This window comes from uncultured Paraglaciecola sp. (assembly GCF_937123705.1).
GTDB lineage: Bacteria > Pseudomonadota > Gammaproteobacteria > Enterobacterales > Alteromonadaceae > Paraglaciecola.
The window spans coordinates 57,672-173,014 of the sequence record NZ_CAKZKO010000004.1 but is presented as its reverse complement, the minus strand read 5'-3'; the positions used below and the strand labels follow the sequence as shown (position 1 = coordinate 173,014).

Annotated in this window: 86 protein-coding genes (2 of these 86 cut by a window edge); 51 read left to right on the top strand and 35 right to left on the bottom strand. The window is 41.6% G+C overall.

Features of this window, described 5'->3' with window-relative positions:
* Positions 1-2,980, bottom strand: the 5' portion of a protein-coding gene (gene putA / locus Q0688_RS00910; protein WP_299071845.1) for a bifunctional proline dehydrogenase/L-glutamate gamma-semialdehyde dehydrogenase PutA. It extends 806 nt beyond the left edge of the window; the window shows 2,980 of its 3,786 coding nt (coding positions 1-2,980); the start codon lies at positions 2,978-2,980; its stop codon lies off the left edge, out of view.
* A gap of 320 nt (positions 2,981-3,300) precedes the next feature.
* Here putA and grpE point away from each other — a divergent pair, with 320 nt between their 5' ends.
* From grpE to dnaJ, 3 genes are all read left to right on the top strand, one after another.
* Positions 3,301-3,918, top strand: coding sequence for a nucleotide exchange factor GrpE (gene grpE, locus Q0688_RS00905; RefSeq protein WP_299071841.1), 618 nt, complete (start codon positions 3,301-3,303; stop codon positions 3,916-3,918).
* Positions 3,919-4,040: 122 nt separating this feature from the next.
* Positions 4,041-5,975 (top strand): molecular chaperone DnaK, encoded by a 1,935-nt coding sequence (dnaK, locus tag Q0688_RS00900; protein ID WP_299071838.1) that lies wholly within the window; start codon positions 4,041-4,043, stop codon positions 5,973-5,975.
* 147 nt (positions 5,976-6,122) lie between these two features.
* Positions 6,123-7,259: a molecular chaperone DnaJ gene (gene dnaJ, locus Q0688_RS00895; protein WP_299071835.1), complete on the top strand. Its 1,137-nt coding sequence runs from the start codon at positions 6,123-6,125 to the stop codon at positions 7,257-7,259.
* Positions 7,260-7,313: 54 nt separating this feature from the next.
* Here the strand turns inward: dnaJ and Q0688_RS00890 are convergent, their stop codons facing one another.
* Both Q0688_RS00890 and Q0688_RS00885 read right to left on the bottom strand, forming a co-directional pair.
* Positions 7,314-8,930 (bottom strand): PH domain-containing protein, encoded by a 1,617-nt coding sequence (locus Q0688_RS00890; protein WP_299071833.1) that lies wholly within the window; start codon positions 8,928-8,930, stop codon positions 7,314-7,316.
* On the bottom strand, positions 8,923-9,465 hold the full coding sequence (locus Q0688_RS00885; RefSeq protein WP_299071829.1) for a PH domain-containing protein: 543 nt from the start codon (positions 9,463-9,465) through the stop codon (positions 8,923-8,925). Before Q0688_RS00885 ends, Q0688_RS00890 begins: the two co-directional genes overlap by 8 nt.
* Before the next feature lie 177 nt (positions 9,466-9,642).
* Between Q0688_RS00885 and dapB the strand changes: the two genes are divergently transcribed.
* The 9 genes from dapB to Q0688_RS00840 all read left to right on the top strand — a co-directional run bounded on the left by dapB (position 9,643) and on the right by Q0688_RS00840 (position 28,446).
* On the top strand, positions 9,643-10,455 hold the full coding sequence (gene dapB, locus Q0688_RS00880; RefSeq protein WP_299071826.1) for a 4-hydroxy-tetrahydrodipicolinate reductase: 813 nt from the start codon (positions 9,643-9,645) through the stop codon (positions 10,453-10,455).
* A 282-nt stretch (positions 10,456-10,737) separates the two neighbouring features.
* Positions 10,738-11,883, top strand: coding sequence for a glutamine-hydrolyzing carbamoyl-phosphate synthase small subunit (carA, locus tag Q0688_RS00875; RefSeq protein WP_299071824.1), 1,146 nt, complete (start codon positions 10,738-10,740; stop codon positions 11,881-11,883).
* A gap of 62 nt (positions 11,884-11,945) precedes the next feature.
* Entirely contained in the window at positions 11,946-15,164 is a 3,219-nt protein-coding gene (gene carB, locus Q0688_RS00870; protein WP_299071822.1) for a carbamoyl-phosphate synthase large subunit, read from the top strand.
* Positions 15,165-15,269: 105 nt separating this feature from the next.
* Positions 15,270-15,746, top strand: coding sequence for a transcription elongation factor GreA (gene greA, locus Q0688_RS00865; RefSeq protein WP_299071820.1), 477 nt, complete (start codon positions 15,270-15,272; stop codon positions 15,744-15,746).
* Between the two features lie 289 nt (positions 15,747-16,035).
* Positions 16,036-17,595 (top strand): AMP-binding protein, encoded by a 1,560-nt coding sequence (locus Q0688_RS00860; protein WP_299071818.1) that lies wholly within the window; start codon positions 16,036-16,038, stop codon positions 17,593-17,595.
* A gap of 413 nt (positions 17,596-18,008) precedes the next feature.
* Positions 18,009-20,969 (top strand): TonB-dependent receptor, encoded by a 2,961-nt coding sequence (locus Q0688_RS00855; RefSeq protein ID WP_299071816.1) that lies wholly within the window; start codon positions 18,009-18,011, stop codon positions 20,967-20,969.
* Between the two features lie 787 nt (positions 20,970-21,756).
* Positions 21,757-24,726: a carboxypeptidase regulatory-like domain-containing protein gene (locus Q0688_RS00850; protein ID WP_299071813.1), complete on the top strand. Its 2,970-nt coding sequence runs from the start codon at positions 21,757-21,759 to the stop codon at positions 24,724-24,726.
* A gap of 265 nt (positions 24,727-24,991) precedes the next feature.
* Positions 24,992-26,104 (top strand): YCF48-related protein, encoded by a 1,113-nt coding sequence (locus Q0688_RS00845; RefSeq protein WP_299071810.1) that lies wholly within the window; start codon positions 24,992-24,994, stop codon positions 26,102-26,104.
* 8 nt (positions 26,105-26,112) lie between these two features.
* Positions 26,113-28,446: an MMPL family transporter gene (locus Q0688_RS00840; RefSeq protein ID WP_299071807.1), complete on the top strand. Its 2,334-nt coding sequence runs from the start codon at positions 26,113-26,115 to the stop codon at positions 28,444-28,446.
* A 287-nt stretch (positions 28,447-28,733) separates the two neighbouring features.
* Here Q0688_RS00840 and Q0688_RS00835 read toward each other — a convergent pair whose 3' ends face one another.
* The 7 genes from Q0688_RS00835 to miaB all read right to left on the bottom strand — a co-directional run bounded on the left by Q0688_RS00835 (position 28,734) and on the right by miaB (position 37,849).
* Positions 28,734-30,095 (bottom strand): DUF1329 domain-containing protein, encoded by a 1,362-nt coding sequence (locus Q0688_RS00835; protein ID WP_299071804.1) that lies wholly within the window; start codon positions 30,093-30,095, stop codon positions 28,734-28,736.
* 12 nt (positions 30,096-30,107) lie between these two features.
* Positions 30,108-32,057, bottom strand: coding sequence for a DUF1302 domain-containing protein (locus Q0688_RS00830; protein ID WP_299071801.1), 1,950 nt, complete (start codon positions 32,055-32,057; stop codon positions 30,108-30,110).
* Positions 32,058-32,336: 279 nt separating this feature from the next.
* Positions 32,337-33,893 (bottom strand): apolipoprotein N-acyltransferase, encoded by a 1,557-nt coding sequence (gene lnt / locus Q0688_RS00825; protein ID WP_299071868.1) that lies wholly within the window; start codon positions 33,891-33,893, stop codon positions 32,337-32,339.
* Between the two features lie 20 nt (positions 33,894-33,913).
* On the bottom strand, positions 33,914-34,774 hold the full coding sequence (locus tag Q0688_RS00820) for an HlyC/CorC family transporter (protein WP_299071798.1): 861 nt from the start codon (positions 34,772-34,774) through the stop codon (positions 33,914-33,916).
* A 63-nt stretch (positions 34,775-34,837) separates the two neighbouring features.
* The gene (ybeY, locus tag Q0688_RS00815) at positions 34,838-35,326 is read right to left on the bottom strand and encodes an rRNA maturation RNase YbeY (protein WP_299071795.1); all 489 of its coding nucleotides are present in this window, start codon (positions 35,324-35,326) and stop codon (positions 34,838-34,840) included.
* Positions 35,327-35,333: 7 nt separating this feature from the next.
* Positions 35,334-36,380, bottom strand: coding sequence for a PhoH family protein (locus Q0688_RS00810; protein WP_299071792.1), 1,047 nt, complete (start codon positions 36,378-36,380; stop codon positions 35,334-35,336).
* 35 nt (positions 36,381-36,415) lie between these two features.
* Positions 36,416-37,849, bottom strand: coding sequence for a tRNA (N6-isopentenyl adenosine(37)-C2)-methylthiotransferase MiaB (miaB, locus tag Q0688_RS00805; protein WP_299071789.1), 1,434 nt, complete (start codon positions 37,847-37,849; stop codon positions 36,416-36,418).
* A 272-nt stretch (positions 37,850-38,121) separates the two neighbouring features.
* On the opposite strand from miaB, the gene kdsA reads away from it, so the two are divergent.
* The gene (gene kdsA, locus Q0688_RS00800; RefSeq protein ID WP_299071786.1) at positions 38,122-38,973 is read left to right on the top strand and encodes a 3-deoxy-8-phosphooctulonate synthase; all 852 of its coding nucleotides are present in this window, start codon (positions 38,122-38,124) and stop codon (positions 38,971-38,973) included.
* Positions 38,974-39,094: 121 nt separating this feature from the next.
* Here the strand turns inward: kdsA and Q0688_RS00795 are convergent, their stop codons facing one another.
* Positions 39,095-39,397, bottom strand: coding sequence for a hypothetical protein (locus tag Q0688_RS00795; protein WP_299071783.1), 303 nt, complete (start codon positions 39,395-39,397; stop codon positions 39,095-39,097).
* Positions 39,398-39,616: 219 nt separating this feature from the next.
* Between Q0688_RS00795 and Q0688_RS00790 the strand changes: the two genes are divergently transcribed.
* From Q0688_RS00790 to Q0688_RS00770, 5 genes are all read left to right on the top strand, one after another.
* Positions 39,617-40,525 (top strand): transcriptional regulator GcvA, encoded by a 909-nt coding sequence (locus Q0688_RS00790; protein ID WP_299071781.1) that lies wholly within the window; start codon positions 39,617-39,619, stop codon positions 40,523-40,525.
* The gene (locus tag Q0688_RS00785) at positions 40,506-41,153 is read left to right on the top strand and encodes an alpha/beta family hydrolase (RefSeq protein ID WP_299071778.1); all 648 of its coding nucleotides are present in this window, start codon (positions 40,506-40,508) and stop codon (positions 41,151-41,153) included. The genes Q0688_RS00790 and Q0688_RS00785 overlap by 20 nt, the downstream gene beginning before the upstream one ends.
* Positions 41,154-41,265: 112 nt before the next feature.
* Positions 41,266-41,601, top strand: coding sequence for a DUF423 domain-containing protein (locus Q0688_RS00780; RefSeq protein WP_299071865.1), 336 nt, complete (start codon positions 41,266-41,268; stop codon positions 41,599-41,601).
* Positions 41,602-41,604: 3 nt separating this feature from the next.
* Entirely contained in the window at positions 41,605-42,675 is a 1,071-nt protein-coding gene (gene rlmM / locus Q0688_RS00775) for a 23S rRNA (cytidine(2498)-2'-O)-methyltransferase RlmM (protein ID WP_299071775.1), read from the top strand.
* A 157-nt stretch (positions 42,676-42,832) separates the two neighbouring features.
* Positions 42,833-42,979: a hypothetical protein gene (locus Q0688_RS00770; protein WP_299071772.1), complete on the top strand. Its 147-nt coding sequence runs from the start codon at positions 42,833-42,835 to the stop codon at positions 42,977-42,979.
* A gap of 92 nt (positions 42,980-43,071) precedes the next feature.
* Here the strand turns inward: Q0688_RS00770 and Q0688_RS00765 are convergent, their stop codons facing one another.
* The 3 genes from Q0688_RS00765 to nadK all read right to left on the bottom strand — a co-directional run bounded on the left by Q0688_RS00765 (position 43,072) and on the right by nadK (position 46,202).
* Entirely contained in the window at positions 43,072-43,428 is a 357-nt protein-coding gene (locus Q0688_RS00765; protein ID WP_299071769.1) for an outer membrane protein assembly factor BamE, read from the bottom strand.
* A 113-nt stretch (positions 43,429-43,541) separates the two neighbouring features.
* Positions 43,542-45,215 (bottom strand): DNA repair protein RecN, encoded by a 1,674-nt coding sequence (recN, locus tag Q0688_RS00760; protein ID WP_299071766.1) that lies wholly within the window; start codon positions 45,213-45,215, stop codon positions 43,542-43,544.
* 111 nt (positions 45,216-45,326) lie between these two features.
* Positions 45,327-46,202 carry an NAD(+) kinase gene (nadK, locus tag Q0688_RS00755; protein WP_299071763.1) on the bottom strand — a complete coding sequence of 292 codons (876 nt, stop codon included), beginning with the start codon at positions 46,200-46,202 and terminating at the stop codon, positions 45,327-45,329.
* Between the two features lie 151 nt (positions 46,203-46,353).
* On the opposite strand from nadK, the gene nagZ reads away from it, so the two are divergent.
* Positions 46,354-47,373, top strand: a complete 1,020-nt coding sequence (gene nagZ, locus Q0688_RS00750) for a beta-N-acetylhexosaminidase (RefSeq protein ID WP_299071762.1) — start codon at positions 46,354-46,356, stop codon at positions 47,371-47,373.
* 291 nt (positions 47,374-47,664) lie between these two features.
* Positions 47,665-48,513 (top strand): choice-of-anchor L domain-containing protein, encoded by an 849-nt coding sequence (locus Q0688_RS00745; RefSeq protein ID WP_299071760.1) that lies wholly within the window; start codon positions 47,665-47,667, stop codon positions 48,511-48,513.
* A gap of 132 nt (positions 48,514-48,645) precedes the next feature.
* Here Q0688_RS00745 and Q0688_RS00740 read toward each other — a convergent pair whose 3' ends face one another.
* The 4 genes from Q0688_RS00740 to Q0688_RS00725 are packed head-to-tail and all read right to left on the bottom strand — an operon-like array spanning position 48,646 to position 55,795.
* Entirely contained in the window at positions 48,646-50,022 is a 1,377-nt protein-coding gene (locus Q0688_RS00740; protein ID WP_299071757.1) for an SLC13 family permease, read from the bottom strand.
* Positions 50,023-50,070: 48 nt separating this feature from the next.
* The gene (locus Q0688_RS00735; protein ID WP_299071755.1) at positions 50,071-51,684 is read right to left on the bottom strand and encodes a CsiV family protein; all 1,614 of its coding nucleotides are present in this window, start codon (positions 51,682-51,684) and stop codon (positions 50,071-50,073) included.
* Positions 51,684-55,178, bottom strand: a complete 3,495-nt coding sequence (gene mfd, locus Q0688_RS00730; RefSeq protein WP_299071752.1) for a transcription-repair coupling factor — start codon at positions 55,176-55,178, stop codon at positions 51,684-51,686. The genes Q0688_RS00735 and mfd overlap by 1 nt, the downstream gene beginning before the upstream one ends.
* Positions 55,179-55,201: 23 nt before the next feature.
* Positions 55,202-55,795: a PilZ domain-containing protein gene (locus Q0688_RS00725; RefSeq protein WP_299071749.1), complete on the bottom strand. Its 594-nt coding sequence runs from the start codon at positions 55,793-55,795 to the stop codon at positions 55,202-55,204.
* A gap of 132 nt (positions 55,796-55,927) precedes the next feature.
* On the opposite strand from Q0688_RS00725, the gene Q0688_RS00720 reads away from it, so the two are divergent.
* The 5 genes from Q0688_RS00720 to Q0688_RS00700 all read left to right on the top strand — a co-directional run bounded on the left by Q0688_RS00720 (position 55,928) and on the right by Q0688_RS00700 (position 60,974).
* Positions 55,928-57,139 (top strand): lipoprotein-releasing ABC transporter permease subunit, encoded by a 1,212-nt coding sequence (locus tag Q0688_RS00720; protein WP_299071746.1) that lies wholly within the window; start codon positions 55,928-55,930, stop codon positions 57,137-57,139.
* A gap of 84 nt (positions 57,140-57,223) precedes the next feature.
* Complete coding sequence (locus tag Q0688_RS00715; RefSeq protein ID WP_299071743.1) at positions 57,224-57,787, top strand: phosphoribosyltransferase; 564 nt, start codon at positions 57,224-57,226, stop codon at positions 57,785-57,787.
* Between the two features lie 69 nt (positions 57,788-57,856).
* Positions 57,857-58,243 carry an MmcQ/YjbR family DNA-binding protein gene (locus tag Q0688_RS00710; protein ID WP_299071740.1) on the top strand — a complete coding sequence of 129 codons (387 nt, stop codon included), beginning with the start codon at positions 57,857-57,859 and terminating at the stop codon, positions 58,241-58,243.
* A gap of 536 nt (positions 58,244-58,779) precedes the next feature.
* Complete coding sequence (gene hppD / locus Q0688_RS00705; protein WP_299071737.1) at positions 58,780-59,880, top strand: 4-hydroxyphenylpyruvate dioxygenase; 1,101 nt, start codon at positions 58,780-58,782, stop codon at positions 59,878-59,880.
* A 314-nt stretch (positions 59,881-60,194) separates the two neighbouring features.
* Complete coding sequence (locus Q0688_RS00700) at positions 60,195-60,974, top strand: ABC transporter substrate-binding protein (RefSeq protein ID WP_299071734.1); 780 nt, start codon at positions 60,195-60,197, stop codon at positions 60,972-60,974.
* Positions 60,975-61,066: 92 nt separating this feature from the next.
* Here the strand turns inward: Q0688_RS00700 and Q0688_RS00695 are convergent, their stop codons facing one another.
* Positions 61,067-61,837, bottom strand: coding sequence for an SDR family NAD(P)-dependent oxidoreductase (locus tag Q0688_RS00695; protein WP_299071731.1), 771 nt, complete (start codon positions 61,835-61,837; stop codon positions 61,067-61,069).
* Between the two features lie 100 nt (positions 61,838-61,937).
* On the opposite strand from Q0688_RS00695, the gene Q0688_RS00690 reads away from it, so the two are divergent.
* Positions 61,938-63,599 carry a SufS family cysteine desulfurase gene (locus Q0688_RS00690; protein WP_299071728.1) on the top strand — a complete coding sequence of 554 codons (1,662 nt, stop codon included), beginning with the start codon at positions 61,938-61,940 and terminating at the stop codon, positions 63,597-63,599.
* Here the strand turns inward: Q0688_RS00690 and Q0688_RS00685 are convergent.
* The 3 genes from Q0688_RS00685 to Q0688_RS00675 all read right to left on the bottom strand — a co-directional run bounded on the left by Q0688_RS00685 (position 63,594) and on the right by Q0688_RS00675 (position 66,649).
* On the bottom strand, positions 63,594-64,085 hold the full coding sequence (locus tag Q0688_RS00685; protein ID WP_299071725.1) for a hypothetical protein: 492 nt from the start codon (positions 64,083-64,085) through the stop codon (positions 63,594-63,596). The genes Q0688_RS00690 and Q0688_RS00685 overlap by 6 nt on opposite strands.
* Before the next feature lie 25 nt (positions 64,086-64,110).
* Positions 64,111-65,298, bottom strand: a complete 1,188-nt coding sequence (locus Q0688_RS00680; RefSeq protein ID WP_299071862.1) for a glycosyltransferase family 4 protein — start codon at positions 65,296-65,298, stop codon at positions 64,111-64,113.
* Positions 65,299-65,389: 91 nt separating this feature from the next.
* Positions 65,390-66,649, bottom strand: coding sequence for a GGDEF domain-containing protein (locus Q0688_RS00675; RefSeq protein ID WP_299071723.1), 1,260 nt, complete (start codon positions 66,647-66,649; stop codon positions 65,390-65,392).
* A 130-nt stretch (positions 66,650-66,779) separates the two neighbouring features.
* Here Q0688_RS00675 and Q0688_RS00670 point away from each other — a divergent pair, with 130 nt between their 5' ends.
* A complete protein-coding gene (locus Q0688_RS00670) occupies positions 66,780-67,844 on the top strand; it encodes a 2-dehydropantoate 2-reductase (RefSeq protein WP_299071721.1) in 1,065 nt (354 codons plus the stop codon).
* Positions 67,845-67,852: 8 nt separating this feature from the next.
* Here the strand turns inward: Q0688_RS00670 and cysZ are convergent, their stop codons facing one another.
* Entirely contained in the window at positions 67,853-68,575 is a 723-nt protein-coding gene (gene cysZ, locus Q0688_RS00665; RefSeq protein ID WP_299071718.1) for a sulfate transporter CysZ, read from the bottom strand.
* A 197-nt stretch (positions 68,576-68,772) separates the two neighbouring features.
* Here cysZ and smc point away from each other — a divergent pair, with 197 nt between their 5' ends.
* The 3 genes from smc to ligA all read left to right on the top strand — a co-directional run bounded on the left by smc (position 68,773) and on the right by ligA (position 75,800).
* Positions 68,773-72,261, top strand: a complete 3,489-nt coding sequence (gene smc, locus Q0688_RS00660) for a chromosome segregation protein SMC (RefSeq protein WP_299071714.1) — start codon at positions 68,773-68,775, stop codon at positions 72,259-72,261.
* Between the two features lie 56 nt (positions 72,262-72,317).
* Complete coding sequence (gene zipA / locus Q0688_RS00655) at positions 72,318-73,691, top strand: cell division protein ZipA (RefSeq protein WP_299071710.1); 1,374 nt, start codon at positions 72,318-72,320, stop codon at positions 73,689-73,691.
* 75 nt (positions 73,692-73,766) lie between these two features.
* The gene (gene ligA / locus Q0688_RS00650) at positions 73,767-75,800 is read left to right on the top strand and encodes an NAD-dependent DNA ligase LigA (protein WP_299071708.1); all 2,034 of its coding nucleotides are present in this window, start codon (positions 73,767-73,769) and stop codon (positions 75,798-75,800) included.
* Positions 75,801-75,903: 103 nt separating this feature from the next.
* Here ligA and yeiP read toward each other — a convergent pair whose 3' ends face one another.
* Positions 75,904-76,476, bottom strand: a complete 573-nt coding sequence (yeiP, locus tag Q0688_RS00645; RefSeq protein ID WP_299071706.1) for an elongation factor P-like protein YeiP — start codon at positions 76,474-76,476, stop codon at positions 75,904-75,906.
* A 136-nt stretch (positions 76,477-76,612) separates the two neighbouring features.
* Here yeiP and Q0688_RS00640 point away from each other — a divergent pair, with 136 nt between their 5' ends.
* The 11 genes from Q0688_RS00640 to Q0688_RS00590 all read left to right on the top strand — a co-directional run bounded on the left by Q0688_RS00640 (position 76,613) and on the right by Q0688_RS00590 (position 86,826).
* Positions 76,613-78,556, top strand: coding sequence for an ATP-dependent DNA helicase (locus Q0688_RS00640; RefSeq protein ID WP_299071703.1), 1,944 nt, complete (start codon positions 76,613-76,615; stop codon positions 78,554-78,556).
* Positions 78,553-79,239: a tRNA (adenosine(37)-N6)-threonylcarbamoyltransferase complex dimerization subunit type 1 TsaB gene (gene tsaB, locus Q0688_RS00635; RefSeq protein WP_299071698.1), complete on the top strand. Its 687-nt coding sequence runs from the start codon at positions 78,553-78,555 to the stop codon at positions 79,237-79,239. The genes Q0688_RS00640 and tsaB overlap by 4 nt, the downstream gene beginning before the upstream one ends.
* A 125-nt stretch (positions 79,240-79,364) precedes the next feature.
* Positions 79,365-79,667, top strand: a complete 303-nt coding sequence (locus Q0688_RS00630) for a hypothetical protein (RefSeq protein ID WP_299071695.1) — start codon at positions 79,365-79,367, stop codon at positions 79,665-79,667.
* Between the two features lie 113 nt (positions 79,668-79,780).
* The gene (locus Q0688_RS00625) at positions 79,781-80,401 is read left to right on the top strand and encodes a Slp family lipoprotein (RefSeq protein WP_299071692.1); all 621 of its coding nucleotides are present in this window, start codon (positions 79,781-79,783) and stop codon (positions 80,399-80,401) included.
* 84 nt (positions 80,402-80,485) lie between these two features.
* Complete coding sequence (locus Q0688_RS00620; RefSeq protein ID WP_299071683.1) at positions 80,486-81,349, top strand: alpha/beta hydrolase; 864 nt, start codon at positions 80,486-80,488, stop codon at positions 81,347-81,349.
* A 133-nt stretch (positions 81,350-81,482) separates the two neighbouring features.
* Entirely contained in the window at positions 81,483-83,138 is a 1,656-nt protein-coding gene (gene fadD / locus Q0688_RS00615; protein WP_299071680.1) for a long-chain-fatty-acid--CoA ligase FadD, read from the top strand.
* An 87-nt stretch (positions 83,139-83,225) separates the two neighbouring features.
* Entirely contained in the window at positions 83,226-84,392 is a 1,167-nt protein-coding gene (rnd, locus tag Q0688_RS00610; RefSeq protein WP_299071675.1) for a ribonuclease D, read from the top strand.
* On the top strand, positions 84,392-84,670 hold the full coding sequence (locus Q0688_RS00605) for a YcgL domain-containing protein (RefSeq protein WP_299071674.1): 279 nt from the start codon (positions 84,392-84,394) through the stop codon (positions 84,668-84,670). Before rnd ends, Q0688_RS00605 begins: the two co-directional genes overlap by 1 nt.
* 2 nt (positions 84,671-84,672) lie before the next feature.
* A complete protein-coding gene (locus Q0688_RS00600; protein WP_299071673.1) occupies positions 84,673-85,638 on the top strand; it encodes a lytic transglycosylase domain-containing protein in 966 nt (321 codons plus the stop codon).
* 4 nt (positions 85,639-85,642) lie between these two features.
* The gene (locus Q0688_RS00595; RefSeq protein ID WP_299071672.1) at positions 85,643-86,308 is read left to right on the top strand and encodes a fumarylacetoacetate hydrolase family protein; all 666 of its coding nucleotides are present in this window, start codon (positions 85,643-85,645) and stop codon (positions 86,306-86,308) included.
* Between the two features lie 26 nt (positions 86,309-86,334).
* Positions 86,335-86,826: a YcgN family cysteine cluster protein gene (locus Q0688_RS00590; protein ID WP_299071670.1), complete on the top strand. Its 492-nt coding sequence runs from the start codon at positions 86,335-86,337 to the stop codon at positions 86,824-86,826.
* Positions 86,827-86,832: 6 nt separating this feature from the next.
* On the opposite strand, the gene Q0688_RS00585 is transcribed toward Q0688_RS00590, so the two are convergent.
* Complete coding sequence (locus tag Q0688_RS00585; protein ID WP_299071668.1) at positions 86,833-88,212, bottom strand: dicarboxylate/amino acid:cation symporter; 1,380 nt, start codon at positions 88,210-88,212, stop codon at positions 86,833-86,835.
* Between the two features lie 162 nt (positions 88,213-88,374).
* On the opposite strand from Q0688_RS00585, the gene Q0688_RS00580 reads away from it, so the two are divergent.
* Entirely contained in the window at positions 88,375-90,723 is a 2,349-nt protein-coding gene (locus Q0688_RS00580) for an Ig-like domain-containing protein (protein WP_299071666.1), read from the top strand.
* A gap of 57 nt (positions 90,724-90,780) precedes the next feature.
* Here Q0688_RS00580 and astB read toward each other — a convergent pair whose 3' ends face one another.
* On the bottom strand, positions 90,781-92,121 hold the full coding sequence (gene astB / locus Q0688_RS00575; RefSeq protein ID WP_299071663.1) for an N-succinylarginine dihydrolase: 1,341 nt from the start codon (positions 92,119-92,121) through the stop codon (positions 90,781-90,783).
* 298 nt (positions 92,122-92,419) lie between these two features.
* On the opposite strand from astB, the gene topA reads away from it, so the two are divergent.
* The 5 genes from topA to Q0688_RS00550 all read left to right on the top strand — a co-directional run bounded on the left by topA (position 92,420) and on the right by Q0688_RS00550 (position 97,968).
* Complete coding sequence (topA, locus tag Q0688_RS00570) at positions 92,420-95,062, top strand: type I DNA topoisomerase (protein ID WP_299071661.1); 2,643 nt, start codon at positions 92,420-92,422, stop codon at positions 95,060-95,062.
* Between the two features lie 76 nt (positions 95,063-95,138).
* On the top strand, positions 95,139-95,708 hold the full coding sequence (locus tag Q0688_RS00565) for a DUF2058 domain-containing protein (RefSeq protein ID WP_299071659.1): 570 nt from the start codon (positions 95,139-95,141) through the stop codon (positions 95,706-95,708).
* Between the two features lie 154 nt (positions 95,709-95,862).
* Positions 95,863-96,309: a hypothetical protein gene (locus tag Q0688_RS00560; RefSeq protein ID WP_299071658.1), complete on the top strand. Its 447-nt coding sequence runs from the start codon at positions 95,863-95,865 to the stop codon at positions 96,307-96,309.
* A gap of 155 nt (positions 96,310-96,464) precedes the next feature.
* On the top strand, positions 96,465-97,526 hold the full coding sequence (locus tag Q0688_RS00555; protein ID WP_299071656.1) for a helix-turn-helix domain-containing protein: 1,062 nt from the start codon (positions 96,465-96,467) through the stop codon (positions 97,524-97,526).
* Between the two features lie 142 nt (positions 97,527-97,668).
* On the top strand, positions 97,669-97,968 hold the full coding sequence (locus Q0688_RS00550) for a hypothetical protein (protein ID WP_299071654.1): 300 nt from the start codon (positions 97,669-97,671) through the stop codon (positions 97,966-97,968).
* Between the two features lie 65 nt (positions 97,969-98,033).
* On the opposite strand, the gene Q0688_RS00545 is transcribed toward Q0688_RS00550, so the two are convergent.
* Genes Q0688_RS00545 through Q0688_RS00530 form a run of 4 tightly spaced genes read right to left on the bottom strand, consistent with a single transcriptional unit; the run spans position 98,034 to position 102,664 of the window.
* Positions 98,034-99,281, bottom strand: a complete 1,248-nt coding sequence (locus Q0688_RS00545) for an FtsX-like permease family protein (RefSeq protein ID WP_299071652.1) — start codon at positions 99,279-99,281, stop codon at positions 98,034-98,036.
* Positions 99,282-99,292: 11 nt separating this feature from the next.
* Positions 99,293-100,609 (bottom strand): ABC transporter permease, encoded by a 1,317-nt coding sequence (locus Q0688_RS00540; protein ID WP_299071650.1) that lies wholly within the window; start codon positions 100,607-100,609, stop codon positions 99,293-99,295.
* Between the two features lie 11 nt (positions 100,610-100,620).
* The gene (locus Q0688_RS00535) at positions 100,621-101,331 is read right to left on the bottom strand and encodes an ABC transporter ATP-binding protein (RefSeq protein ID WP_299071647.1); all 711 of its coding nucleotides are present in this window, start codon (positions 101,329-101,331) and stop codon (positions 100,621-100,623) included.
* Between the two features lie 40 nt (positions 101,332-101,371).
* On the bottom strand, positions 101,372-102,664 hold the full coding sequence (locus Q0688_RS00530) for an HlyD family efflux transporter periplasmic adaptor subunit (RefSeq protein ID WP_299071639.1): 1,293 nt from the start codon (positions 102,662-102,664) through the stop codon (positions 101,372-101,374).
* Positions 102,665-102,903: 239 nt separating this feature from the next.
* On the opposite strand from Q0688_RS00530, the gene Q0688_RS00525 reads away from it, so the two are divergent.
* The 3 genes from Q0688_RS00525 (at position 102,904) to Q0688_RS00515 (ending at position 107,105) form a co-directional block, all read left to right on the top strand.
* Positions 102,904-105,057 (top strand): molybdopterin oxidoreductase family protein, encoded by a 2,154-nt coding sequence (locus Q0688_RS00525; RefSeq protein WP_299071630.1) that lies wholly within the window; start codon positions 102,904-102,906, stop codon positions 105,055-105,057.
* Between the two features lie 291 nt (positions 105,058-105,348).
* Entirely contained in the window at positions 105,349-105,663 is a 315-nt protein-coding gene (locus Q0688_RS00520; RefSeq protein ID WP_299071627.1) for a hypothetical protein, read from the top strand.
* A gap of 5 nt (positions 105,664-105,668) precedes the next feature.
* Complete coding sequence (locus tag Q0688_RS00515; RefSeq protein WP_299071624.1) at positions 105,669-107,105, top strand: peptidoglycan-binding domain-containing protein; 1,437 nt, start codon at positions 105,669-105,671, stop codon at positions 107,103-107,105.
* A gap of 150 nt (positions 107,106-107,255) precedes the next feature.
* Here the strand turns inward: Q0688_RS00515 and Q0688_RS00510 are convergent, their stop codons facing one another.
* The 3 genes from Q0688_RS00510 to Q0688_RS00500 form a co-directional block, all read right to left on the bottom strand.
* Positions 107,256-108,428, bottom strand: coding sequence for a hydroxymethylglutaryl-CoA reductase (locus Q0688_RS00510; RefSeq protein ID WP_299071621.1), 1,173 nt, complete (start codon positions 108,426-108,428; stop codon positions 107,256-107,258).
* A 146-nt stretch (positions 108,429-108,574) separates the two neighbouring features.
* Entirely contained in the window at positions 108,575-109,084 is a 510-nt protein-coding gene (locus tag Q0688_RS00505; RefSeq protein WP_299071618.1) for an RNA methyltransferase, read from the bottom strand.
* Position 109,085: 1 nt separating this feature from the next.
* Positions 109,086-110,102, bottom strand: coding sequence for an aldo/keto reductase (locus Q0688_RS00500; RefSeq protein ID WP_299071615.1), 1,017 nt, complete (start codon positions 110,100-110,102; stop codon positions 109,086-109,088).
* 141 nt (positions 110,103-110,243) lie between these two features.
* Between Q0688_RS00500 and Q0688_RS00495 the strand changes: the two genes are divergently transcribed.
* Positions 110,244-110,642 (top strand): TerB family tellurite resistance protein, encoded by a 399-nt coding sequence (locus tag Q0688_RS00495; RefSeq protein WP_299071612.1) that lies wholly within the window; start codon positions 110,244-110,246, stop codon positions 110,640-110,642.
* On the opposite strand, the gene Q0688_RS00490 is transcribed toward Q0688_RS00495, so the two are convergent.
* A complete protein-coding gene (locus Q0688_RS00490) occupies positions 110,639-113,722 on the bottom strand; it encodes an efflux RND transporter permease subunit (RefSeq protein WP_299071609.1) in 3,084 nt (1,027 codons plus the stop codon). The genes Q0688_RS00495 and Q0688_RS00490 overlap by 4 nt on opposite strands.
* Positions 113,715-115,343, bottom strand: partial view of an efflux RND transporter permease subunit gene (locus Q0688_RS00485; RefSeq protein WP_299071606.1) — the end only. Its footprint extends 1,719 nt past the window's final position; the window shows 1,629 of its 3,348 coding nt (coding positions 1,720-3,348); the start codon falls outside the window, past its right edge — the gene reads right to left on this strand; the stop codon is at positions 113,715-113,717. Before Q0688_RS00485 ends, Q0688_RS00490 begins: the two co-directional genes overlap by 8 nt.

Below are 115,343 nucleotides of genomic sequence, written 5' to 3'. Positions count from 1 at the left end.
GACCACCTGCTTTTGGACCTGTTCCAGACAGTCCTCGTCCACCAAAAGGCTGCACCCCAACGACTGCTCCAATCATATTTCGATTGACGTAAACGTTTCCAGCATTTGAAAGTTTAACTAGTTCCATCGCTCGGGTATCTATCCGAGAATGAATACCCATAGTTAACCCAAAACCAGTAGCATTAATTTGTTTTACTGTATTTTCTAATTCATCTGCTTTAAATCGTACAATGTGCACACATGGGCCAAATACTTCTCGCTTTAAAACCGAAATATCTTTAATTTCATACAGCTTGGGAGCGAAGAACGTACCATTGTTATCGGCCACCTTGCTTTCAAATAATAGAGTGGCCTGCTGTTGCATATCTTTAGAATGAGCAATTAAATTGTCTAAGGCCTTCTGGTCGATAACGGGGCCAATATCTGTTGCTAAATAGGCCGGATCACCCACTGTTAATTCTTGTAACGCGCCAATTAACATCTCACTGACTGTATCGGCTATTTCTTCTTGTAAAAATAATACCCTAAGGGCCGAACAGCGTTGTCCAGCGCTCTGAAAACCTGATGCAATTACGTCATCCACTACTTGTTCGGGTAGGGCGGTTGAGTCGACTATCATGCAGTTTTGGCCACCGGTTTCGGCAATTAAAGGCACTTGTTCACCGCCTCTTTCGGCTAGGGCTTGGGCAATGATATTAGCGGTTACTGTCGAGCCTGTGAACATCACGGCTTTGATGCGTTCATCTGGCAACAATACTTTACCCACATCTGGTCCAAATGCGACAACCGCTTGTATTACCCCTGTGGGCAAACCCACGTACTCCATTAATTGTAAGGCGCGTTTGGCAATTAAACTGGTTTGTTCAGCGGATTTGGCGATGACAGTATTGCCCGTGACAATGGCGGCCGCAACTTGGCCTAAAAAGATAGCGAGGGGAAAATTCCATGGGCTAATACACAGCACCACGCCTCGTGGTGAGAGTCGCGGGTCTTCTGCCAGTGTTTCAGCTTGAACGGCATAATAACGACAAAAATCTACCGCTTCGCGAATTTCATCCACGGCATCCTGTGTGACTTTGCCTGCTTCTTTAATGCACAGGGCAATCAGCTCGTCAGTGTGGCGCTCTAGTATGTCAGCGGTGCGACGTAATAGGTCGGCCCGTTCGGTCGTGGGTGTTTGTGACCAAGTAGCAAAAGTGTTGTGGGCCAGCTGTAACTTATGGAGCATATCTTGTTGGGTATCGAACTGATGATAGCCAATTATTTCGTCATTGTTGGCAGGATTACGCACCCCATGGCAACCGTCAGGCAATTGCTTATCGTTTATTTGGTTTTCCTCAAACCAACGATCTACGGCTGCTTTTAGCGGGGTGATTTGATTGATATCGGTAATATCCAGACCTTTGGAGTTGTTTCTTTCACTGCCAAATAAAGCGATGGGTTTTTGGATCTGCTCGTTGTATTTATGTTTAAGGCGCTGGGTTTTCTCAACGGGATCTTCGAGTAAAGATTCTACTGGTTTAGATTCATCAACTATGGCATTCACAAAAGAGGAATTGGCACCGTTCTCAAGTAGGCGGCGCACTAAGTAGGCCAGTAAATCTTCATGTTCACCCACAGGAGCGTAAATACGACATTGAATGTTTTCGATGGTGACAATTTGATCATATAAACTGTCGCCCATACCGTGTAAGCACTGAAACTCAAAACCTTCTTTATCGTCACTGGCCAGTTCAATAATAACCGCAGCAGTGTAGGCGTTATGGGTCGCAAATTGCGGGTAAATAGTGTCACGATAATCCAGTAAACGATTGGCGCAGGCATGATAAGACACATCGGTGGAAGACTTGCGGGTAAATACCGGAAAATGCTCGAGGCCGTCTTTTTGGGCATTTTTTATTTCAGTATCCCAATAGGCGCCTTTTACCAGTCGCACCATCATTTTGCGGCCGACTTTTTCGGTGAGCTCACGTAACCAGTCAATCACAAATAGGGCTCGTTTTTGGTAAGACTGCACCGCCAAACCAAAACCATTCCATCCGGCAAAATCTGGGTCGCTGAAAACTTGTTCGATGATATCTAAGGAAATATCAAGACGCTCAGACTCTTCGGCATCAACGGTTAAGCCAATATCGTACTGCTTGGCCAATAAACATAATTGTTTGAGTTTGGGCGGGATTTCGGCCATGACTCTGTCGCGATGAGTAAATTCATAACGAGGATGGATAGCAGATAATTTAACGGAAATACCTGGGCTTTTTCGCGGACCTTTGCCTTTTGCCGCCACACCAATAACCTTTATGGCTTGGGCGTAGGCATCGAAATAGGTGTCGGCATCTTTTTGGGTTCTGGCGCCTTCACCTAACATATCGTAAGAATACACATATCCTTTGCGTTCTTTGTCTTCGGCGCGCTGTACTGCAGCTTCGATGGTTTCACCCATCACAAATTGTTGACCCATTACCTTCATGGCAATGTTCATAGCTTTACGAATAACAGGTTCGCCCACTTTACCTAGGGTTTTTTTCAATAAACCAAAGGTATTTTGTTGGTTGGCGTAATTGACCAAGCCGCCTGTCATTAATAAGCCCCAAGAAGAAGCATTAACAAAGAGTGAGTCGCTGTTACCTAAGTGGGCGCTCCATTGACCTTTGGATAACTTGTCGCTGATCAATTTATCTTGGGTGCGCTTGTCTGGTACTCGCAGTAATGCCTCTGCTAAACACATTAATACCACGCCTTCCTCGGAAGAAAGGGAGTATTCATTGAGTAGTGCTTCAACGACGCCTGAACCTTGTTGATCGTTACGAATTTGCAACACCATTTTTCGAGCGCGATCCCAAGCGCGACTACGAGCGCGCATATTGACCTCTGCATCGGGCAAGATATGTTCAACAGCAAGATCTTCGTCGATACGATAAAAATCGCGAATTTTCTGACGTGTGGCTGATTCAGTGATTAGGCTACCGTTGAACAACATATGCAACTCCGCATTGGCTGGATAAAGAATGTGAGAAGTGTGCTTAATTAACCTGAACTGTCAGATAATTACGCTCACCTAGATTTTCAGCGGAGTATATAGACAGCGAATAGTGGCGACAATATGCCTGAAGGAATATTCCTAATTCTTGCCCATAAACTCTCAGCTATTTTGTATTGATTTGTGCACATCACAGGTCAGTTCTTTATACAAAATGGTGTAAATCAAAAAAACATCAATTAATTGCCCTTGAAGCTTATCAATCTAACCCCATTAACAGTGCAGTTGAAAATTTGCTTAAAGAGTATACGGAGCTAAGCATGTCAAATGAACAAACACCACCACAGGGTGAAGAAGTACCAACTGATCTTGAAAATGCACAACAATCACCTGAAACGGCGGCTGAACAGGAGGTTGTTGAACTGTCTGAAGATCAACAGCGCATTGTTGAATTAGAAGCCGCTGTGATTGCAGCAGAGACAAAATTCACCGATCAAAAAGATTCAGTGATGCGCGCTATTGCCGATGCCGATAACGCCCGCAAACGTGCTCAAGGTGAAATTGATAAAGCCCGTAAATTTGCCTTGGAAAAATTTGCAGGTGAATTATTGCCTGTAGCAGATAATTTAGAGCGTGCTTTACAAGTAGCAAACCCTGAAGACGAAGCCATTAAACCTATTTTTGATGGTGTAGAGCTCACACTTAAGTCTTTTGTTAGCACCATTGAAAAGTTCGGCATGACAGTGATTGATCCCCAAGGTCAACCTTTCAATCCAGAACAACATCAAGCGATGTCGATGCAAGAAAATGCAGACTTGCCACCTAATACCGTCATGGCTGTAATGCAAAAAGGTTATGAGTTAAATGGCCGTTTATTACGTCCTGCCATGGTCATGGTGACACGCGCGCCAGAAGGTGGAGTAGATGTAGAGGCATAACTGTCTTTGCACAAAATTAATTTTCATTTTGTAAAGGTTTTTTCAAACAAAATGTTGAAAAACAGAAGAATAACCCCACAAAGTGTACAAGCTTTTAAGAATAAATTTTTGGAGAAAAACTAATGGGTAGAATCATTGGAATCGATTTAGGTACTACTAACTCTTGTGTAGCAGTATTAGATGGCGACAAAGCCAAAGTAATTGAAAATGCAGAAGGGGATCGTACTACTCCTTCTATCATCGCTTACAGCCAAGACGGCGAAACTTTAGTGGGTCAGCCTGCTAAACGTCAAGCGGTAACCAATCCACAAAACACCTTATTCGCCATTAAGCGTTTAATTGGTCGTCGCTGGGAAGATAAAGAAGTACAGCGTGATATCGACATTATGCCTTTCAAAATTGTTAAAGCGGACAATGGCGATGCTTGGGTTGAAGCAAAAGGTGAGAAAATGGCACCGCCGCAGATTTCTGCTGAAGTGTTGAAGAAAATGAAAAAAACTGCCGAAGATTACTTAGGCGAAGAAGTGACAGCGGCCGTTATTACAGTACCTGCTTACTTTAATGATTCTCAACGTCAAGCCACTAAAGACGCAGGGCGTATTGCGGGTCTTGAAGTAAAACGTATTATCAACGAACCAACAGCCGCTGCCCTTGCTTACGGCATGGACAAGAAAAAAGGCGACAGTGTTGTTGCAGTATACGATTTAGGTGGTGGTACTTTTGATATCTCTATCATCGAAATCGACGAAGCCGATGGCGAACATACTTTTGAGGTATTGGCTACAAACGGTGATACACACTTAGGTGGTGAAGACTTCGATAACCAAGTGATTAACTACTTAGTAGAAGAGTTTAAGAAAGACTCAGGTATGGACCTTCGTAAAGATCCGCTTGCTATGCAACGTTTAAAAGAAGCGGGCGAAAAAGCTAAGATTGAATTGTCTTCTGCTCAGCAAACTGAAGTGAACTTGCCATACATTACTGCTGATGCTTCGGGTCCTAAGCACCTTACTATCAAGCTAACTCGTGCAAAATTAGAATCACTAGTAGAAGCTATGGTTAAGGCTACTCTTGAACCACTTAAACAAGCGTTATCTGATGCAGACTTATCTGTAGGTGATATCAACGATATCATCTTAGTAGGTGGTCAAACACGTATGCCTATGGTTCAGAAATACGTGACTGAATTCTTCGGGAAAGAGCCACGTAAAGACGTGAATCCTGATGAAGCAGTGGCAGTAGGTGCGGCAATTCAAGGCGGCGTATTATCCGGTGATGTGAAAGATGTATTGTTACTTGATGTGACACCACTTTCATTAGGTATCGAAACTATGGGTGGTGTTATGACTACTCTTATCGAGAAAAATACGACTGTACCCACTAAAAAGTCACAGACGTTCTCGACAGCTGAAGATAACCAATCTGCGGTAACTATTCACTGTCTACAAGGTGAGCGTAAGCAAGCCTCTGGCAACAAATCTCTTGGTCAGTTTAACCTTGAAGGTATTCGCCCAGCACAACGTGGCGCACCACAAATAGAAGTGACTTTCGATATTGATGCTGACGGTATTTTGCATGTATCTGCTAAAGATAAAGATACAGGTAAAGAGCAAAAAATCACTATCCAAGCTTCATCTGGTTTGAGTGACGACGAAGTTGAACAAATGGTGCAAGATGCAGAAGCCAATAAAGATGCTGATGCAAAGTTTGAAGAATTAGTTCAAGCACGTAACCAAGCAGATGGCATGATCCACGGTACTCGTAAGCAGGTTGAAGAAGCCGGTGATGACTTAAGTGAAGAAGACAAAACGGCTATCGAAGCCGCAGTAGTTGCCCTTGAAGAAGCAGTAAAAGAAGGTGACAAAGAAGCTATCGATGCGAAAACGCAAGAGCTAATCCAAGCTTCAGCTAAGTTGATGGAAGTGGCGCAAGCGAAAGCGGCGGCTGAAGGCGCTGCTCAAGGTGGCCCAGAAGCAACAGATGCTGGCGCACAACCACAAGACGAAGACGTAGTTGACGCTGAGTTTGAAGAAGTAAAAGAAGACGATAAAAAGTAAATTTATCGACTTAAATGGTTGAGTCCTTTTGGAGTTAACCTGACTTGGCGCAACAGTTTATGCTGATTGCGCCTTGTTTGTATTAAAAGCAAGTCAATTACGGGCTTAAGCAGAATAAAATAAGTAACCGCAGGATACCGAATCGAGATGTCGAAGCGAGATTATTATGAAGTGTTGGGTGTGGACAAAAGTGCTACCGAACGCGAGATAAAAAAGGCCTATAAACGCCTAGCCATGAAATACCACCCTGATAGAACCCAGGGCGATAAAGCCATGGAAGAAAAATTCAAAGAAGTGCAAGAAGCACATGAAATGCTTACCGACTCGCAAAAGCGTGCGGCCTATGATCAATACGGTCATGCTGGTGTTGATCCAAATCGTGGCGGCGGTGGTCAAGGTGGCGACTTTGGTGATATTTTTGGTGATGTGTTTGGCGATATCTTTGGTGGTGGTCGTGGTGGCGGTGGTCGTCAATCTCGTGCCCGTCAAGGTTCAGACTTGCGTTACAACCTAGAATTGTCTCTGGAAGAAGCCGTTAAAGGTAAAAGTGTTGAAATTCGTGTGCCTACGCTAGTGGGCTGCGAAAAGTGTGATGGCTCAGGAGCCAAAAAAGGCTCAAGCCCTACTACTTGTCCTACTTGTCATGGTCAAGGCCAAGTGCAGATGCGTCAAGGTTTCTTTGCTGTGCAGCAAACTTGTCCTACTTGTTCAGGCAGAGGCAAAATTATATCTGATCCATGTAACCCCTGTCATGGACAAGGCCGTGTAGAAAAAACCAAGACCTTATCGGTCAAAGTACCTGCTGGTGTGGATACCGGTGACCGAATTCGTTTGTCGGGTGAAGGTGAAGCCGGTGAAATGGGCGGTCCTACGGGCGATTTGTATGTTCAAGTACACGTTCGTGACCACAAGATATTCACCCGCGAAGGTAACAATCTGTACTGCGAAGTCCCCTTAAGTTTCACTCGTGCCGCCTTAGGCGGCGAAATTGAAGTCCCTACCTTAGAAGGTAAGGTAAAGCTTAAAGTGACCGCTGAAACCCAAACCGGAAAAATGTTCCGCTTACGTAATAAAGGGGTTAAATCGGTACGCAGTGGTAGTATAGGCGACCTTATTTGTAAAGTGGTTATCGAAACCCCGGTTAATCTAAGCACGCGTCAAAAAGAGCTGCTAGATGAATTAGAAACTTCAATGGGAACCGGTAAAGACGTTGCCAAAAATCGTCCAAAAGAAAGTGGTTTCTTTGATGGCGTGAAAAAATTCTTTGATGATTTAACTAATTAACCAAAGTAAAGAAAAACAGAAAACCTCAAAAGCCGCTTTTATTTAGCGGCTTTTTTACATCCAAGACTTTTGGCTAGACTCTACTTGATATAATCCGTGATCAACTAATTTATAGGCTAGTTTTTCATTGAGCATTGGGACTTGTAGTGAGCCAGAAGCGAGTACAAATTTTACTGTGGCTAAATGGTGTCTTTGCATCAATAAACTCTGTTTAAATTGAGTTTGTTGCAACTTATAACTGGGAAAACAATAGTAATCTACGCCTATTAAGCCTTTTCTTAGGTACACAAAATCCTCATCTGTGGCAATTCCCCAACGCTTCCAACGTAACACTACTAATCCACATAAAGCTAGAAACACTAAGCTTGCCAGCGCTGCTATGGCGAATTCTCCATGTAGTAAAGTCGTGCCGAATATTGCTAACCAAGGTGGCATCAAGAAAATTACCACATTGCGAAATATAAAACGCTGGCTAATGGATTCAAATGCGTTGTTTATGACAAAATCACTCAAGCTATTGTTGGGATAAGCATCATTGATCAATGCTTGGGATTCATCAGGCCTGATGGAGGGCACAATTATTTTGCTGTTGGCTGCGGATGCGCTTAGGTCTTGGCTAAAAGCTCCCGTTTGTTCAAAGCACAAATTTATGCGGTTAAGCACCACATCTAACCAGTCTTGTTTTTGTATTATCATCTGTAGGCGGCTCAATGCCATGCTGACTTCGTGTTTAGTCAATAACCCGCTGCGCCTAATGTACTTATCATGCTGTTTACTCGATGAATAACCGTAAAAGCTAATAATTGCTCCTAGCACTGAAAAACTGACCAGCACTAGCATGACTATGATAGTGAATGATAAGGCATACAATGTCACTTCGATAAGTGAGTGGTTTGTTAAGCTAAATAGAGAGTCTAGATCGATGCCTAAGGAAGCAAACCATTCACTTATCGAATCGAAAATACTGTTGTAAAAAGGGGCTAAACCCCCTAGTAAAATCCAAATTCTATTGCTGGTAATGCCGTGGATCACCAAATCAGATAACTGACGTTGATTAAGCATTATTTCTTGCTGAGATTGGCTTGAGCTCGCTCCCGGCAATATATCAGATAAACCTGTAGCTAGATTATCTTGGCAGGTATCTAAAGTATTATCTTTTACATATCGTTGAATGCGGGTTTTTAACTGATGGGCAAAATCGAGTTTAATTGCCACTAACTTTGCTTCGTTTTTAGCAGAGCCTGCAGTATCCAGATGTAAACAAGCATGGCCGCTAATTCGATAATAAATCGGTTGTTCTATTTTGACATTTTGCACCCGAGAAAACGGCAAATTTAAATGCTTTTTGCTGAAGATACCCGAGCGTATCTCAATGTTGTCGTCGGTTAAACGGTAGCGATACACCTTAAAGCTGGCAAAAGCAAAGAGTGATAGCAGCGCGAAAGCCATCAAAATGGCAGGTAGCCAGATAAAAGGGTGTGCGATTATGTTTTTATAACTCAATGCAAAAACAGGCAGTAGATAGATAAAATTACCAAGCAGGTGTTTAACTAGGCTGACTGCAAAATACAAAATAGCTATAGGCGATAGGGTTTGCCAATCATTTAGGGGGGGTGATGATTCGCCAAAGTCAGTATTTTTGCTGCTTGCAATAATGCTCTGATTATCCATGCTTGAGCACATCTTTATGTTGCAAAATAAATTGCCTAATTTGCTGGGCTGTCTCTATAGGTAAACCAGGAATTTCGAAGGTATGCATCGCTCCTCCTGCGCTAAATACTTGTAATCGGGCTAAACCGACTTTCCGCTCAATAGGACCACGTTTGAGTTCCATATGCTGAATACGGGTAATGGGTTGACTGACTATTTTTCGAAAAAACAAACCACTGGCATAATGTAAGTCTAGCTCTCTAAGTGTGTAAAATTTGCATTGATCGCTTGCATAAATAATCCAAGTTAATAGCAAGCCGACTAGTGCGACAACCCATATGATCAAGGGTAGAGAGTCGCGCAGAGTATGGGGTAACTGGACTAAAGGTTGCCAATATAACAGCAATCCCATCACGCATAAAAACAAGGTAAAACTTAAGTTAATTAGTCGGTTTAATGATGCATATTTCTCAGATAAACGTTGTTTATCTAAGGTCACTATTGTGGGCAATTGATGTAAATGTACCCTTGGATTATCAAAGTGAGTTTCTAACATAGCACTCCAAAATTGCAAGGTTAGCTGTATAAAATGGCCATATTATCAAAAGTGCTGGCACTTGGCTTTCCAATACAAAACCAATAGTATAAAAATAAAGGTTTTCGTTACTGCATAACACAGATATTTCAGGCACAATTTACAGTTATATTGAGTATACAAAATGAATTATCTGCTATGAGTAATATTGCAATTTTGGGCGCCAATGGCCGCATGGGTAGAGTGTTGGTGGACGCAGTGGCACAGAGTTCTGACGTCAAATTAAGTGCTGCTGGTGTTAAAGCAACTTCATCTTTTATAGGTGCCGACTCAGGCGAGTTGGCTGGAATAGGTAAAAATGGTGTATTACTTTGCGCTGATATATCTACCTATATGGAGCAAACCGAGGTTCTAATTGATTTTACTTTACCCGCTGCATTAACTGAAAATTTGGCGTTTTGTGTTGCCCACAACAAGCCGGTTGTCGTTGGCACAACGGGAATAAATGCCAAGCAAAGGCTTGCGCTAAAATCGGCATCTGAACATATTCCTATAGTGTTTGCGGCCAATTACAGTGTAGGAGTGAATCTTATGCTGAATTTGGTCAAACAAGCAGCCAAGGCCATGGCTGATACCGCAGATATCGAAATATTAGAGACCCATCATAGATTTAAAAAGGATGCGCCATCCGGTACAGCCATTGCAATAGGTGAAGCTATTGCCGATGAAATTGGTCGAGATTTATCTGAGTGTGCAGTTTATGGCCGCGAGGGTGATACCGGTGAACGTGACCACAATACTATTGGGTTTGCCACAGTAAGGGCAGGGGATGTAGTAGGTGAACATACCGCGCTATTCGCCGATATAGGTGAACAATTAGAAATAACCCATAAAGCGTCAAGCCGTTTAACCTTTGCAAAAGGCGCAGTTAAAGCTGCGCTTTGGGTTAAGGATAAACCTTGTGGCTTGTATGATATGCAAGACGTTTTAGGGTTTAGACCTAATAATTAACCGATGAAAGTTAAACTTTTACGGCGTTTATATGAAAATTTCACTTAAACTGCTATTTATGCATTTTATTAAATTGGGAATAGATCTCAATTGCTCTGTTATGTATAATATTGCGAATTTGCCAAAATTTAGCGCAACCTTTGTTGTTTCGCTCTTTTATCACTAGCAAATTAACTTAATACTCATGTAAATCAATGGTTTGCGTGATTTTGTTCGGGACTGGTGAAAATCATTTAAGCCAGTTCTGAGGGTTAAAATTTTTTTAATATCCTGGAGGTTGATTTGGCTAATTCTGCCCTTTTAGTACTTGAAGATGGCTCTGTCTTTAAAGGTACTGCTATTGGAGCTTCTGGTGTGTCGGTAGGTGAGGTGGTGTTTAATACCTCTATGACGGGTTATCAAGAAATCTTAACTGACCCGTCTTATGCAGAACAAATTGTGACCCTCACTTATCCTCATATCGGTAATACGGGCATAAACACAGAAGATTGTGAATCCCATAAAATTTGGGCCAAAGGCCTAATTATTCGTGACCTGCCACTCTTAGCCAGTAACTTTCGAAGTGAACAAAGTTTGTCTGAATATTTAGAAGAAAATAACATTCTAGGTATAGCAGACATCGATACCCGCAGATTGACACGTATCCTACGTGACAAAGGGGCACAAAATGGCTGCATCATTGCTAGTAATACGTTAGATGATATTGTGTTGGATGAATCAGATGCATTAGCGAAAGCGCAAGCCTTTTCTGGGCTTAAAGGTATGGATTTAGCTAAAGAAGTCACTTGTGAGCAAGCTTATCATTGGCAAAATGGCAGTTGGACTTTAGGTGAAGGTTTTCAAACCGAATTAGATAACCCCGAGTTTCATGTGGTTGCCTATGATTTTGGGGTCAAGCGCAATATTTTGCGTATGTTAGCCGATCGTGGCTGTCGATTAACTGTGGTGCCGGCGAAAACTACTGCAGATGAAGTCTTAGCTTTAAATCCAGATGGGGTGTTTTTGTCAAATGGTCCTGGGGATCCTGAACCTTGCGATTATGCCATACGAGCAATTCAGCAGTTATTAGACACCAATATTCCTATTTTTGGGATTTGCCTAGGGCATCAACTTCTAGCTTTGGCCAGCGGTGCAAAGACAACTAAAATGAAGTTTGGCCATCATGGCGCAAATCACCCTGTAAAAGACATTAAGGGAGAGCGAGTGATGATAACCAGTCAAAACCATGGTTTTGCCGTAGATGAAAATCACTTGTCAGATAATTTAGAGGTGACTCATGTGTCGTTATTCGATCAATCTCTGCAAGGCATTCATCGTACCGACAAGCCGGCATTTAGTTTTCAAGGGCATCCAGAAGCAAGCCCTGGCCCACATGATGCCGCGCCTTTGTTTGACCATTTTATCGAGTTAATGCGCCAGAGTAGGTAATGCAAATAGCACCTAAAGTACGCACCTTTTAAAGTACCAGTATTAGTAGAGTAATTAGTGACATGCCAAAACGTAGCGACATAAAAAGCATCTTGATTTTAGGCGCCGGCCCTATTGTAATAGGCCAAGCGTGCGAATTTGACTATTCAGGCGCACAAGCTTGTAAAGCGCTGCGCGAAGAAGGTTATCGGGTGATCTTGGTTAACTCAAACCCCGCCACTATCATGACAGATCCTGAAATGGCCGATGCCACCTATATCGAGCCTATCCATTGGGAAGTAGTGAGAAAAATCATTGAAAAAGAACGTCCTGATGCGGTACTGCCTACTATGGGTGGACAAACGGCCTTAAACTGCGCCCTTGATTTAAATAAACACGGGGTGTTAGCTGAGTTTGGTGTGGAAATGATCGGTGCCACCGCCGATGCTATCGATAAAGCCGAAGACAGAGAGCGTTTTGATAAAGCCATGAAGTCTATTGGTTTGGCTTGTCCTCGTGCTGAGATTGCGCACACTATAGAACAAGCCTTTGATGTCAGTACGCGCATTGGGTTCCCTTGTATTATTCGCCCGTCTTTTACTATGGGTGGTTCAGGTGGTGGTATTGCTTATAACAAGCAAGAATTTGAAGAAATATGCCGTCGCGGTCTCGATTTATCACCTACTAGTGAATTGTTGATTGACGAGTCACTTATTGGCTGGAAAGAATATGAAATGGAAGTGGTTAGAGACAAAGCTGATAACGTCATCATTGTCTGTACCATAGAAAATATTGACCCTATGGGCGTCCATACTGGTGACTCTATTACCGTTGCGCCAGCACAAACCCTAACCGACAAAGAATTTCAAATTATGCGTAATGCGGCTATTGCTGTGCTACGTGAAATTGGCGTTGAAACTGGCGGTTCTAACGTGCAGTTTGGTGTGGATCCAAAGACCGGACGCCTAGTGATTATTGAGATGAACCCAAGGGTCTCGCGCTCTTCTGCTTTGGCTTCCAAAGCCACGGGTTTTCCTATCGCTAAAGTGGCGGCTAAATTGGCTATAGGTTACACCCTTGATGAATTAGCTAACGATATTACCGGTGGACTTACACCAGCTTCGTTCGAGCCGACTATTGATTATGTCGTGACTAAAATTCCCCGTTTTAACTTTGAAAAATTTGCCGGTGCTAACGACCGTTTAACCACGCAAATGAAATCTGTGGGTGAGGTGATGGCAATTGGTCGTAATCAACAAGAATCATTGCAAAAAGCCTTGAGAGGCTTAGAAGTGGGTGTAAATGGCTTTGATTCTATTATTGATATCGCAGCGCCAGAGGCCAAGAGTAAAATTATCCGAGAATTGCGCGAGCCAGGGGCAGAGCGTATTTGGTATATTGCCGATGCCATGCGTATGGGCATGTCGGTAGATGAAATATTCGAACTTACTAATATCGACAGATGGTATTTAGTGCAGATTGAAGAGTTGATTATTTTAGAGCAACAAATACAACAATCTGGTTTATCTGTCATTGATGCAGAATTGATGACTATTCTTAAGCGTAAAGGGTTTGCCGACTCGAGAATTGCCCAGTTAACAGGTGTTGATGAAGCCGATGTGCGAGAAGTGCGTCGTGGCTTTGATATTCATCCGGTTTACAAACGTGTGGATACTTGCGCCGCTGAATTCTCATCTGATACCGCTTATATGTATTCCACATACGATGAAGAGTGTGAAGCTAATCCTACGAGTCAAGATAAAATCATGGTGCTAGGCGGCGGGCCAAATCGTATAGGTCAGGGTATTGAGTTTGATTATTGCTGCGTACATGCAGCCCTTGCGCTGCGTGAAGATGGATACGAGACCATTATGGTGAATTGTAATCCAGAAACCGTGTCTACCGATTACGATACCTCTGACCGATTATATTTTGAGTCTGTTACTTTAGAAGACGTGTTAGAGATTGTACGCATCGAGCAGCCAAAAGGTGTGATAGTGCAATATGGTGGTCAAACCCCATTAAAACTAGCGCGAGCCTTAGAAGCTGCAGGAGTCCCTATTATTGGCACATCACCCGATGCCATTGATAAAGCAGAAGACCGGGAACGTTTCCAAAAAATGGTGAACAAACTCGATCTGAAACAACCAGCCAATGCCACAGTTAGAAATTTAGAACAAGCTCTGGTTGCTGCAGATAAAATCGGTTTTCCATTGGTGGTGCGACCCTCTTATGTTCTAGGTGGCCGCGCCATGGAAATCGTATACGACAAAAACGATCTTAAACGTTACCTAAAAAATGCGGTTGAAGTTTCTAACGACTCTCCAGTGTTGTTAGACAGGTTTTTAGATGATGCAATAGAAGTCGATGTTGATGCTATCTGTGACGGCACTGAAGTGGTCATTGGCGGCATTATGGAACACATTGAACAAGCAGGGGTGCACTCGGGTGATTCAGCCTGTTCAATACCTCCTTATTCACTCAGCCCTGAAGTACAAGATGTGATGCGCCAACAAGTTAAAGCAATGGCACTAGAACTCGGGGTGATAGGGCTAATGAATACTCAGTTTGCGGTAAAAGACGGCCAAGTGTATTTGATTGAGGTAAACCCTCGTGCTGCCCGCACTGTGCCTTTTGTTTCTAAAGCCACTGGCATGGCCATAGCAAAAATTGGTGCCAGAGCCATGGCGGGGCAATCTCTTGCTTCGCAAGGCGTCACTAAAGAAATTATTCCGCCTTTTTATTCGGTTAAAGAAGTGGTGTTGCCTTTTGCTAAGTTTCAAGGCGTGGATCCCTTGCTTGGGCCTGAAATGCGTTCAACAGGCGAAGTCATGGGGGTTGGCGATAGCTTTGAAGAAGCCTATGCAAAAGCTAATTTAGGGGCCAGTCAGCCTATTCCTGTGGGTGGCAAAGCTTTGTTGTCGGTTAGGTTAAACGATAAAAATCGTGTGATTGAACTTGGTCAAACTATGATATCTAAGGGATTTTCCTTAGAAGCTACTAAAGGTACCGCGACAGTATTAAATAATGCAGGCGTGGCCTGTAGTGTCGTAAATAAACTTAGCGAAGGACGACCAAACATAGTCGATGCGATAAAAAATAACGAATATTGCTACATTGTGAATACCACTGAAGGACGCCAAGCCATTGATGACTCGGTGTATATTCGCAAAGAAGCATTATTGAACAAGGTCGTATATACCACCACTATGAACGCGGCTTTTGCTACAGTTAATGCGAATAAAGCTGACGATAGAGCACGAGCTACATCGGTACAAGCACTGCATACACGTATTCACTAAGATTGACAATGATGGGATAGGCTAGCCTTAGTTTGTCTCGTTATTGAAAAGTTGTATTTGATACCCATTACTTTGAATTAGATAACAAAAAAGAGAGTTGTTGATATGACCCAATATCCAATGACAGCTAAAGGAGCAGATATGCTCCGTGCAGAGTTGAAGGATTTAAAATCAGTTAAAAGACCACAAATTGTAAAGTCTATTGCTGAAGCAAGAGAACATGGCGATTTAAAAGAAAACGCCGAATACCATGCCGCACGGGAGCAACAAAGCTTCTGTGAAGGCCGTATTCAAGATATTGAAGGTAAATTGTCTAATATTCAAATTATTGATGTCACCAAAATGCCTAATACCGGCAAGGTGATATTTGGTACTACAGTAACCATTATCAACTTAGAAACCGACGAGGAAACCACCTATCGCATAGTGGGTCAGGATGAAGCGGATATTAAGAACAATTTAATTTCTGTTGGCTCTCCTATCGCCCGCGGTTTAGTAGGTAAGTCACTGGATGATGTTGTGAATATTCAAACCCCTAAAGGCAAGATTGAATTTGAAATTAGCGCGGTAGAGTATATTTAGACCCATAAGCTGATTGACATTGTTGAGAAATAGCGAAAAGCAGGAGTGATGATAATCTTTCCTGCTTTTTTTATGTGCATCTATCCAAAAACATCATGGCATCCCACACACCATTCTTTAATTGATTTTGCTAAAGTTTTTTATTTAATCCTGCTACAGTAAGTTTTCAACTGATTCTCAACATGCCACTTTTAAACTGAGCATAGCTATATTGCTGAACCCCTAGCGGTTTTGGGGAAAGTTTTTCCGTTGGCAATGTTATTGGCTTGACTAAATAAGAAGAAAAACTATGACCAACACCATGATTAAATTAGAGTTTGATAATATTGCCGATCTTATCGAGCATAGTTTACAAAAGTACGCAGATAACCCCGCATTTTCCTGTTTAGGACAAACCCTTAGTTTCGCACAGATTGATGCTAAGTCTAAGGCACTCGCTTGTTGGTTGCAGCAGCAACCAAACCTGTCTGTGGGGGATCGTATAGTCATCCAACTGCCTAACTTAAACCAATATCCTATTGCCGCCTATGCCGCGTTTCGAGCAGGCTTGGTTATAGTCAATACCAATCCTCTATATACCCCCAGAGAAATGCAGCATCAATTTAAAGACTCTGGGGCCAAAGCCATTATTTTGTTGAGCGATTTATTACCAAAACTAAACGAGATCAAAGCGCAAACCGACATAGAGCTGGTGGTGACAACCGCTGCAGCTGATTTGTTAACCGGTGATATGAATGCACCTAATGGCTGCATTGCCTTGAATCAAATATTATCAGACTACTGTGATGCCACGTTGGCACCTAGGCCGCCAAACAATATTCATGACAATGCCGTGCTGCAATACACTGGCGGTACTACTGGTGTGTCAAAAGGGGCTTGCTTAACCCATAGCAACCTAATGGCAAATGCCGAGCAAACCCGACTACGCCTTGCAGATGGTTGTAACGAAGGTGAGGAAATTTTTGTGTGTCCTTTGCCGTTATATCATATCTATGCTTTTAGCGTGAATATGTTGGTGTTTACCACTAATGGCAACCTAAACATACTTATTCCTAATCCGCGGGATATGGATGCCTTTGTACAGGCGATTCAACCTTTTAATTTTACAGGTTTAGCCGGCATTAACACGCTATTTGTGGGATTGTGTATGCATCCTGGATTCAAGGTGCTGGACTTTTCGAAGCTAAAAATTACTATTTCGGGCGGTACAGCGTTAACCACTAATGCAGTTGAAATGTGGAAAAATACTACTGGTTGTTCAATCTCGGAAGGTTATGGCCTGTCTGAAACCTCGCCAGTGGTTTGTTTTAACCAACCAGGAAAAGAACGACTGGGGACTGTGGGCACACCTGTAGCAGGCACCGAAATTCAACTATGGGATGATAACGACAAAATAGTAGAAGAAGGCCAAATAGTGGTGAAAGGGCCTCAAGTGATGGCAGGGTATTGGAATATGCCTGACGAAACAGCCAAAGTGATAAGCAAAAACGGATTTTTAAAAACAGGCGATGTAGGCGTTCGTTTGGACGATGGCTCAATTAAAATTGTTGACCGATTAAAAGACATGATAATTGTCTCGGGCTTTAATGTGTACCCAAATGAAATTGAAGATGCACTCTGTCAACATGAAGCTATATTAGAAGCAGCGGTTATTGGTGAGCCAGACGACAAAACTGGCGAAAAAGTCTGTGCCTATATAACGGTTAAATCCGAGGTGTCAGAAACCGATATTATTATGCACTGCAAAAAATTATTAACGGCCTACAAAGTACCCAAGCAAGTGGTGTTTATGGAAGAGCTTCCTAAGTCAACTGTGGGTAAATTATTACGCCGAGAGCTACGTAAATAGGCGGTGTTGAGAATTTTATATCTCTTTAAAAGAGCGAAAAATAGGCTGTTCTTTCGCTCTTTTAAAGCCGTTCTTTCCATAAAAAGTAAAAAAATATAGATTTTTTTACTGCCAAAACAGCTTCTTTAAAAACATGCTTAATACCCTTGTGAAAAGCTTAACGGTTTAGTTTTTTACATAGTAAACAAATAATTAGCGGAATTATTTGTAAATAAAATGTTACTTATGAATGATTTGTTTACATAAATAGACTTGATTTTCCCCCAAACTCTACTAACCGCTTTGTTGACCCTTCTTTTTATTACTGTATATTACGCGGCCACGAGTCTCACTAACTCGTTAATATAAAGTCGTATAAGCGACAAAAACTAATCATTGGTTATTTCAAAATTAATGATCCAGGGAGAATATACATGTACACATTTAAGAAAAGCGTTGCAGCTTTAGCTGTAGCTGCTGCAGTCGGATTGTCTTCACCAGTATTTGCAGACAATTCATCAGGTTCAATTTATGGTCACGCTGTTGAAGGCCAAACTGTTACTATCAAAAGTATTGCAACAGGCATGAAACGTTCTGTAACTGTTTCTGACTCACGTCGTTTTAACTTTTCACAATTACCAGTAGGTAAGTATAAAGTTACGAATGGCGCAGAAAGTTATGAAATTACTGTTTCTATCGGAACCGGCTCTGCTGTCGAATTCGGAGACGGCTCAGAACGTATTGAAGTACGTGGTTCGCGTATATCGGCAATCGATACCTCTTCAGTTGAATCGACTACCGTATTTACCCAAGAGCAACTTCAAATGTTGCCAGTAGATCGAAATATTTCTGAGGTAGCTTTATTAGCGCCGGGAACAACTCGAGGTGATGATGGCTTCGGTGACGGTAAATTAGCTTCATTCGGTGGTTCATCAGTTGCAGAAAACGGATACTACATTAACGGTTTTGATGTAACTAATATTCGTACCTTCTTGTCATTCGCTGATTTACCTTTTGATGCTATTGCTCAGCAACAAGTTAAAACTGGCGGTTACGGTGCAGAGTATGGCCGCGCACTAGGTGGAGTTATCAACTTAGTAACAAAATCTGGTTCTAACGAGTGGAAGGCAGGCGGTGCACTTTACTCTACTCCTGAAATGCTTGCTGAACCTAGAAGTAACTCCGTAACTCGTGATGAAACTCAAGATGCGGCACATGCTTATCACGTTTATAACAGTGACAATACTTTTAGTAACCTTTCTTACAATGCTTGGGTAAGCGGACCTATCATCGAAGATAAACTATTCTTCTATGCTATGGTTGAAGGCCGAGATGATAAGATTGATGATTATGATCGAGTAGACAGTACTTCTGTAAGTGAGTCTTCTCCACAGTTCTTAGTTAAATTAGATTGGAACATCTCTGATAACCACAGCTTAGAATTTACGGGTATCTCTAATGAACTAGATACTGATTACGTCACTTATCGTAATGAAGAAGGTGCTTATACTGGTACTCACGGTATTACCGATGCAGAATATACTGAAACTAACGGCGGCAAAGTATTAATTGCTAAATACACTGGTCATATTACAGATAACCTTTCTATTTCCGCTTTATACGGCCACTCTACTAACTTAATAAATGCCCGTACTCCAGGTATACTACCTGGCGCCGAATGTCCACGTGTATTTGATTCACGTACCGGCGGCGTAGATTACATGGGTTGCTGGAGCGAAGCTCAAACCACTATTCCTGACCAAAGTTTTGGTCCAGATGAAGATACTCGTGATGCATTCCGTTTTGATGCAGAATATGCTATAGGTGACCACACTTTCCGTGTAGGTTATGACCATGAGACATATGAGTCTGCTTCTCAAGGCTATGATTATACAGGTGGTATCTACTACCGTTACTTCACTGTTGGCGATAGCGGTGTAGTTAATAGTGGGATGGACCATACGTTAAGTCCAGGTGATACTTACGTTCGTACTTGGAATCGTGGTGCCGCTTCTTCATCATTTGAAGTAGAAAATACTGCGTTTTATATTGAAGATAACTGGCAAGTGACTGACAACGTGATGTTGTACTTAGGTCTACGTAATGAAACTTTCTCTAATTATAATGGTGAAGGTGAAGTGTTTATCGAAGCTGATAGCCTAGTTGCCCCGCGCTTAGGTTTCTCTTGGGATGTCGACGGTGATTCAACTAAGAAAGTATTTGCTAACTTAGGTCGTTATTATATTCCAGTAGCATCTAACTCCAATATTCGTGCTTCAGGCATTGAGTATTTTGATGTTAAATACTTCGAATATACTGGCATCGATGCAGTTACTGCAGCACCTGTAACTCTTGGCGCTCAAATTGGTCCGACTCGTGTAAATGGTGCGTCTACGTCGCCAAATTCTGCGACTATTGCCGATCAAAACTTGAATCCTATGCACCAAGATGAGTTGATTGTCGGTTATCAGGCTGAATTGTCTGAAGATTGGTCTGCTGGTGTTCGTGGTATCTTCCGTAAGGTTCAAGACGGTATGGACGATTACTGTTCTTATCAGGGCTTTATCGATTGGGCTGCAGATAATGGTTATGAGAACTTCGACTATCATTCATTAGCGGGTTGTATGTTTGTTAACCCAGGCAAAGACTTTACTTTCGCTCTTGATTTAGAAAATGACGGTAACTATGTCACTACTACCATTCCAAATTCATACTTTGAATTGCCGCAGTACAGCCGTGATTATAAAGCAGTTGAATTGTTCTGGGAAAAGGCTGCTTCTGACGGTTTATACATTCAAGGTTCGTATACTTTAGCTAAAACTGAAGGTAATGCTGAAGGTTATGTAAACTCTTCATTAGAGCAAGCGGATCCTGGTTTAACGCAAGACTTTGACCACGCTCGCTTTATGGAAGGTGCCGATGGCCCTAGTCCGAATGACCGTCGTCATACTTTCAAGTTATTTGGTAACTACCAATTGACTGAAGAGTTCAGCATGTCGGCTAGCTTGTTAATTCAATCTGGTCGTCCAATTAACTGTAACGGTTTTATCAGTCTTGACGGTTTAAGTGAAGTTGATGCCGGTAACCTAGAAGGTTATGGTGCTTCTGCATTTAATTGTTTGGATGAGAATGGAACACCTCAACTTGCTCCTAAAGGTTCATTTGGTCGCACGCCATGGTTGTATAATATGGATCTTGGTTTCGGCTATCAGCCAAACTGGGCAGAAGGTTTGACTATGCGCATGGATATCAGCAACGTATTCAACCTAAATAAAGTGACTCAGTATGACGAAACAGGTGACTTCACTCGTACCGAGCGTAACCCTGACTTCGGTGTGCCAGTTGCATGGCAAACACCACGTCAAGTTCGTTTGACTGCACGTTATAGTTTCTAATTCAGTTCTATTTGAGTTAGTTCTATTTTAACTTAATGCCGTTCATCAAAGATGAGCGGCATTTTCATAAGTAAGAGATGTGAACACCGTCCTTTTTTGTTACTTAAATTCAACTAATAATAGCAATTGGCATAAAATCACTAGTATTTCTAATTGCTCTGTCAATAAACATAATGTTAACTCCGGTTCTTCCTTGAACTTTTGTAAAAGTTCTCCATTTCTGCTGATAGACCTTTTTCTAGAATATTGTAATCTTTATCTCTTCGTTTAATACCATTTCATTTAAGTGTCAATACGCCTATAAACGTTGATTTAAAAATACAATGAGAGGTCACTTCTTTATACTGATTGAAGCAATTGGAATGGAAAAATAACAGGTTCTAATTCTTGTATAACTATCATTTTGCGAATAATTAAAGAAACGCACTGAAATATGAAAAATAACTAAGTTCTGAAATGTGTGAATAAAGTTAAAGAAATGTTTCCTTATGACGTAAAAATTTCCCTAATCATTATATTCTGAAGAGTCCTATTTTCATGGTTTACAGCAATCGAAAAACAGTTAACGAAACTAGTAATGTTAATGACGTAAAGAAATTGTTACTACTCGCATCTTTTTTTTACCGGATTTTCGACTTTTAATGTGTCTCAGCTTCTGAGACTTGCTTGACCTTAAGCATTATTTCTGTTATCATCTTCGGTGCGAGTTTCACTAGCTCGCTAACAAAAAGTTGCAAAAGCAACACAAACGAAATCACTAATAATTAGTGACCCAGGGAGAATACACATGTCTTTATTAAGAAAAAGTGTAACAGCTTTGGCTGTTGCTGCGTCTTTAGGCTTGTCCGCATCGGCATATGCTGCCGATAGCGGTGGTCTAAAAATTAGAGTAACCGATGCTAATGGTAATGCCGTAGCTGGTGCCGTTGTTAAAGTACAATCACCAGAGAGTTTGATCACTAAAGAAGGTGTTTCGGATAGTGAAGGTAATGTTCGTTTAATCGGTTTAGACCCATCAAATAAGTATGAAGTTTCGATTGGTGGTGAAGGTTATCAACCTTTTAGTGCGAATAATGTTCGAGTAGTAACAGGCAAAAGCTTAAACTTAAGTTATGCAATGACTAGCAGTGATATGGAAACTATTGTGGTTTCTGGGCGTCAATTTGCTGCTATAGATACCAGTTCTACTAGTGCTGGTATTGATCTCACCTTGGATATGATTGAGTCGTTACCAACGGCTCGTAATTATCAAGCATACTTGCAGTTAGCTCCGGGAACTAAACCGTCAACAGGTGGTAACCCGTCTTCTAAATCAGGGGTTAACTACTCAGACACTGGCGGTACCGTAGGTTCATCTTCAGACAATATTTATTACATTGATAATATTAATGTTACTGATAATAACACCGGTACATTTGGGGCCAATTTTAACTCAGAAATTATTCAGGAACAAAGAATACTGACTGGTGGTATAGCGGCTGAATATGCTGGTGGGGCGGGTTTAGTCTCTCGCGTGATAACGAAGTCAGGTAGTAATGAGTTTCATGGTTCAATTAACTATTACACACAGAATGATGGGTTAGTGTCAGATAATGAACATGAAGAGTCTAATAGTTTTTCTACCTATGATACTGCTTTTACATTGGGCGGCCCAATTATCAAAGATAAATTGTGGTTTTTTTCGTCTTTTCAAATTAAAAATCGAGAAGAAGACGTTGCTGATCCTGAAACGGGTGAATTACAAAGAACTATCAAGGATGAGTCAGACTTAGGTTTTGCTAAAATAACCTGGCAAGCTACGGATAATGATCGTTTTGTTGTTTCTTATTTTAATGATCCAACTGATATAAGCGGTTCATCCTCAGCTTCGACTTTTAACAACCGTGATAGAGCAAGAAAACAAGGGGGAGATAATATACATTTAGAGTACTCTCACTCTTGGGATGATTTAATTGTTACAGCTGAATATGCTTCTCATGAAGGCGAGCTATCTGACTTGGCAGCGGATCAAAGTACAAGAAATGATGTTGCTTATCTAGGCGGAAACCCCACTGGTCGTGATTTATCGTTAGGGGGCAGAGGTTCTAATTCACTTTCTAATCGTGATAGCACCGAGATAAAAGTTTCTGCGGAATACTATCTAGATACTGATTTTGGCTCTCATGTTATTAAAACAGGTTATTCGAAAACTGAAAGCGTCTATAAAACAAGTTTAGAATATACTGGTGATGGTGCACAATACACTTCTATACCTGCGCAAAATGCAGGGACTACATTTGGTAGTTATACTACCGATGAGTGGACTGGTACAACGGATATTTCCGATTCTGATAGCGATGTTAACGGTATTTTAGATGAAATGATGACATCCGATAGTGCATACTATTTAGGTTTGTTAGATTCAGATAATGATGGTGAGATTAGTCGTACAGAGTTAGATGCGATGACATTTGATAGTACAGAGGGAAATCCCGATGGTTTATATAATGTATTTCGTATTGATATGACTCAAACTTCACCGGTTCAAATGTCTGTTGACGGTCAAGTGTTCTTTGTTCAAGATCAATGGAGCAATGATAACGGTGTGTCTGTAAATCTTGGTTTACGTGCTGAAAAATATGAACATATTTCTTCTGCCGGTGACAATATCCATACTTTCGATTGGGAAATTGCACCTCGATTGAGCGCCGCATGGGATATAAATAATGATGGTGCAAGTAAGGTATTTGCATTCTTTGGTCGTTATTATGATCCTATTCGCACTGACATGACCAACTTTGCAGGTAACTTGACTGGGCCGGTACGTGAAGAGCAAGTTTATGCTGGTGATCGTTGGTTAACATTTAGAACTCGAGGTGGTTCAAAAGGTGGACAAGATGCTTATTTTGTACCAAATATCAAAACACCTTATACAGACGAAATCTTGTTAGGTTATTCACAAGCCTTATTTGACGATATGAGCCTTGAGATTACTTATACTAATCGTGTGACTAAAGACATTATGGAAGATTATGATCTTGGTACCTTCTCAGATCCAGACAATGCTGCTTTAGTCGCTTCACCATTTTATTTACCTTATTCATATTTTGGTTATGATTCTGCACCAAACTCAAACTTTGTTATTGGTACGTTAGCCGGAGCGAAACGTGAGTATCAAGGTGTTGAATTGGCTTTTCGTAAGCGCCGTACTGATAATTGGTCAATGTTAGCCTCATTTACTTATAATGATGCGCAAGGTAACTCTAACTCTGATGGCAACGCAGATTATCAAGGTGATGTACTTGAGCTTGATCCTGCCGCACCTAATATGTGGGGTGATCAACCGGGTAATATCAAAAAGCTAGCAAAAGTGGCTGGTACATATTACTTTGATAATGGTATTGAAGTAGGGGCTGTATACAACTGGAACTCTGGTACGCTTTACAGCACTAACTATGTTCGTGGTAGCCGTCATTTCCCACTACGTGAAGACGAAGCCTATGATTTTGGGGGAATTAATTATAGATGGGTGCAAGAAGGTGTTGTAGCAGCTAATACGAGTCCTTCATATGGAACCTTAGATGTTAGGGTTAAATATGTGCATGATTTTGAGCAATTCAAAGCAGAATTTTTCTTAGATATGTTCAACGTTTTGGATGATCAAGCTGTAGTTCGTGAACAAGATATTCAAGCAGGCGATGGTATATATGCGTTTGGTGAAGGTATTGAGTGGGTTCAGCCTAGAAGACTTTATCTAGGTGCTCGTTTATCATTCTAAGATAGGCAACGCGCAAGCTAATTGGAATTTTATTCCAAAATAGTCATTGTAAAACCCGGCCCTAGTAGCCGGGTTTTTTATTGCCTTTTTAGTGGTCAATCGCAATTAATTAAACCATTGAATGAAATAGTGATTTTTTACATGCTTGAAATCCAATAATTAATGAACAATTCCAGAAAACCCCTTCTTTTAAGCTATTACCTCTACCAGTTTGCCTTGGAATATTCGATACTTAGCATGTGATTCACAGGATAAGAATAAGAGTATGAGAAACAGCAGTATATTATTGACGTTTTTGCTTTGTGGCATGGTCGCAAGCGTAAACGCCCAAGGACAATTTGATTTATTACAGATCCCGTCGCTGCAAAGTGATCTAGCCGACAAGAGTATTGTTACCAGTATTCACAGATCTCAAGATAAGATTATGGCGGTGGGAGAACGCGGGCATATTTTAGCATGGACCGATAGAAATAATTGGCAACAGCAAAGTGTGCCGGTTAGCTTAATGTTAACCGATGTGACCAGTTTAGAAGATGGCACTAGGTTTGCGGTAGGACACGATTCGGTTATTTTGAAAAGTGCGCCTCACAGTGATACATGGCAAAAGATTTTTGATGGCAATCAATTAACTCAGCTAAAGATAGCTTTTATTCAGCAAAAAATTGCCACCCTCCAAGAGCAGGTCGATGTATTGACCGATGAAGACGAAATTGAAGAGCTTGAGTATACCATTGAAGATCTTGAGTTTAACCTAGAGGACGCCAAGTTAGAGTTAGAAGATGGCCCTAACAAACCTTTGTTATCTATCGCTGTTAGTAACAATAAGCAACTTTTTGCAGTGGGTGCCTACGGAACACTACTTACCAGCACTGATTTAGGCAGTACTTGGCAGCTTATTGATGATCAAGTTGATAACCCCGAACAATTTCATTTAAATGCTATCGTCACCGGCGACAATGGTTTTATGTACATAGTAGGGGAGAGTGGTTTGGGATTTTCTTCCCAAGATAACGGGCAATCTTGGGACGCCATGGAGTTGCCTTATGATGGTAGTTTATTTGGTATTGCCACTAAACAAAACACCTTAGTCGCCTATGGTTTACAAGGCAACTTTATGCTTTCAAGGGATAATGGCTTGTCTTGGGAGGCTGCCAATATAGGCAGTAGTGCTAGCTTGCTGGGAGGCGTGATTGCCGATGATATGACAGTTAGTTTAGTTGGTCATGGGGGGATGATTGTTAGGTTTAAGGTAAGTGACATAACAAACTTGAGTCTTCATCAGCATCCATCGAATGCCGCTTTTTCTTCGGTGCTTGTTGGTGATAATAGTTTAGTTTTAGCCGGTCAATTTGGCATGACTACTTGGTTGGTTAAATAAGGGTATTTATGGAAAACTCTCCATCAAAATTTGCACTAATAATTGAAAATATTTTGTTCCACAAACGTGTTGCAGTGCTAAGCATTATCAGCGTTTTATTTGTATTTTTATCGATTCAGTCGGTACAGGTTAAGCCTGAGGCCAGTTTCACCAAAATGATCCCTGGTCAACATGAGTTTATTAATAACTTTTTGACCTATCGAAAAGAACTCTCAGGGCTGGGTAATGTTGTTCGTGTTGTGGTTGAGAACACCCAAGGTGACATATTCGATCCTGAGTTTCAGGAAATACTAAAGCAAGTAACAGACGAAGTGTTTTTTGTTCCTGGGGTTAACAGAAATGAACTCAAATCATTATGGACACCTAATGTGAGGTGGTCAGAAGTCACAGAAGAAGGTTTTGTCGGGGGAGCGGTTATTCCCGACGATTACGATGGCTCACCAGCATCGTTAAAACTGTTACAAACCAACACCCTTAAGTCTGGGCAAGTAGGGGTGCTAGTAGGTAATAACTTTAAGTCAGCTATGATTTTGGCACCATTGCAAGATGTTAATCCTGATACAGGATTGCCTTTAGATTATCGGCAATTATCCAGTCAATTAGAGTCAGAAATCAGAAACAAATATCAAACAGATACTATAAAAATTAGGATCGTAGGTTTTGCAAAAGTAGTAGGGGATTTGATTGATGGTGCCTTGCAAGTGGTTATCTTTTTTGGCATTGCTGTCATCATCACTTTTGTACTGCTATTTTTGTATTCTCGATGTATAAAAAGCACCATAGCTGTGTTGTTCTTTTCTATTTTCGCGGTGATCTGCCAGCTTGGTATTCTTAATTTGCTAGGGTTTGGAATTAACCCTTACTCAATGTTGGTGCCGTTTTTAGTGTTTGCCATTGGTGTTAGCCATGGGGTGCAAATTATCAACTCGATTATTTATCATGGGGTAATTGGTCATAACAAAATTGACTCAGCCAAGTTAGCGTTTCGTTCATTGTATGTTGCCGGTATGACTGCCTTGGTAAGTGACGCAATTGGATTTACTACTTTAATGGTCATTGATATTGGTGTTATTCAAGAACTCGCCATTGCCGCCAGTATTGGGGTGGCAGTGATCATAGTGACCAACTTGATAGCCTTGCCAATTATCATGAGCTACCTTGGTGTCACTCAAAAAGGAATAGAGCATGCCCGCAAATCTTTGGATCATATCTCTCTTGTAGAAAGCTTTTTTGCTAATTTCTCTAAGCCACCTATGGCAAAAATAGCCCTAGCTATTGGTTCTATGCTCTTTGTCTTTGGCTTGTATTTTTCGCAATTTATGAAGATTGGCGATCTCGATGCAGGCGCACCTGAATTACGACCTGATTCGGTTTACAACTTAGACAATGCTTATATAGTCGAAAACTACAGTACCAGTACCGATGTATTTGTGGTCATGGCCAAAACTGCGCAAGAGCAGTGCATTAAGTATGATAACTTAGTTTGGATGGATCAGTTTCAATGGAACATTAGAAATACTCCAGGGGTACAAGACGTTAAATCTATTGCCGATGTGTCCAAATTCGGTATTTTTGCTATGAACGAAGGATCGATGAAATGGTTTGGATTAAATCGTAACCAGTTTGTGACTAACGCATCTTTAGCTAAAGTACCTCCTGGCTTAATCAACCAAGACTGTAGTATGGCGCCGATTTTAGTATTCCTGAATGATCATAAGGCCGACACGTTACAAGGTGTTGTTGACGCAGTGAATGACTTTATTGCGGAAAATCCGCCTCAAGGCATAGAGTTTTTGATGGCTGCTGGTAACGCTGGCATTGAATCCGCCACCAATATGGTGATAGAAGAAGCCCAAACCGAAATGTTGATATGGGTGTATTCTGTGGTCATTGCCTTGTGTTTAATTACCTTTAGATCGGTGCGCACTGTGATCAGCATAGTGGTGCCTCTGGTGTTAACCTCCATATTGAGCCAAGCGCTTATGGCTATTTTGGGCATTGGCGTTAAAGTGGCTACCTTACCCGTAATCGCACTAGGTGTAGGTATTGGGGTGGACTATGGTATTTATATCTTTAGTAAGGTTAGAGAAGCATTAGCTGAGCAAAAGTCTCTTTACGAAACATATCTGTATGCACTCAATCAAACGGGTAGAGCAGTTGCATTCACTGGCATTACGTTAGCCATTAGCGTGGCTACTTGGGTGTTCTCACCCATTAAATTCCAAGCTGATATGGGATTATTGCTAACCTTTATGTTCTTACTGAATATGTTTGGTGCCTTAACCCTCATTCCTGCTTTGGCTTGGGCATTAAGAATTGGCAGAAATCCTACTGAAAAGTAGCGAGCCAACGACTAGTGCGTACCTAGCAAGGTATAAGTTGACCTAAATTACAGGTTAAAATGAAAAGCCTAGAAAGTTATTTTCTAGGCTTTTTGTTATCCCATACCGTTTGCCGTTAATCATCTCCTAGCTCGATTTCGTCATCCCTAGCTCCATTTCGTCACCCCTTAGCTTCACTTCGTCATCCCCGAGGTGTTTTGATCGGGGATCCAGTGACTTAAGTTGAAACTTATAGGATTGGCATAAAAAAAGGCTGAAAATATTCAGCCTTTTTGGTGTAGTTTGATTTAGCGACTGAGTCGTCTCAGGGCTGAAGAAGTAAACGCTTTACGTTTTTCTTTGCCACCCCAAATCATAAAGTTTGGCTCTTCATTACTTAGACCTGTAACTAGGTAACGTCCAGAGTTTAGATCGTGCAGTGTTTCTGCCACCATCCACGGGGTATCGATATCATAAAACATCACATTTTGAGCTTCAGACATACGCCATAGTTCGTTTCGACCGTCATAGTGGTCAATTACCGACGCGCCCCACGTATCTTCATCAATAAAGAAAGTTCGCTTAGCATAGATATGACGCTCGCCTTCGGCTAAAGTGGCTTCTACTTCCCACACTCGATGAAGTTCATAACGAAGGTGGTTAGCATTTAGGTGGCCCGCTTGCACTGCGTCATCGTAGCTAATATCGGTATTTAACAATTTATAAGAATTGTACGGGATATACATTTCTTTCTTGCCAATTAATTTCCAGTTGTATCTGTCTGGCGCACCGTTATACATATCATAGTTGTCTGTGGCTCTTAAACCATCAGTTCCTGCTGCAGGTCCATCATAAGATACATTTGGCGCGCGGCGTACCCGACGTTGCCCTGAGTTATAAACCCATGCTTTTCGAGCTTCTTTAACTTGATCTATGGTTTCGTGTACTAGTAGTGCCGTACCTGTTAAACGAGCGGGAGCAGTAATAACCTGAAGGTAGTAAAACAGTATGTTGGCATCTTTCTTGGCATCTCTGCCACCTTCAAGAAATTCAGGCCAAACCAATTGATCATGCATTTTTACTGGCACAAATGAACCATCTGCTTGTACCGGGATCGCCGTAAAAATACGTTTTCCTGTGCCCCCACGAAAACGGGTAATGTGATTCCAAATTACTTCACTCGCATTTTGAGGGATAGGAAAAGGAATAGCAGTATCGAAATCCTTTAAACCATTGCCTCCTTGTACTAGCTCTGCTGTTACTGCATTTTTCTTGATTACATCATATAAGTTCTCAGGATAGGCAGCGGTACGTCGTGTTTGATAAACCGGCATTTTATAGTCGGGATATTTTTTAAACATAGCAATTTGACCAGGACTTAAATTAGCTTGGTAAGTTGCTAAGTTGCTATTGTTAATTTCAAATAACATTTTATCTGCAGTGAAGGGATCATCTGGACGACCTGAGTCTTTGCTTGGCGTCGAGTTTTTACTGGTGAGACCACCTGTCCAAGCTGGGATGGTACCAGCGGCATTGCCGGCCATCTCAGCACCAATTGGAGTCAAAGTGGTGCCCAACTTCGCCGCTTCTTCGGGGGATACTTTAGCCATAGTATTATGAGCCGCTAGGCCCAAACATAATACACTTACCGAGGTTAATAATTTTTTCATTGTTTTATCCTATTAGTACGAAATGCCAATACTTAGCGCCACAAAGTCTTTATCAGACATAATATTGTAGTCACCACCACTGAAGGCTTTATAGCTTAAAGAAGCGGTATACGTTTGTTGGTATGCAGCTTCAAGTGATACACCAAATGATCTAGCGCCTTCATTAAATTGTTGGCCCGGATCAGGTGAGTAACCAGACACATCATGTTGCCAATCAATTGTAGGGGAAAGCGACACGCCAGCAAAAGCATTTGGATATTCAAACTGTGCTCTTACTCGGTAACCCCAAGCCGTATCTGTGACATAACCATCGTCTATACAGTCACCAGATAAAGCACCAGAAGCCACTAAATTGCTACAGTTTATGCCATTACCAATATCGAAATCACCTAAACCAAATACCGAGTTTCGGCCATAATTTTGATTGGAGTCTTCAACTCCATCGGTCAAAATTACTCCGGCTTCTGCGATAACGGTTAAACGAGAAGCGCCCATTACCCTATCAAAAAACTGCAATGCAGTGATTTGTAATTGGGTGACATCAAATTCATCCCAGCCTCTGGAATATTCACCCGGCTCAACCGCCAAAATTCGGCTTGAATAACGAAGAAAGGGTTGTTCAGATAATACTGCGTTCAATATTTCTGGGCCACTAATCTGAATAGGGGTATCAGGCTTATAAGATACTTCGCCAGACAAGGCAAAACCGGCAACATTGGTTGCGAAACTTACACCGTAATATTTTAGGTCTTCAGGAAATTCAATTTTATAGCCAGGGTTAAGTGCATCGATAGTTGCACGATCAGTACCTGTGGTTTGCAGAACACTTGCAACCCCAAATTGACCTTGTTGTTCAGGGGTTAATACACCCGCCGCAGCCCCTGCAGCTAAAGTGGGGTAAGCCGCATCTAATCCAACCGCATTTGCCCAAGGGAGAAATACCGGTAAAGCAGGGTTTATGCCTTTCCAACTTCCACGCACCGCGTTGATAAGGGGTAGTCGTGAATGGATATTCATATAGTAAAAACCGAACTCGGTGTCATTTAATTCAGGTGCAAAATAGCGAAACGCCACACCGTATTGACCGCCGTCGTCAGGCTCAATATCGTCTAGTCGTTTTGCTGCTGAACCGATAGTGACAGCTGTTTGGTCGTTGTCAGCACCCACAGTGACATAATTACAGCCATCAGCCGCAAAATCGGCGCCAGAGAAAAACGTGCCACAACCATCAATTTGGGTTTTTTCCCATTCATATTGATAGAAGGCTTCTATACTGAGGTTTTCAGTGACCCCTGCATTCACAAACAACATGCCAACTGGCAATAAACCTTCTTTAAGGCTGGCCCCAGGGCGACGTAAAGCATTCACATCAAAGGGGTTAGTTGAGTTAAGCCCGCCTTGGATAAAGGTGCTTTCTCCCCAACTTACTACTTGACGACCTAAACGCACGTCTACAGGCGCATCACCAATATCGAATGCACCGTATAAGTAGGCATCCATCAATTTCACCCCTGAAAACTGACCAAATTCGGCAAAACCTTCATCGCTTAATGGCTCACCCGGGGTATAGCCATTACCAGAGTTACCGTGGGGTCTATCGCCATCTGCCAATTCAAAGTCATGCCAATACTTAACTCGCACAAATGCGCCGAAGTCACCTTTAGACAAATTGAAATCATGACTGCCTTTAACAATTTGCGAAAATGCATCGTTCTTATCGAAGTTGAGGTTGCCATCGTCAGTGGTGGCCGTATAACCGGTACCGCCATTGGTGGCACCAATATAGCTAGGGTCGGCTGCTTCCATTCGCCAGCTTGAGCCTATAGAAAGCTGTGAGGTGATTTGCAAGCTGATATCGTCGTTTTCGCCGAAATAAAATTCAGCGGCGGTAGCGGTATTAACATAAATAGCTGTGGTAATAGCCGCTGCGAGTAGTTTTTTAATGTGTGTGTTTGAAGACATGATAATTCCCATGTTGGATTACTATTTTACTAATGGTCTAACCAGCGCGGATTTAAACAAAAATAAGCTGTTATTGCTACCTATATATAGCAATAGAAGGTGGTGTTGTTAATACCTACAGTGACTGGTTTGATAATTATACCATTCTCCATAAATAAGTGACCACTCAGAAAGCCCCAGCCATTTTTGCGCAAGGCGTCACTATGCAGGAATGGTATTAGTCAAATTATACTGGCTTATTGCTATATAAGGTTGCCGCAGATCAATGGGGTGGGCTAACTATGTTTGTTTGTTTGTTTTGTTTGTTTTGTTTGTTTTGTTTTTCATCCGCCAAGCAAACGCTAACATTACTAGAGTTACGCACCAAATTGGCCAATCACCAACAACCCGATAGGGGGTATGTCCATTAACTAATTGGACGCGGTCACTCAATACAGCAGCTTTAAACTGAGGTAGGCGGCTCTGAATGTGACCTCGATGATCAATAAAAGCCGTAATGCCGTTATTAGTTGCACGCAATACTGGCAATGCAAATTCCTTGGCCCTAACTTGGGCTATTTCTAAGTGCTGGGCGGGGCCGTGGGAGCCGCCAAACCATGCATCATTGCTAACGGTAATGATAAAGTTAGTGTTGTGATAGAGATTGGCAGCGATTTGCTTAGGGAAGGCAATTTCAAAACAAATTGCTGGGGCAAAATAATAGCCTTTTGCTTGCAAATTGGCTTGTTGATAACTACCACGACTAAAAGATGACATGGGCAAATCAAATATCGGTGCTAAACCCCGTATCCAGTCTTCAAAGGGAATAAACTCGCCTATTGGCAGTAGATGATGTTTTGAAAATCGATTGTCATGGTTGTAATAGTATTGTCCGCGAGCCGAATCACTCCCTTCTTGTTGAAGTTTTTGACCGACACCAATTAAACTGTTGTAGGCTTGCTTTGTTTCAAAATTATAGTTGGCGATACCAGTGATTAACCCAGTTTGAGTTTGGGTTGCTAAGGTATCGATTGCGGTCAGATAATCTGTAGCTATAGGTTCAAGTTGCGGCACGGCAGCTTCTGGCCAAATGATGACATCGTTGTTCCAGTGATCTGCCGTCATATTTTTGTACTTGTTCATGGTGGGTTGATCTTGCTCGGGTGTCCAGCGAATGACCTGTTCAATATTGCCTTGCACCATGGCTATTTTGGCGCTTTCACCGGTTGGTTTTGCCCATTGATAGTGATTTAAGGTTGATCCTGATAGCCAAAGTGTGGCCACAATCACGCTACTCGCAAGCCATTTTTTATTTGCTAAATCAGTGGCTAGAGTGCAGCAAATTAATACGACCAAAGCCGTTACACCAAATTCACCCATTATTGGAAACCATCCTGCTAACGGGCCTTGTATCTGACTGTAACCCAATGACAACCAAGGAAAGCCTGTGAGTAACCAACTTCTTAGCCACTCGATAAACAGCCATATAAAGGGCAACGCCAAAGGCCAATATTTAGGGGGAAAGTACTTGGTTAGCAAGTAACTGCTCATAGCGGGATACAAGGCTAAATATGCACTTAGTAACAACATTAAGGTCATTGAGCCAACCAGAGGAATGCCCCCAAAGTCGGCAATGCTGACATGGACCCAACTAATACCTGCGCCAAACCAGCCTAACCCGAAGGCCAAACCTAGCTTTGTAGCATGTTTGGGTATGGATTGGTTGAGTAATAAAATAAAACTAGTGAGGCTGATGAAAGTGACAAACCAAAATGAAAACGGCGCATAAGCCAAAGTTAATAACGCCCCTGATAAGCAGGCAATTGCCAGCTTAACAGTGAGCGAAAGTCGCTTTATCTGTTGTTCAAGACTCAGGGTTATTCTTCCGATTCAGGCAAAGTGACTTTTAATTGTAATAGTCGTCTTTTATCTGAGTTGGTTACTTTAAATTTAATGCCATCAATGCTGACTTTTTCGTCTTTCTCTGGCATATGACCGAAGGCTTTTAACACTATACCGCCTATAGTGTCGGCTTCTTCAACATCAAACATGGTTTCAAAAAATGTATTGAAGTCTTCCAGTGGTGTGAGAGCTTTAACCGAATAAGTGTATTTGTTGAGTGGTCGGATTCCATCATTTTCGTCTTCTTCTACATCATGTTCGTCTTCAATTTCACCCACTATAAGTTCTAGGATGTCTTCAATGGTCACTAGACCTGATACCCCACCATATTCATCAACGACTATGGCCATATGGTAGCGCTTTTGTTGAAACTCTTTGAGTAATACATCTACTCGTTTACTTTCGGGCACAATGACGGCAGGTCTAAGAATATTCTTTAATTCGAATTCTTTACCCGGTACAAAAGCATATTCGAGTAAATCTTTAGCTAACAAAATGCCTTCAATATGATCTTTGTCTTCACTTATTACAGGAAAGCGGGAGTGAGCTGATTCAAGCAGAATAGGTAAAAACGATTCTACATTTTGATCAATTTCTATAGTACGCATTTGCGCTCTAGGGATCATTATTTCCCGTACCCGCATTTTGCTTACTTCCATTACCCCTTCAATCATGGCTTTGGTTTGAGGGTTAATGACTTTTCGTTGTTCGGCATCGGTAATGACATCAAACAACTCTTCTTTATTTTTCGGCTCTCCCGTAAAGGATTGAACTATCTTTTCAATCCAACCTTTGTTGGCAGAACCGCTTGTAGATGGGGGGGTATCTTCGCTCATGATCTCGTTATTTAGGTTAAATTATGTAAACGTTAGCGTTTATCAATGATCCTAACAGCATCATTAATGATTTTGGTAGGGGTCGTCAATGGCTAATTTCTGTAAAACGGCTATTTCGATGCTTTCCATTTCTTGTGCTTCTTGCTGTTCAATATGGTCATAGCCACATAAATGCAAGGTGCCGTGTATTAACATATGCGCCCAATGATGCTCTATTTGTTTGTTTTGCTGTTTTGATTCTTGTTCTACTACCTGTGCGCAGATAACTATGTCACCTAAAAAGTTAGTCATTGAATTATCTAACTCTGCGCCATCAGGCAAAGTGTATTGTGGCACTTCAAAAGGGAAGGACAACACATTTGTTGTTTGGTCTTTGTTGCGATATTGCTGATTGAGTTGCTGAATTTCCGCTTCATCTACAATACGCACAGTGATTTCTTTTTTTGTAAGCCGTTGGTAAGTCATTAAGGTGTCTAACCATAATTGCATATCTTGCTGTTGTGGAATGACAGCATTTTCACTGGCAATTTGTAGATCTAAAATGGTGCTCATAGCGGATTCACTTTGTAGAATTCTGATCTTGGTTAGCAAGGGCTTGTTGCGCTTTTTTTTCTAAGCGTAGCTTTTCTTGTTGCTTATCATACTCTTCATAGGCCACCACTATTCTCCCAACGACGGGATGCCGTACAACATCACTGGCACTGAAAAAGTTGAATGAAATGTCTTTTACTTGTTGTAGCACCTCAATGCTATGACGCAAACCTGAACGTACACCTCGAGGTAAATCGACTTGGGTAATATCACCTGTTATCACTGCTTGGGAATTAAACCCGATTCGGGTTAAAAACATCTTCATTTGTTCTATAGTGGTGTTTTGGGCTTCATCCAAAATAATAAAAGCATCATTTAAGGTACGACCACGCATATAAGCTAAGGGTGCAACTTCAATCACACTGCGCTCTATAAGCTTTTCGACTTTTTCAAAGCCAAGCATTTCAAATAAGGCGTCGTATAGGGGGCGTAGGTAAGGATCGACTTTTTGTGATAAGTCACCAGGTAAAAAACCGAGTTTTTCACCTGCTTCAACCGCTGGTCTCGTTAATAATATGCGCCGTACTTCTTGGCGTTCTAATGCTTCTACTGCACAAGCAACGGCCAAATATGTTTTACCTGTACCGGCCGGGCCTACACCAAAGCTAATATCGTGATTAATGATATTGGTGACATACTGCGACTGGTTGGGGTTACGGGGTTTAATGACTCCGCGTTTGGTCTTGATGTGTACTTCTTTACCGTAACGACCAGATTCGGCTTGCTCTAAGCATTTTGCTTCTTGGATGGCTAAGTGCACCTTATCAGGCTCGATATCGGGGATTTCGCCTCGTATGGGTTGGGTTTCCATGTACAACAATTTAAGTAATTGTGCCGCACCACTGGATTGTTGCGACTGTCCCAATACTTTAAATTCGTTATTTCGGTAAGTGATTTCAACACCTAAGCGGCGCTCTATTTGTTTGATATTGTCATCTAGTGGCCCACATAAACTGGACAGTCGTTTATGATCCGATGGCTCTAATACAATCTCTTTGCTTACAAGGTTACTCAAATGCTTGGTCTCTTTGCTGTATATTCTTGGTGATTTTATTGGCTGGCTGCCACATGACCCACACCTAAATCATCCACTTTATTTGGATTTTTAGCCAAGATAGTGTGGGGGGCCAACTCGTTACGTAAGTCCATTTGATCTTCGGTTCTTATGACGTCGCCTCGTAGTGAATTGGCGAAAACATCGGTAATTTTTACGTCGACAAATTGTCCCACCATTTTATGTGAACCTTCAAAATTTACTACGCGGTTGTTTTCAGTGCGTCCGGATAATTCCATAGGGTTTTTCTTACTGGGGCCTTCGACTAAAATTCGTTGCTCTGAGTCGACCATGTTACGTGCGATACGTAAGGCTTGCTGGGTGATGCGTTGTTGCAACAAACTAAGACGTTGTTTTTTGGTTTGTTCGGTGACATCGTCTGGTAAATCGGCAGCTGGGGTGCCAGGGCGAGCGCTATATATAAAGCTAAAACTTAAATCAAAGTCCATCGCTTGGATTAAGTCCATAGTGGCTTCAAAGTCTTGCTCGCTCTCACCGGGAAAACCAATGATAAAATCAGAGGATAAACTCAAGTTTGGGCGAATCTTTCTAAGCTTTCTCATCTTAGATTTGTATTCGATTGCGGTGTGGCCACGTTTCATCAAGTTTAAAATACGGTCTGCGCCAGACTGAACAGGTAAATGCAAATGATCAACTAACTCAGGGATATGGGCATAGGCATCAATAATGTCATCGGTAAACTCTACCGGATGTGAAGTCGTATAACGAATGCGGTCGATACCATTAATAGAGGCAACCAGTTCTAGTAGTTCAGCAAAGGTACAAATACTGCCATCATAATTTGGGCCACGAAAAGAATTGACGTTTTGCCCTAGTAGGTTGACTTCACGCACCCCTTGTTCTGCTAATTGGGCAATTTCGAGTAGCACATCATCAACCGGACGACTGACTTCTTCACCTCTGGTGTAGGGTACAACACAAAATGTACAGTATTTTGAACAACCTTCCATAATGGATACAAAAGCGCTTGGGCCATCAGCCTTAGGTTGTGGAAGTCGATCAAACTTTTCAATTTCCGGGAAACTCACATCGATAACTGACTTGCTGCCGCCGTTAATTTGATTGATCATTTCTGGTAAGCGATGCAAGGTTTGCGGCCCAAAAACTAAATCTACAAAAGGGGCGCGCTGGCGTATGGTTTTACCTTCTTGAGAGGCAACACATCCACCTACTCCGATAATGAGTTCTGGCTTGTCTTTTTTAAGATTTTTCCAGCGACCTAATTGATGAAATACTTTTTCTTGGGCTTTTTCACGAATAGAACAGGTATTCAGTAATATGATATCCGCATCTTCAGCTGCGTCTGTGGCTTGATAACCATGAGTTGAATCCAGTAAGTCGGCCATTTTTTCCGAGTCATACTCGTTCATTTGGCAACCCCAGGTTTTAATAAATAGCTTTTTTGTCATAGCGGACTGTACATACCTTTGGCAAACATTTTGTGCAGTAACTTAATAGATTTTAGGTCTAGATCAAGCTACAAAAATCGAACCAAACATTTTACGGGTTATTTACCCTAATCGCTACTTTTACTCAAATAATTGCCGCCTTTAGTTTGAATTATTTAGTGGTTAAGGGCAGGACAATATTAATTGACCCTGTGACTTTTCAGATATCCTCTTCTGAATTAGCTTGTTATGCTAAAGCTTGATTATAACTATTGAAATTTTAAGACAGCGTTATGCAAAACTTACAGAATATAAACATAGGTAATATAGAAGTGGCGAATGACAAACCATTCGTATTATTTGGCGGTATGAATGTGCTTGAGTCTCGTGATATGGCCATGAGAATTGCCGAACATTATAAAGAAGTCACTCAAAAACTGGGTATTCCTTATGTGTTTAAAGCGTCATTTGATAAGGCAAATCGCTCTTCGGTTCATTCTTATCGAGGCCCAGGTATGGAAGAAGGCTTAAAGATATTTGCAGAAATTAAACAAAGCTTTGATGTACCTTTGATAACAGATGTGCACGAAACTCACCAAGCGGCACCGGTAGCCGAAGTAGTGGATGTTATTCAACTACCAGCATTCTTAGCACGTCAAACAGACTTAGTGGTGGCTATGGCCAAAACCAAGGCCATTATTAATGTCAAAAAACCGCAATTTTTAGCGGCCCATGAAATGCGCCATATCATTACCAAATTTGGCGAAGCGGGTAACAACAAAATTATTTTGTGTGAGCGAGGCTCATGCTATGGCTACAACAACCTAGTGGTAGATATGTTGGCTATGGATGAGATGAAAGCTTATGCACCTGTTATTTTTGATGCCACCCATGCCTTGCAAAAACCCGGTGGTCGCTCAGACTCAGCTGATGGGCGACGTGCTCAAGCGGCGCAACTTGCCAGAAGTGGTATGGCATTAGGTTTAGCGGGGTTGTTTATTGAAGCTCATCCAAATCCAAATCAGGCAAAGTGTGATGGGCCATGCGCCCTTGCTTTAGATAAATTGGAGCCTTATTTACAACAGATGCAAGCATTGGATGATTTGGTCAAAGAATTTGCACCATTAGATACCAGTGCTAAGTAATTTACTAAGGTAGAACTGTGTGTAAGTTTTGCTGTGCAAGGCACTTAATGCGTATAGAGCGGCCTTAGCACAGCGATAACTTACTAATAGGGTATAACCAGCAGAATCATTATCTAAAATTTTAGTCTGCTAGAATGACTTTAAATTTGAATTCCGGTAGATTTTTACTGACATTTTGTACCAATTCGTTGGCGTTGAACTGTACTGTTTCCAATTCGAGTTGTTTAGTCGCATCTTTTGCAACGCTTGGGCTTTGCATATTAGATAGCATGTTATTGATATTGCTGACGATTTCAGCTTCAACGTTCACTGCTATTGGACTCTTTAGTTGAACCGACGAACCAGTATTTGCTAACTTTGCTGTGGCCGTTTGCATAAAAAATACGGAAGCTAAAATAGCGATGATTGTATAAGTTGTTTTCATTTTGTTAACCTTTGATTTAGTAATGTTAAATATTAAGTGTTTTTTTGTTTAATAATTCTGCAGTGTGGTTTTTATCTATTGATTTAAAACAATAAATATTTCCACTGAAAGAATTGTAAACCTTTAATGAAGTCTAATAAAATGACATTTTGTATTATTGTTCATTAGAAAAACTAATGTTTTTATGGGGCTGAATATAGCCAAAAGGGCTGCTTACACATGAATCGTAGATTACCTCCTTTAAATTCTCTAAAAGCCTTTGAAGCGGCGGCCAGGCATCTTAGCTTTACCCGAGCTGCAGATGAGCTGTTTGTGACGCAGGCCGCTGTCAGTCATCAAATTAAAGCGTTGGAAGAGTTTTTATCCATGAAACTTTTTGTGCGCAAGAATCGCGCATTGTTTTTAACTGAAGAAGGGCAGAGTTATTACTTGGAACTCAAAGAAATCTTCAAGTCTTTGCATAGTGCAACAGAGCGGTTAATAGAAAAAGGCAGTAAAGGTGCTATTACAGTCGCCTTGCAAACTAGTTTTGCTAGCCAATGGTTAGTACCTAGGATAAGCAAATTCAGTCATTTAAATCCAGATATTGATCTACGAATAAAGGCGGTAGATGAAGATGAGGGGTTTTTAACCGATGATGTGGATGTGGCAATTTATTTTGGAAAAGGTAAATGGTCAGGTTTAGCAGCAGACAAGCTCCATACCGAATACCTTACTCCTATGTGCTCTCCTTTATTATTGCAAGGTGATAAGCCTTTAGAGCAGTTAGATGACCTTAGAAAACATACGTTATTACATGATTCCAATAGGGATGCCTGGAAAGAATGGATCCGGCACTTTAATGTTCTAGGTGTGAATGTTAATCAAGGTCCTATTTTTAGTCATTCTTTGTTAGTTCAGCAGGTTGCGGCTTTGGGTCAAGGCATTGCCTTGGGTTATAGTTTTTTAGCTAGACCAGAAATTGAAGCCGGTCGCCTAGTCTGTCCATTTGATGAAAAATTGGTGACCAGAAATGCATACTATTTAGTTTGTCATCAATCTCAAACTGACTTAGGAAAAATTGTCGCGTTTAGGGAGTGGCTACTGGCACAAGTAAAAGAAGAACAAGATGACCCAAACGTTAATTAATATTGCACCACAGCCTATTGCCAACTTTGTGTTTGCCCATGGCGCAGGCGCCGGGCAAGAAAGCGAGTTTATGAACGTTATGGCGCAAGGCATTGCAAAACATAATATTACTGTCATACGTTTCAATTTTCCTTATATGCAGCTAGCACAACAACTGGGTAAAAGGCGACCTCCCGATAGGGCCGATAAGTTACTCACCCACTTTACCGGGGTACTGGATGAGCTAGATAAAAAACTGCCAATCTTTATAGGTGGTAAATCAATGGGTGGTAGAATGGCCAGTATGTTGCTACAAGACTCGATTGCCAAAGGTTGTATATGTATGGGGTATCCGTTTCACCCACCGGCTAAACCAGAAAAGTTACGTACTGGGGATTTATTAACCATTAATAAGCCTGTATTGATACTGCAAGGTGAACGAGATACTTTTGGTACTCGAGCTGAGATCGATACTTACTCCTTATCTCAGCAAGTGCAGTTAAGATATCTGGCAGATGGTGATCATAGTTTTAAGCCTCGCAAAGCCTCTGGCTATTCGCTTGATGATAACCTTACTACAGCTATTGACAGCACGGTTGATTTTATACATTCAGCTATCAAGAAAGAAACGGCCATATGCGTAAAGTAACAATTGCTATTATTGCCGATTATTCACTAGATACAGCTCCAAGCTGTTCACTTTATTCACCGAGAAACACACAGTGACCAAAATTATATTAAGTAGCGCGGCATTCAGTGCCATGCTGTCAGTCGTGCTGGGCGCATTTGCGGCTCATGGTTTAAAAAATAGATTATCCGAAACGCTTTTACATAGTTTTGAAACAGCAGTGCAATATCAGATGTATCATAGCCTTGCCCTCGTTTTAATCGTTGTTCTGTATCGTCAAATGCCTCAATCACTACTGTTATATAGCGCAGGTTTTATGCTCGCGGGTATTGTTTTATTTAGTGGCAGTTTATATATGTTGGCGCTTACCCAAATAAAGTGGTTTGGCCCAGTCACTCCTTTAGGCGGAGTATGTTTTATTGTGGGTTGGCTATTGATACTTGTCGCAGCTTTCAAAGGAGAGAATTAGGCTATGGCTGGTTTACTATTGTATTGTCGCAGTGGTTTTGAAAACGATTTGGCAAACGAAGTTCAGGAAAATGCCAGCAAACTGCAAGTTTATGGTTATTCAAAAACTAAAGCGAATAGCGGCTTTGTGCTGTTTAGTTGTTATCAACAAGAGCATGCCGAGGTATTGGCTAAAAAACTGCCATTTCATCAGTTAATGTTCGCGCGCCAACATTTTGCCTGTCTTGATGTATTAGAGCGCATTGATGTTACCGATCGAATAACGCCCATCTTAGCTGTCTGTGAAAATTTTCCTTTGTGTGGTGAATTGCGAGTCGAATATGCCGACACGACACAAGGCCGGGAGTTATCTAAATTATGTAGAAAGATAAGCGTTCCGCTTAGGCAGGCCTTGCGTAAAAAAAATCGTTTAACAGTTAAAGATCACCCTAAAAAGCCTGTATTACATGTGTTTTTTAGCAAAACAGATGAAGTATACGTGGGTTACTCTTTTAGCGATAATAACTCACCATTGGCATTAGGTATTTTACGTTTAAAATTTCCTCATGACGCACCTAGTCGTTCAACCTTAAAGCTTGATGAAGCCTTTAAAACATTTATTCCTAAAGAAGAGCAGTCTGAACGCTTACAAGGGGGCTTACAAGCTGTTGATCTAGGCGCTTGCCCGGGTGGATGGACCTATCAATTGGTACAAAGAGGGATGTTTGTACAAGCAGTAGATAACGGCGCAATGGATGAAGCGCTTATGGAAACTGGGCAAGTGATCTATTGCCCAGAAGATGGTTTTAAATTCCAACCAAAAAAGAAAAACATCTATTGGTTAGTGTGCGACATGATTGAACAACCACAAAGGGTAGCAAAACTTATGGCAACATGGGTGGCTGAAGGGCGCTGCAAAGAGGCCATGTTTAATCTTAAACTCCCCATGAAAAAGCGTTATGAGTCTGTCCAAGGGGCGCTAGCAATTATTGAAGAGGTAATGCAAGCCAATCAGGCAGGTAAATATTTATTACAGGCTAAACATCTTTATCATAATCGCGAAGAAGTCACGGTTCACCTAAGGTTAAAACCTTAATTTATACCAATTCATCCTAACAATTAGTCGCTGGTGTTCTTCCTTTGGGCGAGGTTGTTAGGATGGATTAATGGTATTAGTTTAATTTGGTTGAGCATTTTAAAAGCATATTCACCACAGAGAGCTACGCGCCGCAGACAAAAGAATGGTATAAGGCTTGTTGCATAAAACAAATGGATTCCCGATAAAAGCATTCGGGAATGACGGAGTGTGGGTAGCACTCGGGAATGACGGAGTGTGGGTAGCGCTTGAGAATGACGGCCATCATCACTGTCATCCCTGCATGTTGTTAGCAGGGATCTAGGCCATTGTTTTGACATTTTTAGATGATTTGAAAGCGAGTTCACCGCAGAAGTTTGCTAGGCTTTCAAGGTGATTATGAATAGGGGATAAAGGTTATTGATCTAGTGGGATATTAAAGTCTTCAGATAATTCAAAATCACCTGTGACTTCCGCCACCTTATCGTCGACAAATTTAATCGTCAGTTCTTTGCGAAAATCTTCCCCGCGTTGCTTCATTCCTCGCTTCATTTGATATAGGTAGTACCAAGTGTCGTGGTCAAACGCATCTTCTAAAACAGGTTTGCCCAATACAAATGTAACCTGTTCTTTGGACATATCAATTCTTAGTTTTTTTACGTCCTTCTCATCTAAAAAATTACCTTGCGGTATATCAATTCGGAAAATCCAATCAGCACAAGCTGACAACATCATAGTGGCGGTTAATACTAATAGTAAATTTTTAAACTTCATTGTGACTCAATATCTCAGCGTTGGTACATGCAATTAAGGGTAAATATCAGGAACATACTGACTTTGGCGAAGCATCCTAACCCAGCCCTGTTATTGCAATCAATGCCTAATTGTTAAGAATGACTCATTTGCAGCAATTCTCTGGCATTTGCAATGGCCGACTCGGTAAGAGTATCACCCGCTAGTAGACGTGCTAACTCTTCAATTCGTTCATTTTCTTGTAAACAAATCATATGGGTTTCTGTGACTTTTTTATCGCTGAATTTAGTCACAAACATTTGGTTGTGGGCTCTAGCTGCTACTTGGGGTAAATGTGTAACACATATTACTTGGGCACTGTTGCCTAATTCTCGCAGTAATTGCCCTACCACAGAAGCCGTTGAACCACTGATCCCGCTGTCAACTTCGTCAAAAATCATAGTAGCAATATTGTTATTACTTGAACTAATAACCTGAATCGCCAGCCCAATACGCGATAATTCGCCACCAGATACCACTTTTTCTAGCTTATCAATGGCCTGGCCTTGATTAGTCGCAACCACAAACTGCACTGTGTCTAATCCAAGCTTATTAGGCGTACCTTGACTTTGGTATTCAACATTTATTTTAAACACGGCATCTGCCATATTCATTTTGTGAATATGTTGTTCGACTTGTTTTGCAAAAGACTTGGCCGCTTTTTGCCTCGATAGGCTGAGTTTTTGAGCCGCTTGCTGATATTGCTGCTCTAATTCAAGGATTTGAGCTTTGAGTTCTGCTAATCGCGAATCGTCTTTAACTAGTGCCTGAAACTCAGTGCTAAGTTGTTGATGACATTCATATAAGCTCTCAGGTTGCACACTATGTTTTCTGGATAAATCTAAGGCTTGTGAATAACGGGCTTCGACATTTTGCATCCGCATAGGATCAATTTCGAGTTGCTCGCTATAGGCACGTAACTCGGTAGCTGCCTCGTCTATTTGTATGCTGGCTTCGGTTAACATCAATACTATAGGCGTAAGGCTAGGGTCGTGCTCTTGTAATTCAGTTAATCGGTCAACACTGCTTTGTACCGCAGATAGGGCATTAAAGTCTTCTGCTTCATACAGTTGATGGAAACTGACTTGGCTTTGCTCCAATAAAGTTTGGCTGTGACTGAGTTTTTTATGCTCACTTTCTAAGGCGATAAATTCCCCATCAGCTAACGCAAACTCGTCAAGCTCTTGAATTTGATAGGATAACAACTGACTACGGTCTTCACGTTGTTGCTGTCCGTTTATCAAATCTACATACTGCTGCCGCTGCTTTTTGAGTGTTTGATAGCAAGAAGTTACGTTATCTAATAAGGAGTCATGTTCGGCATATTGGTCGAGTATTTGCCGTTGATTGTCGCTTTTTAAAAGATGTTGGTGGGCATGTTGGCCATGAATACTCAATAGAAATTGCCCGAGATCTTTTAACTGCTGTAAAGGCACAGCCGTGCCGTTAACGAAAGCTTTTGAACGGCCTTCAGAGGAAATCACACGTCTAATTAAAACTTCATCTTCATCCGCTAATTCATGCTCTTCAAGCCAAACTAGGGCATCAGGCAACTGGTTTACGTTAAAACCAGCGCAGACTTCTGCTTTGTCGGCACCGGTGCGTACCATGCCATTATCTGCACGATCACCTAAACATAAACCTAAAGCATCCACTGATATGGATTTTCCTGCTCCTGTTTCGCCCGTAACAGCGGTCATTCCTTGGGCAAAATCGACGTCTAATGACTTAACAACAGCAAAATTACGGATAGATAGATGAGTAAGCATTGCAAATTCTCGACTAAAACATGTTATACATGGTTAAATATACAGTAACTGTAAATATAACCATGCTTTGGGTGTGTGTCTAGTGATCTTTTGAAAAATACTTCACAGGGTTTAGTAGAGTTTACTACCCCAACCTAATTTTGTACGTAGCACATTGAAATAGTTGTAGTCATTGGGATGAATCAAAGACAACTTAGCTGGGTTTTTGCAAATGATAATTTCATCACCAGGTAAAACAGTGAGCACTATGTGACTGTCACAACTAACTTGCAGGTTATCGGTATTCTCGGGTGAAACTTTTAGTTTTACGGTGCTATTGGCATCTACCACTATAGGTCGGCTACTCAAGGTATGAGGGAACATAGGAACTAAGGTTAGCGCGTCTAAATTTGGGGTAAGAATAGGGCCGCCACCTGACAATGAATAGGCCGTTGAGCCAGTGGGTGTGGCTACAATTAAGCCGTCTGAACGTTGACTAAATACAAAGTTGTCATCTAAGTAGACTTCAAACTCCATCATATGAGCCACTTTACCGTGGTGTAACACCACTTCGTTTACTGCCGAGTCTTTACTTTGAATTTCGCCATTTCGATAGACTTCAACTTCTAACAAAAATCGTTGTTCTACCTGGTAGTCGCCGTCAAAAATTCTATCAAGTTGCGAAGCAAACTCTTCAGGATTGATATCAGTTAAAAAGCCTAAGTTTCCTCGGTTAACCCCCACAACAGCAACATTGTATTCAGCGAGAACTCGGGCAGCGCCAAGCATATTGCCATCACCACCTACCACTATGGCTAAATCGGCATGCTCACCAATTTCGAGCAAGCTAGATGTTTCAAAACCATTAGTCTTAAGGGCTTGGGCTGTATTCCTTTCTACTAAAACACGGCAACCTCGTTTGGTTAGGTAAACGATTAATTCCCTGAGACTGAGGTTTGCACCTAGGTGCGCTTGTTTGCCTATTAAACCAACGGTTTTAAACTTCATTAAACAATGTCTTAAAAATTGAATTGCCAGAGTATAACCACGACCTAGTTTGAAAGTCATATTTTTCGTTTGGATTATGTGTTCCTTAATATAATATGATGGTTCAAGACTTAAACGACCATAAGAAGAGCACGACTGAATGGGGCCATTAATGTTAGATGTGTCTGGCTATGAATTGACACACGAAGAGATAGAGATGCTTGACCACCCGCTAGTAGGCGGGCTCATCCTATTCAGCCGCAACTATCACGACCAAAAACAGCTAACTGATCTTGTTCAGCACATTAGGGATACATCGCGTAATCAAATTCTAATTGCTACAGACCACGAAGGGGGCAGGGTTCAGCGTTTTCGACAGGGATTTAATCAAATACCCGCAATGGGCAGCATCGCCCAGCAAACCAATGATAGTTCTGAAAATGCTGGCTACTTGTGTGAGCAATTTGGCTGGTTAATGGCCGCTGAGTTGTTAGCCTTCGACATAGATATTAGCTTCGCTCCTGTACTGGATATTCATGGTGTATCTGAAGTCATTGGTGACCGAAGTTTTCATCAACAACCTAAGCAAATAGTGCAACTCGCCAGTGAGTTTATCAAAGGCATGCACCGAGCGGGTATGCGCGCTACAGGTAAACATTTTCCCGGACATGGTAATGTGCTTGAAGATTCTCATGTTGCCATGCCAGTAGATAAACGCAGTAAAAACGATATTTTTTCACTGGATATGGCCATTTTTAAAGCCATCCATCAACAAGGGCTGTTAGATGCGGTGATGCCGGCCCATGTGATCTATCCCGATGTGGATGCGTTACCTGCAGGTTTTTCCCAAATATGGGTTAAACAAATATTACGCCAACAACTGAATTTTGATGGCGTGGTGTTTTCTGATGATCTTTCTATGCAAGGCGCAGTGCAAATGGGCGGTATTGTAGAGAGGGCCGAACTCGCGATAGCTGCAGGCTGCGATATGGTTTTAGTGTGTAACGATCCACTAGGTGCCACCCAAGTGATTGATGGCTTACCGACTGATTTAGGTCTGAGTAAAAATAGCGTAGCCAGACTTAAAAGGCTTAGAAAGCAGCAAGGTATGGACTTTGCGAGCTTGCTCAAAACAACTGAGCACCAACAAGCCAGTAGCGTATTGCAGCAGTTTAATTTGAATGCTAAATAGTGGTTATCTAGAGTTTATCAGGTTAATTATTGTGTTGTTTTGAAAATAGTTTACTGCAGGCTAAGTACAACTTCCGCCTACCTATATAATGTATGTGTAATTGGCTGTATTTTTAGACAATCACAATAACCTCCAAACTGTCGGTATTTTTTACATTGTCTGTATTCGTTAGATAATCATTGTCTCTTAATTATTTGAAATTATTGAAGTTTACATTTTTGGTGCGTTTAATGCTTAATTTTTGTTCGATAGAGTAGATAAAAATAATATTTCATTCTTAAGGACGTCAATATGAAAAATGTATCAAAAAAGACTGCGTTAGCGGCTGTCGCTATCGCTACTATGAGTGTTTGTAATTTTGCTCATGCTGATTTAATCGTTACCCAAAACGATTCGGGAAGTGATCTGGTGACTAATATTTTGGGGACCGGAATTTCAACTTCAAATATTGTTAATACTGGTGCCTCTGCTGCGTTTGGTACCTTTACCGGTGGAATAAGTGCCGGTCTAGGTTTCGATAGTGGAATTATGCTTAGTTCAGGCAGCGTCGTTGATGCTGTTGGACCCAATCAACAAGATAATGTCACAACAGAATTTGGAACCGCAGGGGACGCCGATTTAGATGCTATTGTTGGTGCAACTACTGAAGATGCGGCAGTGTTAACCTTTGATTTTATTAGTGATGGCGGTGATTTGTTTTTTAACTATATTTTCGCCTCTGATGAATATAATGAATGGGTCGATTCAACATTTAATGATGTATTTGCTTTTTTCTTAGATGGAGTGAATATTGCGCTAATACCGGGAACCGATACTGCGGTGGCGATTAATACGGTTAATGGCGGTAGTAACGCCGGTTTCTTCAATAATAATGATCTTCAAGACGGTGGACCATTCTTTAATATTGAGTACGATGGTTTTACCGATATGTTTACTGCCACCGCAACCGGACTTAGCGCCGGGCAGCACACAATTAGTATGCGCATTGCAGATACATCAGATGCGGAATGGGACTCTACGGTATTTATTCAAGCCGGTAGTTTTAGCGACACCGATCCGACCGGTGTACCAGAGCCATCAACTTTATTTATTTTTGGTTTGGGATTGCTCGGTTTGGGCTGTCGAAAAATTAAAGCTTAGTTAAATAAAATTCTTCAAAATAAATAAAAACACCAGCCCGTTGAGCTGGTGTTTTTTTATACCTAAAAAATAATACGGCTTAGAGTATTAGATAACGCGACTAACACGAAAGTAGAGTGGCTACTCTTTCACCTAAACCAAAAACCAGTAACAAATCATCGCCACTATGTTTGAAACTAATACGCTTAAAATGGCACCTTCTTTGACCATATCTTTTATTTCAATTTCGCCAGTTCCATAAGCTATGGCATTGGGAGCGGTGGCCACAGGGAGCATAAAGGCGCAGCTTGCGGCCATGGCTGCGGGTATCATAAATATTATTGGGTCGTAACCAGATGATATGGCAGCTATGGCCAATATGGGCATCAGTAGTGTTGCCGTTGCGGTGTTACTGGTGATTTCGGTGAGATAGGTCACTACTAAACAAATGGTTAAAATCATTAATATGGGCGGTAGGTTTGACAATGATGACAGCCAATCGCCTAACATAGTGCTAAGGCCTGAAGCGGTAAACCCTTTGGCAATGGCGATGCCGCCTGCAAAAAGCAACAACATGCCCCAAGGGATAGATTTTGCGGTATCCCAGTCGAGTAGCCTACTGCCTTTGCCATTGGGTACAACAAACATCACTACAACTGCAAACAACGCTATAGTGCTATCACCGGCAATGGTGATATCTAAGGCGTCGCTCCAACCTCCAAAGGGCTCTTTTCGGGTGATCCACGCCATAGCAGTTAAACCAAATACCCATAAGGTGCGTTTTTCTTCAATGCGCCATTGACCAAGTTCAGGCAGGACTATCTTGTGTTCCAGTTTTACTTTTCGTGTTAACCACAAAGCCATCACAGGTATGGCTATTAAAACTGCGGGCACGCCAATTTTCATCCATTCTACAAAGCCGAATTCCTTGCCGGTATGTTCTTCGTAAATGCCGGCAAATATTATATTCGGGGTAGTACCAATGAGTGTCCCTAGACCACCAACCGAGGCTGCGTAGGCTATGCCGAGTATCAGCGCTACTTTTAGATTTTTGTTGTCTACATGGGATAGAACCGCTAATGCCATAGGCAGCATTATTAAGGTGGTAGCCGTATTGGAAATCCACATACTTAAAAATCCTGCGGCTAACATAAAACCTAGCACTAGCCTACGGCCACTAGATACACCGACTAACCGCACCATATACACAGCTAACCTTTCGTGAGCCCCACTTTTTTCTAAAGATTTTGAAAGCATAAAGGCGCCCATCAGCAATAGAATGACGTGACTGCCCAATGAGGATGCGGCAACTTTATGATCTAACACCCCAAACATAGGTAAAAGTGCAAAAGGAACAAGTGAAGCTGCGGGAATGGGAATAGCTTCAGTAATCCACCAAATTACTGTGAGTAATGTAATTGCTGCTGCAATGGAAGGTTTATAATCAAGCCCTGCAGCCTGTAGTGCAAGATAAAAGAACACGGCGCATAAAGGAGCAATAAATATAAAGTGGTTTCTGGTGATTTTCATTATTATTCTTTTGGTTGTTTGCGCAAAATGCCAATCTAGTTTTTAAAGCTAATTTTGTTGCGATTCTGCTCCGTTAAGATCCATTTCTGCCACTGGCCAACGATAGCGATTAATGCTTACAATCATGCCAAATAGTGGATGGTCGAAATAATGCACTTGTTTACTGATAACTCGTCTTAGTTGATTAAAATTAACACTTTGTAAGTAGTTGGGTGGTCGCTCTTGATTAACTACTATTTCTCCTTGTGCAACTAAACCAGTTGATGAACTTTCTATTTTTTGAGCTTTCTGGGGATCAAATACAGGCTTTCTGAAATCCAAATTACTATCTATGTGTAAATAGGGAACTCGCCCTACATGACGTAAATACACGGTAATACCACCATCTAATTGCCATAGTTCATTCAGGATCGCTGGATTGATATTATTTTCTGGCTGTTTACTTTGAGGTTCCATTTGATCAACAACTTGAGCAATGTTGAGTGGCGTGACGTCAGCTAACGCTGTTTCAATTTTTGTAAATAAATCATCAGGATTTGTTTTTAATTCATTGTCCTTAGCGCCAGAAAAAAATACCTGTTGTTGCTCTGGAGTTAATTGGGCGAGCACTTCTTGAGGCAGGTAATTTTCATCTAATGACGGACTTAATCTATCAAATAAAGGGTCAGTATTTTCAACTAAGGGTAAACCATTAGCATCAAAATTATTCGCAAAATTCTCACCTGCAAATAATCTAAATGTTTGCGCTTTATCACGACCAAACTTTACTTCTTGTCGCCAGCTAAGATGTAATAATGGGCTGATATCTCGCTGCTTTCGAATTTTAGAGTAGAGATCACTCATACGCAGGTTTGAAGTAGGTAACAAAAATGCGTTGTGTTTTTTATGCCACAGCACACCGTCAATAATATCTGGAACACGTTTTATTGAGTGAGTAGGCAGACTACTTAATTCTTCACTTGGTAAAATGTTAATCGCCGCAAAAGATGGATCAATCTGCTCGGCGTAGGAACACAGAAGTTCGCTTGGGATCTGCCATTCGATAAACTCGACCTGAATGGGCCGACTTTGTAGGTTAGTTTCTGCAGCCAGTTCTTTTTTAGATGACGTTATATCCTCGAGATTAGTGGTGCTGTCTACTGAGTGTTTACCCTTGGATTGCGCAAATATATCCGTTGTTGCCACTTGATACTGAAATCTTTCTTCAGCTAAGTGTTCTGTGCCCATATCTAAGTTTTGCTGTGGTTCACCAAGCTCTCTTTTTAAGTCAGTTGGTTGTGATGAAGAGGTTTTGTTTGGATTATCTAATGGCAACCCAAAAGCAAAATCTTGTTGATACTGCGTTTGAACTGCGAGTCTATTTGAAGCACGGCAATAGGGCAGACCTGCTCGTAAAAAGCTTAAGTCGGGATTGAGGTAGGGGGTAAGTAAATCAACAAATTCGCTGTTGGCTTGTACCAGTTGTGACTGTTTGAAGGTTTCGGCAATAGCGACTGAATCTAGCTTACGTTCAAATAAAATGACTTCAACATCAAACCACCATTCTTGCTCTTGTCCATAGGATTTTTGCGTAAAAACGCTGCTAAATAATAAAGTTGTTAGGGCAAACTTTATTGGTAAAAGTATTGTTTTTAATCGGTGAACGGCAATTTTTTGTGTCATTAAGCAGCCCGTAATTGTTGACTAAACTCAGTTAGCATATTGTTAAACAGCTCAAGTCTATCTTTAGCGGATTCGGTAGGCACGTTAAACTTGAGTTTCTGCGGGCCGTCCAATTTGTAAATTCTTGGCTGTGACTGGATCAATTTTATAATAAAACTAGGATCGATTTGAGTCTGCTGTGAAAACTCTACAAAACCACCTTTATTGGTGCCTTCCATTTTAAGGATGCCGAGTTGTTTGGCTTTTAGCTTTAACATAGTGGTATCCAATAGGTTTTTAGCACTTTGGGGTAATAATCCAAATCTGTCTATTAATTCAATCTGTAACTCATTGACGGCTCTTTCGTCTTTACAGCCTGCCAATTTTTTATAGAGTGACAACCGCAAATTGACATCAGGTACATAGTCGTCTGGAAACAATGCTGGAACTCGCAAGTCTATGTCAGTTTGCTCCGACAAAGCAGTCTCTAATGAAGGTTCTTTGCCTTCTTTAAGGGCTTCCACTGCTTGCTCAAGCATGTCCATATATAAGGTAAAACCAATACTGGATATTTGCCCCGATTGACCGTCACCCAGTAATTCACCGGCGCCGCGAATTTCTAAGTCGTGGGTGGCAAGGGCAAAACCTGCACCTAATTCTTCTAAGGATGATATAGCATCTAGACGTTTAGCGGCATCTTTACTTAGTCGTCTACGGTGTGGCGTAAGTAAATAGGCATATGCTTGGTGATGGGAACGACCCACCCGGCCACGCAATTGATGTAGTTGAGCTAAACCAAGATGGTCGGCGCGATCCATCACTATGGTATTGGCCGAGGGTACATCTATGCCGGTTTCGATAATAGTGGTACAAAGCAGCACATTAAAACGCTGATGATTAAAGTCAGACATCACTTTTTCAAGATCCCTCTCGCGCATTTGGCCATGACCAATCACAATGCGTGCTTCTGGGACTATCTCTTTAATTTCTTCGGCGGTGCGCTCTATGGTATCAACTTCGTTATGCAGGAAATACACTTGTCCACCGCGAAGAATTTCCCGCATGATAGCTTCGCGTATCAATTCTTTATTGCGCTGCTGCACAAAGGTTTTGATGGGTAAACGCTTTGCTGGTGGCGTGGCGATTATGGATAAATCGCGCATGCCACTTAATGCCATATTCAAGGTCCTTGGAATAGGTGTGGCGGTTAGGGTTAAAATATCCACATCTGAGCGCAGCGCCTTAAATTTCTCTTTTTGGCGTACCCCAAAGCGGTGTTCTTCATCGATGATAACCAGACCTAAATCATTAAATTTGAGTCGCTCTTGCAATAAAGTATGGGTACCCACAATGATGTCCACTTTACCTTCACCTATGGCGGCCACCGTTTGTTTGGCGTCTTTAGCGCTAACAAAACGAGACAACACTTCAATTCTAAAGGGGCAATTGACAAAACGTTCGGCAAAGTTTTCATAATGTTGGTGAGCGAGAAGGGTAGTGGGCACTAAAATAGCCACTTGTTTTCCTTGATTCGCCGCAATAAACGCGGCGCGCATCGCCACTTCGGTTTTTCCAAAACCCACATCACCACAGACTAGTCTGTCCATGGCATTGGCAGAGCCCATATCTTGGATCACGGCATTAATGGCTTTTTGTTGATCTAAGGTTTCTTCAAAAGGAAAACTATCACTAAAGGATTGGTAGTCGTCCCAGGCAATTTTAAAGGCATAGCCTGGTTTAGCGGCGCGTCTGGCATACACGTCTAGTAGCTGTGCAGCTACATCGCGTACTTTATCAGCGGCTTTTTTCTTGGCTTTGGCCCAAGTTTCTGTGCCTAGATGATGCAAGGGGGCATGATCAATATCACCGCCACTGTAACGGCTAATTAAGTGTAAAGAGGCAACAGGTACATAGAGCTTTGATTGCTTAGCATATTCAATGGTTAAGTATTCGGTGGTGATGCCACCTGCATCTAAAGTTTGTAAACCCAGATAACGTCCGACGCCATGCTCAAAATGTACCACTGGCTGACCTAACTGTAATTCCGCAAGATTGCGAATAATTGCGTTTTCGTCAGTGCCTTGGCGGGTGTCTCTTTTGCGCCTGTGACTGATTTTATGACCGAGTAATTCGGTTTCGGTGATAAAGGCAACTTTGGTTTTAGGCTCTTCAAGTAAAAAACTAAATTCGGCAGCACCCACTGTAATACCAATTGGTTCATCACTTTGGGTAAAACTATCAAAATGCTCAAATACTTTAGGTTTAATGTCAGCTTTGCTGAGAATTTCTAATAATCCTTCACGACGCCCCGCCGACTCGGCGCTAAACAACACCCTAACCTTTTGATTTTGCCAACCTGCTACTTGCTGTTTAAGAGAGGTCCAAGGAACCTTGTTTTGTGGTTTAAGGGCAATGTCACCTACAGAGGCAGTGGCAAAGTTATAACTGCCACTTTTCGTGTCTAATGCTTTGCTTTGAACTTGCACCCTAGGCCATTCTTTTAGGGCGCTAAATAATTCTTCCGCGCGCATAAAAATGTCGGCTGGATGCATTAAAGGGCGAGCAAGGTTGTACCTAAGTTGTTCGTATCTGTGGTTTACATCTTGCCAATAGCTATCATGGGCTTTTTGAAGATCACCATACATCAACACTGTGGTGTCTTGATTGAGGTAATCAAAAAGAGTGGCCGTTTTTTCAAAAAACAGGGGTAAATAATACTCAATTCCACCCGGCATTAACCCTTTACCTACCTGATAATAAATGGACTCTTTGCTGTTATTGGCGTCGAACTTGCCAAGATATTGCTGCCTAAAGAGCAATGTGGCGTCTTTATCAGTAGGGAACTCTCTGGCCGGTAACAGTTTAATTTCAGTGACTTTATCTCCCGAACGTTGGGTTTCAGCATCAAAATGCCTAATGCTATCCACTTCATCATCAAATAAATCGATACGATATGGATGCTGACTGCCCATAGGGAATAAATCGATGATACTGCCACGGATTGAAAACTCACTGTGGCTCATTACTTGGTTTACATGTAAGTAACCAGCTCGCTCTAGACCTTGCCGAAAACTATTAATATCTAACTTTTGACTAATTTTTAATATCAGTAAATATTTACCAATATAATCCACCGGAGCCATACGCATCATCAAGGTATTGATAGGCACAATAAACACTCTAGGTTCGTTTTGAGTGAGTTGGTAAAGGGTTTCTAGGCGCTGGGATACAATATCTTGGTGAGGTGAAAAACTATCATAGGGCAGGGTTTCCCAATCGGGGAAAAGCTGCACATCAACCTCTTGCCCCTGTAAAAAGTAGTCGAGTTCTTTTTCTAGTTTTATGGCGCTGGGTGTATCTGCTGTTACCAGTAAAATCGGGCCTTTAGCTTGTGTAGCTCCTTTAGCTAATGCAAGCGCGGTACTGCTGCCTTGCAGGTTACCCCATTGGCGAATATCATTTTTTGATTTAAGGGTATTACTGGGTAATGGCGGTGAAAAAATACTCTGAGTCATTAATTATGTTCGATCTCGTTCTTTTAAAGTTTTTCTTGGGTTTTTCGCTTGCGTATACTCGCTGCTTGCAAATGCAAGCTGGCCTTGACTAATAAATCTTGGTCTTCTTCGCGAATACAAGTGAAAATCAAAGATATATGGTACGTATCATCTACAGGCTTACAAGCAATAACTTCGGCAAAACAAAAAATGGCTGTGGCTTCCTCTCTAATGAATAATTTCAGCTCTATAGTGTCACCCGTAGATAACTGTGTGTCACTATCAATAATTATGCCTCCTCCTCCAAATTGTATGGATTGGTAATTTTGCTCTTGGTTTGAATGTTGCTGCAAAATGAGTGACATCATTAAATCAATTTTTCTAGATTGATGATTCAGAAATTCAGCGAGCTCAATTGCATGTTCGCCTAAGCGTCTAAGGGGCCTTAATGCCTTAGTTTCAATGGCAGATACTTCACTGGCTATCTGAAATTCATAAGGCATATGTTGATGTAAATCCTCAAGTTCAGGTAATTCAAAATCATCTGCTAATAAACGCAAATTGACTGGGATAGCGTGCTTGATCATAAAAAACTCATCAAATTGTTGATGTTTTTGTTCAAGCGTTAGAGTTTTCATATTTGCTCCCTATTTTTGCTGTGCTTGTGAGATTAATCGCAAGCACGTATTATTCAACATCATTCATCAGGATACCAATAGTTAAGCTGTTATTTTTTTAACTGTTTTGTTGTCATAAGAGTTCCATTTTTCATGTTCTATCCACTATCTGCCTATATTGGTTTACGTTACGCCAAAGCTTCGAAGGGCAGCCATTTTATCGCATTTATAAACTTTTTCTCTGTGGCGGGCATAGCGTTAGGCTTAATGGCTTTGATAACGGTTTTATCAGTGATGAATGGTTTTGAAGGCGAGCTCAAATTACGTAATTTAGGGATCACACCTCACATATTAGTGCAGCATAATACCCATAAAGCAATGGATGCCCCAAAGTTTGCTGATATTGAAGGCGTCATGGCGAGTACTCAGCAAATCGAGTCAGAAGGTATAGTGCAGTCTTCACAAGGTCTAAAGGGGGTGATATTTCAGGGTATTGAACCTGATAAAATGCAGCTATCTTCGGTGATAGCCCAAAATATGTTAATGGGTAAGCTGAGCGATCTTGTTAAAGGTGAGTACGGGATCATCATAGGTCGAGCCTTGTCGATAAAACTCAACTTGCGCATGGGTGAAAAGGCCCGTTTGATTTCGTCGCAAAATAGTTACTTTGGTCCTTTTGGTCGCATTTATAGTCAAAGGATTTTTCGTGTGGTGGGGATCTTCGATATGGGCTCTGCTTTAGATGACAAAGCCGTCTTTATGCATATTGACGATACAGCCAAGTTATTACGCAGCCGCACCGAAAAACTAGCGCAAACCCGTTTGTTTCTAGCAGATGCATTCGAATATAAATCAGTGGTGCAAGCGCTTGCCAAACAAGGTTTTTCTTCAACTAATTGGCGCGAAAAGCAAGGGGTATTATTTGATGCCGTTAAGATGGAAAAAAACATGATGTCGTTAATGCTACTGCTAATTATTTCGGTTGCCGCATTTAATATTGTATCGGCCCTCGTTATGGTGGTCACCGAAAAACAAAGTGATATTGCGATTCTACTGACACAAGGTATGACACGTAGCAACATAATGAATATATTCCTCTTTAACGGTGTATATAATGGTGTTAAAGGCACGGTAATTGGCGCTGCGGCGGGCATATTGTTGGTTTCCCAAATTAATAATGTGATTAAATTATTTAACCTACCCATTTTTCTTAGTCCAGACGGACAAGGGCTGCCCACTGATTTGCAATGGCCGCAAGTGGTCATTCTTATTGTGACATCGCTAATTTTGTGTTTTGTGGCCAGTCTTTATCCTGCCTATCGAGCAGTAAGAGTTAATCCAGCAAACGCGTTAAAATATGAATAAGCTGCGCTTAGGTATATACTAGCGGGCTCAAAGTTTTATCTAGCTGCAGCTTAGGCGGCGCTCTAATTTTTTAAGGTTTATCTAATGGAAAAAACGTTTATCACCGCACAACAGCTACTTGAAGATTCATTTCGCGTGGCAGCGCAAGTGTATGAAAGTGGCTTTCGCCCACATTTCATAATTGGTATATGGCGCGGCGGCGCACCCATTGGAATAGCGGTGCAAGAATATTTTGATTTTAAGAAAGTAGAAACTGATCATATAGCGGTGCGTACTTCTTCTTATTACGGCATTGATCAACAATCTAAAACCATTAAAGTACACGGTTTACATTATTTAATTGAAAACGCCAATGCTGATGACAGCCTATTGATTGTGGACGACGTATTCGATTCGGGTCGCAGTGTTGAAGCACTAATGGCTCAAATTAAAAAACTATCCCGTGCCAACATGCCTAAAGACGTACGTATTGCTTGTCCGTATTACAAACCGCAAAATAATAAAACTCATATAGTGCCCGACTACTATGTGCACGAAAGTGACGAATGGTTGGTTTTTCCTCACGAAATATCGGGTCTTACCCCTGATGAAATCATAGCGGGCAAGACCGATCTAAAAAATGTGATGCATTTGTTAGAGCAAGATTAATTCTCTTTAATTGAGGAAATGGTTTATATATTAGGGTAGGCGACTACCCTTTTTTATTAGGAGAATCGGATGGATCAGCAACAAGCCAGAGAATATCTATTACAAAAACCTTTTACCGTAGAAACCTTTCCTTTTGGAAAAGATGTGTCTGTGTTTAAGGTCAAACATAAGATGTTCGCGACCCTAGCGATTGGTAAAATGGGCAAAGGCGAAAATGAAAGCGACGATACTTGCTGGATGAATCTCAAATGTGATCCTCAAGAAGCGATTATGCTCAGAGATATTTTCCCTTCGGTCATTCCCGGTTACCACATGAGTAAAGTGCATTGGAATACCATTAAATTAGACGGTTCTGTCCCACAAGGTGAGATTGAACGTATGATAGATAATTCCTTTAACTTAGTTGTAGATAACATGCCTAAGGCCGATCAGCAGTCTATCTTGGTGCAGTTGTAGATTCGTTTTTTAATTCTTTAAGTCGTTGTTTAATATTAATTAACCCGAACTCGGGATAAGAAACGCCTGCAAGTAGCGCTGTTTTGCCCCTATCTTCGTTGTTCATCATGAGTGTAGAGTGCCATTCCTGCAGGACTACGCCTTGATTGAAAGTCGCTGGTGTTCTCTGAGTGACTAATTGTTAGGATGAATTGGTATAGCTCCTATTATCAACTGTGCTAGCTGTTGTGATCAAACAATACTGATCGTTAACCTTGCAATTTACCAAGAGACCACGACTTCCAGTAATGGTTTTTTTTATGAAACCTTTGTAAAAAAAAATTTACACATTTATCAGTTTTAGATGTTTTCTACCTTACTAAACCTTGCCCTCTTTTCGGGCCTTTTTTACTGAAATGCCCTAAGCTGCTAGCTTCCAATTTTGGCGCACTGATCGCTAGTAATATTAATTTGCTAAAACCAACAAATGATGTGATTTAAGGTTTTCTAATGAGCCGTTTTGTTTTGGGGTTTGGCACGACTAAAGAGAGTAAAAAATGGCAGATTTATTTGAGAATCCCGTAGGTTTAGACGGATTTGAATTCATTGAATTTTCTTCTCCTGAAAAAGGACAACTGGAGAGCGTATTTACTGCTATGGGATTTACTCTGGTGGCCAATCATCGTACTAAAGATGCACAATTGTGGCGTCAAGGTGGGATCAATTTAATTGCTAATTATGAGCCTAAATCGGCGGCTTGGTATTTTGCACGGGAACATGGCCCTGCTGCATGTGGAATGGGCTTTAGAGTGAAAAATGCGGTGCAAGCTTACAACTACTTGCTGGAGCAAGGAGCCGAGCCAGTTGTGGTTGAAACCGGTCCTATGGAACTGCGTTTACCCGCCATTCGTGGTATTGGCAATGCTATCATTTACTTGATTGATCGTTATGGTGATGAATTGTCTATTTATGATATCGATTTTGAGTATATTGACGGCGTTGATCGTAATCCAGTAGGCGCTGGTTTTAACGTAATAGATCACTTAACCCATAATGTTTATGGCGGTCGCATGAAGTACTGGGCTGACTTTTACGAGAAGTTATTCAATTTTCAAGAAATTCGTTTCTTCGACATTAAGGGTGAATACACTGGATTAACGTCTAAAGCACTGACCGCACCAGATGGAAAAATCCGCATTCCTTTAAATGAAGAAGGCGAAGGCGGTAAAGGCCAAATTGAAGAATTTTTGCGAGCCTTTAACGGTGAAGGTATTCAACATATTGCCTTTAGTTGTGATGATTTAGTGGCCTGTTGGGATCGCCTAAATAAAATGGGCATGCCCTTTATGACAGCCCCTCCGGCAACCTATTATGAGTTGTTAGAAGGCCGATTACCTAATCATGGTGAGACTGTTAATGAATTGCAAACCCGAGGCATTTTGCTAGATGGCACCACCGAAGGCGGACCAAGGTTATTGCTACAGATTTTTTCTGAAACGCAATTAGGACCGGTTTTCTTTGAGTTTATTCAACGTAAAGGAGATGACGGCTTTGGTGAAGGTAATTTTAAAGCCTTATTTGAATCCATAGAGCGAGACCAAATAAACCGTGGTGTTTTAGAAACAACAAATAAAACACCAGAAAATGAAGGTGTCTAAAAATAGCCCTATTACCTCTCAAAAATAATGTTAGAAGTAAGCCTGTTAGCTTAGATGAGGCTTAAAAAGCCTCTATTTCTGTACATCATATGGCGAGATATCGATTGCAGTGGTCATGCAAGATTGACCACTGCATTGCTGTTCAAAACACTGGTTTTTTGGTTTTTTCAGTGTTTAAATTGACTAATACTTAAGTATTAAAAATTATAAAATAATGGTCTTGAACTATTGTGTAAAAGTGTTAATACTGTCACACGTCTGTAGCTAATCTTTAGTTACACATTTGGAATATTGAAAGGGAGTGTCGGTCCAAAATGACTAAAAGATTTTGTTCTAACTTCATCCTATCTTTAATTGTGTTCTCAAATCTTAGCCTAGCCAAAGAAATATCAGGCAATGCGACAACTCCTGTTGCGCCAATCACTTTTTATACCGAGTCTTATCCTCCTGCAAACTATATGGAAAATGATGAGCTGGTAGGAATTACGGTTGAATCATTAAAGCTCATGTGGGCCGAACAGGGGATAAATGAGCAAGACATTCAATTAGTTCCTTGGTCACGTGGTTATAGAAATGTTTTGCAAACCTCTAACAGCGCACTATTTACCATGTCTAAAACCCCAGCCCGTGAACATTTGTTTAAATGGGTAGGTCCAATATTTAATTCAATGCATGTATTGGTGGCTAAAAAAAGTGCGCAATTAAAGTTTGAAAATTTTGGCGAAATAATTGGCCACAGTGTGGTTACCTTAAAAGGCGAAGTGTCTGAAATTATTTTGAAGCAGGTCGGTTTTCAAGACTTTAATATGGCAAAAGCCTCTAGTATGGAAAGGGCTTTTAGAATGCTAGAGTCAGACCGAGTAGAGATGATGATGACGTCGGTTCATGGCTTTCAACATATAGTTGAGTTATTAAAGATTGACCAATCAAAATATCAACAGGTGTGGCAAATAGAAAAAATTGGCAATTATATTGCCTTTAATATAAACACCCCAGATAGCGTGATCCAAAGCTATCAACAAGCATTTGATAATCTGGCCATGCAGCGTAAATTAATCAAACAAAAATACCACTTACCAAAAATTGAGTATTAAGCTTAGCCACTCATAAATTTACTTAACCGCCGATCAGGTTACCGACAGTTAATGCCAACCCATAGGTTTAGGTTGGCACTTTTTAGTTTTCACTAACCAGCATTCGCCACTTGTCCGCCATCTAACACAACGGTATGACCACAAACATAGTTGCTGGCACGTGAGCAAAGGTAAATGGCGGTGCCGGCCACATCAGCAAGTTCACCTATTTTGCGAGCAGGCAGTTTATTAGCGATTTCTTGTTCATGAGCTAATACGTGTTTGGTCATTTTACTCGGGAAAAGACCAGGGGCTATGGCATTAATATTGACATGGCTTGGACGAAGATCGGCTGCCATGTGCCGTGTCATCTGAATAACGGCGGCTTTGCTGGCAGAATAAGAATAATTGTCCATATGAGGATGAGTGATGCCGTTAACCGAAGCAATATTGACTATGCGTGATGGTTCATCTGCTGTGCCCGCTAAGCGCAGCGCAGGTAATAAACCTTTGCTTAGAAAGAAAATAGATTTCACATTTAGGTCCATGACTTTATCCCAACCGGACTCGGGAAATTCTTCAACAGGGGCGCCCCAGGCAGCACCAGCGTTATTAATTAGGATGTCGATTTTGGACTCTCTTTTAAGCATCTCATCTGTAAAGGTATCTACACCGGCCATGGTTGATAAATCCGATTGAATTGCAATACACTCGCCCAACGCGGATAGTTCAGCAGCAGTTTCTTCTAACTGCTCAAGTTTGCGTGCTGTGATATAGGTTTTCACCCCACTTTCGACAAAACCTCGGGCAATCATGGCGCCTATTCCGCTGGAACCACCGGTCACTATTGCTACTTTTCCGGCGACTGAAAAAAAATTGGTCATCTATATTCCTTATTCTGTTTGTATTTTGGCTTAAATATCTTGCTAATCTGTGTTTGATTGACAACAATCATCAGCTGTATTTAATAGTTTTAATTTGTCCATGCCAAGTAATATTTTTCGCCCTCATTTTCCTTTTTTTTCTAATACTCAATCAGAGCCTTATGTGTATTTGGATAGCGCCGCTACTAGCCAAAAGTTGCAGTTGGTTATCGATATCACCCAGCAATATTACCAAGAGCGTTCGGTGAACGTACACCGCTCTAGCCATCATCTAGCGGCCAGTGTTACCGAACAGTTTGAGCAATCCCGCAGCACTATCCAGCAGTTTATTGGCGCGAAGAGTCACAAAGAAATTGTATGGACAAAAGGCGCGACCGAAAGCATTAACCTTGTGGCGAGTGGATTAGCTAACAATTATTTTAAAGCGGGTGATAGGATTGTAGTCTCAGCGTTGGAACATCACGCCAACATTGTGCCTTGGCAGCAAATAGCAGAGGCCCTTGACCTTAAACTCGACGTGATGCCCGTGGATCCCCATGGCGTGTTAAAGCTACAAGCATCACTGGATTTAATTAGCGACAATACCGCTTTAGTAGCCATAGGCCATGTCTCAAATGCCCTAGGGAATATCAATCCAATTGAAGCGCTGATTGCTAAAGCCAAAAAAGTAGGGGCGTTAACCTTTATTGACGGAACTCAAGCCGTCAGCCATCTAGCTGTGAATGTGCAGCAGTTAGATTGTGATTTTTATGTGTTTAGTGGGCATAAGATGTTTGGCCCAACGGGTATGGGTGTTTTGTATGGCAAATACGCCTTACTCGAACAATTGCCGCCCTACCAATTAGGCGGTGAAATGATCCAGCAAGTGAGTTTTGCGAAAACTACCTTCCAACCACCGCCTTTAAAGTTTGAAGCGGGCACCCCCAATATTGCCGGGGTGTTAGGGTTAGCTCGAGCGAGTGAGTTTATTCAGGTCCATCGAAATAGCATGATTGAGCATGAGCACAATTTGTATCAAGCATTGTTGGCTACTTTGTTGGCCATCCCCAAAGTGAAGTTGTGGGGCGACAACAATAACAGTATTTGTGTGCAGTCTTTTACTGTGCAAGGTGTTAATCCCTACGATCTAGCGGTGCTATTAGATAAACGTAATATTGCGGTAAGGGTAGGGGATCACTGCGCCATGCCTTTAATGAGTGCCTTAGATATAGACGGCACAATTAGGGTGTCTTTAGCGGCGTATAATAACCTTGAAGAAATTAACATTTTTGGCCATGCACTTATTGAGTGCATTGGTTTGTTAACTGAGCCGAACACTCAAATTGTCACTGAAAATAACGTGCTAAAGCACAAACAAGGGGAACTAGCGCCCATTGCCGAATCAATTAAACAGGCAAAAGGCTGGGATCAAACATACCGACAACTTATGTTGGCGGGCAAAAATTTAGTGAGGCTACCACAGCAATATAAAACCGCTACAACAGCCGTGCAGGGCTGTGAAAGCCAAGTGTGGATAAGGTGTTACTTGGATGCAGATAAGCTGGTGCTTGAAGGGGATTCACCGAGCAAAATTGTCCGTGGTTTGTTGGCTGTAGTATTTGAGGCCTTGTCAGGCAAAACAGCCAAGCAAGTCTTGGCGTTTAACCTAGCAGACTACTTGGCAGAGTTACATTTAGCTAAACACCTAAGCCAATCTCGGGGTAATGGTTTGAGTGCTGTTGTAGGCAAAATAAACGAATATTGCCAGAGTCACTCCCTATGACTTATATTTCTCTACAAAAGCCTGACAATCACCTTGGTAGGTCACATCAATGAGGTAGTGAATTTTCCATTCGCCATTAATTTGTACGAGTTGAAAACTATTGCTACCACAATGACTGAGCTTATCATTAAGATAAAAGGCAAAAGGTGTCCACACACTGGCGAGTTCATTTTGTTGATGGATAGTTATCTCTAATAAATGCTCATCTAGTTTAGCGGTATTTTTACTGATGCTGAGGGCAAATTTGTTCACGTCAGAGTCAATAATTTTGCCTTTTGCAGTGATGCGTTGTAGCAAGGCATTATCGGTAAATTGTGCCAGTATCTTATCCTGATCATGGGCTCCCATGGCATCAAACAACTGGTAGATTGGAGCAGTCACTTGATTGTTTGGCTTTGCTGGCTGTTGTAAGTCATGGGCATAACCGGAAAAGCTTGCACCGATTAAAAACGTCACAATTAGCATTTTAGTAGTGGAATACATCATAGTGGTTTGTGTCCTTTGTTAGAATTTATCGATTGTTTTTAGCTTCTATCCATTGTGCCATATATTGGGTGCTTTTTAGCTGGTGGTGCTGCAACATTTGCCCGATAAAGTTATGCTCTCGGTGTGTGTCTAGGTTTATTTCTATCTCAGTGATACGGGCAAGTAACTTTTCTTGAATTAGAGTTTTGTCAAAATTGCTTTCAATAAGTAGATAACCATTTTGTTGTTTTTGCTGCCATAACTCTTCGTTTTGATAAAGCTCTACAGCTTGACTAGCAAAATCTATGGCACTGCCAGTTTGATCTTCAAACCGCGTTAAATCTGTGGTTAACCCAGACCAATCTAACCCCATTAGCATGCCTTCAGTGCCAATGTGAGTGGTGACATTTGGTGTACCACACCACATCGCTTCCGCTAACTTGCCTTTAATACCCGCACCAAAACGTAAGGGGGCAAGGCAAACTCTTGCTTGTTGCATCACTTGTTTTGCGTCTTCTGCCCATCCTTTCACTAAAAAACCTTGTTTGGGGTTATGTAATTGTGTGGCTTTAGGCGGTGGGTAAGCACCGTAGATATGCAGTTCAGCTTTAGGTAACTGCTTGCGAATTAACGGCCAAATATGTTGTTTTAAAAAGAGTACCGCATCCCAATTTGGCTCATGGCGAAAATTGCCAATACTGACAAAATGTTGCCTGTCGCAATAGCTAATATCAGATGCTGTAAAGTGTTGTAAGTCGAGCATAAAAGGGCAGTGCACTAGGATATGTTCAGGCACGGCATAATGGTTTTTTAGTAGTGCTAATTCAAAGTCGGAAATAATTAGACTTAAATCGCATCTAAAAATAGCAGCTACTTCGCGTTTTGCTAATTCGCTATTAAAATCAGCTGTGGATAGTGGCCTGCTTTGTTTTAATGCTTGACGCCTAGCATGACGTAGCGAGTGTAAATCTTCGGTATCTAATATACGCAGCGCCTTAGGGCAATGTTTGGCCACGCGCCAGCCAAATTGTTCTTCAAGCATAAAACGATCGAATAACACTATATTGGGATCAAGTTTAGTTACGAAGTCATCGAAACTACTGCAGTTAAGGTTTATTGATTGTTCCTCTATACCAAGTTCTCTTAGATCAACTTTATGGTCACCTTTTAGGGCGGGACTGGCAAAGGTCACCTGCCAACCTTGGCGCACAAACAGGGTGAGCAAGCTCAGCATATGGCTGCCGGCGGCCGATGAGTTTGGCTCTGGCCACACATAACCCAGTACTAGTATTTTTTTGGGCTTATGATCATTCACAGGCTAATACTCACTGCTGCGCTACCTTTACGCAGTTTCTTCCGGCTTTTTTGGCGGCGTATAAAGCGATGTCTGCTTGCTTCATGATGCCGCTAAAATCTGCATGTTCTTTAGTGCGATGCGCTACCCCAAAACTGCTTGTCACTTTGACCACTTTATTTTTAGGTGACTTTTTAGTTACAGGACTTTTTGTTAATAATTTTTTGGCTACGGATTTTTTGGGTTTTGCTGGTCGAGGCTTGGATCTTAGGGCGATATCGTAATCGGCTATGGTTTGACGCACTATTTCCACAAAAGGTAATACCTCAGTCGTTGTTTTACGTGGAAAAACAATAACAAATTCCTCGCCACCAAAGCGAAATGTCTTACCGCCTCCCATCACTTTATTGAGCTTGCTGGCCACAAGCTTTAATACCTCATCACCTACATCATGGCCGTAGGTATCGTTAAACTTTTTAAAATGGTCAATATCCGACATCACGACTGTGTATTTACGGCCTAAGGTTTGTACATACTGCATCAAAGCTCGCCTAGAGGGGATCCCTGTTAGTTCGTCCTTAAACGCCATAGTAAAGCTATCTTTAAGCACTGAGTAACAAAACAAGCTGGCTAAGCTGATAATGCCTATCAAGGTAACGATTGCATCATCATAGCTATAGATGAGGGCACTTAATCCTAGAGCAAAAAACAAGCCATTGTGAGTGTTGTCGATTTTTGCTAGCAGACGTATCAAACCTAGTAGCAGTGCTAACACTAACAAAACGCCATTAAAAGGCGTGATATAGGCGCGAACACTTGGCCATACTTTTAGTAAAATACTATCGAGACTGCTTAACCATACTTGGCTGGCAGCTTGTAGTAGTGGTAATGCTAGCCAACTGAACGCAAATAGTGCCGTTAATATAGCTACACTAAAGCTTAAATTAACCACAGAAAATCCTTTGTCTCGGCTATACAATAAAAACAACAAACTTAACAATATACCACCGTAACTCACGTCTAGTAGTTCTGCCGGTAACGTCAATTGCTTATCAAGGGTAAGTAATAGTAACAGTAAACAAGCGTACACCAATCGACTGCGACCAAATTGCCATGCAATGATTGCCGCCAATGCTAAACTGGCGTAACTCATCCACCACAGATTAACTAAATAACCTGAGATCAACTCAGAATAATAAAAATACAGGCTAAATATTGAAATTGCCAAAATGAGAGGCGGAAAAAATAACCAACAGAATTGGCTTATACGAGATAATAATGGCGTTTTCATAAATCCCAAAATGACACTTTTTACAACAGTTGCAAAGGGGCCAGTATTGTATGTGAATTTATCCAAGGGCAAAAGATATGCTTTGTGATAACGTGTGAGTAATTACCTTTTTAATAATGATTGACACCTAATGACAGACGATTTTTCAAGTAAACAACAACTTATATTCGGTGCAGGGTTAATTGGATGTTATTTAGGGGCAGTGCTGACCTCTTTGGGATTGCCCACAAGATTAATATGCCGCCCAAGTGTCAAACATAAACTTAAATCGGGGATACGGTTAACCGATTATCTTGAAAATCAAGTCGTTGTGGACTCATTGGAATTGCTAAGTAGTCAGCAACTTGGAAGTGATACTCAACACTATGAAACCGCCGATTTTTTATGGTTAACAGTTAAATGTACTGGGGTAGAGCAAGCCATGGAAGATATCGCCCCTTTTGTGAATAAACATACTGTTATTTTTTGTTGCCAGAATGGCTTAGGATCCGATGCCATTGTTAAGCAGGCCTACCCAGATAACCTCGTTTTGCGTGTTATGGTGCCCTTTAATGTGGCTGAATTGGCAGATGGGCATTACCACCGAGGCTCAGAAGGCGCTATGACACTTGAATATCATGCCCAATCCTATGATTTAGTTAGTTCAATTATCAATCGGATTGAATCAGTCTTGTTACCAGTCAAGGCTACTAATGATATGGATTCCTTATTGTGGGCGAAATTACAGTTAAACCTTGGCAATAGCATTAATGCTCTTGCCGATATTCCCGTTAAAGCCATGTTACAGCAGCGCAGTTATCGCAAGGTCATTGCTTTATTGATGAGTGAATTGTTGCAAGTAGTGGATGCCTTAGGGATAGCCCTGCCAAAAGTCACCTCCATTTCAGCCCACAACATACCTAAAGTCCTGCGGCTGCCTAATTTTATTTTTAACCGCGTGGCGAACAAGATGTTAGCCATTGATCCTCAAGTGCGCTCATCTATGTGGTGGGACGTGTCTCAAGGCAAACCCACTGAAATTGAGCATATAAATGGGGCAATTTTAAAGCATGCCAAAACGTTGGAAATGGCTTGCCCCGTCAACCAAAAGATCAGTCAATTGATCTCTCAGCTAAGTGATAAAACTCCTCTAAGGACAGAACAAAAACCGCCGATTGCAGCCAACACACTATTGGCTTGGGTAACAGAAAAATGACGGGATACTTAAACGTGGTCTTGTAGCTCATCTACCCAAAAAGCCGTGGCACCGCATACAGCAACAGGCATTACTAAAAAGTTCACTATAGGGATCAGTGAAAATACACTCACAGCTATCCCAAAACTAAAACTTTGAGTACGGGTGGCTTGTAGTGCCCTTTTCATATCCCTAAAAGATACTTTGTGATTATCACAAGGGTAATCGCAATACTGTATTGCCATCATCCAAGCAGAAAATAAGAACCACAATACTTGGCCAATGACAGGTAACATAAAAAACAATAACAAAAAGCCAATGGCACGTGGAATGTAATAAGTGAGCTTTGCAAATTCGCGCCCTAAAGTACGAGGTATATCTTTGATAACATCCAATAAGCCCGTATCACTCATGGGCTGACCAGTAAGATGTAGTTCGACTTTCTCGGCCAATAATCCATTAAAAGGCGCGGCTATCCAATTGGCTAGGGTGCCAAATATTAAGGCGAATACTAATAAAATAGTGATAACGGCAATGGGCCAAATAATATAACTTAAGCCCGTTTTTAACCAAGCTAACCATTCCCAATCGGGAATAAGGTCGGTTAACCACACTATGCTGCTACTGATTTCACCAAATAAAAAGTAGAAACCGATAGAAAATAAAATAAGATTGATGGCCAAAGGAAAAAACACAAAACGTTTTAATCCTTTGGTGGTAATTAAGCTATAACCTTGGAAAAAATAATCCATGTAGCACCTGTATAACTGTCTGTTTTGGACGCAATTAAGCGAATGAAAAACAACCATTTTTTGAAATGTTCTGGGATGCAGTATACGTAACTAGCCGTTGGGATCAAAACGTCAATTGTGACACTTGATGACTTTTGGTACATTCAATCTCTGAAACACAAAAATAATAACAATTTTCGGAATAACTCCACCTTTATATGCGCTTAAAAAAAATAAAGTTGGCTGGGTTTAAATCTTTTGTTGACCCTACCACTATCCCTTTTCCAGATGAAATGACTGCGGTAGTCGGGCCTAATGGCTGTGGCAAATCCAATGTGATTGATGCGGTGCGCTGGGTATTAGGTGAAAGCTCGGCTAAAAACCTCCGTGGCGATGCCATGACAGACGTCATTTTTAATGGTTCAACGGCGCGCAAAGCGGTTTCCCAATGTAGCGTTGAGCTGGTGTTTGATAATTCTTCTGGTCGCATTCAAGGGGAGTATGCGGGTTATAATGAGTTATCGGTAAAACGCATTGTTACTAAAGAATCACAATCGAGTTACCTTTTAAACAATACTAAATGTCGCCGTCGCGATGTTACTGACTTGTTTTTAGGCACTGGGCTAGGCCCCCGTAGTTATGCGATTATTGAGCAAGGCATGATCTCTCGTTTGATAGAGTCCAAGCCTCAAGAACTCAGAGTCTTTATTGAAGAAGCCGCTGGGGTGTCGAAATACAAGGAACGTCGCCGCGAAACCGAAACCCGAATTCGTCACACTAAAGAGAACTTAGAGCGTTTAGAAGATGTACGAGGTGAACTCGGTCAACAACTAGAAAAACTGCAACGTCAAGCGACTGCCGCTAAACGCTATAAAGAGCTAAAACAAAATGAGCGGCGCTATAAAGCCGAATTAGCGGCGCTGCGCTGGTTACAGCACAATAAAAAAATCACAGCTCTTGAAGCTGATATCATGCAACGAGACGCAGATATTGAAGCCTACGTTGCGTCTCAGCGTAATGAAGAAAAAGACATCACACAATTCAAACAACAGCAGCAAGACTGTAAGCAGCAGTTGGTAGATGTACAGCAACAAATTTATAAAATCAGTACCGATATTAGTCGAGTCGAACAAAACCAAATTCATGTTAAACAAAGACGGCAAAAAATTGAGCAAGAGACGCTGCAACTGCAAAGCGCTATTAACGATAATAAAATGCATCAACAGCAGAATGTCGCCGAAATTGACAGCTTGTCCGAGCAAATTGTTCTAGCAGAGCCAGAAAAACAGCTAACAAAAGAAGGGGTCGAACAGGCACAAGATGCCCTAGTCGAAGCCGAAGAGCAGTTTACCCAGCAGCAAAACCAAGGTCGAAATCAATTCCTAGAATATAACCAAGGTAAACAACAAGCACAGAATTGCCACGGCAAAATTCAATCTTTGATGGCCATGCAAATGCGCACTCAGCAACGTATGGGTGAGATAAAGGACGAATTAACTGAGGTTTCTGATGATGAGCTGATTAAGCAAATAGAAACCTGCCAAGAAGATATCCTGATACTTGAAGAGCAAGCTGAAGACAGTAACCAGCAGGCAGAACAAAGCACAACTTTGCACCGCCAAGCAGAGCTCAGTTTAAAGCAAGCCTTACAAAACCAGACGCAAATTAAGGGTGAGTCACAAAGCCTTGAAGCTCAATTAGCGGCACTAAATGCCCTGCAACAAAGCAGCGAACTAACAGAAAACACCCAAGAGTTTATTGTTAAGCAGCAACTTGATAGCCAGATTTGGTGGCAAACACTCGATATTCAGCATGGTTGGGAGTTGGCATTTGAAACCATAACTCAGCATTGGCAAGGTGCTTTGACTTTAGATCAAAGCGTCAGTCACCATACTCTCGTTGAATTGTCTGGATCAGCTTGGATGTTTAAAGACAGCTTCGTTAAAAATAGCCAAGCCCACATTTTGGAAAATAGTATTGCAGGTAAGTTAAACAATAATACTGTGGTACCTTGGTTAACTGACATAATGTTTGCCGACAATGTTCAACAAGGGCTGATCATCTTAGAGCAGCTTGAAAATTATCAAAGTGTTGTTACCCAAGACGGCTACTGGTTAGGACATGGCTGGATGTTAGTGGGTAATACTCAACAACAAAGTGGGTTGTTACAACGGGCTAATCAAATTAAACAACTTGAGGGGCAGCTTGAGCAGGTTGTTCAGCGTTTGGGTGAGGCAGATTTAGCCGTAAATGAGGCTGAAGAAACGCTTGTCGTTACCAAACAAAACGCAGAACAATGTATGCAGCAACAAAGCCAGCTCAAGCTCAACTTACAACAACGGCAGAATCAAAGACAATTACTAACTCAGCAGCAACAGCAGAGTAGTGCAAGAAATGCGCGGCTTTCCGAAGAATTATTGCGACAACAAGATACCTTTGAACAAGAGCAACAGCAACTTGAGGAGCTCGCCCTGCAAGCTGAAGAGTTAGAGCAAGCGGTTGAGGAATTACATCAGCAACAAGATGCGTTTCAACAACAAACCGAGCAACAACAGCAAAATTTAGCGAATTTAAGAACGCAGTTAGACGGGGCAAAAAATACCCATCATCAATTGGATTTACATTTACACAGCTTACAAAACCAGTATCAAGCTTTAATGTCTAATCAGCAGCGAGAATCGCAACTACTTGATGATATGCAGGAAAAGTTAGGTCTGCTTAAGGCTGAAGGCTTAGAGTTGACCTTACCACTTGAAGATCAACAACAAAGCTTACAAAGCATGTTGCAACAAAAAACAGAATGGGATAAGCAGCAACAACAGCACAATGAACAGCTGCTTATGATTGATGAAAAACTCAGTTTGGCTGAAAAAGGCCAGTTGGGCGTGACTGAAAAGATTCAATCTATGCTCGGCGAGTTACAGAGTTATAAACTCGAATGTGAAGGTTATCGCGTTAGGGCAAAAGGCGTTCTGGATCAATTACAAGAGATGCAACAAAACCTTAAGTCCGTATTAGATACTTTGCCTGAAGATGCCGATGAAAAAAACTGGCAAAATTTGCTTGATAAAACCAGTCAAGCAGTGGCGAGATTAGGTGCGGTAAATTTAGCGGCCGTTGAAGAATATGATGTACAGGCTCAGCGTAAGCAACATCTTGATGACCAAAATGACGATTTAGTGGCTGCTCTAGATATATTAGAACAGGCCATTCGCAAAATCGACAAAGAAACGCGCTCACGATTTAAGGAAACTTTTGACCAAGTGAACGATGACTTAAAATTGTTGTTTCCTAAGGTCTTTGGTGGCGGAATGGCGTACCTTGAACTAACTGATGATGATCTACTCGAAACAGGTGTGACAATTATGGCCAGGCCGCCGGGCAAGAAAAACAGCACAATCCATTTACTTTCTGGTGGTGAAAAGGCGCTGACCGCTTTATCATTAGTGTTTGCCATTTTTAGATTAAACCCAGCACCATTTTGTTTGTTAGATGAGGTGGATGCGCCCCTTGATGATGCAAACGTGGCACGTTTTTGTAAGCTAGTGTCAGAAATGTCAAAAACAGTGCAGTTTATTTTTATCACGCACAATAAGATAGCCATGGAAATGGCGACCCATTTAACTGGGGTGACTATGGCAGAGCCAGGCGTGTCACGAATGGTAGCCGTTGATGTTGATGAAGCCGTGGCCATTGCGCAGGCTTAAGTACAAAATGCATGAGCCCTTTTTTAATACATAATATAGAAGTACGAGTAAGTTAAATGGAAGCAGATGGTTTACGTTGGTCGTTATTAGTTATAGGCAGTTTGGTGATTGTGGGACTGGCGGTTCATGGTATTTGGCTGTCTCGAAAGAACAGTGAGAACAAAAACCAAACCAATAAACAGCAAAGCGATCAAGAATATCAGCCATCAGGTTGGCAGTCTGACGATAAAAATTTTGATGAATCAAAGGATGTAAACGACCATATGTCAGCTGGCGCAGATATCAATTTTGATATGAAAATTGATGACGATTTGCCTGATGTATCTGAGCTAACACCAATAACAGATGAGTTTGATGATCTTGGCTTAGGCGCGGTAAGGGTGGTTTCTCGTGAGCCTAAAGTGGAGGCTGAAACACCAATTGAAACTATAGCCGATACTGAGATCCCAACTGAGCCAATGCAAGAGCCTGAGCCAAAACCAGAACCTTCAAGCAGTAAAATTTACGCCTCGGTTGTGACCCAACCCAAACCTGAATATGCAGCAAAATATAACTCTTTGGCGGCAGAAACTGTGGCAATATCTCAACAAGAGAAAGCAAAAACCTCGGCTCAACAGCCATCTACCTTGCAATCCACAACTGAACTAAGCAGCAGTGCGACGGAAAATGATGAATATCAAGCGCCGGAGCCGCCACCATTTTTATTAAAGAAAGACACAACAAATCCTGACAACCTGAATAAGCAGGTTGATATAGCGAGTGCAGCTAATACAACTCCCGTCGTTGAAAAGCCGCATGTTACTTTGGCAGAAAAATTGAGCTTATCAGAACAGGCCCGCAATTTAGTTAAACGCAAAAAGGCCGACACAGTCAGAAAACGTCGCGAGCCTAAAATTACCGAAGATCAAATGCGAATCGACTTTGATGAGCAACCTGTTGTTGAGTCAATGCCTAAAGAAGAAGTGAAACAACAAGCAACCACTAAAACGGAAGCAGAGCAACTTCAAGAAGTATTGGTACTTAATGTTAAATCGGCAGAAGATAATCCGATCCCAGGTGCGGCTTTATTACCTATGTTACTGACTTTGGGTTTTAAATTTGGCGATCAGGATATTTTTCACCGCCATGTTAATTCTAACGGTAAAGGGCCTGTGTTGTTTAGTTTAGCCAACATGTTCAAACCCGGTAATTTTGATATTGATAATCTTGAAAACTTTACAACTCAAGGTATATCCTTGTTTATGATCTTACCCATAGAAGGTGATCCCCATCAGGTCTTTAACATGATGCACAATGCCGCCCGTAAAATTGCTGAGGAATTTTCAGCGCAAATATACGATGGCAGCCGCGTGGCATTGACCAAGCAAAGTCTGCAACTATATGTAGAAAAAATTCGAGAATTTGAACGCCAACGCCTAATTAAAGGCTAAGTTTGTTCAGTTTACCTTGCCCTAGAACAATAGTTTAGGGCAACACATCACTTCATTTTTCATTGGAATGCTTTTATGGCAGCCTCACAAGACACTTTAGACCAGCTCGATTCACTTAAAACCAGTATTGCAGAGTACAACTATCAATATTATGTGTTAGATAACCCCAGCGTACCTGATGCCGAATACGATCGGCAAATGCAAGCGTTGCAAGCTATTGAACAGCGGTATCCAGAACTATTGACTGCAGACTCACCCAGTCAAAAAGTGGGCGATATGCCGCTACCTGAATTTCAACAGGTTGAGCATGAAGTACCCATGTTGTCCTTAGATAACGCATTTGATAGAGAGTCTTTTATTGCCTTTGAAAAACGTATGCAAGACAGGCTTAAAGATACTGCTGAAATTCATTATAGTTGCGAGCCAAAACTAGATGGATTAGCGGTTAGTTTATTATATGAAAACGGCAAACTAGTTCGCGGTGCTACTCGAGGTGACGGTAAGGTTGGAGAGAATATTACTGCCAATGTGCGCACCATTCGTAATGTGCCCTTAACGCTACGGGGCGACAGTTACCCGCAGCGTTTGGAAGTGCGCGGCGAGGTGATTATGACCCGAGATGGCTTTGCCAAGTTAAATAAAAGCCAGCAACAACAAGACAAAAAAGTGTTTGCTAATCCACGTAATGCAGCAGCAGGCAGCTTACGACAATTAGACTCACGTATTACCGCCAAACGGCCTTTATTGTTTTTTAGTTATTCATTGGGATTAGTAGAAAACGAAGCATCCCCATTGGCTGATAGCCATTCAGGCAGATTAAAACAACTCAGTGAATGGGGGTTACCTTTAAGTAAAGAACTACAGGTAGCGCAAGGGGCAGAGGCATGCTTAGATTATTATCAGCACATAGGCGCTATTCGAGACACTCTAAATTACGATATAGATGGAGTAGTGTTTAAAGTCGACAATATTGCGTTACAACAAACACTTGGCTTTGTTGCACGAGCGCCGCGCTGGGCTATTGCACACAAATTCCCTGCCCAAGAAGAAATGACTGTGGTGCAAGATGTTGAATTTCAAGTGGGCAGAACCGGTGCCATTACACCTGTGGCCAGACTTGCGCCAGTATTTGTTGGTGGCGTAACCGTGTCTAATGCTACTTTACATAATCAGGATGAAATACAGCGCCTCGGTTTAAAAGTGGGGGATACTGTCATCATCAGAAGGGCAGGAGATGTGATCCCGCAGGTGGTTTCGGTTATCCTCGAAAAACGCTCAGAAGATGCGCGAGAAATAGTGTTCCCCGCCACTTGCCCAGTTTGCGACTCAAATATAGAAAAGCTAGAAGACGAAGCCGTCGCCAGATGTACGGGGGGACTTTATTGCGCTGCCCAACTGAAGGAGTCAATGAAGCATTTCGCTTCTCGTAAAGCCTTTGATATTGATGGCCTAGGGGACAAAATTATAGAACAATTAGTTGATCAAAAGTTGGTCAACACCCCCGCAGATTTCTTTAAATTAGATATTGTACAAATCGCTAGTTTAGAGCGTATGGGCGAAAAATCAGCTGCAAATTTACTTTCTTCTCTTGATAAAAGTAAACATACCACCTTAGCTAAGTTTTTGTATTCACTAGGAATTCGTGAGGTAGGCGAAGCCACTGCTGCTAATATAGCCGCCCATTACTGTGATTTAGAGAAAATTAAACAAGCGACTATTGAAAGCCTTAAAGAAGTCAACGATGTTGGCGCGATTGTGGCACAGCATCTAGTTAACTTTTTTTCAGAGACACATAATCTGCAAGTCATAGATGAACTACTCGCATTAGGCATTACTTGGCCTAAAATTGAGAAGATTGAAACCGGCGATTTACCCTTAGCCGGACAGACCTACGTATTAACCGGCACGTTACAACAGATGGATCGTGGCACTGCAAAAGTAAAATTACAAAGTTTAGGCGCAAAAGTGGCAGGCAGTGTTTCGGCTAAAACCAGTTGTGTGGTTGCAGGTGAAAAGGCGGGGTCAAAATTAACCAAAGCACAAGATTTAGGTGTGGAAATTATAAATGAAACCCAAATGCTTAGTTTGTTTCAAGAGCATAGTGTTTAAAAGAGTGAGTACACAAAAAAGGCGCGCTAGAATCTGTTCTTGTTGGCACCTATTTTGTGCGATGGTGCGCTTTGGCTATCTTGGATACCTTGGCGCGGACATATTAAGAGTCAGCCCGCCCCATAAATTTGCTTTCAGCGGTATTTACTTTGATTTTTTCACCACTGGCGATGTATTCAGGCACTTGCACCACTAAGCCTGTAGATAGTGTGGCAGGTTTAGTGCGAGCACTGGCTGATGCACCTTTAATTGACGGATCGGTTTCTGTTATAAGCAAATCAACAGATGCAGGCAGTTCAATGCCCACCGGCTTTTCTTCTACTAATAATACTTGCAGCCCTTTAGTATCTTCAGTAATAAAAGGGCGCTCTTCACTGATGGTGTCGGCACCTAAAAAGTAAGAGGTATAATCTTCGTCATCCATAAACACATATTCGTCGCCGTCAAGATATGAAAAACTCACTTTATTGCGTTGAAAATCCACTAAATTGAGCATTTCATCGGCTTTAAAACTCTCATCTGCTTTTGCGCCAGTGCCTACTTCATATAGACGCATCCGATATAAACTGGCGCCGGCTCGCCCACTTGGAGTCAGCTTATTGATGTCTTTAACTAGGTAAGTTTTGCCGTTATGTTCAACGGCGGCGTTCTTTTTAATTTCACTGGCTTTAGGCATAACAAAGACTCTTAAATAATTTGTCGCAAAAAATAACATGAAAACAAAAATAGGCAAGGGAAGTTGTGTTTAGTTGTTTTACTTTTTGGCATAATCGCCTGCTTAGTTATTACATCTCAATATTTTTTAAGGCGTTATGTCCAAAACATCTAATTTGTTTGTTGCCGATGGCAAACTTTCAGAAGCCATTGATGGCTTTGTGCCACGCCAAGCTCAGACAGATATGGCGATTGCCGTTGAAAACACCATAAAGAATAAAGCGCCGCTCATTGTTGAAGCCGGAACAGGCACAGGAAAAACCTTTGCCTATTTAGCACCTGCTCTGTTGTCCGAAAGAAAAACCATTGTTTCGACTGGCACTAAGAACCTACAAGAGCAACTATTTCACCGTGATTTACCACTGATAAAAAAAGCACTCGCTTCAAATAGTAAAACGGCTTTGTTAAAAGGACGAGCTAACTATTTGTGTTTGCACCGTTTAAGACAGCATAGTGGCAATAGCACCTTAGTCGACAGAGAAACCCTGACACAACTTTCTCAAGTGCGGGAATGGGCCTCTGGCACAAAATCCGGTGATATGGGCGATATGAAGTCATTACCGGAAGACGCTAAGGTGTTGCCTTTTGTGACGTCAACCGCAGATAACTGTCTAGGCAAAGACTGCCCTGATTTTGAAGACTGTTATATGGTTAAAGCCCGTCGTAAGGCATTAGATGCAGACCTAGTAGTGGTTAATCATCATTTGTTTTTTGCCGATATGGCGTTAAAAGATACAGGTTTTGGTGAATTGATCCCTGAAGCAGACTTGGTGATATTTGATGAAGCTCACCAAATCCCCGATATTGCCAGTGAGTATTTTGGAGAAACCTTTTCAAGTAGGCAAATGCAGGATATAAGCCGAGATGTGGAAGTGGTGTATCGCACTTCCCTTAAGGATGCCAAACAACTGCAAAGTGCCGCTGAAAAATGCAAAATGATTGCGGCAGATTTACGCATATTATTTCCCGAAACTCCCGCTAAAGGAAATTGGCGACTTATGTTGTCGCGGGATGATGTGCAAATGCAGATCAGTAAGTTAACCGATGGGCTCAATATCCTGTATGAAGTCCTTAAATTACATCTAGGTAGAGACAAAGATCTAGATAATATTTTTGAACGTGTATCCGAAGCAAAAGGGAAATTAACTCGCTTAACCGATGTCACTCAGCTAGGAGTGAGTCTTTGGTATGAAACGACTATGCGTCATATAGTGCTGCACTTAACCCCACTTAGCATTGCGCAAAAATTTGCAGACTTTATTGCAGAGCCTAAACGTAGTTGGGTATTCACCTCTGCCACGTTAATGGTGGATGGAGGGTTTAGTCACTTTCAACGTCAAATGGGTTTAAACAACGCAGCTACATTATCTCTAGATAGCCCTTTTGATTACCCTAAGCAGGCCATGTTATGTGTGCCGCGTTTTTTGCCTGAGCCTAACGCCCGTGAAATGCGCGCTACACTGCTCGATATTTCGGTGACCTTAGTGAATGCGAGCAGAGGTCGTTGCTTTTTGCTGTTTACCAGTCATGCCACCCTTAATGCCATTGCTGAACAGTTACAAGATAAAATAGATAACCCCATATTAGTGCAAGGTTCAACGACGAAACGGGCTTTGCTAGACAGCTATGTAGAAAACAAAGACGCGGTGCTCTTAGGCACTGGTGCTTTTTGGGAGGGGGTAGACGTGCGTGGTGACGATTTAACCTGTGTGTTAATAGACAAGTTACCTTTTGCTTCACCAGACGACCCATTGTTACAGGCAAGGATTGAAGATTGTCGTAAAAAAGGTGGCAATCCATTTTCACAATTGCAAATCCCTCAGGCGGCTATTGCCTTAAAACAAGGGGCAGGACGACTTATTCGAGACGAAACCGATAAAGGTGTGTTAGTGATTTGTGATAATAGATTAGTAACGAAAGATTATGGCAAAACCTTTATGGGCAGTTTGCCAGATATGCATCGCACCCGTGACTTAGAAAAAGCTGTGAATTTTCTACACAATATCCATAGCGAAACCGATGAAATTGAGGCCCAATCATGAATATTCTAGTTATTGATACCGCAACTGAAGCGTGCTCTGTTGCGCTTGAGGTGAATAAACAAACCTTTCATCGCTTTGAAATATGTCCTCAACAACACAGTCAGCGCATATTACCTATGATTGATGAGGTATTGACAGAAGCCAATATCAGTCTTCAAGAAGTGGACGTCTTAGGCTTCGGGCGTGGTCCTGGTAGCTTTACAGGCGTTCGCATTGCCACAGGCGTGATCCAAGGACTGGCACTTGGGGCCGAACTAAAAGTTGTAGGCATATCCACTTTAGCAACTATGGCGCAACAAGCATTTATGCAACATCAAGGTAATCACTTTACAGCGGTGATAGATGCTCGCATGGCAGAAGTGTATTTTGGTCAATATCAGGTACAACAAAATGTCATGACGCTAATGGGCGAAGAACAAGTGTTAGCACCAGAAAAGTGCGCACAAATATTTAGTGATAATGGTAAGACACTTGGCGTAGGCACTGGCTGGCAGGCGTATCCACAGCTTAATAACACTAAAAATATTGAGGTGTTAGCGGATATCTTATACCCCAATGCTTTATACATGCTGCCCTTAGCTAAAGTATTAATAAAAGCAGAAAAGGCGGTGGCAGTAGAAGATATCCAGCCTGTTTATTTGCGTGACAAAGTCACGTGGAAGAAGCTGCCAGGAAGAGAATAAATAATCAAGATAGCCGCTTTGAGTAAATCTTTTGGTAAATGGAACAATTCTTGAATAAACAATGCTTGAAATAACTATAAAGCCACAGGTTTGTTTATTATGGTTACATTAGATTAGGAAAGTTGTTGAGTATCGAGTCATTATCTTCATTTAAAGCATCTGACATTGCCCGTTCCTCGCGGGATAAGACCAGTATTGCTAAGTCTGTCAAAAACCATAATGACCATTCGCAAACTGCCCAAGTTTCAATTGTTCGCGCTGGAGATAGTGAATCCTTTGACAAAGCGGCGACTTTTAATCAACAAGCAAGTTCAACTAGTGGTCATAGCCTCAATGAAAAATCGGCTATTGCCGCTTACCAAAGCGTAGCGAAGGAGCAACAGCGCCAAGGCATTCAATTACTACTCGGTGTAGATACTTTCGTTTGATCTATTTCTTCTGATAATAGATATAAAATTAACATTAAAATTCAGTAGCTGTTCAGTTACTATAAATAACAATACCAAATTGGTTGTTGCTGTTTATCGATCTAAGGATAATTATGAATATTCGTATCTGTGCATTATTGAGCGCGTTGTTTTTGGCGGGGTGCTCGACTTTCCCCGAAAAGCTTAAACTTGAAGATAATACCCAATTAGTTACCTATGAAAATGCTCGTTCTAACGCCGAGCAGACGAAAGGTAAGCTGTTACGGTGGGGGGGCGCGATAGCAAAAGTTGAAAATAAACCTGATTCAACGATTTTTGAAATGGTTTCCTATCCTTTGACAAGTTATGGTCGCCCTAGAACAAACGAAGAGAGTATGGGGCGTTTTCGCATAAGTGTTAAAGGCTTTTTAGATCCTATGGTGTATCAGGTAGGGCGTCTTATGACGTTCACCGCACAACTAAATGGCTTAGAAAAAGGTCTAGTGGGTGAACATGAATATACATTCCCAACTGCAATGGTTAAGGGATACTACTTATGGAAAAACGTACAACGAATAGAGGTAAATAACCTACATGTATGGCCAAGTCATCACATGTATTACCCTCGCTACTATCGTAGAAATGTGACTTATCGTAATACTCACCGAAACAGTGGCAAAATGTCAAAGCCTAGTCGGCCCAGTCGTGCAACAAACTATGCTAAACCTGTGACGACTAAAAGAATTAAAAAGTAACGGTAATTTTTTGCCCTGGTGGCAAGATATCGCTGACAAAGCGGCAGTTTATTGCCGCTTTTTTGTGTTTAAAAAGGAAAGTACGTGGCTCAATCCCTTGAATTCCCTCTCGCCAATATCACTATGAGTGCAATAGGTTATGGCGATCCTAACAAGCCTATGATCCTGGCTTTACATGGATGGCTAGATAACGCTAATAGTTTTAAGCCTTTGGCTGAACATTTGACTGACTATTATATTATTGCAGTGGATTTTGTTGGTCACGGACAGTCATCTCATCGAAGTGCAGGGGCGCACTACCACTTAACTGATTATGTGCATGATATACATGAGTTAGTGGAGTCACAGCAGTGGGGTTCCTTTATATTGATGGGGCATTCCATGGGGGGGATTATTTCCTGCATCTATGCCAGTTGTTATCCCGAACATGTCAGTAAGCTTATTTCAATTGAGTCTTTCGGCCCAATGACTAAAGAAACCCAAAGCAGTCCCACTCAACTTAGGGACGCTATTCAAAGCAGGTTAAAAGCCCAAAAAAGTGAGCCTAAACACCCAAAAAGTATTGAACGAACTGTTGTAGCAAGAACGATGGTGGGTGACATTAAGCCTGAGTCTGCAAGACTGTTAGTGAGTCGTAACATTCGTGAGGAAAATGACCGCTTATTTTTTACCACAGACAGGCGTTTAAGAACGTTATCATCTCTCAGAATGACAGGTCATCAAGCTAAAGCTTTTATGGAAAATATTCAATGCCCAATGTTAATGATTTCTGGCTCTCAAGGCTATGAGTCTATGAGAAAGGTGCTACAAAAAAGGTTAACTTGGGTAAAGGATTTAACAGTAGCAGAATGCGAAGGTTATCATCACTTACATATGGACAATCCAGTCTCGGTTGCGGTGAAAGTCGCCGAATTTTTAAACTGTTCCTCAGCTGGTCAGAGGTGTTAATCATTTGTTGATTTATCTTTGTTGAAGCTTTAGGTAGAATCGCTGTAGTTCGTATCCTAAATAAAATAATAATAAGTTGAGTTTGCTGAGTCATTTATGAGACATAAGGCAGGTTTAACAACTTGGAGGCACAGTGGAAAAAATCTGGTTAAAACATTATGACGCTAACGTTCCGACTGAAATCAACCCTGATCGTTACTCATCGATAGTTGATATTTTTGAACAGTCAATTGAAAAATATGCGTCAAATATTAGTTACATCAATTTGGGTAAGAGTATTACTTTTGCCGAGTTAGATAAGCTTTCACGTAATTTTGCTGCCTATTTACAAAACTCTGGTCTAAAAAAAGGTGACGCTGTCGCCATTATGATGCCCAACCTAATTCAATATCCGGTGGCACTGTTCCGTATACTTCGCGCCGGTATGACAGTGGTAAATGTGAACCCACTATATACCGCCAGAGAATTACAACACCAATTAACCGACTCAAACACAAAAGCCATTGTTATTGTTGAAAGTTTTGCCTGTACTTTAAGTGAAGTGATTAATAATACCGCAGTAGAGACGGTATTATTAACAGCAGTAGGTGATATGTTATCGCCTGCTAAAAAGCTCGTTACGAACTTTATGATAAAGCACGTCAAAAAAGTTGTTCCTGCTTACGATTTACCTAATGCACAAAAATTTTTAACGGCCATTAAACAAGGCAGTAAACTAAGCTATCAACGACCCGAAATAACCGGTGATGACCTAGCCTTTCTGCAATATACAGGGGGGACCACAGGCGTATCCAAAGGTGCTATGTTAACCCATAGAAATATCGTGGCTAATTTAGAGCAAACCTCAAATATTCTGGAAAACGTCATAACAAAAGGTGAAGAATTAGTTGTTACGGCTTTGCCTTTGTACCATATCTTTGCCTTACAAGGTAACTGCCTAACTTTTGTCAAGTTTGGTTGCCCTAATTTGTTGATCACCAACCCTCGAGATATGCCTGGTTTTGTTGCTGAAATGGCGAAATACCCCTTTACGGTTATTACCGGTGTCAATACCTTGTTTAATGGATTACTGAACACGCCTGGCTTTACAGACTTAGATTTTTCAAGGCTAAAATTTGCCTTAGGTGGTGGGGCTGCGGTGCAACGTCCTGTTGCAGAGCGTTGGCAAGAGGTTACAGGCCATGTATTACTTGAAGGTTATGGATTAACCGAATGTTGTCCTACTGTGACAGTTAACCCTCCTCAATTAGAGGCCTATAAAGGCTCCATTGGTATGCCAGTACCTTCGACAGATATAAAGCTAGTAGACGATGAGGGTAATGAGGTCGCTATGGGTGAAGCAGGAGAGATGTTAGTTAAAGGGCCTCAGGTGATGAAAGGCTATCTAAATCGCCCTGAAGCAACGGCCGAGATGATTGTTGATGGCTGGTTGGCTACAGGTGATGTGGCCACATGTGATGAAGACGGTTACTTTTATATTGTTGATCGCAAAAAGGATATGATTTTAGTATCGGGCTTTAATGTCTTTCCAAATGAAATTGAAGAAGTTGCTGCGATGCATGAAGATGTTCTCGAAGCTGCTGCTGTCGGCGAGCCACATGAGGTATCGGGAGAAATCGTTAAGCTGGTGGTGGTGCGTAAAAGCGAACAGCTATCTGATAAAGAATTGATCGCACATTGTCGGGAGCACTTAACGGGTTACAAAGTACCTAAAAAAGTTGAGTTTATGGACGAGCTTCCTAAAAGCAATGTTGGTAAGATACTACGAAGAGAATTAAGAGACAAATAGCTTAATCACTGTCGCTTATACATTTATGTAAGAAGCCGGCGTTAGCCGGCTTTTTTGTGAGTCTATTGACCACTAATTTGGAATCCCATGGAATACAATTTTATAACCAGTAATCAAGAGCTTACAGACTTCTGTATACAAGCCAGTCAAGCACAGGCTATAGCAGTAGACACCGAGTTTGTTCGTACCCGCACTTTATATCCACAATTGGGGCTAATTCAACTCTATGATGGTAAGCAGTTGGTCTTGGTTGATCCTTTGGTTATAGATGATTTTTCAGCTTTAACCGCGTTATTAATCAACCCAAATGTGGTGAAAATACTGCATTCTTGCTCTGAAGACTTAGAAACGTTTTGGCATGCCTTTAAAGTGATGCCTAGCCCTATTTTTGATAGCCAATTTGCGGCCAGTATAGTGGGTATGGGGCCTGCGCTGGGATACGCTAAACTAGTGGAAATCATGTTAGATATCACGGTAGATAAAGGGGAATCACGCACCGATTGGTTGGCAAGACCATTGCGAGACGAGCAGTGTGACTATGCTGCTAAAGATGTGTTGTATCTATATCAGCTTTATCCAGAACTAAAAGCAAAAGTAGAAGGGCAAAATAAACTACCATGGGTATTTGCAGAGATTGCCCATCTAGCGACCAAAAAACAAACTCCCTTACCGTTAGAGTCTGTGTATTTAACGATAAAAAATAATTGGAAACTATCCAGTAAAGCCGTATTGATTTTACAAAAACTCGCAGCTTGGCGCATGTCAATGGCCAGACAACGTGATATGTCGCTCAATTTTGTTGTACGGGAAGAAAACTTAGTGGCTATTGCAACCTTGCAGCCCTCAAGTAAAAACGAATTACGCGCTATTCAAAGTATGAATCCTCATGAAGTGCGACTGCACGGTGAAGCGCTGTTAGCTATTGTTGCTGAGTGTCAAACCGTCAGTGCCCATGCCTACCCACCAAGAATTAAGCGCTTAAATGACTTCGAAGATTATAAAAATACTGCGGCAAGGGTTAAAAAGGTTTGCCTTGATATTGCTGAAAAATATGGGCTCCCACCAGAGCTTGTGGGATCAAAGAAGCAGATTAATCAGTTGCTTAAATGGTGTTGGCTCAGTCCGGATGAAACCCGAGAATTGGGCTTACAACCTGATTTGCTAAGCAGTTGGCGACGAGAGTTATTGCTAAACAAACTTGCAGAGATTGATAGTTTACACTTGTCTCGTGCCTTAATTGAGGAAGAAATATAATGTTGTGTGCAGTTTACAAAAGCAGTAAAAAGCAAGAAACCTATTTATATGTACCGGGTAGGGATGATTTTTCTAAAGTTCCTGAAGCTTTGCTAAAAACCTTTGGTACGCCACAGTTTTTGATGATTATGCCTCTTAAAAACGATCGCGAACTGGCACAAGTCGATATTGAGACTTTGCGTTACGACCTGAAAATTAAAGGGTTCTATTTACAACTACCACCGCCAACAGAGAATTTACTAAAAAAACACTTACAACAGCAAAATTACGAGCCATAAACATGAAATATATAGCTATCATTTTATTGGGGTTACTCAGTCAACAACTAAATGCCAAACCTAGTTTTGAGGAGTATTTAGTCGACTTGAAACGACAAGCCATGGAGCAAGGTTACAGCCAAGACTTTGTTGAACAAGTCTTTACTGGCGTTAGTTATCGTAAAAAGACCGTAAAAGCAGACAAGAACCAGCCTGAAACAAAAATAACCTTAGATACCTACTTAGCCACCCGCGTACCGGATTGGAAAGTAAAGCAAGCCATAGGACTAATGACAGAGCACAAAGCACTGTTGGATAGAGTTGAGCAACAATTTGGGGTGCAAAAACGCTTTATCGTGGCACTTTGGGGGAACGAAAGTAACTTTGGCAAAATCATGGGCAAACACTCAGTGATTAATTCATTAGTCACTTTAGCTTACGAAGGCAGGCGAGAAGCATTGTTTAAAAAACAGTTGTTTGCTGCCTTAAAAATACTGCAACAAAAACACGTTAAGTTAGAAGATTTTGTTGGCTCATGGGCTGGCGCAATGGGCCAGAGTCAGTTTATGCCCACCTCTTTCCTAAATTATGCTGTTGATTTTGACAAGGATGGTCGCAAAGATATTTGGCACAATAAAGCCGATGTGTTTGCTTCAATTGCTAACTTTTTAAAGTCTGAGGGGTGGAGTGAGGAGCTTACTTGGGGCCGTCAGGTAAAGGTTTTAGAGGGCTTTGACTTTAGTCTTGCAGGGCTAAAGCCTTCTAAAAAACGCCCGTTATCTGATTGGCAGCAAGCCGGTGTGAGGCGTTACAATGGTCAAGATTTACCCCAAGTTTCGGTTAAAGCCTCGCTGATAAAACCCGATGGTAACAACGGCCGTATTTATTTGGTTTATGAAAATTTTCACACCCTAATGAAATGGAATCGTTCCAGCTATTTTGGGATATCGGTCAGTTATTTGTCAGATCGTATTAAAAAAGGATCATAAAGCCTTGTTTGACTATAAACATATTGATAACGATGGCCAAAATATTGATTTACCCCTAGGTAAAGTGGTCTGTGTTGGACGCAATTATCTGCAGCATATTAAAGAGCTAGAAAATGATATCCCTAGTGAGCCTTTGTTGTTTATTAAGCCTAGTACTAGTCTCGCCATCCTTCACAGGTCAGTGGTTTTACCTAAAAATTTAGGGCCTTGTCACAATGAATTGGAAATTGCAGTCTTGATCAAATCCCCACTCAGCCAAGCCTCGTTACAAGTTGCAGCGCAAGCAATATGGGGGATTGGGCTAGGCTTAGATCTCACCTTAAGAGAAGTACAAGGCAGACTTAAAAAACAAGGGCAGCCTTGGGAGCGCGCCAAAGCGTTTGATCTTAGTTGTCCCATGTCACAGTTTGTTGCTAAAGAGAAGGTTAAGGATTTGTGCAATATAACCTTTAGTTTGCAGGTGAATAACAGTTTAAGACAGCATGGCAATAGTCAAGCCATGTTGTTTCCCATACTAGAATTATTGGCCAATATATCTCAAACATTTTCACTATTACCCGGTGATATAGTGATGACAGGTACACCAAAAGGAGTGGCAGCATTGTCGAGTGACGATCAGCTAGAAGTTGAACTAGATGGACATTTTAGGGTTAACACAACCGTTGTTTAACAAATGAGATACGAAGAGGTACAGCCATGAATAAATATTGGGAAAACACATCCCTTGAGGATATGACTGAAAAACAGTGGGAAGGAATATGCGATGGCTGTGCTAAGTGCTGTTTGCATAAATTTATTGATGATGAAAGCGCTGAAGAGGCAAAATCGACGGATCAAATCCAAGCCGGAGAAAAGATCCACTACACCAATATCGCTTGTCAGTTACTAAACACAAAAACGTGCGCTTGTACCCAATATTCCGAACGCACTAGGTTAGTGCCTGAGTGTGTCAAATTGACTAAAAGTAACCTTCAAGATATCTTTTTTATGCCTCAAAGTTGCAGTTATCGCCGCTTGTACGAAGGCAGAGGGCTACCTAGTTGGCACCCTCTACTGAATAAAAATAAAAAATCAGCCATGCATAAGGCGGGGATGTCGGTGCGGGGTAAAACCGTTTCAGACAAAGATGTAGATCTCGAACAATTCGAAGACTACATCGCATTATGGCCAGTGGAAGATTTAGACTAAGATAAACTAACTGGGACTGTTATTTTCAAAATGCTCAAAATCCACTTCTTCATGTTTTTTGCCTGCATCTAGGTCGTTAAAGCGTTGCAAATCGAGTTCGTTTTCACTCTTGCCTACAATACACGCCACCATACAATCGCCAGTAACATTAACTGCCGTTCGGGTCATATCTAACAATCTATCTACGCCTATAATTAACGCAATTCCTTCTACGGGTAAGTTGACTTGTTGTAATACCATAGCAAGCATAATAAGACCCACTCCAGGCACACCTGCAGTGCCCACCGAGGCTAATGTGGCAGTGAGTATCACCATCATATAATCGGATAAGGTTAAGTCAACAGCATAAACCTGTGCAATAAACACTGTTGCAACGCCTTGCATGATGGCTGTGCCGTCCATGTTAATAGTAGAGCCAAGTGGCACAGTAAAAGAAGCCACAGAGCGTTTAACACCGAGTTTTTTAATCGCTGTTTCCATTGTTATGGGAAGCGTAGCGCTACTACTAGAGGTACTAAATGCAAATAATGCCGCATCACGCATTTTTCTAAGCAACATAAGCGGGCTTAAGCCACTTAATGCCTTTAAAATAATCGGATAGGAAACAAATGCGTGAACTAATAATACAAAAATTACAAGCAAGAAGTATTTAAGCAAACTAGCAATAGTATCAAAACCGATAGTCGCAAATAATTTAGCCATTAACACAAACACCCCATATGGGGCCAAGTTCATTAATATACTGACCAATTTCATGATGACTGTACTTAAATCTTCAAATACTGATGTTAGACGTTTGCCCGTGTCTCCTGTCATTGCCATAGCAATACCAAAAAACACTGCAAACACAATAATTTGCAACATATTACCTTGGGCCATGGCATTAACAGGATTAGTGGGCATCATGTTGATAATAACTTGACCCAAAGAAGGCGCTTCTTTTGCCACAAAAGTGCTTTGAGTTGCTAAGTTTAAGCCTTCGCCTGGCGCCACCAATAATGCAAAAGACACTGCTAAGCTAATAGCAATAGCGGTTGTGCCTATGTATAAGAGTATTGACTTTCCGCCGAGTCGCCCTAACTTGGAAGGATCAGATAAACTGGACGTGCCACACACTAGTGAAACAAAAACTAAGGGCACAACCAGCATTTTTAAACTGGCAATAAAGATACTTCCCACTACATTAAATATACCTTCAACTAAAAGTGTATACGTTGAAACATGCAAGCCGAATACACTAAACGAAAAATCTCCGCTATCATCAAACAACCATTGTAGTAATGCTCCGATAAGTATTCCGGCAATCATGCCGATAAAGATCCGAGCAGTAAGACCGAATTTTTGGGTATTGGGTTTTTGTGATGACAAATGTGTTGAAGTAGTCATGGAAATCCTAAGCTTTATTGTTGTTAAAAGTGCTTGTTAAAGTACTAAGTAAATGTGGTTATCTGGCTTTATCTGAGACTAGATTAGCAAGATAGCGAGATAAGATGTACTGTTAAAATGAATATGCCATCATAATATGGCCCATGTGTATAGGAAAGGTTTATGATTTTACGTTTGAGAACATTGTTTGGATTTTTGGCACTACTTAGCCTTTTCTCATGTGGCGGCGGAGGTAGCGTCTCCCGCGATGATAGCCCTACTGGCGGCAATACTGGGGGGGCGAATGTTACCAGAAGTATTCAATTGGCCTTCACAGATGCCAGTGGACAACCTTCAACAGATTTAAGTGAAGGCACACCGTTAACGCTTACCGCCATGGCGACAGACTCAAATGGTGATCCTGTTGTATCAACGTTAATAACTTATTCTTTCCAACCTGAAGGTTTGGCTGTTTTTGGTAATGATTCAGGCACAGCTTCTACTGATGCAAGCGGAATGGCAATAATTGATATTTTAGTAGGTGCAAGCTCAGGGGCAGGTGAAGTTGTTGCGACCCTAAGTTCTGGTGAAACTGCAGCTACTACTTTTAACTCTGCGGGCAAAAACATTAACGCGTTGCCTGCTTCTTTAGACTTATTTAGTAATTCAACCCTGTTAGCGTCCAGTGGCTCTGATGAAATTGAATTAATTGCATTGGTTAAAGATAAAAACAATGTGTTACTTGAAGGTGTTGATGTCACCTTTTCAGCTAATTCTGGCGCGAGTATCAAAATAGAAAACGGTGGTAGTGTTGCGGTAACTGGTGTGGATGGTATCGCAAGAGCTTTACTCAATACTCAGAATAAGCCTGAAAATAGAACAATAGTTGTGACTGCTAATGCGGCGGGGTTGCCTGAATCTCAATCTCTAGATATTCAAGTGTTAGGAACGGTACTAGCTATTAACGGTCCTCCTTCAGTTATTCTAGGAGAATCAGCAAATTTCACTGTTTTTCTGTCTGACTTTGATGGTGTAGGGATAGCGAATCAAGAGATTCAACTGAACTCTCAAAATGGCAATGACTTCGAAGCGACAAATTTTGTCACTGATGGAGAAGGACAGGTACTGGTTAAGTTTACTGGCAGTTATTCAGGAATGGATGTGATTACCGCATCTGCGCTAAATACGAGTGGTACTTTGAATGTCAGTGTCCAGCAGGATCAGTTTAGCTTCACTCAAGTGCCAGACGAAGAAATACCTTTAGGAACATCAAAAAATATTGAGTTAACTTGGTTAAAAGAGAATGTTCCCTTTGCAAATGGTGACATAACTTTAACAACTACAAGAGGCACATTGTCGAAAACAAATGTTAAAACCAATAGCAGCGGTAAAGCAAGTTTTCAAATAAGTTCAAACAATGCTGGCTTGGCAATAATTTCCGCTCAAGGTATTGACGCAGATGATAATGTCGTCAATGTGACGGCTGAAGTGGAGTTTATTGCTACTCATGTAAGTAATATGATTCTATCAGCTAGTCCAAACTCTATTGGTCCAGCGGGACAAAAAAGTACTATCACAGCTGTATTGCGTGATGCTGCAGGTAACTTAGTGAAAGGAAAGGTCGTTAATTTTACCACTGACGATGTCAGTAGCGGCCAGATATCTCCGGCATCAGCCATTACTGATGGCAATGGGTTGGCCTCAACCGTTTATACTTCATTAAATGTCACATCAGAAGATGGGATTACAGTTTCGGCCACTGAGCCAAGCTCAGGCATTGCATCGAGTGTGAATTTAACCGTAGCGAACAGAGCACAATTTATTTCAATTGGTACAGGTAACATAATTGAAGCTCCTGACGAAACGAGTTATCTGAAGAAGTTCACTGTTTTTGTTACAGATGCCAATTCTAACCCTGTAAGTGATGTTGAACTAACAGTTACTGGCACACCGGTTAAATATACGGAATTTCTTGAACCCAATGCGGCACCTGATGATTCTAACTTTCATCGAATTCGTTCAGCTTTTTATAAAGGTTATTGGGTTGCCTATCCCAGTGCAGCAAATTTTGAGTATTGGACGGCGGTACAAACCCATGGGTGTCCGAATGAAGATGTAGATGATGATGGCATTAAGGACCCTAACGAAGATAAAAATGGTGACGGCGAGTTAACACCAGGAAACATTATGTCTATTGACGGCGATATTAAGACCGATGAGAATGGCCAAGCCATCATTGAATTAAGATATGCCAAAACATATGCAGCATGGGGACAAGTTAAAATTACCGCGAGTACGCCAGTATCTGGTAGTGAATCACAAGCGAGTTATTTTTACACATTGTCGGCGTCGGCGGCTGATTTAGCCATCGAAACCACGCCACCAAACTCTAACCCTTTTGGTACTGGGGTACATTTTGTGGAAGTTGAAAACCCAGAGTATCCAGGAGATGATGAGCCTAACCCTACTCAAATTCCTAAGTTTATCACTATAGATGACGGTGCTAATCGTACATGTGATAATTCTCTATAGAAGGATCATTTAGCCAGTCCGATTAATTTTGGACTGGCTATTTTATTTTCTAAAAAACTACACCTGTTGAAACGGATAAACCGAACCCAGTTGCAATAATTGGGTTAATTCATCCAAGGCTGTTCTGGATTCAATTAATAATTGTGGATCGTGCAAATCACTCACATTTAAGATATCCCGATAATGTTTATCTACCCAGCTATTTAGGCGTTCAAATTGACTGTCGTTAAGCAAAGTACTTTGGTTCACCGCAGCATATTCTTGGGCATTCATCGCGACTCTTAAACGCAAGCAAGCTGGGCCGCCGCCGTTACGCATACTTTCTTTCACATCGAAGTAGTGAACATGTTTGATAGGGGTGTTTTGCTGTACAAGTTTAGCTAAATACGCTGATACGGCTGGGTTTTCTTGACAATTGGTGGGGGCAATAATTGCCATCTCGCCGTTTGCTAGGGTAATGATTTGGGTGTTAAATAAATAGCTGCTAATGGCATCTTGTACGCTCACTTCTGCGGTTTTTACGCAGATAAAGTGTATTTTATCGCCAGCAAATTTTTGCTCAATTTCTACAAGTGCTTGTGAAGATTGATAAAACGCTTGTTCGTGATAAAACAATACATTCTGATTACCTACCGCTATCACATCGTTGTGAAATACCCCTTGGTCAATTAAATCAGGGTTTTGTTGTACGTACACCACATTCGCATCGTTTAATCCGTGTAATCTCGCAACCGCTTGACTTGCCTCTAAGGTTTGACGGGCAGGGAACTTCTTAGGTGCCGGTTTGCTGGTATCAAAAGCATGGCGGCCGTACACAAACATTTCTAAACCTGCTTCGCCATATTGGTTACAAAGACGGGTGTGGTTTGCAGCGCCTTCGTCGCCAAAGTGTTCATTGTCTGGCAAGTGAGTGTGGTGAGAAAAATATGTATCATTGGCAAAGGTGGCTCGTAAAATTTTACCTGTGACTTGTGGCTCGAGGGAGCGATGAAACTTATTGGTTAAGTTGGCTGGCGTAAAATGGATTTTGCCGTCTTTGGTATCCCCACTAGGGGAAACAGTGGCTGCGTTGGCCGTCCACATACTCGAGGCAGAGCAGCAGGCTTGGAAAATAGCCGGTGCTTGTTGAGCAGCCGTGGCTAAAACATTGGCGTCTGTTCCACTAAAACCTAGTCTACGTAGCGAAACAATGTCTGGGCGCTCCTGAGGCGCTAGAACACCTTGAACCATACCAAGGTCAGCTAGGGCCTTCATTTTCTTTAATCCCTGCTTAGCGGCTTGTTTGGGACTGCTCGATGCGCTTGCATTACTTAAAGAGGCGACGTTGCCATAGGATAATCCTGCATAATTATGGGTTGGCCCAACTAACCCATCAAAATTGGCTTCAAACTGTTTCATCTACACCTCTGCTGTTGTTGTTTTTGGGAGTAAACCCTGTAAATTTAAGGCAAATATTGCGCTCAATGTTTCATGGGTTGAGCATTATACTGGTTTTGTTTGTTCTGCCAATCGACCTGGTCAAAAAGCGAGCGGCAAAAGACGAGTCGCAAAAAAGAATATTAGATAAGTATGAAGAAGAACTTGTTTTCTATTCATTTTGTCGATATATGTTAAAAAGCAATTTACACAGGTAAGCCCCCCCTTGGGGTGGCGTAAGTAATAAATACCTATAAAAATCAAAGGTTAAAACCAATTTATGGCAAAACATCTAGTCATTGTCGAATCACCGGCAAAGGCAAAAACCATTAATAAATATCTCGGCAAAGATTTTATTGTTAAATCTAGTGTCGGTCACGTTCGGGATCTTCCTCACAAGGCTGTGGGTAAAGTTGCGCCTAAAAAACCAGCAAAAGAGCTCAAACTTTTCACCGACAAAAAACGTGAGAAATATTTGCGTGATTATGAATATAAAAAGCTGGTTGATCGTATGGGGATTGATCCTAAAAACGATTGGCACGCTCATTACGATGTGCTTGAAGGCAAAGAAAAAGTTGTTAACGAGTTAAAAAAATTGGCAAAAAATGCCGATACTGTCTATCTCGCAACGGATTTGGATAGGGAAGGGGAAGCCATCGCTTGGCATTTACGGGAATTAATTGACGAGCCAGGCAAAGAGTTTCAGCGGGTGGTATTTAACGAAATCACCAAGAACGCCATTCAAGAGGCATTTTCTCACCCGGGTAAATTAAATATCGAGATGGTGAATGCACAACAAGCGAGACGCTTTCTAGACCGTGTTGTAGGTTTTATGGTGTCGCCATTATTATGGAAAAAGGTCGCCAGAGGCTTGTCTGCAGGGCGGGTGCAATCGGTTGCCGTACGCTTAGTGGTGGATCGTGAAAGAGAGATTAAGGCCTTTGTTCCAGAAGAGTTTTGGGATGTGCATGCTGATTTGAATACAGTCAAACAAACCAATTTGCGGATGCAAGTGGTTAAAGAAAACGGTGTGGCATTTAAGCCGGTCAACAAAGCACAAACTGATATTGCGGTGTCTTTCTTACAAAGTGCGAATTACCAAGTGGTGAGCCGCGAGTCTAGACCCACTCAAAGTAAACCTTCTGCTCCTTTTATCACCTCAACCTTGCAACAAGCGGCCAGTACTCGTTTAGGCTTTGGGGTTAAGAAAACCATGATGATGGCGCAGCGCTTATACGAAGCTGGGCATATTACCTATATGCGTACCGATTCGACTAACTTGAGCAACGAAGCAGTGGACAGTTGTCGTGAATATATCGGCGATAATTTTGGCAACAATTACCTACCGGAAAACCCGATCCGATACGGTAGCAAAGAAGGCGCGCAAGAGGCCCACGAGGCTATTCGCCCTTCAAATGTCTTAGTAAAGTCGGAATCAATGAGTGACGTAGAGCGTGATGCTCAGCGCTTGTACGAATTGATTTGGCGTCAGTTTGTGGCTTGTCAAATGACCAATGCTAAATATGACGCCAGTACTATTCGCGTTAAAGCCGGTGAATTTGAACTCACTGCAAAAGGGCGTGTATTGAAGTTTGATGGGTGGACCAAGGTACAAAACCCGCAGCGTAAGAAGGGCGACGAAGACTTGATGCTGCCCGATGTTAAAGAAGGCGATAATTTAGAGCTTAAAGCACTCGATCCCAAGCAACATTTTACTAAGCCTGTGGCGCGTTTTAATGAAGCTTCCTTAGTGAAAGAGCTAGAAAAACGCGGTATTGGACGTCCTTCTACCTACGCTAGTATTATCTCAACTATTCAAGACAGAGGCTACGCGAGAATAGAGAGTAAGCGATTTTATGCCGAAAAAATGGGCGAAATAGTCAACGATCGCCTAATGGAAAATTTTGATGATCTGATTGGCTATGACTTTACCGCCAATATGGAGCAGCAACTGGATGAAATAGCCGAAGGCAGTGCCTCATGGAAAGGTGTACTGGATGACTTTTATGTAGATTTTGAACAGAAATTACATCTAGCCGAGAAATCTCCTGAAGAAGGGGGAATGCGTCTTAATCAAGCCGTACCTACCGATATTGGTTGTAGTAAATGCGAGCGTCCAATGAATGTGCGTACCGCCAGTACCGGGGTGTTTTTAGGGTGTTCTGGTTACAGTTTACCCCCTAAAGAGCGCTGTACCGGTACTATGAATCTTACCTCGGGTGACGAAGTCATTAAGGTAGATGATGAAGAAGAGTTAGAAACCGAATTATTACGCTCGAAACGCCGATGTGATAAGTGTGGTACTGCTATGGATAGCTATTTGGTGGATGAGTCTCGTAAATTACATGTATGCGGTAATACACCTACCTGCGAAGGTATTTACGTAGAGCAAGGCACCTTTAAGATAAAAGGCTACGAAGGGCCAATTATTGAATGTGACAAGTGCCAGTCAAATATGGAACTTAAAAGTGGTCGCTTCGGTAAATATTTTGGTTGTACTAACGAGGAATGTAAAAATACCCGTAAGTTACTGCGAAATGGCGAAGCAGCGCCGCCTAAAGAAGATCCTACTGACTTGCCTGAGCTTGAATGCGAAAAATCTGATGCTCACTTTGTCCTTAGAGACGGTGCATCGGGAATTTTCTTAGCGGCTCATAATTTCCCTAAATCGAGGGAAACTCGTGCCCCTAAAGTGGCAGAACTGGCAAGGTTTAGAGATAGGATCTCCCCTAAGTTTTATTATTTAGCCGATGCTCCGCCTAAGGATCCCGATGGCAATCTTGCAGTGGTGCGTTACAGTCGTAAAACCAAGCAGCAATACGTGATGTCTGAAAACGAAGAAGGCAAAGCAACAGGTTGGTCTGCTTGGTGCACAGACGGCAAATGGAAGGCTGAAGACAAGCGCAAAAAACCTAAAAAATAATCTGTAGATATACCATTTATATACGGCAGCTATGGGCTGCCGTATTTCTTTAAATTTTATAACATGGCATTCAATTATGGCCCTCTCCTTACAAGAACAGTTACTTAAAGCCGGTTTGACCGATAAGAAAAAAGCCAAGCAGGTTCGTCAGCAAAAAAGCAAAAAAGCCAAAGCGCAAAAAAATCACAATATTGTCGAAACCAACGAAGCAAAATTGGCTGCCGAAGCATTGGTTGAAGCCAAAAAGGCCAAAGATCGCGAACTAAACAAGCAATCTAAACAAGAAGCAGAAAAAAAAGCCCTAGTAGCGCAAATTAAGCAATTAATTGAAGTGAATAAACAGCCAAAATTTTCGGGTTCAAAGCGTGAAGAAGAGGTGGTGTGTAACTTTACCGATGGTACATTAATCAAGCGCATGTATGTGAGTCAAACCACTCAAAAACATATTAGCCAAGGTAAACTTGCCATTGTTAAATTAAATCAAGGCTACGAATTGGTGCCAATGCCAGTGGCTAATAAAATAGCCGAACGAGATGAAACTTGTGTGGTATATCGTGCCGATAATATTAGTGAGGCCGATCAAAGTAGCAGCGAAGCTGATGACTGGTATGCGGATTATGAAATTCCCGATGACTTAAGTTGGTAAGTTTTATCATCCTTCCCTCTAATCCAAATTAAGATGCTGCTCTATTTGTAAGATAATCATTGCATATTTAGTAAGCCGTCTATACTGAGGTATTGCTTTGCTTATAGTCCCGCTATTGGAGCGCGACACAAAGTAATGAAGAGGACATTAAACTATGAAACTACACATAAGAAAACTTAGTTTTTTAATCTGTTTTTTAAGTTTGTTATCTTTTAACGCTTTAGCAAAAGACGATCGGGTATTTAAAAGCGGCGACTATTGGGAAGTATCATCCATCACTATTATGGATGGGCAATGGCACAATTATGCAAAACATCTTTCTGAAAAATGGCAAGATTCAATGGAGTTTGCTAAGTCGAAAGGGTGGATAAATGGCTATAAAGTGGTGCTAAACCTGTACCCTAGAAAAGGTGAGCCAGATATGTATTTGATCACCATGTTTAGCGAAATGGCCACTAAAGCCCAAGAAGATGAGCGCTATAATGCCTGGATAGAATGGAGTAAAAGTTCCATTGCAAAAATGGATAAAGCCAGTGGTGAGCGAGTGGTCATGCGTAAGCTCACAGGGGATTCTCTGTTGCAAGAAGTTACATTTAGGTAAAATTCAATCACAACTTTACCTAACAGTCAGGCTTTTTGTGAGGTGGGCTGTTGGTATATATTCATTTTGTTAGTTGTCCATATTCATTTATAACACTCCATTCTTAATTTACGTTATGATCGGCAACACATTTTTAGGCTCGACTTCTCTTTTTTATGCAGCAATTTTTTCTTATTCTTACCGGTATGGCCATAGGGGCGATTTTACTGGTTGTATGTAAACTCCTACTAAATTTTAGGCAGGTGTTAACGGCAAAAGTTTTAAGCCTATTACTACTAAGCTCTGCTTTCTTTATGTTAATGCCTTGGGTGCAAGGGATCCCTTTGGTGGAGTTTTTTCTGGTGGTTGGTGCAATGACAAACCCCGCATTTTTTTGGATGTTTGCTTCTACTTTATTTCAAATGGGTGAAGATAAAGAAAAATTACATATAGGTCACTATATCGCCTTAGCGGTGTGTGTATGTATTGGTGCGTTTCAATACTTTATTTATTCAATGGGGCTCGAAACATCAATAATTAGACCTGTGGCGCTTTTTGTGGCTAGTTCTCTGACTGTTTTAGGTTTAGTGGATATATTTCGTAGTTGGCAGTCTGACTTAGTTGAGTGGCGCCGTTTGTTTCGACTGGTATTGTCGGTAGCTGCAGGGGCATTTTTACTGTTTACTGTAGTGATTGCATTTATCTACGGTCATAGAGAATTTCCCATATTTCTGAATTATCTCAATATCGTGGTTATTTGTGCATTTGCTATGGTGTTTGGCTATATTACCTTGGTTTCAGATTCGAAGATTGTTAAAGAAACCTTAGCAGAATATTCTCCAGAAATAGTTAAAGACAAAGTCGCGCAACCGTCTTTTGTTGATAGCCAATGGTTAGAGCAACTCAATCATTCGATGGAAAATGCATTTTATTATCGTCAGGTTGACTTAACCATTAAAATTTTGTCCGAGCATTTAAGTATTCCTGAACATCAACTAAGACGCCTAATTAATCAGCATCTCGGATATAAAAATTTTAATGACTATTTAAATCGCTATCGAGTGCGAGATGCAGCGCAACGACTGGCCGATCCTAAATTAGCAAGAATCCCTATTTTAACCATTGCAATTGAAGCTGGGTACGGCTCTTTAACTACATTCAATAAAGCATTTAAAGCAATAAAAAATATGACCCCTAGCGAGTTTCGGAAATTAGACGGTTTAGTTGAGACGGAGTAATGGCACCCCATATAAATATGTGACCGATTATTGGTTCTGTCTTACCGATTTCTAAAATCTATAGAGAATTTCGCAATCGGTAAGACAAATTTTGGATTTTCCCGTTGAATAGCAAGGTCAAGTAAATCAATGAGGAAACATCATGAGTAAAATTATCAAATCACTAGTCATCGCCAGCAGCATTTTTGTATTAGGCTCCTCAACAGTTTTAGCGGGATCTTCGTTATCTAAAATGGAAGCGAAAGCCCAAGCAGTAGAAGCCTGTCAAACCGCAGCGAAAAAACGCTACGGCGATAATGCGATTAAATATATTGGCAAAAAAGCAAAATGGATGGACGGCATGGATGGCGCATCAGTCAAAATGAAAATCAAATCTAAGCGTGTCACTAAATACTCATGTGTTTTGCAAGCCAATAAAATCGTCAAATTTTATAAGGCTTAATCACTAGAAATAGCCACTTCCTGGGGGATACTGCAAATATTTCACAGTATCCCCCAGAATATTGACTAAACCGTTCGAGTGGCTAAGGCAGGGGGGATATTCGCTGCTTTTTTAGCGGGTCCCAATACTGCAGATTGACCGACTAACCAAAGGGCTAACATGCCAATAGGGATGTAGAACCAGTCTAGTTTATTCAGACCAAAGGTATTCACTAAAATAATATTTAAGCCTATAGTGAGCGCCGCACCTAAGATCACACCAATACTACTGATCAAAAAGTTTTCTAACATAAAATAACGTACAATCGCTGACTGACTAGCCCCAAGTGCCCGTCTTGTGCCAATTTGTTTTTTACGTTGGTTAACACTAAAACTTGCAAGACCAACTATGCCTAAGGCGGTGACTATGGTGAGAATAATCATCACGGTAGTCAAAATCTTTATCATAGCGGTATGGCCACGATAACTACGTTCACGGGTTTCTTCTACGCTGCGCATACGCTGAATTAAGCGGCCTTTGTTACTATTGGCGAGCAACTCTTCCACTTGCTTCATTACGCTATCCCTTTGACCTGGCTTTGTACGAACAAAATAGCGACTGCCTTTAAAATCCATTCTTTCTGGCGATAACATAGCATTTTCAAGGTTATTCCAACCCACCCAAGGGGCTTGTAACTTATCTATAATGCCGACCACTATCATAGGATCGTCATTATTAATAAAGACGGTTTTACCTACGACCGAGTGATAAGGAATATCGGGAAATAAATTCTCAGCCATGGCTTTTGTAATGATGGTTTTATCCGGCCAATTGACTTGTCCCACCTCACGCATGCCGATATCTGTGGCTGCGAAGTTTTCACCGGCAATAATCTCAACATCCAAAGCATTAATGCCATGGTCATCCACCATATAAACTGCTGTACCAACGGCGTCATATTCAACACCTGATTGGGTTTTTAAGCCCATGGACCAACCACTGCCACTATTGGGCACTGCATTGATTTGAATAGCGTCGACTACGCCGGGAAGGGCACGTAAGCTATTAAGATCTTCTGTAACTGTTATAGGCGTATTAAAATTTTCGGCAAAGCCAGTACTGGTTAGAGAAAAACTGTTTTCATTATCGATGCCACTGTCACGCTGCATCTCTTTGCTGCGTTCAATGATGATATACACCGAATTGACGATTACGGTCATAGTCACAGCTATTTGTAGAGCGACTAATATGACGCCCACTTTGTTGCGTAACATGGCGCGAAAAATAGGGCCAATTTCCCAATTTATCGCGCTTCTAGTATGTGTATTTGACATATTCAGACTCCTTATTGGCTTTTTAATTGGCTGGCGGGGGCAATATTACAAGCACGCCAAGTAGGATATAAACCCGCGGCAATGCTTGATAACAATGCTATGCTCAGCGCCACTACAATCATACTGATATCTAATGTCGCTAAGTCATCGACAAAGTCGCCGTACAAACTTTTAATCCCTTGTAAACCAAGCACCGCTAGACCCAATCCAGCGATACCACCCAATAAACCAATCATGGCGGATTCGACTAAGTGTTGTTTGAATAGGTCGGCTTTAGATGCACCTACCGCCAAGCGCAACCCAATTTCGGCTGATTTTCCGGTGAATTTAGCCAACAACAAACCTATGGTGTTGAGTAAACACACTAATAAAAACATAAAGGATAACCACATCATCATCTTGGCATCTTCTTCGACGACTTCTTGACTCTGCATCCATTGCATCACATTTGATAAGCGGTTTTTAAGGGGGCGTGGAAAGCGCCCCAACTCCTTTTGTTCCATCACATAGGCATTTAGGTAATCCAAATATTCAGATTTTGCAGTTTCATTTGGCAGTTCTACCCACATTTGATTATTGATACATTCAGATAATAAAAATGCTTTAAAACCTTCGCCGTCTGGGCTTTTCCAGCAGCTGTTATTACCCCAGTTAGGTAACTGTAAGTCTTCTTTAAGGGAAAACGGCATAAACAGTTCTTCGGTTTCATTGAAGGCCCCATTGTTGACGTCATAAAACTTGGGCATAACTTGCCAGTCGTCAATCACGCCAACAACTTGAAAATGTGTCCCTGCGACTATGATATTTTTACCGACTGAATTGATGCCGCCAAATACACTTTCGTTGGTGCGTTTACTTAGCACAATCACTTGCTCTTTATTGGTATCAGATGAGCTATCCCATGGTGCGCCATAAATAAAAGGTACATCGAACATGGCAAAAAAGTCGCTGTAAGCCAGCCTTATAGAGGCTTCAAAGGGTTTTGCATCGTCACCTTTGGGTTCAATAATGGCACCAGACATGCTCATTGCCGATTGCCTTAAGGCTTTTTTGGCGTGGGTCAAATTGGTGGCATCAGTCCAAGTGAGTTGGTTAGGCAGGGCATCTTCATCGTCGTTAAATGGATTATTTGGATCCCAACTGTCTACTTGAATATGAAATAACTGATGACTTTTATGGGGAATGGGATCCGCAGACATCAAGTAGTTTACTGTTATTGTGGTCATACTGGCGCCAATGCCTAAGGCAATAGCGGTGATCATCAGTAAACTTAATATGGGATTACGTTTAATGCTTTTAAATGCCAGTTTTAGATAATAACCAAACATAGTCTTGCCTCCTAAGGCACGGCGGCAAGTTGCGGGGCTATAGAAGGCGCAGCTTGGGTCATTTCGCTAACTTGTCCATCACGAACATAAATATTACGCCTGGCTTGCTTGGCTAAGTGCCCGTCGTGGGTCACCATGATAATAGTGGTGCCCGCATCGTTAATGCTTTTTAATAGCGCCATTACACTGCTGGCCATGTGTGTATCGAGGTTACCTGTAGGCTCATCGGCTAACAAAAAGCGTGGCTCTCCGGCCAACGCTCTTGCAATAGCAACCCGTTGTTGTTGTCCACCAGATAGTTGCGAGGGGAGGTGTTTCATACGCTGGGCAAGTCCCACCATTTCTAAGCTGTTTTCGATACGCTTTTTGCGCTCGGCGCTATTAAAACCGCGATAGCGTAAGGGGACGTCTACGTTGTCGAACAAATTCAAGTCGGGTATTAAATTAAAACTTTGGAAAATAAAGCCAATTTTTTCATTTCTAAGTTGACTACGTTTTTTGTCGGTTAGATGACTGACGTCTTGACCGTCTAATTCGTAGGTACCACCATTAAAGGTTTCGAGTAACCCTGCGATATTTAAAAAGGTGGTTTTTCCTGAGCCTGAAGGTCCGGTTACTGCCACAAAATCGCCTTCGCCTACATCTAAATTAAAGTCCCGTAATGCATGAGTTTCAACTAACTCGGTGCGAAATGTTTTTTTTACATCTGTCATCTTTAACATAAGTATTGTTACCTTATTTTTTGCTGCTATTTGTTTGACGTTATTGGGTTATCAGCACACTTTGTGCGCCGTTAAATTGGTCTGTGCCTGAGACTATGATGGTATCCCCAGCAGCAAGGCCTTGTAGCACTTCAACATTGGATAAACTGCGGGCTCCTGTGGCGATAGAAGTACGCTCGGCCATATCATTTTTGACTATATAAGCCACGCGGCCGTTGCCGGTTTCTAAAAATTGGCCGCGCTGCACCATCAGCACGTCTTGTTTGTTTTCCATCAAAATACGTGTGGTTAACCGTTGGTTTTGACGCAATCCTTGAGGCTGACTGATTGCGCCTTGTGAAAGGGTGGCGAAACGCACTCTGCCCGTCACTTGATTGTTCTCAATTTCAGGTGAGATGGTCACGAGTTTTGCTGAATGCGTTTCACCATTGAGGGTGATTTCAGCGGCCATGCCTATGGTCAAGTCGTCGGCGTAACTTTCGGGAATATCCACTTCTATTTCAAATTCAGAAAGATCCACCACACTTAAAATGGATTGATTTTTGGCGACTTGATTTTTTTGCTCTACCGATAAATTACCCACTAAACCGCTGACAGGGGAGACTAAAATGAGATCGTCCACTTGTCGTGTTAGTTCGGCCACCAACAGTTTTTGTCGCTCTACAAACAGGCGCTTGGTTTTCACTTCAAAGGCAAGGCTTTCTAGATTTAGCTCAGCATCTTTTACCGAATGTTTAAACACTAAGCGGGCATTTTCAAGGTCGTCTTGCGCTTTTTCAAAATCAATCTGAGAGATGGACTGGCTTTCAAATGCCTTATCTGCGCGGCGCTTTTCCCGGTCAGCTGCGGTTAAAGACACCTTGGCTAAATCCACCGCCTTTTGATTGACCAGTGCTTGTTTGCTAGATTGAATTTTTTGTCTGTCTAGCTCCATTTGTAAGCGCTGTAGGGCGGATTGTTCTTGTTTGAGCTGATTGGTTAATTCAGGGCTATCAATAGTGGCTAGCACTTGTCCTTTGGTTACTGTGTCGCCTGCATCGACTTCAAATGAAATGGTACCTTGGGCAGGGCTATACAACTTGGGGCTAACCGCCGCCACAACCCGTCCTTGTACGGATAAATCGCGAACAAAGTCACCTTGAGTCACTGTGGCTAGTCGTACTCTTTGGGCGGAAATACTAAAGTCTGAGTTTGACCAATTGCTAACAGTTGGCGCTAAAACCGCGTATATAAGTGCCGTTATTAACACTAGCCCTAAAATTAGCCATTTGGTACGGGTGTTGGCTGTTTTTAATATAGGGATATCTTGACCACTGGTGTCGGTTATTTTCATGGCTCTCTCTGAAATTTTTTTGAACAATCACCGAGTAAGTCGAAGCAATAAGCGAAAAGGTTTAAAGCAGCTGAAAATATTTTGAGTATTGGTTCGTGTTGAGCCGCTGAGTCATGGGCAACCCCCTATATCTGTTTGTCGTGCATTTGTAATACCATTCTCCATAAATAACGATGATGCTTGTGTATAACAGGCTTAATCGATAAATTTCAGTCATTAACAATTTTGTGACAACTATTATGCAAAGTGAAAAACCTGAACAAAAACAAAAGCATTATTCCACTTGTACTTTATGTGAGGCGATGTGTGGCATAGAAGTGACCACCCAAGATAGAGATATATTGTCTATTGCGGGCGATAAACTCAATCCGTTCAGTGAGGGACATGTATGCCCCAAAGCCATGGCCCTAAAGGATCTATATGAAGATCCAGAGCGTATACGTATGCCGATGGAAAAAACCGATCATGGATGGCAAGAAGTGTCCTGGGATTATGCTTTAGACAAGGTTGCTACTAGTTTATTTGCGGTGCAACAAGAGCATGGCAGCGAATCGGTTGCGACCTACTTGGGCAATCCAAATGCCCATAATATGGGATCCATATTATTTGGTCCGTATTTTTACCGAGCGTTAAAATCTCATAATCGTTACTCGGCTACATCGGTCGACCAACTTCCACATCATATTGTGAGTCGCCAGCTGTTTGGTCATCAGTCGCAAATTCCTATTCCTGATATCGATCATACCCAACACTTTATGATAATAGGCGGTAATCCGCTGGCCTCTAATGGCAGTATAATGACGGTGCCGCACATTAAACGCAGGTTAAAAGCGATTCAGGCTCGTGGCGGTAAAGTGGTGGCAATTGATCCAAAAAGGTCTGAAACTGCAGACATAAGTTGCGAACATCACTTTATAAAGCCCGGCACCGATGCCTTGTTAATGTTAGCTATGCTGCATACTTTGTTCGATAAAAAACTGATCAAAGCCGATGCACTACTACCATTGGCTCCTGAATTATTAGCCGTTGAACAATATGTTGCCGCCTATCCAGCCAAACGCGTGGCAAAGTTGATAGGCATGAGCGACACTCAAATTATTGCTTTGGTTGAATCATTCTGCGCAGCAGGGCCGGCCGTGTGTTACGGACGAATGGGCGCCAGTGTGCAAGCCTTTGGCACCTTAACCCAATACTTGATCATGTTGTTTAATATGCTAACCGGCAATTTAGACAAGCAAGGTGGCATGATGTTTACCCAGCCAGCAGCCGATCTGTTGCCCCATTCCGGCAGAGGCTCAATCGGTAATTTCCATACTCGAGTAAGAAATCTCCCTGCTTTTGCCGGTGAATTCCCCGTGTCGGCACTGGCAGAAGAAATAACCACTCCAGGTGAAGGGCAAATTAAGGCTATGGTGATAGGGGCGGGTAATCCCATATTAACCACACCTAATGGGCAACAGTTAGATAATGCCTTTAAAAACTTGGACTTCGTAGTAGCAGTGGATTTTTATATCACCGAAACCTCTCGCCATGCCAATATCATTTTACCGCCAGTGACGGCTTTAGAGCGGGATCATTACGATGTGGTATTTCATAACTTTGCGGTTAGAAATAGCACTAAGTTTTCCCCGGCTATTTTTCCACCTGCTGAAACCAGTAAAACAGACTGGCAAATTTACCTTGGCCTCGCAGAGCGATTAGATAAGTTAAATGGTTTACCCACAGAAAGGTATCAAGCATTGTGGCAGAAGCAGCCCAAAGGCGTAGTGGATGATTTATTAAAAAGCAGCCAGTATGCATATCAAGGCGAGGCACTGAGTATCGACTTATTGTTGAAAACGCCTCATGGTATTGATCTTGGCCCGCTGCAACCAGATTTGCCCAATGCCATTTATCATAATGATAAACAAATTAACTTACGCTTTGATTATTTTATGGCTGACTTAACGCGGCTCGAAAAACACTTCTTTGAGGCTGCAACCGTTAATGACGATAGTTTGCAATTGATCGGTCGTAGACACCTTAAAACCAATAACTCTTGGTTACACAATAGTAAACGTATGGTGAAAGGCACAAATAATGGCTTATCGAGGTGTACTGCGCAAATACATCCTGATGATGCTCAAAAACATAATATTCAAGATCAACAGATGATCAAAGTAACCTCAAGAGTCGGGCAAGTATCTATTCCAGCTGAAATTACTGAAAAAATCATGCCCGGGGTGATCTCAATTCCTCATGGTTGGGGGCATAATAAAAAGGGTAGCCAATGGCAAACTGCTGAGCAACACGCAGGCGTCAGTGTGAACGATTTAACCGATGAAATGGTGCTAGATGAGCTATCTGGTAATGCTGTTCTAAATGGCGTGCCTGTGACGATTGAGGCGGCTTAATCGTCAGGGTTTTAGAGGGCGAACTTTTTACAAGAAAACGCTTGCAAACTAATATGAAAATTATTAGCTGTGGAGGAAGTTTAAATAGCTGCTAAATTAAACAATAACTAATTGTTGCATAGAGTGACTATGTTCTTGTCTAGATTCAAGTTAACTGGTGTTCTGCTTATTTTAGGGCTAGCACTTCCGAGTGTTAGCGTTTTCGCCCAAAGCGAAAGCGCTGAAACCGTTCAAACATTTTTGGCCACCAGTACTCCTATGGCCATTGCGTTTATCCTAAGCGTAACTGCGATGAAAATAACCGCCTTTGTAATCGGATATTTAATTGTTAAATTAGGTCACGATACTTTAATTAAGGGGGTAAGCGGAGACATCAATTTTGGATTTAGTGGAGGGGGCGTAGAAACCAAACTTAAATCAGCATCGCCAGGTGCCTTTTTTGTATTAGCTGGAGCTGCAGTTATTATGTGGGGATTGTTTGTAGAAAAGCCTATTTCACTGTCTCTTGGAACAGCTGATCCAAGCATTAAATCAGTTAAGTCAACAAGTCCCAAAACATCCCCCAAGTTAGATAAAAAATCGCAGCGAATTCAACCTATAGAGTAATTGAAATGTTCAAGAATATACTTTCATTTTGTTGCTTACTTGTATCCTCAACCAGTATTGCCGTACAACATGCCGATTTACACCAAAAGTATTTACAAGCCTTAAAACAACAACCAGAGACTGATGTTTTACTGCAAAAAGCATTGAGTTTGGAGCGGCAAGCGTTTGAATTATCCCCCACAGTATTTAAATATGCGTTTAACATTGGTGTGGTATATAGCTATTTGAATGATCATCAAGCGTCAGAAAACTGGTTTGTAACCGCTTTAAAAATCGCCCAAACTGATAGTCACAGAGAAAGTGCGATAGCCGCGTTAGACAACACTAAGTTGGAATTGGCTCGCATTGCCACTAACAGTTGGCAACCGAGTGTCAATGTCAGTATGGTGTTGAAGTCTGGGGCTATTGAGTTGCAGGGCAATAAAAAAGCAATGTTACCTAAGGCACTTGGTCGCCACATTGTGGGTCAACCAGTAGCGAAGAGAATACAACCTGTTAAAGCATATTTTCGTCAATTCGATCGATTTAGTACCGAAAACGTCTTAATTTTGAGTAATAGAAGAGGACGATCTGCCAATGAGCATTTTCGTCGAGGTTTTAAGGATTTTTACGCTTGGTATAAAAAGCAGTATTTTCCACACTTAAAACATGAGCCTTTTGTAGTGATTTTTGTGGATCAACCCTACACCGGTCACAGATTACTTAGGCAGTTATATCCTACGAGTGCAGAATTACGTGACAGCCCTTTTCTTGGGGTATTTAATCCGCAAGATAATTTGATTCTGGCCACTGTTTCAGCAGGTTATGGCACCTTTTTGCATGAATTAATGCATGCCATGTTGCACGCGGATTTTATGGATATTCCCCAGTGGTTAGATGAAGCTATGGCAAGTTTGTATGAGCGTAGCCAATGGAACAATGGGGCGCTTATTCCGTTACCCAATTGGCGTTTAGATAATACCCAACATTCTCAACTTATTGATCTCAATGTGTTTAAAGCGATTGAAGATGACAATGTTATTGATTATCAGGAGTTAAGTGCCTTAAGAATGTTGATGTTGTATTTGCAATCTAAAGGACAGTTGATGTCTTTTTATCAAAGCATTAAAAGTAGCTCAGAGCTTAGGAGCGCATCTAACGCAATTGAGTCGTTAGCAATTGAAACATTGGACTGGCAGAGATTTGTTGAACAGAATATCTCTAACTACTTAGCTGATATAAGCAAGAATAGTTTTCAACCTGTCAATTCTGACGAGATCCGTTTCATTCAATCTTCATTAAATAAAATTTTGGCGACTGATTATGTTGTTGATGGTTTATGGGGCAGCAGCACTTTACGGCAGGTTAAAACCTTTCAAACACAACAAGGCTTAGGTGTCGATGGTGTCGTTGGAAAAAACACCCTTAAAAAGATAAAACGAGTCTTGGCTACAATGGAGTAATACTAATCCATCCTAACAATTGATCACTCAGAGAACACCAGCGACTAATTGTTAGGATGAATTGGTATAAATTTAAGCACATTTATTCTTCACCTCTTTAAATACAAAAAAGCCCAGCAAATGCTGGGCTTGGTATTTTCGGTTTAAAATCTATCTATTGCGACCCATTTGGTCGTGGCTACTTACCCAATGACCAGCAATAACGGCGCAACCTAGAGATATATCACCAGCAAGCACTGTTGCCGCTACAATTTCTGCAAATTTCTCGGCTTTGCCTTTACCCACACACCCTAACATTTGTAGGCATTCGTTTTGTGTAGGCAAGCCAGTTCCCCCACCAAAAGTCGCCACAATAAGTGAAGGCAATGTCACCGACATATACAAATCGCCATTATCTAATAATTCATGTGACAACATACCTGCATGAGATTCCACTACATTGGCTTCATCTTGACCTGTAGCAATGTATAAAGATGCTATGCCGTTAGCAGAATGTGGGCCGTTGTAAGCAGCGCCGGCCATTTGTGCACCTGTGTTAGCCAATACGGATGCACCTGCCAACATTTTTGTATCCACCTTCATTATCTTGGCTAGTACTTCTCTTCTAAGCACTATTTCAGCAATCACTCGCTTACCACGTGAGTGCAGCACATTAAGGTGCGAGTGTTTTTTATCGGTATCCATGTTGCCAGATAACATATACATGCAAGGAATAGGCGAATTGGCTTTTATCCACTCACAAGCAATTAACGTTGCCTTACCTACCATGTTCTGACCTGCAGCATCTCCCGTGGTGTAGTTAAAACGCAAATATTTTGTTTTGGATACTGACCATTGCTGAATATGTTCAAGTTTACCCACACTAGTAGTGGATTCAGCTGCCGCTTTGATTTTGTCGAAGTTTTCTTCAACCCAGTGGCCAAAATCTCTGGCTTCACGGGCATCGTTAAAGATAAAGGCCGGCGCTCTTTGCATATAGCCTTCAACGACTGTGGTTTTAACGCCGCCACATTCGTTGATAACTCGCATACCTCGGCTATAGCTGGCAACTAATGTACCTTCTGTCGTGGCGAGAGGCACATAAAAGTCGCCTTGCGCATGTTCGCCGTTGATTTTTACTGGCCCCGCGACGCCAACTGGCATTTGAACAATACCAATAAAGTTTTCCACGTTGCCAGGTAGTACAGCAGGATCGATACTAAATTGACCTGTATGGGTCAGATCGGCACCGGTTTTTTGTTTGATAAACTCTCGACGTGCTCCAGCCATTTCGGCTGTATGGTCGTTTTCAGAACTACGGGGGATGCGGTTATTATCACTCATCGGATATTCCTTCTATTTTATCGCGTGACTTAAAACAATATTTACCATTATGTGGGTTTCATATTCACATGGCTTGAGATAGAAGACAAAGGAAAATGCTTAGGGAATATAAAAAACTTAACATTTTGTTAACTTTTGCCGTTAAATCAATCTTTTTGCTGGTATTTTGTTCTGTTGTTGGTGTCGCGACTGGCTTTTATTAGCTGATCATCACTGGGCATGGCTGCATTTTTTGCCAAGCGATCATAAAGTAGCACATTCACTGTGGCTGCCAAATTCATACAGCCAATAGTGGGTATATAAACAACCTGATCGCATTGATCGATTATGTCCTGTTCTATCGAGCCATCCTCCGGGCCAAATATATACAAGGCATCTACTGGATGCTTAAAAAGAGGCAAAGGTGTGGCCCCTTCAACCAGTTCTACCGCTACTTTAGTTAGATGTGAATCTTGTATGGGGTCAATAATAATTGGTACTTGGGTGACCGAAACATTGAGATGAGCATTTTTGGTATCCGTACTAAAGGCTTTGGCCCTAGCATAACGCTCACCTGTGTAACGAATGCTTTGGGCTTGATAACAACCCGACGCTCGTAAAATACTACCCATGTTTTGTGGGCTTTTGGGATTAATAATGGCTAAGTGAGCTGGCAATTTATTGTCCTAATATAGTATCAATATGAGTAAGTTCTTGTTGGCTAAAGTCGAGTGTGTCGAGGGAAGCCACACAGTCTGCAATTTGGTTGATATTGCTAGCACCTATAATGGCGCTAGTGACAGCTTTATTGTTTAATACCCAAGCGAGGGCCATTTGGGCTAAAGATTGCCCTCTCTGCCGTGCTAATTCGTTGAGTTGCTTTACTTTGGCGATTTTATCTGGGGTGATATTATTCTGATTTAAATAAACCTGTTCGCTACGAGCAGCACGAGAACCTTGGGGTACACCATTAAGATATTTGTTGGTTAACAAGCCTTGAGCCAAAGGCGAGAACACTATAGCGCCTATTTTTTCCTCAAGCAATACGTCCGTTAAACCGTTCTCTATCCTGCGATCAAACATATTGTAACTAGGCTGGTGAATAAGCAGCGGCGTACCTAAGTCTTGTAATATGCGAATGGCTTGTTTGGAATGAACTGCTGAATAACTGGAAATACCTACATACATAGCGCGTCCAGAGCGCACAATATAATCCAAGGCTTGCATGGTTTCTTCCAAAGGCGTGTCGGGATCATAACAATGTGAATAAAATACATCAAAGTAATCAAGCCCAGTGCGCTTTAAACTTTGGTCACAACTAGCCACCATATATTTACGAGAGCCTCCCATACCATAGGGTCCTGGCCACATGTCGTATCCTGCTTTGCTAGAAATCAGTATTTCGTCTCTGTAAGGCTTAAAACTCTTGGCCATAACCTGACCAAATGTCGTTTCGGCAGAGCCATATGGGGGACCATAATTATTGGCTAAATCGAAATGATTAATACCTAAATCAAAGGCGCGATGTAGCATACTTTTGGCATTTTCAGAGGAGTCTACTGCTCCAAAATTTTGCCATAATCCTAATGACAATGAAGGTAATTTTAGGCCGCTTTTTCCACATCTTTGATAGGACATACTCTTATATCTATTAGGTGCAGCTGAATATTGAAGGCCAGGATCATTTTTTGTCATTTTTAGTTACGAAGATTGAAATTTTGCGTTAGCCTAAACCAAAGCACACTAATTCTCAATTTGCCTTGTGAATTCCATATGGCTATGAGGTAAAACATTGATAGTAGTTTGCTTATGAACTGTATTTAAAAGGAGATAATAATGAAATTTGACTTGTTCATACAATCAATAGATATGGGGCACTGCCCTGACCAAATCCAGCGACAGGCGTTATTTGATTTAGTGTTATTTTTGATTGTTTCAGATGGTGTTATTTCTGAGCATGAAACAGATTTTATGCAAAATTGGCTGGATAGTATTGAGTGGAGTGCTGATGTTTGTAAAGAAGAGTATTACACCAGCACCTTGTTAAAATGCTATGCCGCTATAAAAACCCATACAGTGAGCGATTTTTTGCTCCATAGAGCCAAGTTATTAGTAGACTTCCATATGAAACAGCAAGCCATGACACTCGTAAGAAGTGTTGCAATTGCTGATGGTGAGTTAGATGAAGCAGAACAACAGGTGATTAACCTGTTGTCTGACGTCTTAGAGGATTAAATAACGCGACTAACTAGTTGTTTGCTATTAAGGAGCATTCCATGGGTTTTCGCTCTTAATTTTAGCAATAACAAATAGGCTAAAGGTACCAAAACCAAACTCGTTAAGGTTGAAAATATCAAGCCTCCAATTATAGCAATAGCCATAGGTGAGTAGGGCGGGCCGTCACCGCCAATTTGAGTACTGCCCATGGCTAATGGGATCAAGCCTAGCACTGTAGTGGCAACTGTCATCAAAATGGGCCGTGCTCGAGTTAGACAAGCCTCGATAATCGCTTGTTGCACAGCACTACCTGCGTTGACTAACTGATTTATTCTATCTACCAGCACTATGCCATTGTTTACCACTATTCCCATTAAAATTAGCATGCCAATCATAGTCATAATCGACATAGGTAACCCCACAGCAAACAAGGCCCAAAATACCCCTGTCATGGAAAACAACAGAGAAGTGATTACCGCAGTAGGCAATAACAAAGATTCAAAAAGTGCCGCCATCACGATGTAAATCATTATGACGGCCAATAACATATTGGTTTGCATGGCCGTTTCATTTTGATTTTGACGTTTTATACTGCCATCGAAGGTCCAATTGTATCCTGAAGGCAAGGTGATGTGTTGCATCACTCCTTCAATACTGGTTTGGGCATCTTCTAGAGTCACCCCTTCTTGTAAATTGCCGCCTATGCTAATGGAGGTTTGTCGGTAATTGCGGTTTATCTCAGAAAGCCTAGGTTTAACCGTTAATGTTGCCAACATATCGAGTGTTACGTTTTGTCCCGACGCTTGGCTGATAGTTAGGTTTTTAAGGGCTTCGACAGAATTTTGCAATTTTTGGTCGTACATTAGGCGAATGGCTTCTTCTCCGGTTTCGCCATAACGAAAGGTACGTAAGTTTGAACCTCGTAACGCCGTTGCCACTACTCGGGATATATCACGGGTATTTAACCCAAATCGAAAGGCTTTTTGTCTATCAATGACAATCTGTAATTCTTGTTGTTCTTGCTTACTATCGGTTTTTACATCGGCAAATCCTTCAACATTTTTCAAAATCGGCACAATTTGCTCGGCAATTTGAGCCAGCCTTTCGGTGGAATCGCCTATTATGGTCATTTGCAGGCCTCCACCGTTACCTTGATCCCACTGGAAACTGGGTTTCGCCCGAACAAATTTCGGTAGGCTATCGATAATTTGTTTTTTCAATTCAGGTAATGACAAGGGCGCGTCATCTGTTAAGGAGATGCTCGATACCGCGTGACCCGCAGTGTAATAACTGTAAATTTGCTTTATATAAAACTTCTCTTGATTGGCATAGAGATGTTTTTCCATTTTGCTGACTGTTTTTTCCACTTCTTCTAAATTGAAACTGCCTTGGATATCATAATTTAACCAAACTCGGCTTTGATCATCATTGTTGTCATCATCACCAGTTACAAACTGCATAGGAATGGCAGTACTGGCTAAAATCAACAAAGCGATAACGCTGGTTTTTCCTTGATTTTTTAAAGACCAAGTAAGCATGGTTTTGTATACGTTTGAGATTTTACTCGGCGCTTTTGGTTGAGTGTTATTAGGCGTTATTGGCCGCTTACTTTTGATTTTACTAGAAAGCAATGGAATTAAGGTCTGAGAAATCAATAATGACGCAAACAAAGAGATACAAATAGCAATGGCTACATGCTCTAAAAATACAGTGACATTAACTTTCGCCCCGACAATATTGGGTAGAAAAACAATAGCCGTGGTGATTGTTCCTGCGGTCACTGCCAAACTGACTTTGCCCACTCCCGCTTTTGTGGCGGCTATCACATTAGTGGTCTTTTGTTTCTCCTGATAGATACTTTCAGTTACTACCACAGCGTTATCGACTAACATGCCGACGGCCAGCATCAATCCCATCATAGACAACACATTAATGGTATAACCTAAAGCGTACATACACCCTAGTGTGATACAAATACTAAAAGGTACCGACAGCACCACCAATAAAGTGCTGGTGATGTTACGCAAAAAAGCATACAGCACCATGAGCGACAACAAGGCGCCAATAAGACCCGCATACAACAGGTCAGAAAGGGACTCGGTAACGCTTTCAGCTTCGTTTTCCATAATAAATAACTGAATACCGTTAAACGCTGGATTGGCATTGGCTGCGTTGATAACCGCCATAACATTTTTAGACACCTCTACCATGTTACTGGTGGACTCTCGAAATATGTTAAAACCTACGGCATAAGATTGGTCCAAATGCCGCCCTTCAATACGCCTTGGTTTTTCGTATTGAACTAGGGCGATATCGCTAAGGCGAATGCCTCTTTTTACCGTTAAATCGCGGATTTCCTGTAAGCTGGTAAATTCTCCTTGTGGGTTAACGGTGATTTTTTGCTGAATATCTCCATCAAAAAAGCTACCCGCCGTCAGTGAGAAATTTGCTTTGTTTAGGGTGCTGGCTAATTCGTTGGTGTTAACATGTAACGCCGCCATGAGTTTTTGGTCGAGGCGTATAGATATTTGCTTTTTAGTGACACCATAAAGCTCTACCTTAGATACCCCGTTGACTCTTTCTATGGGTCTTTTTAAATTACGATCAAGAATGTCGTAGGCGCTAGAAAGATCCCTTTCACTTGAAACCCGTAATGAAAATATCGGCATATCACTGGTGTTAAATTGGTAAACCAACACTCTTTCTACATCTTCAGGTAATTGGGCGCGAATAGCATCAATCTTTTCTCTGGCTTCTATTCCCTTAGCTTTGAGATTTTCATCCCACCCGAACTCTAACCTAATTAGTGCAGCGTCTTCAGATGAACTCGAACGTAAACGTTTGATCCCAGACATAGTGGCCAGTGCTTCCTCTATCGGTCTGGTGATCATTTTCTCAACTTCTACAGGTGTTGCGTCTTTGTAGGGGATTTGAATAGCCATTTCAGGAATATCGATGCTAGGAAACTTTTCCAAAGGCAATAGTTGGCTAGACAAGATCCCAAATACCAACATCGATATAAATAGCATCATAATAGTGACAGGGCGGCGCATCGCAAAATCTGCCAAAGCCGAGCCGGCGGTTTCGAATTTATCCATAAACTGTCTCCCGCGGTTTGTCATCTGTCTGACTCTTCTCTGGCTGGACTGCGAATTGTTTACGGTCGAACATGCTATAGATCACGGGAATAAAAAATAAGGTTAACAAAGTCGCAAACAACAGGCCGTATATTACTGTGATGGCCATTGGGGTACGAATTTCAGACCCTTCGCCTAAGCCCAGCGCCATGGGTAATAAACCCAAAGACGTGGTGAGAGTTGTCATCAAAATAGGGCGCAAACGACTTTGCGCCGAGGCAAGGATTGCCGCACTTTTATCAAGCCCAGAGCTGCGCAATTGGTTAATGCGATCAATCAACACTATGGCGTTATTCACCACTATACCTGCCAGCATAATCAAGCCAATAAATACCACAACACTGATGTGGGTGCCTGATAGGTAAAGGCCGTAAATCGATCCCGCGCACGCTAAAGGAACAGTAAACAAAATCAATAATGGGTGTAGAAGTGACTCAAATTGTGACGCCATGACCAGATACACTAAAAATATCGCTATGGCTAAAGCAAACTGTAGCGATTGAAAACTGTTTTTCATTTCTTCGTTTTGACCAGCCACTTTTACCTGCATATTTATAGGTAATCTTAGTTTGTCTACATGTTGCTGTACGGCAATCACCGCTTCGTTTAAGTCGCCATAATTGAGATTGGCAGATACCACAGCTACCCGCTCTTGACCCATTCTAGTAATTTCACTTGGGCCAATCGACATACTAATATCGGCTACGGCGGCCAATGGAATTGACGGGGTTGCTCCAGGGTTGACAATAATTTGTCCGATATCGGCAATAGAATCTCGCTGTTTTTCTATGGTTCTCACCAGAATGTCGACTTTGCGGTCATCAATACTAAATTTACTGGCGACTTCTCCGGCTATTTTAGCCGCTACAAGTTTTGATACATCAGGGGCGTTAATACCTAATTGTGCCAACTTTGCGTGGTCAAACTTGATTTTTAGTTCTGGGTTACCCGATTGTAATGAAGATTTAACGTCTGCAAATCGGTTATCGCCTTGCATGATGGTTTGCAACTTTTGACTGTACTTAGCTAAGCCCTGCAGGTTGTAGCCGACAATTTGAATGGCTAATGGTGTGGCAAATGTAAAGAGTTCAGGTTTACCAAACTTACTATTCACACCAGGTTGGGATGCTAGATAATGCCGCATTTTATTGATAACTGATTGATTGCTTAGTGCAGAACTGCCGGACTCCATTACCACATTGAGCTTGCCCCAATATTCACCGCCTCCAGCACTGGATTTATTGAGTAGACTGCCGGTGCCCGCTAAGGCATAGGTACGTTTTACACCCGCTAACTCTTTGGTATAGCTGGCAAGATCGTCAATAACTTGGTCTGTACGGCTAAGTGGTGAACCCGTAGGCAAGGAGACTTCTACGAAAAACTCCCCCTGTGACATATCTGGGATCAGCTCCATGCCCAATTTAGGAATAAGTAAAATGGAACTTAAAGAAACGGCCATTACCGCTACTAGTACAAGCACTCTCATTTTCATGGCAATAGTCAATGCGGCTAAATAGGTTTTTTCTATAAACAAAAAACTCTTATCAAATAGCCATAAGAGAGGGGTAAACAAGAGCCCAGC

Bases quoted from the DNA above. Each gene is read 5' to 3' on its own strand.
- Q0688_RS00690 (WP_299071728.1), top strand. From the start codon at position 61,938: ATGCCAAGTAATATTTTTCGCCCTCATTTTCCTTTTTTTTCTAATACT.
- Q0688_RS00585 (WP_299071668.1), bottom strand. From the start codon at position 88,212: ATGACTACTTCAACACATTTGTCATCACAAAAACCCAATACCCAAAAA.
- Q0688_RS00675 (WP_299071723.1), bottom strand. From the start codon at position 66,649: ATGAAAACGCCATTATTATCTCGTATAAGCCAATTCTGTTGGTTATTT.
- Q0688_RS00565 (WP_299071659.1), top strand. From the start codon at position 95,139: ATGGCCCTCTCCTTACAAGAACAGTTACTTAAAGCCGGTTTGACCGAT.
- Q0688_RS00835 (WP_299071804.1), bottom strand. From the start codon at position 30,095: ATGAAAAAATTATTAACCTCGGTAAGTGTATTATGTTTGGGCCTAGCG.
- Q0688_RS00700 (WP_299071734.1), top strand. From the start codon at position 60,195: ATGACTAAAAGATTTTGTTCTAACTTCATCCTATCTTTAATTGTGTTC.
- cysZ (WP_299071718.1), bottom strand. From the start codon at position 68,575: ATGGATTATTTTTTCCAAGGTTATAGCTTAATTACCACCAAAGGATTA.
- nagZ (WP_299071762.1), top strand. From the start codon at position 46,354: ATGTTAGATGTGTCTGGCTATGAATTGACACACGAAGAGATAGAGATG.
- Q0688_RS00735 (WP_299071755.1), bottom strand. From the start codon at position 51,684: ATGACACAAAAAATTGCCGTTCACCGATTAAAAACAATACTTTTACCA.
- nadK (WP_299071763.1), bottom strand. From the start codon at position 46,202: ATGAAGTTTAAAACCGTTGGTTTAATAGGCAAACAAGCGCACCTAGGT.
- dapB (WP_299071826.1), top strand. From the start codon at position 9,643: ATGAGTAATATTGCAATTTTGGGCGCCAATGGCCGCATGGGTAGAGTG.
- Q0688_RS00550 (WP_299071654.1), top strand. From the start codon at position 97,669: ATGAGTAAAATTATCAAATCACTAGTCATCGCCAGCAGCATTTTTGTA.
- Q0688_RS00710 (WP_299071740.1), top strand. From the start codon at position 57,857: ATGGATCAGCAACAAGCCAGAGAATATCTATTACAAAAACCTTTTACC.
- Q0688_RS00555 (WP_299071656.1), top strand. From the start codon at position 96,465: ATGCAGCAATTTTTTCTTATTCTTACCGGTATGGCCATAGGGGCGATT.
- mfd (WP_299071752.1), bottom strand. From the start codon at position 55,178: ATGACTCAGAGTATTTTTTCACCGCCATTACCCAGTAATACCCTTAAA.
- Q0688_RS00855 (WP_299071816.1), top strand. From the start codon at position 18,009: ATGTACACATTTAAGAAAAGCGTTGCAGCTTTAGCTGTAGCTGCTGCA.
- Q0688_RS00525 (WP_299071630.1), top strand. From the start codon at position 102,904: ATGCAAAGTGAAAAACCTGAACAAAAACAAAAGCATTATTCCACTTGT.
- Q0688_RS00590 (WP_299071670.1), top strand. From the start codon at position 86,335: ATGAATAAATATTGGGAAAACACATCCCTTGAGGATATGACTGAAAAA.
- Q0688_RS00545 (WP_299071652.1), bottom strand. From the start codon at position 99,281: ATGTCAAATACACATACTAGAAGCGCGATAAATTGGGAAATTGGCCCT.
- Q0688_RS00890 (WP_299071833.1), bottom strand. From the start codon at position 8,930: ATGGATAATCAGAGCATTATTGCAAGCAGCAAAAATACTGACTTTGGC.
- Q0688_RS00680 (WP_299071862.1), bottom strand. From the start codon at position 65,298: ATGCTGAGCTTGCTCACCCTGTTTGTGCGCCAAGGTTGGCAGGTGACC.
- Q0688_RS00530 (WP_299071639.1), bottom strand. From the start codon at position 102,664: ATGAAAATAACCGACACCAGTGGTCAAGATATCCCTATATTAAAAACA.
- Q0688_RS00535 (WP_299071647.1), bottom strand. From the start codon at position 101,331: ATGTTAAAGATGACAGATGTAAAAAAAACATTTCGCACCGAGTTAGTT.
- Q0688_RS00670 (WP_299071721.1), top strand. From the start codon at position 66,780: ATGACAGACGATTTTTCAAGTAAACAACAACTTATATTCGGTGCAGGG.
- Q0688_RS00490 (WP_299071609.1), bottom strand. From the start codon at position 113,722: ATGGATAAATTCGAAACCGCCGGCTCGGCTTTGGCAGATTTTGCGATG.
- miaB (WP_299071789.1), bottom strand. From the start codon at position 37,849: ATGACAAAAAAGCTATTTATTAAAACCTGGGGTTGCCAAATGAACGAG.
- recN (WP_299071766.1), bottom strand. From the start codon at position 45,215: ATGCTTACTCATCTATCTATCCGTAATTTTGCTGTTGTTAAGTCATTA.
- dnaJ (WP_299071835.1), top strand. From the start codon at position 6,123: ATGTCGAAGCGAGATTATTATGAAGTGTTGGGTGTGGACAAAAGTGCT.
- Q0688_RS00540 (WP_299071650.1), bottom strand. From the start codon at position 100,609: ATGTTTGGTTATTATCTAAAACTGGCATTTAAAAGCATTAAACGTAAT.
- Q0688_RS00845 (WP_299071810.1), top strand. From the start codon at position 24,992: ATGAGAAACAGCAGTATATTATTGACGTTTTTGCTTTGTGGCATGGTC.
- smc (WP_299071714.1), top strand. From the start codon at position 68,773: ATGCGCTTAAAAAAAATAAAGTTGGCTGGGTTTAAATCTTTTGTTGAC.
- Q0688_RS00500 (WP_299071615.1), bottom strand. From the start codon at position 110,102: ATGACAAAAAATGATCCTGGCCTTCAATATTCAGCTGCACCTAATAGA.
- Q0688_RS00515 (WP_299071624.1), top strand. From the start codon at position 105,669: ATGTTCAAGAATATACTTTCATTTTGTTGCTTACTTGTATCCTCAACC.
- rlmM (WP_299071775.1), top strand. From the start codon at position 41,605: ATGGCTGGTTTACTATTGTATTGTCGCAGTGGTTTTGAAAACGATTTG.
- rnd (WP_299071675.1), top strand. From the start codon at position 83,226: ATGGAATACAATTTTATAACCAGTAATCAAGAGCTTACAGACTTCTGT.
- Q0688_RS00560 (WP_299071658.1), top strand. From the start codon at position 95,863: ATGAAACTACACATAAGAAAACTTAGTTTTTTAATCTGTTTTTTAAGT.
- zipA (WP_299071710.1), top strand. From the start codon at position 72,318: ATGGAAGCAGATGGTTTACGTTGGTCGTTATTAGTTATAGGCAGTTTG.
- kdsA (WP_299071786.1), top strand. From the start codon at position 38,122: ATGCAAAACTTACAGAATATAAACATAGGTAATATAGAAGTGGCGAAT.
- yeiP (WP_299071706.1), bottom strand. From the start codon at position 76,476: ATGCCTAAAGCCAGTGAAATTAAAAAGAACGCCGCCGTTGAACATAAC.
- hppD (WP_299071737.1), top strand. From the start codon at position 58,780: ATGGCAGATTTATTTGAGAATCCCGTAGGTTTAGACGGATTTGAATTC.
- Q0688_RS00780 (WP_299071865.1), top strand. From the start codon at position 41,266: ATGCTGTCAGTCGTGCTGGGCGCATTTGCGGCTCATGGTTTAAAAAAT.
- greA (WP_299071820.1), top strand. From the start codon at position 15,270: ATGACCCAATATCCAATGACAGCTAAAGGAGCAGATATGCTCCGTGCA.
- Q0688_RS00850 (WP_299071813.1), top strand. From the start codon at position 21,757: ATGTCTTTATTAAGAAAAAGTGTAACAGCTTTGGCTGTTGCTGCGTCT.
- carB (WP_299071822.1), top strand. From the start codon at position 11,946: ATGCCAAAACGTAGCGACATAAAAAGCATCTTGATTTTAGGCGCCGGC.
- ybeY (WP_299071795.1), bottom strand. From the start codon at position 35,326: ATGAGCACCATTTTAGATCTACAAATTGCCAGTGAAAATGCTGTCATT.
- Q0688_RS00605 (WP_299071674.1), top strand. From the start codon at position 84,392: ATGTTGTGTGCAGTTTACAAAAGCAGTAAAAAGCAAGAAACCTATTTA.
- Q0688_RS00520 (WP_299071627.1), top strand. From the start codon at position 105,349: ATGAAAATAACCGCCTTTGTAATCGGATATTTAATTGTTAAATTAGGT.
- topA (WP_299071661.1), top strand. From the start codon at position 92,420: ATGGCAAAACATCTAGTCATTGTCGAATCACCGGCAAAGGCAAAAACC.
- Q0688_RS00695 (WP_299071731.1), bottom strand. From the start codon at position 61,837: ATGACCAATTTTTTTTCAGTCGCCGGAAAAGTAGCAATAGTGACCGGT.
- Q0688_RS00790 (WP_299071781.1), top strand. From the start codon at position 39,617: ATGAATCGTAGATTACCTCCTTTAAATTCTCTAAAAGCCTTTGAAGCG.
- Q0688_RS00725 (WP_299071749.1), bottom strand. From the start codon at position 55,795: ATGAAAACTCTAACGCTTGAACAAAAACATCAACAATTTGATGAGTTT.
- Q0688_RS00795 (WP_299071783.1), bottom strand. From the start codon at position 39,397: ATGAAAACAACTTATACAATCATCGCTATTTTAGCTTCCGTATTTTTT.
- Q0688_RS00885 (WP_299071829.1), bottom strand. From the start codon at position 9,465: ATGTTAGAAACTCACTTTGATAATCCAAGGGTACATTTACATCAATTG.
- Q0688_RS00600 (WP_299071673.1), top strand. From the start codon at position 84,673: ATGAAATATATAGCTATCATTTTATTGGGGTTACTCAGTCAACAACTA.
- Q0688_RS00785 (WP_299071778.1), top strand. From the start codon at position 40,506: ATGACCCAAACGTTAATTAATATTGCACCACAGCCTATTGCCAACTTT.
- Q0688_RS00860 (WP_299071818.1), top strand. From the start codon at position 16,036: ATGACCAACACCATGATTAAATTAGAGTTTGATAATATTGCCGATCTT.
- Q0688_RS00510 (WP_299071621.1), bottom strand. From the start codon at position 108,428: ATGAGTGATAATAACCGCATCCCCCGTAGTTCTGAAAACGACCATACA.
- Q0688_RS00685 (WP_299071725.1), bottom strand. From the start codon at position 64,085: ATGATGTATTCCACTACTAAAATGCTAATTGTGACGTTTTTAATCGGT.
- tsaB (WP_299071698.1), top strand. From the start codon at position 78,553: ATGAATATTCTAGTTATTGATACCGCAACTGAAGCGTGCTCTGTTGCG.
- Q0688_RS00745 (WP_299071760.1), top strand. From the start codon at position 47,665: ATGAAAAATGTATCAAAAAAGACTGCGTTAGCGGCTGTCGCTATCGCT.
- Q0688_RS00820 (WP_299071798.1), bottom strand. From the start codon at position 34,774: ATGAGCGAAGATACCCCCCCATCTACAAGCGGTTCTGCCAACAAAGGT.
- Q0688_RS00840 (WP_299071807.1), top strand. From the start codon at position 26,113: ATGGAAAACTCTCCATCAAAATTTGCACTAATAATTGAAAATATTTTG.
- Q0688_RS00640 (WP_299071703.1), top strand. From the start codon at position 76,613: ATGTCCAAAACATCTAATTTGTTTGTTGCCGATGGCAAACTTTCAGAA.
- Q0688_RS00495 (WP_299071612.1), top strand. From the start codon at position 110,244: ATGAAATTTGACTTGTTCATACAATCAATAGATATGGGGCACTGCCCT.
- Q0688_RS00830 (WP_299071801.1), bottom strand. From the start codon at position 32,057: ATGTCTTCAAACACACACATTAAAAAACTACTCGCAGCGGCTATTACC.
- Q0688_RS00625 (WP_299071692.1), top strand. From the start codon at position 79,781: ATGAATATTCGTATCTGTGCATTATTGAGCGCGTTGTTTTTGGCGGGG.
- dnaK (WP_299071838.1), top strand. From the start codon at position 4,041: ATGGGTAGAATCATTGGAATCGATTTAGGTACTACTAACTCTTGTGTA.
- Q0688_RS00765 (WP_299071769.1), bottom strand. From the start codon at position 43,428: ATGAAGTTTAAAAATTTACTATTAGTATTAACCGCCACTATGATGTTG.
- Q0688_RS00720 (WP_299071746.1), top strand. From the start codon at position 55,928: ATGTTCTATCCACTATCTGCCTATATTGGTTTACGTTACGCCAAAGCT.
- ligA (WP_299071708.1), top strand. From the start codon at position 73,767: ATGGCAGCCTCACAAGACACTTTAGACCAGCTCGATTCACTTAAAACC.
- astB (WP_299071663.1), bottom strand. From the start codon at position 92,121: ATGAAACAGTTTGAAGCCAATTTTGATGGGTTAGTTGGGCCAACCCAT.
- grpE (WP_299071841.1), top strand. From the start codon at position 3,301: ATGTCAAATGAACAAACACCACCACAGGGTGAAGAAGTACCAACTGAT.
- Q0688_RS00580 (WP_299071666.1), top strand. From the start codon at position 88,375: ATGATTTTACGTTTGAGAACATTGTTTGGATTTTTGGCACTACTTAGC.
- Q0688_RS00715 (WP_299071743.1), top strand. From the start codon at position 57,224: ATGGAAAAAACGTTTATCACCGCACAACAGCTACTTGAAGATTCATTT.
- Q0688_RS00740 (WP_299071757.1), bottom strand. From the start codon at position 50,022: ATGAAAATCACCAGAAACCACTTTATATTTATTGCTCCTTTATGCGCC.